At 63.3% G+C, this 114022-nt stretch carries 107 protein-coding genes, 1 tRNA gene and 2 pseudogenes (1 of these 110 cut by a window edge); 58 read left to right on the top strand and 52 right to left on the bottom strand.

Features of this window, described 5'->3' with window-relative positions; translation table 11 throughout:
- Together AWB65_RS16850 and AWB65_RS16845 are read left to right on the top strand one after the other, a co-directional pair.
- Positions 1–1215, top strand: partial view of an ABC transporter permease gene (locus tag AWB65_RS16850; RefSeq protein WP_087668241.1) — the 3' portion only. It extends 540 nt beyond the left edge of the window; only the last 1215 of its 1755 coding nucleotides appear in the window; the start codon falls outside the window, past its left edge; it ends in the stop codon at positions 1213–1215.
- 12 nt (positions 1216–1227) lie between these two features.
- A complete protein-coding gene (locus AWB65_RS16845) occupies positions 1228–2580 on the top strand; it encodes an ABC transporter ATP-binding protein (protein ID WP_087668240.1) in 1353 nt (450 codons plus the stop codon).
- A 72-nt stretch (positions 2581–2652) separates the two neighbouring features.
- On the opposite strand, the gene AWB65_RS16840 is transcribed toward AWB65_RS16845, so the two are convergent.
- From AWB65_RS16840 to AWB65_RS16830, 3 genes are all read right to left on the bottom strand, one after another.
- A complete protein-coding gene (locus AWB65_RS16840) occupies positions 2653–3162 on the bottom strand; it encodes a hypothetical protein (protein WP_087668239.1) in 510 nt (169 codons plus the stop codon).
- Entirely contained in the window at positions 3159–3713 is a 555-nt protein-coding gene (locus AWB65_RS16835) for a hypothetical protein (protein ID WP_087668238.1), read from the bottom strand. Before AWB65_RS16835 ends, AWB65_RS16840 begins: the two co-directional genes overlap by 4 nt.
- Before the next feature lie 235 nt (positions 3714–3948).
- Entirely contained in the window at positions 3949–5016 is a 1068-nt protein-coding gene (locus AWB65_RS16830) for a sigma-54 interaction domain-containing protein (protein ID WP_087668237.1), read from the bottom strand.
- 555 nt (positions 5017–5571) lie between these two features.
- On the opposite strand from AWB65_RS16830, the gene AWB65_RS16825 reads away from it, so the two are divergent.
- The 9 genes from AWB65_RS16825 (at position 5572) to AWB65_RS16785 (ending at position 12264) form a co-directional block, all read left to right on the top strand.
- Entirely contained in the window at positions 5572–5910 is a 339-nt protein-coding gene (locus AWB65_RS16825; protein WP_125474144.1) for a hypothetical protein, read from the top strand.
- Between the two features lie 55 nt (positions 5911–5965).
- Complete coding sequence (locus AWB65_RS16820) at positions 5966–6283, top strand: ElaB/YgaM/YqjD family protein (protein WP_087655093.1); 318 nt, start codon at positions 5966–5968, stop codon at positions 6281–6283.
- A 44-nt stretch (positions 6284–6327) separates the two neighbouring features.
- Positions 6328–6576, top strand: a complete 249-nt coding sequence (locus AWB65_RS16815; RefSeq protein WP_087668236.1) for a hypothetical protein — start codon at positions 6328–6330, stop codon at positions 6574–6576.
- Positions 6577–6871: 295 nt separating this feature from the next.
- Complete coding sequence (locus tag AWB65_RS16810; RefSeq protein WP_087668235.1) at positions 6872–8269, top strand: sigma-54-dependent transcriptional regulator; 1398 nt, start codon at positions 6872–6874, stop codon at positions 8267–8269.
- A 219-nt stretch (positions 8270–8488) separates the two neighbouring features.
- Entirely contained in the window at positions 8489–8707 is a 219-nt protein-coding gene (locus tag AWB65_RS16805; RefSeq protein ID WP_087668234.1) for a hypothetical protein, read from the top strand.
- Positions 8708–8926: 219 nt separating this feature from the next.
- Positions 8927–9163, top strand: coding sequence for a hypothetical protein (locus tag AWB65_RS16800; RefSeq protein ID WP_087668233.1), 237 nt, complete (start codon positions 8927–8929; stop codon positions 9161–9163).
- 189 nt (positions 9164–9352) lie between these two features.
- Complete coding sequence (gene otsA, locus AWB65_RS16795) at positions 9353–10801, top strand: alpha,alpha-trehalose-phosphate synthase (UDP-forming) (protein WP_087668232.1); 1449 nt, start codon at positions 9353–9355, stop codon at positions 10799–10801.
- A gap of 107 nt (positions 10802–10908) precedes the next feature.
- Positions 10909–11259 (top strand): chemotaxis protein, encoded by a 351-nt coding sequence (locus AWB65_RS16790; RefSeq protein WP_087668231.1) that lies wholly within the window; start codon positions 10909–10911, stop codon positions 11257–11259.
- Between the two features lie 96 nt (positions 11260–11355).
- Positions 11356–12264, top strand: a complete 909-nt coding sequence (locus AWB65_RS16785; RefSeq protein WP_087668230.1) for a YihY/virulence factor BrkB family protein — start codon at positions 11356–11358, stop codon at positions 12262–12264.
- A gap of 57 nt (positions 12265–12321) precedes the next feature.
- Here the strand turns inward: AWB65_RS16785 and AWB65_RS16780 are convergent, their stop codons facing one another.
- Positions 12322–13812: an RNA polymerase factor sigma-54 gene (locus AWB65_RS16780; RefSeq protein ID WP_087668229.1), complete on the bottom strand. Its 1491-nt coding sequence runs from the start codon at positions 13810–13812 to the stop codon at positions 12322–12324.
- A 465-nt stretch (positions 13813–14277) separates the two neighbouring features.
- Between AWB65_RS16780 and AWB65_RS16775 the strand changes: the two genes are divergently transcribed.
- Together AWB65_RS16775 and AWB65_RS16770 are read left to right on the top strand one after the other, a co-directional pair.
- Entirely contained in the window at positions 14278–14619 is a 342-nt protein-coding gene (locus AWB65_RS16775) for a BON domain-containing protein (protein ID WP_087655084.1), read from the top strand.
- Positions 14620–14813: 194 nt separating this feature from the next.
- Complete coding sequence (locus tag AWB65_RS16770) at positions 14814–15092, top strand: hypothetical protein (RefSeq protein WP_087668228.1); 279 nt, start codon at positions 14814–14816, stop codon at positions 15090–15092.
- 138 nt (positions 15093–15230) lie between these two features.
- On the opposite strand, the gene AWB65_RS16765 is transcribed toward AWB65_RS16770, so the two are convergent.
- A complete protein-coding gene (locus AWB65_RS16765) occupies positions 15231–15683 on the bottom strand; it encodes a PA2169 family four-helix-bundle protein (RefSeq protein WP_087655082.1) in 453 nt (150 codons plus the stop codon).
- A 207-nt stretch (positions 15684–15890) separates the two neighbouring features.
- On the opposite strand from AWB65_RS16765, the gene AWB65_RS16760 reads away from it, so the two are divergent.
- Positions 15891–16130, top strand: a complete 240-nt coding sequence (locus AWB65_RS16760; RefSeq protein ID WP_087668227.1) for a hypothetical protein — start codon at positions 15891–15893, stop codon at positions 16128–16130.
- 40 nt (positions 16131–16170) lie between these two features.
- Here the strand turns inward: AWB65_RS16760 and AWB65_RS16755 are convergent, their stop codons facing one another.
- From AWB65_RS16755 to AWB65_RS16730, 6 genes are all read right to left on the bottom strand, one after another.
- Complete coding sequence (locus tag AWB65_RS16755; RefSeq protein WP_087668226.1) at positions 16171–16755, bottom strand: hypothetical protein; 585 nt, start codon at positions 16753–16755, stop codon at positions 16171–16173.
- Between the two features lie 52 nt (positions 16756–16807).
- The gene (locus AWB65_RS16750; protein WP_235007652.1) at positions 16808–17146 is read right to left on the bottom strand and encodes a DUF1488 family protein; all 339 of its coding nucleotides are present in this window, start codon (positions 17144–17146) and stop codon (positions 16808–16810) included.
- A complete protein-coding gene (locus AWB65_RS16745) occupies positions 17143–17721 on the bottom strand; it encodes a DUF4142 domain-containing protein (RefSeq protein WP_087668224.1) in 579 nt (192 codons plus the stop codon). The genes AWB65_RS16750 and AWB65_RS16745 overlap by 4 nt, the downstream gene beginning before the upstream one ends.
- Before the next feature lie 142 nt (positions 17722–17863).
- On the bottom strand, positions 17864–18418 hold the full coding sequence (locus AWB65_RS16740) for a type 1 glutamine amidotransferase domain-containing protein (protein ID WP_087668223.1): 555 nt from the start codon (positions 18416–18418) through the stop codon (positions 17864–17866).
- 339 nt (positions 18419–18757) lie between these two features.
- On the bottom strand, positions 18758–20125 hold the full coding sequence (locus tag AWB65_RS16735) for an MFS transporter (protein ID WP_087668257.1): 1368 nt from the start codon (positions 20123–20125) through the stop codon (positions 18758–18760).
- Between the two features lie 70 nt (positions 20126–20195).
- Entirely contained in the window at positions 20196–20699 is a 504-nt protein-coding gene (locus AWB65_RS16730; protein WP_087668222.1) for a YbhB/YbcL family Raf kinase inhibitor-like protein, read from the bottom strand.
- Between the two features lie 266 nt (positions 20700–20965).
- On the opposite strand from AWB65_RS16730, the gene AWB65_RS16725 reads away from it, so the two are divergent.
- Positions 20966–22477 (top strand): sensor domain-containing diguanylate cyclase, encoded by a 1512-nt coding sequence (locus tag AWB65_RS16725; protein WP_087668256.1) that lies wholly within the window; start codon positions 20966–20968, stop codon positions 22475–22477.
- A gap of 7 nt (positions 22478–22484) precedes the next feature.
- On the opposite strand, the gene AWB65_RS16720 is transcribed toward AWB65_RS16725, so the two are convergent.
- Positions 22485–22880, bottom strand: coding sequence for a hypothetical protein (locus AWB65_RS16720; protein ID WP_235007651.1), 396 nt, complete (start codon positions 22878–22880; stop codon positions 22485–22487).
- A gap of 140 nt (positions 22881–23020) precedes the next feature.
- Here AWB65_RS16720 and AWB65_RS16715 point away from each other — a divergent pair, with 140 nt between their 5' ends.
- The 3 genes from AWB65_RS16715 to AWB65_RS36350 all read left to right on the top strand — a co-directional run bounded on the left by AWB65_RS16715 (position 23021) and on the right by AWB65_RS36350 (position 26055).
- Entirely contained in the window at positions 23021–23701 is a 681-nt protein-coding gene (locus AWB65_RS16715; RefSeq protein WP_087668221.1) for a TetR/AcrR family transcriptional regulator, read from the top strand.
- A gap of 134 nt (positions 23702–23835) precedes the next feature.
- Entirely contained in the window at positions 23836–25725 is a 1890-nt protein-coding gene (locus tag AWB65_RS16710; RefSeq protein WP_087668254.1) for a bifunctional sugar phosphate isomerase/epimerase/4-hydroxyphenylpyruvate dioxygenase family protein, read from the top strand.
- Positions 25726–25881: 156 nt separating this feature from the next.
- Positions 25882–26055, top strand: a complete 174-nt coding sequence (locus AWB65_RS36350) for a hypothetical protein (protein WP_159907658.1) — start codon at positions 25882–25884, stop codon at positions 26053–26055.
- 83 nt (positions 26056–26138) lie between these two features.
- Here the strand turns inward: AWB65_RS36350 and AWB65_RS16705 are convergent, their stop codons facing one another.
- Positions 26139–26489 carry a hypothetical protein gene (locus tag AWB65_RS16705; protein ID WP_235007650.1) on the bottom strand — a complete coding sequence of 117 codons (351 nt, stop codon included), beginning with the start codon at positions 26487–26489 and terminating at the stop codon, positions 26139–26141.
- A 214-nt stretch (positions 26490–26703) separates the two neighbouring features.
- Here AWB65_RS16705 and AWB65_RS16700 point away from each other — a divergent pair.
- Positions 26704–26778 (top strand) — tRNA-Arg (locus tag AWB65_RS16700).
- A gap of 102 nt (positions 26779–26880) precedes the next feature.
- Positions 26881–28257, top strand: coding sequence for a DUF6538 domain-containing protein (locus AWB65_RS16695; RefSeq protein ID WP_087668220.1), 1377 nt, complete (start codon positions 26881–26883; stop codon positions 28255–28257).
- A 314-nt stretch (positions 28258–28571) separates the two neighbouring features.
- On the opposite strand, the gene AWB65_RS16690 is transcribed toward AWB65_RS16695, so the two are convergent.
- From AWB65_RS16690 to AWB65_RS16680, 3 genes are all read right to left on the bottom strand, one after another.
- Entirely contained in the window at positions 28572–29507 is a 936-nt protein-coding gene (locus tag AWB65_RS16690; RefSeq protein WP_087668219.1) for a hypothetical protein, read from the bottom strand.
- A gap of 412 nt (positions 29508–29919) precedes the next feature.
- Positions 29920–30645, bottom strand: coding sequence for a hypothetical protein (locus tag AWB65_RS16685; RefSeq protein WP_087668218.1), 726 nt, complete (start codon positions 30643–30645; stop codon positions 29920–29922).
- 724 nt (positions 30646–31369) lie between these two features.
- The gene (locus AWB65_RS16680; RefSeq protein WP_087668217.1) at positions 31370–31966 is read right to left on the bottom strand and encodes a recombinase family protein; all 597 of its coding nucleotides are present in this window, start codon (positions 31964–31966) and stop codon (positions 31370–31372) included.
- A 938-nt stretch (positions 31967–32904) separates the two neighbouring features.
- On the opposite strand from AWB65_RS16680, the gene AWB65_RS16675 reads away from it, so the two are divergent.
- From AWB65_RS16675 to AWB65_RS16660, 4 genes are all read left to right on the top strand, one after another.
- Entirely contained in the window at positions 32905–33822 is a 918-nt protein-coding gene (locus AWB65_RS16675) for a LysR family transcriptional regulator (RefSeq protein WP_087668216.1), read from the top strand.
- 266 nt (positions 33823–34088) lie between these two features.
- Positions 34089–35255 (top strand): porin, encoded by a 1167-nt coding sequence (locus AWB65_RS16670; protein ID WP_087668215.1) that lies wholly within the window; start codon positions 34089–34091, stop codon positions 35253–35255.
- A 614-nt stretch (positions 35256–35869) separates the two neighbouring features.
- Entirely contained in the window at positions 35870–36676 is an 807-nt protein-coding gene (locus AWB65_RS16665; RefSeq protein ID WP_087668214.1) for a bestrophin-like domain, read from the top strand.
- A gap of 8 nt (positions 36677–36684) precedes the next feature.
- On the top strand, positions 36685–37419 hold the full coding sequence (locus AWB65_RS16660; RefSeq protein WP_087668213.1) for a class I SAM-dependent methyltransferase: 735 nt from the start codon (positions 36685–36687) through the stop codon (positions 37417–37419).
- A gap of 42 nt (positions 37420–37461) precedes the next feature.
- Here AWB65_RS16660 and AWB65_RS16655 read toward each other — a convergent pair whose 3' ends face one another.
- A complete protein-coding gene (locus AWB65_RS16655; RefSeq protein ID WP_327358242.1) occupies positions 37462–37644 on the bottom strand; it encodes a rubredoxin in 183 nt (60 codons plus the stop codon).
- A gap of 382 nt (positions 37645–38026) precedes the next feature.
- On the opposite strand from AWB65_RS16655, the gene AWB65_RS16650 reads away from it, so the two are divergent.
- The 5 genes from AWB65_RS16650 to AWB65_RS16630 all read left to right on the top strand — a co-directional run bounded on the left by AWB65_RS16650 (position 38027) and on the right by AWB65_RS16630 (position 45743).
- Entirely contained in the window at positions 38027–38431 is a 405-nt protein-coding gene (locus AWB65_RS16650; RefSeq protein ID WP_087668211.1) for a DUF4399 domain-containing protein, read from the top strand.
- A gap of 155 nt (positions 38432–38586) precedes the next feature.
- Positions 38587–40524: an ATP-binding cassette domain-containing protein gene (locus AWB65_RS16645; RefSeq protein ID WP_087668210.1), complete on the top strand. Its 1938-nt coding sequence runs from the start codon at positions 38587–38589 to the stop codon at positions 40522–40524.
- 249 nt (positions 40525–40773) lie between these two features.
- Positions 40774–42771: a DNA topoisomerase IV subunit B gene (locus tag AWB65_RS16640; protein WP_087668209.1), complete on the top strand. Its 1998-nt coding sequence runs from the start codon at positions 40774–40776 to the stop codon at positions 42769–42771.
- A gap of 65 nt (positions 42772–42836) precedes the next feature.
- Positions 42837–45152: a DNA topoisomerase IV subunit A gene (gene parC / locus AWB65_RS16635; protein WP_087668208.1), complete on the top strand. Its 2316-nt coding sequence runs from the start codon at positions 42837–42839 to the stop codon at positions 45150–45152.
- A 132-nt stretch (positions 45153–45284) separates the two neighbouring features.
- Entirely contained in the window at positions 45285–45743 is a 459-nt protein-coding gene (locus AWB65_RS16630) for a CopD family protein (protein WP_087668207.1), read from the top strand.
- Between the two features lie 2 nt (positions 45744–45745).
- On the opposite strand, the gene AWB65_RS16625 is transcribed toward AWB65_RS16630, so the two are convergent.
- Positions 45746–46714, bottom strand: a complete 969-nt coding sequence (locus AWB65_RS16625) for a LysR family transcriptional regulator (protein WP_087668206.1) — start codon at positions 46712–46714, stop codon at positions 45746–45748.
- Positions 46715–46855: 141 nt separating this feature from the next.
- Here AWB65_RS16625 and AWB65_RS16620 point away from each other — a divergent pair, with 141 nt between their 5' ends.
- From AWB65_RS16620 to AWB65_RS16610, 3 genes are read left to right on the top strand one after another with little or no spacing between them, the layout of a single operon-like run.
- Positions 46856–48166, top strand: a complete 1311-nt coding sequence (locus AWB65_RS16620; RefSeq protein ID WP_087668253.1) for an MFS transporter — start codon at positions 46856–46858, stop codon at positions 48164–48166.
- Between the two features lie 27 nt (positions 48167–48193).
- The gene (locus tag AWB65_RS16615) at positions 48194–49438 is read left to right on the top strand and encodes a Zn-dependent hydrolase (RefSeq protein WP_087668205.1); all 1245 of its coding nucleotides are present in this window, start codon (positions 48194–48196) and stop codon (positions 49436–49438) included.
- Between the two features lie 12 nt (positions 49439–49450).
- Positions 49451–50473, top strand: a complete 1023-nt coding sequence (locus AWB65_RS16610) for a histone deacetylase family protein (protein ID WP_087668204.1) — start codon at positions 49451–49453, stop codon at positions 50471–50473.
- Between the two features lie 17 nt (positions 50474–50490).
- Here AWB65_RS16610 and AWB65_RS16605 read toward each other — a convergent pair whose 3' ends face one another.
- The 6 genes and pseudogenes from AWB65_RS16605 to AWB65_RS16580 all read right to left on the bottom strand — a co-directional run.
- Complete coding sequence (locus AWB65_RS16605; protein ID WP_235007649.1) at positions 50491–52869, bottom strand: bifunctional diguanylate cyclase/phosphodiesterase; 2379 nt, start codon at positions 52867–52869, stop codon at positions 50491–50493.
- A gap of 429 nt (positions 52870–53298) precedes the next feature.
- Positions 53299–54180: a PhzF family protein gene (locus tag AWB65_RS16600; protein ID WP_087668202.1), complete on the bottom strand. Its 882-nt coding sequence runs from the start codon at positions 54178–54180 to the stop codon at positions 53299–53301.
- A 96-nt stretch (positions 54181–54276) separates the two neighbouring features.
- Complete coding sequence (locus tag AWB65_RS16595; RefSeq protein WP_087668201.1) at positions 54277–54741, bottom strand: RidA family protein; 465 nt, start codon at positions 54739–54741, stop codon at positions 54277–54279.
- A gap of 52 nt (positions 54742–54793) precedes the next feature.
- Entirely contained in the window at positions 54794–55990 is a 1197-nt protein-coding gene (locus AWB65_RS16590) for an aminotransferase-like domain-containing protein (protein WP_087668200.1), read from the bottom strand.
- Positions 55991–56214: 224 nt separating this feature from the next.
- A complete protein-coding gene (locus tag AWB65_RS16585; RefSeq protein WP_087668199.1) occupies positions 56215–57153 on the bottom strand; it encodes a DMT family transporter in 939 nt (312 codons plus the stop codon).
- Between the two features lie 336 nt (positions 57154–57489).
- Positions 57490–58152, bottom strand: a pseudogene (locus tag AWB65_RS16580) (VOC family protein); the annotation flags it as partial.
- Between the two features lie 176 nt (positions 58153–58328).
- On the opposite strand from AWB65_RS16580, the gene AWB65_RS16575 reads away from it, so the two are divergent.
- Both AWB65_RS16575 and htpG read left to right on the top strand, forming a co-directional pair.
- Positions 58329–59780 carry an aminotransferase-like domain-containing protein gene (locus AWB65_RS16575; protein ID WP_087668197.1) on the top strand — a complete coding sequence of 484 codons (1452 nt, stop codon included), beginning with the start codon at positions 58329–58331 and terminating at the stop codon, positions 59778–59780.
- Positions 59781–59891: 111 nt separating this feature from the next.
- Positions 59892–61796 (top strand): molecular chaperone HtpG, encoded by a 1905-nt coding sequence (gene htpG / locus AWB65_RS16570; RefSeq protein WP_087668196.1) that lies wholly within the window; start codon positions 59892–59894, stop codon positions 61794–61796.
- A gap of 59 nt (positions 61797–61855) precedes the next feature.
- On the opposite strand, the gene AWB65_RS16565 is transcribed toward htpG, so the two are convergent.
- Positions 61856–62113 (bottom strand): hypothetical protein, encoded by a 258-nt coding sequence (locus AWB65_RS16565; RefSeq protein ID WP_087668195.1) that lies wholly within the window; start codon positions 62111–62113, stop codon positions 61856–61858.
- 168 nt (positions 62114–62281) lie between these two features.
- Between AWB65_RS16565 and AWB65_RS16560 the strand changes: the two genes are divergently transcribed.
- The 8 genes and pseudogenes from AWB65_RS16560 to AWB65_RS16525 all read left to right on the top strand — a co-directional run bounded on the left by AWB65_RS16560 (position 62282) and on the right by AWB65_RS16525 (position 70137).
- Positions 62282–62932, top strand: coding sequence for a chorismate--pyruvate lyase family protein (locus AWB65_RS16560; RefSeq protein WP_087668194.1), 651 nt, complete (start codon positions 62282–62284; stop codon positions 62930–62932).
- Complete coding sequence (locus AWB65_RS16555) at positions 62932–63405, top strand: DNA-deoxyinosine glycosylase (protein WP_200821733.1); 474 nt, start codon at positions 62932–62934, stop codon at positions 63403–63405. Before AWB65_RS16560 ends, AWB65_RS16555 begins: the two co-directional genes overlap by 1 nt.
- Positions 63406–63917: 512 nt before the next feature.
- Positions 63918–65885, top strand: a complete 1968-nt coding sequence (locus tag AWB65_RS16550) for an alkyl/aryl-sulfatase (RefSeq protein ID WP_087668192.1) — start codon at positions 63918–63920, stop codon at positions 65883–65885.
- 1 nt (position 65886) lies between these two features.
- A pseudogene (locus tag AWB65_RS36965) lies at positions 65887–66012 on the top strand (DNA-deoxyinosine glycosylase); the annotation flags it as partial.
- The gene (locus AWB65_RS16540) at positions 66009–66932 is read left to right on the top strand and encodes a class I SAM-dependent methyltransferase (RefSeq protein WP_087668191.1); all 924 of its coding nucleotides are present in this window, start codon (positions 66009–66011) and stop codon (positions 66930–66932) included. The pseudogene AWB65_RS36965 and the gene AWB65_RS16540, both read left to right, overlap by 4 nt.
- Before the next feature lie 205 nt (positions 66933–67137).
- Positions 67138–67383 carry a DUF3311 domain-containing protein gene (locus AWB65_RS16535; RefSeq protein WP_087668190.1) on the top strand — a complete coding sequence of 82 codons (246 nt, stop codon included), beginning with the start codon at positions 67138–67140 and terminating at the stop codon, positions 67381–67383.
- Positions 67383–68933 (top strand): monocarboxylate uptake permease MctP, encoded by a 1551-nt coding sequence (gene mctP, locus AWB65_RS16530; RefSeq protein WP_087668252.1) that lies wholly within the window; start codon positions 67383–67385, stop codon positions 68931–68933. Before AWB65_RS16535 ends, mctP begins: the two co-directional genes overlap by 1 nt.
- Before the next feature lie 109 nt (positions 68934–69042).
- Positions 69043–70137: an FUSC family protein gene (locus tag AWB65_RS16525; protein WP_087668189.1), complete on the top strand. Its 1095-nt coding sequence runs from the start codon at positions 69043–69045 to the stop codon at positions 70135–70137.
- A gap of 8 nt (positions 70138–70145) precedes the next feature.
- Here AWB65_RS16525 and AWB65_RS16520 read toward each other — a convergent pair whose 3' ends face one another.
- The 6 genes from AWB65_RS16520 to AWB65_RS16495 form a co-directional block, all read right to left on the bottom strand.
- Positions 70146–70574 (bottom strand): VOC family protein, encoded by a 429-nt coding sequence (locus AWB65_RS16520; protein WP_087668188.1) that lies wholly within the window; start codon positions 70572–70574, stop codon positions 70146–70148.
- A 151-nt stretch (positions 70575–70725) separates the two neighbouring features.
- On the bottom strand, positions 70726–71679 hold the full coding sequence (tal, locus tag AWB65_RS16515) for a transaldolase (RefSeq protein WP_087668251.1): 954 nt from the start codon (positions 71677–71679) through the stop codon (positions 70726–70728).
- Positions 71680–71900: 221 nt separating this feature from the next.
- A complete protein-coding gene (locus tag AWB65_RS16510; protein ID WP_087668187.1) occupies positions 71901–73085 on the bottom strand; it encodes a benzoate/H(+) symporter BenE family transporter in 1185 nt (394 codons plus the stop codon).
- 72 nt (positions 73086–73157) lie between these two features.
- Entirely contained in the window at positions 73158–74333 is a 1176-nt protein-coding gene (locus tag AWB65_RS16505; RefSeq protein ID WP_087668186.1) for a vWA domain-containing protein, read from the bottom strand.
- Positions 74334–74343: 10 nt separating this feature from the next.
- Entirely contained in the window at positions 74344–74934 is a 591-nt protein-coding gene (locus tag AWB65_RS16500; RefSeq protein ID WP_087668185.1) for a GNAT family N-acetyltransferase, read from the bottom strand.
- 22 nt (positions 74935–74956) lie between these two features.
- Positions 74957–75799 carry an AAA family ATPase gene (locus AWB65_RS16495; RefSeq protein ID WP_087668184.1) on the bottom strand — a complete coding sequence of 281 codons (843 nt, stop codon included), beginning with the start codon at positions 75797–75799 and terminating at the stop codon, positions 74957–74959.
- Between the two features lie 377 nt (positions 75800–76176).
- Between AWB65_RS16495 and AWB65_RS16490 the strand changes: the two genes are divergently transcribed.
- Together AWB65_RS16490 and AWB65_RS16485 are read left to right on the top strand one after the other, a co-directional pair.
- The gene (locus tag AWB65_RS16490; protein WP_087668183.1) at positions 76177–76542 is read left to right on the top strand and encodes a c-type cytochrome; all 366 of its coding nucleotides are present in this window, start codon (positions 76177–76179) and stop codon (positions 76540–76542) included.
- A 74-nt stretch (positions 76543–76616) separates the two neighbouring features.
- On the top strand, positions 76617–76994 hold the full coding sequence (locus AWB65_RS16485) for a c-type cytochrome (protein WP_087668182.1): 378 nt from the start codon (positions 76617–76619) through the stop codon (positions 76992–76994).
- A 77-nt stretch (positions 76995–77071) separates the two neighbouring features.
- Here the strand turns inward: AWB65_RS16485 and AWB65_RS16480 are convergent, their stop codons facing one another.
- The 3 genes from AWB65_RS16480 to rsxB all read right to left on the bottom strand — a co-directional run bounded on the left by AWB65_RS16480 (position 77072) and on the right by rsxB (position 79045).
- Positions 77072–77503, bottom strand: a complete 432-nt coding sequence (locus AWB65_RS16480; protein WP_087668181.1) for a DUF1841 family protein — start codon at positions 77501–77503, stop codon at positions 77072–77074.
- Between the two features lie 64 nt (positions 77504–77567).
- Positions 77568–78212 (bottom strand): endonuclease III, encoded by a 645-nt coding sequence (gene nth / locus AWB65_RS16475; protein ID WP_087668180.1) that lies wholly within the window; start codon positions 78210–78212, stop codon positions 77568–77570.
- Positions 78213–78223: 11 nt separating this feature from the next.
- A complete protein-coding gene (rsxB, locus tag AWB65_RS16470) occupies positions 78224–79045 on the bottom strand; it encodes an electron transport complex subunit RsxB (RefSeq protein WP_235007648.1) in 822 nt (273 codons plus the stop codon).
- A gap of 313 nt (positions 79046–79358) precedes the next feature.
- Here rsxB and AWB65_RS16465 point away from each other — a divergent pair, with 313 nt between their 5' ends.
- Positions 79359–79991 (top strand): TetR/AcrR family transcriptional regulator, encoded by a 633-nt coding sequence (locus AWB65_RS16465; protein WP_087668178.1) that lies wholly within the window; start codon positions 79359–79361, stop codon positions 79989–79991.
- Between the two features lie 66 nt (positions 79992–80057).
- On the opposite strand, the gene AWB65_RS16460 is transcribed toward AWB65_RS16465, so the two are convergent.
- Together AWB65_RS16460 and AWB65_RS16455 are read right to left on the bottom strand one after the other, a co-directional pair.
- Positions 80058–81329 (bottom strand): polyhydroxyalkanoate depolymerase, encoded by a 1272-nt coding sequence (locus AWB65_RS16460; RefSeq protein WP_087668177.1) that lies wholly within the window; start codon positions 81327–81329, stop codon positions 80058–80060.
- 329 nt (positions 81330–81658) lie between these two features.
- On the bottom strand, positions 81659–83524 hold the full coding sequence (locus tag AWB65_RS16455) for a glycoside hydrolase family 15 protein (protein WP_087668176.1): 1866 nt from the start codon (positions 83522–83524) through the stop codon (positions 81659–81661).
- A gap of 411 nt (positions 83525–83935) precedes the next feature.
- On the opposite strand from AWB65_RS16455, the gene AWB65_RS16450 reads away from it, so the two are divergent.
- Positions 83936–84184 carry a hypothetical protein gene (locus AWB65_RS16450; protein WP_087668175.1) on the top strand — a complete coding sequence of 83 codons (249 nt, stop codon included), beginning with the start codon at positions 83936–83938 and terminating at the stop codon, positions 84182–84184.
- Positions 84185–84286: 102 nt separating this feature from the next.
- On the opposite strand, the gene AWB65_RS16445 is transcribed toward AWB65_RS16450, so the two are convergent.
- Positions 84287–84439, bottom strand: a complete 153-nt coding sequence (locus tag AWB65_RS16445) for a DUF3096 domain-containing protein (protein WP_087658454.1) — start codon at positions 84437–84439, stop codon at positions 84287–84289.
- Positions 84440–84609: 170 nt separating this feature from the next.
- On the opposite strand from AWB65_RS16445, the gene AWB65_RS16440 reads away from it, so the two are divergent.
- Both AWB65_RS16440 and AWB65_RS16435 read left to right on the top strand, forming a co-directional pair.
- Complete coding sequence (locus AWB65_RS16440; protein WP_087668174.1) at positions 84610–85860, top strand: lactonase family protein; 1251 nt, start codon at positions 84610–84612, stop codon at positions 85858–85860.
- Positions 85861–85889: 29 nt separating this feature from the next.
- Entirely contained in the window at positions 85890–86939 is a 1050-nt protein-coding gene (locus AWB65_RS16435; RefSeq protein WP_087668173.1) for a transporter, read from the top strand.
- A gap of 13 nt (positions 86940–86952) precedes the next feature.
- Here the strand turns inward: AWB65_RS16435 and AWB65_RS38020 are convergent, their stop codons facing one another.
- Together AWB65_RS38020 and AWB65_RS16425 are read right to left on the bottom strand one after the other, a co-directional pair.
- Positions 86953–90324 (bottom strand): DNA translocase FtsK, encoded by a 3372-nt coding sequence (locus AWB65_RS38020; protein WP_087668172.1) that lies wholly within the window; start codon positions 90322–90324, stop codon positions 86953–86955.
- Between the two features lie 136 nt (positions 90325–90460).
- Entirely contained in the window at positions 90461–91018 is a 558-nt protein-coding gene (locus tag AWB65_RS16425; RefSeq protein WP_087668171.1) for an META domain-containing protein, read from the bottom strand.
- A 181-nt stretch (positions 91019–91199) separates the two neighbouring features.
- Here AWB65_RS16425 and purT point away from each other — a divergent pair, with 181 nt between their 5' ends.
- The 4 genes from purT (at position 91200) to AWB65_RS16410 (ending at position 95062) form a co-directional block, all read left to right on the top strand.
- Positions 91200–92450: a formate-dependent phosphoribosylglycinamide formyltransferase gene (gene purT, locus AWB65_RS16420; RefSeq protein ID WP_087668170.1), complete on the top strand. Its 1251-nt coding sequence runs from the start codon at positions 91200–91202 to the stop codon at positions 92448–92450.
- A 43-nt stretch (positions 92451–92493) separates the two neighbouring features.
- Entirely contained in the window at positions 92494–92661 is a 168-nt protein-coding gene (locus tag AWB65_RS36670; protein ID WP_181505486.1) for a DUF6726 family protein, read from the top strand.
- A 20-nt stretch (positions 92662–92681) separates the two neighbouring features.
- Positions 92682–93035 (top strand): MliC family protein, encoded by a 354-nt coding sequence (locus tag AWB65_RS16415; protein WP_087668250.1) that lies wholly within the window; start codon positions 92682–92684, stop codon positions 93033–93035.
- A 521-nt stretch (positions 93036–93556) separates the two neighbouring features.
- Positions 93557–95062 (top strand): DEAD/DEAH box helicase, encoded by a 1506-nt coding sequence (locus AWB65_RS16410; protein ID WP_087668169.1) that lies wholly within the window; start codon positions 93557–93559, stop codon positions 95060–95062.
- Between the two features lie 151 nt (positions 95063–95213).
- On the opposite strand, the gene AWB65_RS16405 is transcribed toward AWB65_RS16410, so the two are convergent.
- Genes AWB65_RS16405 through AWB65_RS16390 form a run of 4 tightly spaced genes read right to left on the bottom strand, consistent with a single transcriptional unit; the run spans position 95214 to position 99993 of the window.
- Entirely contained in the window at positions 95214–96077 is an 864-nt protein-coding gene (locus AWB65_RS16405; protein WP_087668168.1) for an efflux RND transporter periplasmic adaptor subunit, read from the bottom strand.
- A gap of 43 nt (positions 96078–96120) precedes the next feature.
- Positions 96121–96321 (bottom strand): DUF1656 domain-containing protein, encoded by a 201-nt coding sequence (locus AWB65_RS16400; RefSeq protein ID WP_087658446.1) that lies wholly within the window; start codon positions 96319–96321, stop codon positions 96121–96123.
- Positions 96311–98473, bottom strand: coding sequence for an FUSC family protein (locus AWB65_RS16395; RefSeq protein ID WP_087668167.1), 2163 nt, complete (start codon positions 98471–98473; stop codon positions 96311–96313). Before AWB65_RS16395 ends, AWB65_RS16400 begins: the two co-directional genes overlap by 11 nt.
- Positions 98470–99993 (bottom strand): efflux transporter outer membrane subunit, encoded by a 1524-nt coding sequence (locus AWB65_RS16390; protein WP_087668166.1) that lies wholly within the window; start codon positions 99991–99993, stop codon positions 98470–98472. Before AWB65_RS16390 ends, AWB65_RS16395 begins: the two co-directional genes overlap by 4 nt.
- Before the next feature lie 173 nt (positions 99994–100166).
- On the opposite strand from AWB65_RS16390, the gene AWB65_RS16385 reads away from it, so the two are divergent.
- Together AWB65_RS16385 and AWB65_RS36345 are read left to right on the top strand one after the other, a co-directional pair.
- Positions 100167–101105 (top strand): LysR family transcriptional regulator, encoded by a 939-nt coding sequence (locus tag AWB65_RS16385; RefSeq protein WP_087668165.1) that lies wholly within the window; start codon positions 100167–100169, stop codon positions 101103–101105.
- 133 nt (positions 101106–101238) lie between these two features.
- Positions 101239–101397 (top strand): hypothetical protein, encoded by a 159-nt coding sequence (locus tag AWB65_RS36345; protein WP_159907652.1) that lies wholly within the window; start codon positions 101239–101241, stop codon positions 101395–101397.
- Between the two features lie 3 nt (positions 101398–101400).
- Here the strand turns inward: AWB65_RS36345 and AWB65_RS16375 are convergent, their stop codons facing one another.
- From AWB65_RS16375 to wrbA, 5 genes are all read right to left on the bottom strand, one after another.
- Positions 101401–102108, bottom strand: a complete 708-nt coding sequence (locus AWB65_RS16375) for an SOS response-associated peptidase (RefSeq protein ID WP_087668163.1) — start codon at positions 102106–102108, stop codon at positions 101401–101403.
- A gap of 38 nt (positions 102109–102146) precedes the next feature.
- Entirely contained in the window at positions 102147–102950 is an 804-nt protein-coding gene (locus tag AWB65_RS16370; RefSeq protein ID WP_087668162.1) for a metallophosphoesterase family protein, read from the bottom strand.
- Entirely contained in the window at positions 102947–104410 is a 1464-nt protein-coding gene (locus AWB65_RS16365) for an FAD-binding oxidoreductase (RefSeq protein WP_087668161.1), read from the bottom strand. Before AWB65_RS16365 ends, AWB65_RS16370 begins: the two co-directional genes overlap by 4 nt.
- Positions 104411–104521: 111 nt before the next feature.
- Entirely contained in the window at positions 104522–104923 is a 402-nt protein-coding gene (locus AWB65_RS16360) for a DUF2069 domain-containing protein (protein ID WP_087668160.1), read from the bottom strand.
- A complete protein-coding gene (gene wrbA / locus AWB65_RS16355; protein ID WP_087668159.1) occupies positions 104920–105540 on the bottom strand; it encodes an NAD(P)H:quinone oxidoreductase in 621 nt (206 codons plus the stop codon). Before wrbA ends, AWB65_RS16360 begins: the two co-directional genes overlap by 4 nt.
- A gap of 125 nt (positions 105541–105665) precedes the next feature.
- Here wrbA and AWB65_RS16350 point away from each other — a divergent pair, with 125 nt between their 5' ends.
- Positions 105666–106973 (top strand): YihY family inner membrane protein, encoded by a 1308-nt coding sequence (locus tag AWB65_RS16350; RefSeq protein ID WP_087668158.1) that lies wholly within the window; start codon positions 105666–105668, stop codon positions 106971–106973.
- Positions 106974–106977: 4 nt separating this feature from the next.
- Here the strand turns inward: AWB65_RS16350 and AWB65_RS16345 are convergent, their stop codons facing one another.
- The 3 genes from AWB65_RS16345 to AWB65_RS16335 all read right to left on the bottom strand — a co-directional run bounded on the left by AWB65_RS16345 (position 106978) and on the right by AWB65_RS16335 (position 109537).
- Positions 106978–107298: an Mpo1-like protein gene (locus AWB65_RS16345; RefSeq protein WP_087668157.1), complete on the bottom strand. Its 321-nt coding sequence runs from the start codon at positions 107296–107298 to the stop codon at positions 106978–106980.
- Positions 107299–107399: 101 nt separating this feature from the next.
- Positions 107400–108221, bottom strand: a complete 822-nt coding sequence (locus AWB65_RS16340; protein WP_087668156.1) for an alpha/beta fold hydrolase — start codon at positions 108219–108221, stop codon at positions 107400–107402.
- Positions 108218–109537 carry an O-acetylhomoserine aminocarboxypropyltransferase gene (locus AWB65_RS16335; protein ID WP_087668249.1) on the bottom strand — a complete coding sequence of 440 codons (1320 nt, stop codon included), beginning with the start codon at positions 109535–109537 and terminating at the stop codon, positions 108218–108220. Before AWB65_RS16335 ends, AWB65_RS16340 begins: the two co-directional genes overlap by 4 nt.
- A gap of 207 nt (positions 109538–109744) precedes the next feature.
- Between AWB65_RS16335 and AWB65_RS16330 the strand changes: the two genes are divergently transcribed.
- The 3 genes from AWB65_RS16330 to aroC all read left to right on the top strand — a co-directional run bounded on the left by AWB65_RS16330 (position 109745) and on the right by aroC (position 113414).
- A complete protein-coding gene (locus tag AWB65_RS16330; RefSeq protein WP_087668155.1) occupies positions 109745–110197 on the top strand; it encodes a CBS domain-containing protein in 453 nt (150 codons plus the stop codon).
- 108 nt (positions 110198–110305) lie between these two features.
- Positions 110306–112237 carry an MFS transporter gene (locus AWB65_RS16325; RefSeq protein ID WP_087668154.1) on the top strand — a complete coding sequence of 644 codons (1932 nt, stop codon included), beginning with the start codon at positions 110306–110308 and terminating at the stop codon, positions 112235–112237.
- Between the two features lie 76 nt (positions 112238–112313).
- On the top strand, positions 112314–113414 hold the full coding sequence (gene aroC / locus AWB65_RS16320; RefSeq protein WP_087668153.1) for a chorismate synthase: 1101 nt from the start codon (positions 112314–112316) through the stop codon (positions 113412–113414).
- Between the two features lie 68 nt (positions 113415–113482).
- On the opposite strand, the gene AWB65_RS16315 is transcribed toward aroC, so the two are convergent.
- Positions 113483–114022 (bottom strand): 4Fe-4S dicluster domain-containing protein (locus AWB65_RS16315; RefSeq protein ID WP_200821732.1); only part of this gene is annotated, 540 nt, incomplete at its 5' end.

The following is a 114022-nucleotide window of genomic DNA, read 5'->3' as shown; positions in this document are numbered from 1 at the left end:
CAGCGCTTCTGGAAGCTCGAAGTGCCGTTTTCGATGCCGGGCCTCATCTGGAACATGATGATGTCGATGTCGGGCGGCTGGTTTTTCGTGGTCGCCTCGGAAGCGATCACGGTCGGCAATCGCACCATCGTGCTGCCGGGCATCGGCGCGTATCTCGCGGCGGCCATCGGCGAGCGCAACCTGGGCGCGATCGGCTGGGTGATCCTGACGATGACCATCGTGATCCTCGCCTACGACCAGCTGATGTTCCGTCCGCTCGTCGCGTGGGCGGACAAGTTCCGCATGGAGACGACGAGTTCGGGCAACGCGCCGGAATCGTGGCTGCTCGACCTGATCCGCCGCACGCGCCTGATCCACCGGCTGCTCGTGCCGGCCGGCTGGCTCTTCGCGAAGGCCGCGCGCGCGCCGATCAAGCTGCCGCCGCTGCAAGGCGTCGTGCGCATTCCGCTGCCCAAAGGCACGACGCCCGGACGCGCGGGCGACATCGCGTGGGCGGCGGTGATCCTGATCGTGACGGCGCTCGTTGTCTGGAAGGTGACGGCGTTCGTCATGACCGGCGTCACGTGGCACGAAGTCGGGCACGTGTTCGTGCTCGGGCTCATCACGCTCCTGCGTGTGATCGTGCTGATCGCGATCGCCTCGGTGATCTGGGTGCCGGTCGGCGTCTTGATCGGGCTGCGTCCGGCGCTCGCGGAGAAGCTTCAGCCGGTCGCGCAGTTCCTCGCCGCGTTCCCGGCGAACCTGCTGTTTCCGGTGTTCGTCGTCGTGATCGTGAAGTTTCACCTGAACCCGGACATCTGGCTTTCGCCGCTGATCGTGCTCGGAACGCAGTGGTATATCCTTTTCAACGTGATCGCGGGCGCGACGTCCTATCCGAACGACTACCGCGAGGCCGCGACCAACTTCCAGATCAAGGGCTGGCAGTGGTGGCGTCAGGCGATGCTGCCGGGCATCCTGCCGTACTACATCACCGGCGCGATCACGGCCTCGGGCGGCGCGTGGAACGCGAGCATCGTGGCCGAAGCAGTGTCGTGGGGCGATACGAAGCTCGTCGCGCATGGCCTCGGCGCCTATATCGCCGAGACGACCGCCGCCGGCGACTATCCGAAGATCATTTTAGGCATCGCCGTGATGTCGCTCTTTGTCACGCTGTTCAACCGACTGCTGTGGCGCCCCCTGTACGCGTACGCCGAAGCGAAGCTCCGGCTGGATTGAGGACGAGTTCCGATGCAGAACGTCAAGAACATGCAAACGCCGGTGCAGCAGGGCACCGCCACGCCGACAACGCCGCCGCGTCTCGGCGAAGAGATCCTGCGGGTCGATAGCGTCAGCCGGGGTTTCAACAAGACGCAGGGCGAACTGCTCGTGCTCGACGACGCGAACCTGTCGCTGCGCGAGGGCGAGATCGTCGGCTTGCTGGGGCGCTCGGGGTCGGGCAAGTCCACGTTGTTGCGGATCATCGCCGGGCTGATCGAGCCGACGGGCGGCGAAGTCACCTATCTCGGCCAGCCGTTGCGCGGGCCGGCGAAGGGCGTCGCGATGGTGTTTCAGACCTTCGCGCTCTTTCCGTGGCTGACCGTGCTGCAAAACGTCGAGGCCGGACTCGAAGCGCAGGGAGTCGGCGCGCGCGAGCGGCGCGAGCGCGCGCTCGCGGCGATCGACCTGATCGGTCTCGACGGCTTCGAGAACGCGTATCCGCGCGAGTTGTCGGGCGGCATGCGCCAGCGCGTGGGTTTTGCGCGGGCGCTCGTGGTCGATCCGACGCTTTTGCTGATGGACGAGCCTTTTTCCGCGCTCGACGTGCTGACCGCCGAAAACCTGCGCACCGACCTGCTCGATCTCTGGACGCAGGGGCGCATGCCGATCAAGTCGGTGCTGATCGTCACGCACAACATCGAGGAAGCGGTATTCATGTGCGACCGGATTCTGGTGCTGTCGTCGAATCCGGGGCGCGTGATGGCCGAGATCAAGGTGCCGTTCAAGCATCCGCGCAACCGGCTCGACCCGGCGTTCCGGCGTCTCGTCGACGACATCTACGCGAAGATGACCGCGCGCAAGCTCGGCGAGGCGACGAAGAAGGGGCTGGAGCTGGGAAGCTGGCTGCCGAACGTGTCGACGAACCTGATGGCGGGTCTGATCGAAACGCTCGCCGCCGATCCTTACCACGGCCGCGCCGACATGCCGGAAATCGCGCGTTCGCTGCATCTCGAAGTGGACGATCTGTTTCCGGTCGCCGAAGTGCTGCAGTACCTCGGTTTCGCGGATGTGCGCGAGGGCGATATTTTCCTGACGCCACCCGCGCGCGTGTTCGCGGAATTCGGCACGCAGGAGCGCAAGATGATGTTCGCCGAGCATTTGCTGCGGCATATTCCACTGGCGGCGCGGATACGGAAGGTGCTGAACGAGCGGCCGGGGCATCGCGCGCCGCGCGTGCGCTTCGAGCAGGAGCTGGAGGATTTTCTCTCCGATAAAGCCGCCGAGGAGACGCTCGATGCGGTGATTACATGGGGGCGTTACGGCGAGATTTTTTCGTATAACGATCAGACGGAGATGTTGAGTCTGGAGGATGTGGAATCCTGATTCGGTCGCACATATGAAAAGGCGGCTTGCCTCGTAAGGGCAAGCCGCCTTTTTATCGCGTGCGAGAAAAAGCTACTGCAAATTCCCCCACCTTTCCACCGCCGGTTCCGCCGACGCCCACTTCCACCCGTTCGACTGTTTGCAAGTCGTCGCGAGGAACCAGCTTTGCGGCGCGCCGGCTTCGTCGCCATCGACGACGGAGAACGCGAATTCCCTGCATTCCGCGAGCGCGCTCCTGAACTCGCGTACCACGCGCACCTCACCGTGCCCGTTCTCGACCGGCAGCGTATGCTTCACGCGCCACGGCCGCGTCTCGCCGATCGTGAGATCGCCCGCCGTGACTGCGATCGCTTCCTGCTGATCCTTGTGCAGCGACTTCATCACGCGACGCACGGCTTCATCGGTGGCCGCCTGCACCGCAATACCTACGCCGATGCCGACCGCCGGATTGCTCGACACGAGACCCGTCGCGACGCCGGCGGCCGCTCCGCTCGCGGCGCCAATCGACGACGGCGCGCACCCGCTCACGATCGCGCAGCTCGCCGCGGCCGCCGACAGAATCAGGATGAAGCGCATCGTCATTGCAGGGCGCCCCAGCGCGGTGTCGCCGGTTCGGCCGACGCCCACTTCCACTTGATGCCGTCGCGGCAGACGGACGCCACGTAGAACGCGCTTTCGGCGGCGCGGTCCTGGGTTGCGTCGCGATCGACGGAGAATACGATTTCCTTGCAGTCGAGCGTGCCGCTGCTGATCGTGCGGCTCACCGTCACGCGGCCTTTCTCGTCTTCTTCGATGGGCACCGAGTGCGTCGCCTGCCACGGTGCGACCGCGCCGACGGCGAGCGGCCCGGCGACACTGGCGATGCTGTCCTGCGTGCCGGTGTGCACGACGCGCTGTGAATACTGCACGCCCGCGCGGGCCGCGGCGACCGCGCCCAGGCCGATGCCGGTAGCGACCGCTGCGTTGTTCGTGATCGACCCGGCGATCGCGGCGCCCGCGATACCGGCGCCGGCCGTCGCGCCTTCGCTATAGAGTGAGTTGCAGCCCGTGAGGCTTGTGCAGGCGATGGCGCCCGTGACGATCGCGGCCAGCGCGGCGGCGCGCGATCGGCGCCGGTGAACCAGTGTCTGCATGTTGCTTTTTCCTTCGTCTGCTCTTGTTCTTTCGATTTGGCAAGCGTGCTTGCAAGGTCCTTTCGATAAAGCTCGGAACCCTAAGCAAACCGCTTGCCCGGGCATTCTGAAGCAAGCACGGAATACCGCAAAAAGGAAAATTGCAAGAATTTGCAAATGGAGGGACGAGCTATCCGCTCTTTGAAATAAGCGGATGAATCGCGGCCAGCAGGACGCTGGCCGTGCAATGGATGAATCAGCTATCCGCAGCGGGCGCCGATGCGTCCGACTCGGCGCCTTCGTTCTCATACGCGCCAAGCCGGTTGTAAAGCGTCTTGAGACTCACGCCGAGCGCCTTCGCCGCGCGCCGCTTGTCGCCGCCGCAATGCTTGAGCGTACCGAGAATGATCTGTTTCTGCGCATCGGCGAGCGGCGTGCCGACCCAGACGTTCATCGCATCGCCTTGCGTGACAGGCTTTTTCACACGCGAGGCCAGATGCGGATGCGCGATCTCGACCGTTTTCTCCGCCAGAATGAACGCGCGATACACCGTATTCTTCAACTCGCGCACGTTGCCGGGCCACGAATAAGTGCGCAGCATGTCGAGCGCGCGCTTGCTGAACACCTTGCTCGTGCCTTCCTGCGCGTTCATCTCCGAGAGGAAATGCTGCGCGAGGAATTCGCGATCGGTGTCGCGTTCGCGCAGCGGCGGCGCGCGCAGCGGAAACACCGCGAGCCGATACATCAGGTCTTCGCGCAACCCATGCTCCTTGACGGCGACGACCGGATCGCGATTGGTCGCCGCAATCACGCGGACGTCGGAATGAATCAGATCGCTGCCGCCGACGCGAAAGAACGTGCCCGTCTCCAGCGCGCGCAGCAGCTTCACCTGCCGCACCGGCGACATTTCCGTCACTTCGTCGAGAAAGAGCGTGCCGCCGTTCGCGTGCTCGAAATAGCCGATGCGTCCTTGCACCGCGCCCGTAAAGCTGCCTTTTTCGTGGCCGAAGAGTTCGGCTTCGATCAGGTTGTCGGGAATCGCGCCGCAGTTCACGGCGACGAAGGGCGCGTCACGGCGCGCGCTGTGATCGTGGATCGTGCGGGCGATCAGTTCCTTGCCGGTGCCGGATTCGCCGATGATGAGCGCGGTGGCATCGGTGCTCGCGACGCGTTCGATCTGCGAATACAACTCCAGCATCACGGGTGACGAGCCGTATAAAAGTCCATATGACTTCAAGCCCGGCACTTCTCCCGCGTTGCGCTTCTTCTGCGTCGGCGTATCGCCCGTGGCGACGGCCGGCGGGTCCAGTTCGGTTGACGCCATGTGTCTCAAGTCCTGCAAATGTTGGAGGGGCTGGCCCGGGCGATGGGGATGCGCGGCAGAGGGCGCCAGGCCCAAGAGCGGCGCCGGAGATCGCCTCCAGGCGAATCACGCCGCAACGTGACGCACGCGGCCAAGCGTGCGTCCCGGTCGTCCATCAGGCGGCATGGGCTGCGCCGCTTCCCCGGCAAGGCCTGTGTGCGTCGATCGGCGTCCGTCGCCCGATGCCCATTTACGCCCGCGACGCGGTGCGCATTGGGCACGCAAGTTATCTCAATATTCGCTATTTAACCATTCGTAGCGACGTTGCGGCAATGAGCATTGTCAGTCGCGATCGAATTTGTCTGATTGCCGCGAACGCGGCCGCGCGCGTGCGGCAAGCTTCACCGCAGGCCGTCCGAAGTTACATGGCGACGGCGTAATACTTACCCGCGACGCGTTGCCCGGGCGGTTGCCCGTTGCCGCGCGACGCTTTCGGACCGGCCCGGACGCGCGCCTGGCACGAAAGCTGCGGAGGGTGGGTACCTGCAATCGAAAGGCCGAAATCGGCACACCGTCATGGAAGACTCCCTGAATTTCGACATTCCCCTCGTGGATCGCGAGCGCCCCGTGCGGCGTGCCCGAGCGCCCCGTTCGGGCACGGCGAGAGCCGAGAGGCCGGAACTCCAGGCCGGCGAACCGATCGACATCTATCACTGGGCCGCCGTCGCGCTCGTGACGGCGCTGATGTGCGCCGTGCTCGCATACGCGGCTGGCACGCCGGCGCTTTCGCGCGCGGCGAACGTGACGAGCGTCGTGTTCGGCGCGATGGGCAGCGCGCTCGTTCTCGCGGGCATCGTCCGGATGCTGCGCGGCCGGTTCGCTGGTGTGCGCCTCGCGGCCCGGCGACCGCAATAAGCGGCCGATCTCAACAGATACCAACCCACAGACAAAACGGCGAGGACCTCACGACATGAGCCAGACGACTGTCCAGCTTGCTCTGGGCAAGCAAAAGATCATCGAAGACATCAAGGTGCTGCTGAACGACTCGGAAGAGTTGCTGCGCCTCTCGGCGACGCTGCCGGGCGAGGGCGTCGACGCGTTGCGCACGCGCCTGCGCGATCACGTCGAAACGGCGCGCAACGCACTCGACGACGCCCAGGCGAACGCGCAATCCAAGTACCGCGCGGGTATCGACTGCACGGAAAAGTACGTGCGCGACAAACCGTGGGAGGCGCTCGGCGTCGCAGCGGGAATCGGATTTTTCTTGGGGATTCTGATTTCGCGCTGAAACACAGCTAACTAAATGATGATTTGATAAGACGGAGAACCCAAATGGCACGACCGAGAATCGGAGTATTCAGCGCGCTCTTTGCCGTGGGCGGCGTGCTCGCGTGGAAGTGGATGCAATCGCAGGATGCCGCGAGAAAGCGCGGCGCGCGCGACCTGAACCGCTGGGAAGATGAAGGCGGCAAGGTGGTCACGCCGTCGACTGCGTCGAAGGCGACGCCGTCCAATACGAGCGCGAACGGCGCCGACGCGATCGGTGGCACGGCCGACGCCTGGAATTTTCCGCGCAGCTAAAACCGGCATCTCGAATACCGGCAGAAGCGCCCGACGCACGTCCTCACGGACGTGCGTTTTATCTTGATAAAGCCGTATAATCAATTGATGGTGGGCCATAATTTCGCTATATGGCAATTATTGCGACCCTTCGATTTGGTTGCACGAGACACCGGCAACTTTTTCATTTTCAGCGCGTTCCGTGCGTTTGACGCGGACACCGTGCCCGGCCTGGCGGCGTTGCAACGTCTGCCCAGAGAAGCCCGCGCCGCCTCAAGGCGCGTGACCTGACAACGCTTTAAAAGACTCAAGACGCATGCCACATGTATTGATTGTCGATGACGATCCCAGTACCCGCGAGGCGCTAGCCGCGATCATTGGCGAAGACGGACTGACGACAGCCACTGCCGGCGACCTGCGCGAAGCGCGCATCCAGCTCATCCGGCAGACGCCCGATGTCGTGTTCACGGACCTGAAGCTGCCGGACGGCTTGGGCGTCGATCTCTTCGAAGACCTTGATCCGCGCTCCGGCGTCGAGGTCATCGTGATCACCGGGCACGCGACGGTCGAGTCGGCGGTGAACGCGCTGAAGATGGGCGCGACCGATTACCTCGTCAAGCCGATCAATATGCAGCGCGTGAAGGCGATCCTCTCGCGCCTGCCACGTCCTGGCGACCTCAAGGCGGAAATCGGTACATTGCGCGGCGAGTTGCGCCGCATGGGCCGCTTCGGCCTGATGCTCGGCAATTCGCCCGCGATGCAGACCGTCTACGACCAGGTCGGCCGCGTCGCGCCGACGGCGGCGTCGGTCCTGCTGATCGGTGAATCGGGCACCGGCAAGGAAGTCGCCGCGCAGACGCTCCACGAACTGAGCCTGCGCCGCAAGCACTCGTTCATCGCGGTGAACTGCGGCGCGATTTCGCCGAACCTGATCGAATCCGAAATGTTCGGGCACGAGCGCGGGTCGTTTACCGGCGCCGATCGCCAGCACAAGGGCTATTTCGAGCGCGCGAACGGCGGCACGCTGTTCCTCGACGAAATCACCGAGATGCCGATCGAACTGCAGGTGAAACTGCTGCGCGTGCTGGAAACCGGCATGTTCATGCGCGTCGGCACGACGAAGGAACTCGAAACCGATGTGCGCCTGATCGCCGCGACCAACCGCGATCCCGAGCAGGCCGTGCTCGAAGGCAAGCTCCGGCTCGACCTGTATCACCGGCTGAACGTGTTCCCGATCAACCTGCCGCCGCTGCGTGAGCGGGGCAAGGACGTCGAACTGCTCGGACAGGCGTTTCTCGATGAACTCAACTCGCGCTACAACACGAAGAAGACCTTCCCGCCGGCCGTGCGCGAGATGCTCGCTTCGTATCCGTGGCCGGGCAACGTGCGCGAGCTGAAGAACTACGTGCAGCGCGCGTACATCATGTCGGGCGCGGAATCGGACAGCACGGCGGCCGTGCCGCTGCAGATCTCGCTGTCGAAGCCGTCGGCCGGAACGGCGGTCACGATCGCGTTCGGCACATCGCTCGCGGAAGCGGATCGACAGCTGATTCTCGCGACGCTCGAGCAGTGCGGCGGCGTGAAGACGCGTGCAGCCGAAATCCTCGGCATCAGCCTGAAAACGCTTTATAACCGGCTCGTCGAGTACGGCGAGGACGCAAACAAGGCGGCCGTCGGCGAGACGAGCGACCTAGGCGATTCAAGCGTGAACTAGCCGCTTCAACGTCGCAATCCGTAGACGAAACGCAACGCCCGCGCATTGATTTGCGCGGGCGTTTTTCATTGGCGATCCAGCCGATCAGCGCCGATAATGAGATAAGCGCGGCAGGGCGCAAGCGCGTGTAAAGCAGGCGAGGGGCATGGCCCTTGCTGTCGTTGTAAGCAAGGCTCGCGTGTGTCGAGTCGACCATCACTACAACGACCAGGAGCCGCCATGTCCGATCCCGTTTCCGCTGGCACCCTTCGCACCGGCGCAATTCACGCGCAGACACCGCAGGTGCCGGACCCGCCTGTGACGCCTCCCGATGAGCCACCGCCGCCGCAGATTCCGCCCGACACCAATCCGGACCCAACGCGCGAACCGCCGACGCCGCCCATGCAACCGATTGGCGATCCGCCGCCCGGACCAAACGAGGCGCCGCACGTCAGATAAACGCGCCGCCGCGATGCACTAAACAGACTGCGGATCACGAATAAGGGCCGATTCCCCTAAAACGTGCAAGTGTTGAAGAAAGTTCTACGTTCACTGTAGTCATTACAACGAACGGCGTAACAATGACCGGCGCTCGCTGAGCGGCTCCGGTCGTTTTTTCGCTTCGGGTTTCATCGCCGCCGACTCCTTCGCACGACGGCCTTCTTCCTTGGAGGCATCATGAGGCACCCCGCACTTCGACGCTCCGCGCGTCATTCGTCCAAACGCGAAGCGCGCGCCGAGGCCGCCAAGGAGGCGCCCCCGCCCGTTGCCGCATCGGACGGAACGCCGCACGATCCCGCCGGCCAGAACCGCCCCGCGCCTGACGCCCCGCCCGATGGCGAGCACAACCAGGGCGGCGTGCGGCGCGAAGGCATCGACTATCAGCGCGATCTCGGCTCGGAACAGGACGCGTAAGCAAAGGCGTCGCGCATCGCCTTCGCGACGCCATTTTTTCTCCGCGACGCGCCATCGCCGCGTGTTTTCGTTCGTCGGTAACATCCAAATACAAATTTTATTCCGGCTGTCTCAAAGATCGGCACGGGTTTTGCATACCTTCTATCGCCAATTCGAGCATGCAACGACAACTGAAGAGGTGACGCTGTAATGAGCAGATTGATCGTGGTATCGAATCGCGTCGCGCCGATCCAGGAAGGCAAGCCCGCTGCCGGCGGCTTGGCGATCGGCGTGCTGGATGCGCTACAGGAGACAGGTGGCGTCTGGTTCGGGTGGAGTGGCGAGATCGTCGGCGAGGCATCGGCGCCGGTGATCGAGAAACGCGGCAACGTGACCTACGCGACCGTCGGACTGACGCGCCGCGATTACGACCAGTATTACCGCGGCTTTTCCAACGCCACGCTGTGGCCGACGTTCCACTACCGCAACGACCTCTCGCGATTCGATCGCGAGGAATATGCAGGCTACGCGCGCGTGAACGCGGGCCTTGCCGCGAAACTCAAGGCGCTGCTGCAGCCCGACGACATCATCTGGGTACACGACTACCACTTGCTGCCGTTCGCGCAGGAATGCCGTGCGCTCGGCATTACGAATCCGATCGGATTCTTCCTCCATATTCCCTTCCCGGTTCCCGAAGTGATGCGCACGGTGCCGCCGCACGAAGAGCTAATCAAGGCGATGTGCAGCTACGACATCGTCGGATTCCAGACCGATGCGGATAAACAATCGTTCGTCGACTACATCGAGCGCGGCAAGCACGGCCACGCCAGTGACGACGGCATGATGCAGGCCTACGGCCGCATGCTGAAAGTGGGTGCGTATCCGATCGGCATCTATCCGGACGCCATCGCGAAGGCCGCCGAGCAGTTTTCGAATCGCAAGCCGGTCAAGAGCCTGCGCGACAGCATGCGCGGGCGGAAGCTCATCATGAGCGTCGACCGACTCGATTATTCGAAAGGGCTCGTCGAGCGGTTTCAGGCGTTCGAGCGGCTACTGCTAAACGCGCCCGGCTGGCATGGCCGCGTGTCGCTCGTGCAGATCGCGCCGCCGACCCGCTCCGACGTGACGACCTACCAGCGCATCCGCCAGAATCTCGAAGGCGAGGCGGGGCGCATCAACGGCCGGTTCGCGCAGCTCGACTGGACGCCGATCCAGTATCTCAACCGCAAGTACGACCGTAATCTGCTGATGGCGCTGTTCCGTTTGTCGCAGGTCGGTTACGTGACGCCACTGCGCGATGGCATGAATCTCGTCGCGAAAGAATATGTGGCCTCGCAAGACCCCGCCGATCCCGGCGCGCTCGTGCTGTCGCAATTCGCTGGCGCGGCGGATCAAATGCCGGGCGCGCTGGTGGTGAATCCGTTCGATTTGTCGCAGATGTCGGAGGCGCTGGAGCGCGCGTTGTCGATGCCGCTGGCCGAGCGTCAGGCGCGTCACGCCGACATGATGGCACCGTTGCGCGAGAACAATCTGTCCGTGTGGCGCGATTCGTTCCTGCAGGATCTGCGCAGCGTCGCGACGGCTGCATCGGTCACGAAGAAGACGGTGAAGCAGGTTGCCGAGGCGAAACCGCGGACAGCGAAGGTCAATCACGCGTAGTCGCGTTCTGTATCGTTGAGAACCCCGCGTCTGGCGATCAGGCGCGGGGTTTTGCTTTTTGCGGCACGCCGTTTGCGGTCCCCTCCGCTAACGATCAACGGAGGTCAATGATGAGCGGAAGCACACTGAACCCGCCTGATGAGGGCGGCGTGGAAATTGGCAAGGGGCACGGCACGGGCGCGCTCGGGCCGAGCGATTCGTCTGACAGCGGCTCGGACGTGCAGGGCGAAAAGCGCTATCCGGGCGACATCGAGGACGAACTCGACAACCACGCGCTCGGCCAGTCGGCGGCGGAACTCGCGAGCGATACTGACCGCTACGGCACGGGCGAAGCGGCATCGGCGGATGGCGACAACAATCTCGCCGCCGACGCCGATATCCTCCCCGACGAAGTGACGGACGAAACGCGCGACATCAGCGACGAAACCGCCGATCCCGAAGACGACGAAACGCTGTGACGTAGCAAAGCGGCGCATTCCGAAAGGCATGCCCGCTTTTTACATCAACTGGCGTTACGATCGGCGTTTTGAGCCGCACGCCTCGCCACGCCGACGATGAATCACGACACCCCGAATCCCGCACCGGTCGCCGAGGGCCGGACCTCGAAGCTGCACGGCTGGCTGTCGTGGATCGTCGACCCTGTCACGCAATGGACGCAGGACCACTGCCTGATGTTCTCCGCATCGATCGCGTTTTTTGCGGCATTTTCGATCGCGCCGACGCTCGTCATCGTGATTTCAGTGGCGAGCATCTTCTTCGGCGCCGATGCCGTGCAGGGACGGCTTTTCGGCGAAATCAGCGGCGTCGTGGGCGTGGACGCGGCGCACGCGCTCGAAGCGATCGTCGCGAACGCCTGGCAGGCGGACATTGCGCGGCGCACGGCGATTTTGTCGGCGGCGGCCGTGCTGATCGGCGCCTCAGCGACGTTTTCTTCGTTGCACAGCGCGCTGAACGTGATCTGGCCGACGCCCGCCGTCAGCGCGCGCGAGAGCGTTTTCAACCTGCTGCGCGTGCGGGCGATTTCGTTCGGGCTGGTCGTCGGCTCGGGGCTTTTGATCGTCGCGCTGCTCGTGCTCGATGCGCTCGTCGAGTTGCTCGGCCACCTCGTCCTTGGCGACGGCAGTCCGTACGTCTTTCTCGCGAGCGTCACGCAGCGCGCGATCACGCTCGCCATGCTGATGCTCGCGTTCACCGTCCTGCTGAAATTCCTGCCCAGCACGCGGATGCAGTGGCGCGATGCGGCGCTCGGTGCGCTCGCGGCTGCGCTGCTGTTTGAAGGCGGCAAGCGCCTGTTCGCGTTCTACCTCAGTCACGCGGGCACAGCGAACATGTTCGGCGCGGCCGGGTCGCTCGCGGTGATCCTGATGTGGCTCTATTACTCTGCGGCGGTGTTCCTGCTCGGCGCTGAGCTCGCCGCGACGGCGGCGCGCAAGCGCACGCATCGCGAGTCGGGCTGGCGATAGAAACAAAAACGCCTTCGAAAAAAACCTCGAAGGCGCTGGAAAACCGAAAGAAACTGGTCAGGCTTGCTGGCGGCGCAATTCCGCAGGCGGCACCTTCATCAGATGCCGGTACTTGGCCACCGTCCGGCGCGCGACGATCACGCCCTGATCCGCGAGCATCTTCGCGAGACTCACGTCCGACAGCGGATCGTTCGAATTTTCCTTCGCGATCATTTCCTTGAGCAGCGCGCGCACGGCCGCGGCCGAGCACGTTCCGCCGCTTTCCGTGCTGAGTTCGCGCGGGAAGAAGTGCTTGAATTCGAAGATGCCGCGCGGCGTCGCCATGTACTTGTTGCCCGTGGCGCGCGAGATCGTCGATTCGTGGAGTTCGAGTTCGTCCGCCACGTCGCGCAGCACGAGCGGCTTCAGCGCGATTTCGCCATAGTCAAAAAATGCCTTCTGATGCGACACGATGCATTCCGCGACGCGCTGAATCGTCGTGAAACGCTGCTGCGCGTTGCGAATCAGCCAGCGCGCCTCCTGCAACTGCTGCGCAAGCGGCGATCGGCTCGCCCCCGCCGATTGCGCGAAAAGCTCCGCATACATCCGGTGGATGCGCGCCCGCGGCAAAACGGCAGGGTTGATGGTCACGACCCAGCTTTTCTTGACCTGCCGCACGATTACGTCCGGCACAACGTAGTTGTCCTCCGCCTGGCCGTAATTCTCGCCCGGTTTCGGATCGAGCTTGCGCACGAGCGCGCAGGCGATGCGCAACTCCTCCGCGCTGCAGCCGATCTTCTTCTGTAATTCCGCTTGCTCGCGGCGTGCGAGCCGCTCCAGATGATGCGTCACGATTTCGAGCGCGACGGCGCGGCCGGGCGTCGTCGACGGCATCGCTTCGAGTTGCAGCGACAGGCATTCCGACAGATTGCGCGCGCCGACGCCCGGTTTGTCGAGCGATTGCACGAGCTTGAGCGCGATGTTCAGTTCGTCTTCGAGCAGCGTGGGATGGATGTCGACCAGCGCGGCCAGTTCGGAGAGATCCTGGCGCAGATAACCGTCGTCATCGAGCGCTTCGATAATCAGTTGCGCGACCGCGCGATCACGGTCGTTCAGCGGATAAAGGCGCAGCGTGTCGTGCAGCGTGTCATGCAGCGACGGCTCGATGCGGACCCAATCGGCGGGATCGGAACCTTCGCCGTCGCCGCCATTGCGCGATGCCGAGCGACCGAACGGATCGGACGAGAATTCGCCCATTGAATCCTCGTGCGACGACGAATCGCCGTTGTCGGAGGAATCCTGAGCGCTGTCGGCGGCGAGCGGCGCTTCGGCCGGGCTTTCGGCGGGGCTCGATGCCGTCGAGTCGGTCATCGAACTGCCATTGTCGTTGCCGAGGGCGTTGTCTTCGGTCGTCGACTCGTCGTATTCGAGGAACGGATTGGTGTCGAGCGCGTTGCGCAACTCCTGCTGGAACTCGAGTGAAGAAAGCTGCAACAGGCGGACCGATTGTTGAAGGCGCGGCGTGAGCGCAAGGCTTTGCTTGGTACGGAGTTCTAGTGATGGCGGCATTGCGTGGAAATCCTCGATTTGTTCTTAACGAAACGTCTTGCGTGCTGGCCTTTTAAGCACGAGCCGTGCCATGTGTGCCGACACCCGCTTGGCGTCTCGTTTTCGCGCTCCGTGCACGCGGATTGCGGGGGCGATCGCTGGCCGCTTCCACGCAGTTTTTACACGTCCTCCGACAAAAGCGCCGCAGGGCGCGATGCGTTTTCGAGCGCGTCGCGAACGTCGAAATCCCTTCGTCGAAGAAATGTTTAGTGTGGCCCGCAAACCCAGTCACCACGCGGTTTTCCGTCCGATGAGACGCGCGCGGACCCGGTCGCTTTTGCCCCTGCGGCACACAAGTTGCGGAAGAGCTTGCACGTTTCGCGTCTACGGGGCGTGACGTATAAGAGCTTCACCTAACGAGACGGTCCGACTGGCGTGAGCCAGCGCGACCGTACTTTCAAAAACTGAAAAGAAGGAGTTATTTCCATGAAAACGACCCAGATCCTGAAGGCAGCCGGCGGTATCGCAGCGGTCGTGTTCGCGCTCAACGCGAACGCGCAAGTGACGACGACTCCGCCGTCGGCACCGGCGGACACCACGGTGGGAACGAAGGTCGATGACAGCGCGATCACGACCAAGGTCAAGGCCGAACTGCTCGCCGCGAAGAACGTGAAGTCCACCCACATTCACGTGAAGACGATCAAGGGCGTCGTATCGCTGACGGGCTCGGTGCCGTCGGCGGACGACAAGTCGGCGGCGGAAGACGTCGTGTCGGGCGTGTCGGGCGTGTCGCACGTCAAGAACCACCTCAAGATCGTCGCGAAGTAATGGCGAAGGCGCGTGAGGCCCGGTTCGCCGGGTCTTGCCGATGATCCGCGCGGAATGCGGCCGTTCGATCAACGGTCGCGTCCCGCGCGGATTTTCATGCGAAGAAGTGAGCAGGGCGCAGGTCCGGACGACGTTAGAACAAGGCTGCATCGCTATGCGGATGCAGACAGGCACCAGGGAAAAAGGAGATTTCGATGAAGAGCACGAAAAAATTTGCATTGATCGGCGCGATGACATTCGCGTTCACGGCATCGGCGTTCGCGCAAAGCGCGGGCGGCGGTAATAGCGGCGGCGGCGCATCGAACGGGCCGTCGGCGGCGCCGGACTCGATGAACGCGGCGTCGGGCGCGATGGCCAAGCCGTCGAAGGGCACGACGCTGCATCAGCAGAACAAGGCGCACAAGCAAAAGGGCGCGGCGGCGGCTGCGGCGGCATCGTCGCTTGGGACGAACGACAAGGGCGCGCCGCAATAATCGCGAGCGTTGCATCCTGAAAAGCCCGGCCGTGTCAGCGCGCCGGGCTTTTTTTCGGGCGCGCGCGTGAAAAAGCCGCCACTGCCGTGAGGCAGTGGCGGCTCGATGCTACCTCGCGCTTGCGGCGCGTCGTCTTGGTTACGACTTCGCAGCAGCGTACTGGTCGCGCAGGTCACGGATGCGGTCGTGATTCTGAATCACGCCCTGATACTGACGCTCGACGACCGCGCGCACGTCGGCCGGCAATTCCTTGTCGAGCGCATCGCGATAGTTCTTCTTCGCGACGTCTTCACCGCGTTCGCACTCCGCGAGAATCGCGTGGTCGTCACGACCGGTCACCGCCGACTTCACTTCCATCCAGCCGCGATGCAGCGCACCGCCGACCGTGCCGCCCGTTTCCGGCGTGCCGCCCAGGCGCTGGACGAGTTCCTGTAGTTCGCGCGCGCCGCGCGTGCAGTCTTCGGCGCGGCCTGCGAACAGCTGCTTCAGGCTCGGATCGCGCGTGTCTTCAGCGGCCTTGAGAAAGCCCTTTTCTCCGTCCTTCGACGTTTCAACGAGATCATTGAGTACCGATACGATGTTCGTGCTCATGTAATACCTCCTTAGAGTAATCGAAGTTTCCCGCAATGAGTCCCGATGCGGGACGCGGTCCATAGCTAGTTGCACGCGACGTGCCTGGGTCTTCGATTCGAGCGGTTTTTTTACGCTTTTCTTCGCGCGGCATGGTGCTTGCTTTTTTCGGCCCGACATAGGCGCGTCGGCCTCTACAAACGCGCCGTAACGACAAGGAATAACGTGATGAAGATCGACCACCGCGAGTTGCTTGTCTTCGTGGCGATCGTGAGTTCCGCGATCGTCATGCAGATTCGGCAACACGCGCTGGATACACAGGAAGAAGCGCCGGAGGTGCGCGTCGAGCAAATGTGCGAACCGCCCGATACAGCGCGCACGCTGCAAGTCGTACCCGCGACATGCGAGCGTCCCATCGACAGACGGAGCGCTGTGCCACGCGCAGGCTGCACGCGGGTCTGGGTATGAAAAAACCGCCTGGCTAGGCAGGCGGTTTTTTCACAACGCTTCAGGCACGTCGCTCGGCGTATTCACCCGCCGGTTGCGGCGGCTTCAACGGATCGAAATCGCTCCATCGACCTTGTTGCCAGCGGCCCGACGCGCGCTCGATGTCCATCCCGCCCGACTCGCGCAGAATCGTCGCCGCATCGTCCTTCGATTCCGGGGACACATGCACCGCGACGAGCACGCCCGCATGCCGCGCATTCTCCGCGTTGTGCTGCGACCCCGGCGAATGCGGCTTCGACTGACGCATCAGCGACATCGCGCCTGCCAGCGACCCGACGTACGCGCCGACGCCGGCCGCTACCGCCGACACGATCAGCGGCGCCTTGAACACGGCAAACACCGCCGCGCCGACGATCGCGCCGATCACCGCGCCAATCGTCACGCCACGCCCCGCGCCCTTGGGCGCGGCCTGCGCGCCGGCATCGGTGCCGACGTCGCCGCCGATCGGGTGGCGCGCGTGCTGGCCGCTCGGGTTCACGAAAAACAGCGTGACGTCTTCCTCGACGAAACCGCGCGCGAACAGCCGCTGCGCGGCAGTCTCGGCGGCCTGGAACGTCTGGAAACGGCCTGCAATGATCAGCGACATGTTGCCTCCGTTTTCGGATGGATTTATTAGACGGACGGGAGCGCGCCGTAGCTTACTTCGGCTCCATCCCCGTGACGCGAAAGAGGCCGCTTCTCAGCACGACCGGCTGGCCGCCGTTGTCGTCGAGCACTTCGGCGCACACCGCGCGGATGCGCGGGCGTCCCTGCTCGTAAGCGGGCAGAATATGCTCCTCGCGCGCCGATTCCGCGCCGAAATGGTCCTCCAGCGCCTCGACCGTGATCGAGCAGACGACCGGCTGGCCGTCGACGAGCGCGGTGAAATTGAGTTCCAGGTCGACGCCGTCGAAAACCGGCGGATCGTCCGCGAAGGTGATGTGCATGGTCGAGTCCTCATAGGCCGGACGATGGGGGAAAGCGGGAAGGGCGCTCATGCCGATGCCTTCGCCTTCGCGAGCTGCTGCGCCATCTCGAAATGATGCTGGATGATCGGCAGCGCGCGGGTTGCCGCGGTTTTGAGCTGGGCGTCGTTACCGCTCTCGCTTTCCTTCTTGAAGAGCTCGACGGCCTTCTGATGGCCGCCGACCACTTTCTCAATATATGCCTTGTCGAACTCGGCGCCCTGAAGATTTTGCAGACTGCCGATCACCGCCGAATCCGCGCTCGGCGCCGCCGTGATGCCGTGGCGCTTTGCGAGGATGTCGAGGTTGCGCGCGAGCTTCGCGTGATCGGCGATCATGCGCTGGGCGAAGCGCTTCACCTGCGCGTCGCTCGATTTACTGAGCGCGAGCTTGCTCGCGGCGATCTCGGTGGCGCCCGACTGGCCCGCGTCCTGAATGAACTGCTGGTCGCCCGGCGAGAGTTTTTCGGTCGCCGACATCGCCGAGGCGGCCTTCGTGGCATCCGATGCCGCTTCGCCCTGCGCCTGAGCAAGCGAGGCGAACGCGCAGCCGAGCGCGAGTGTCGCGGCGCAGAGGCTGTTCAGTTTGATAAGGTATTTTTTAGGCATTCTGGTCCCCTGTGTCGATCCAGAGTGGGCGCTGTCCGCCAGTGCGCTCACTCGGGTCCCATGCAAATTGCGATTGCGCGTCGCGTCGGCCGGGCTGGCGGCGCGCCGCGCATTCAAGCGCGGCAGCATCGGAAGGCTGCGCCTACGCGGCGCCTTGCCGCCCGCCCAACGCATCGATCAACGCTTGGTTGAAAGCGGGCAAATCGTCGGGCTTGCGGCTCGTGATCAGGTTGCCGTCGATCTGCACTTCCTGGTCGACCCACGTGCCGCCAGCGTTACGAATGTCGTCCTGGAGACTTGGCCAGCTCGTCATCGTCCGGCCCGCAACGATGCCCGCCGAGATCGGCAGCCAGCCGCCATGACAAATCACCGCGATCGGCTTCTGCGCCTGATTGGCGGCTTTGACGAAATTTTGCGCTTTGGCATCGACGCGGATTGCATCGCTGTTCACGACGCCGCCGGGGAGTACCACTGCGTCGTAGTCGTCCGGCCTGGCCTGATCGAACGTCAGGTCGACATCGATCTTGTCGCCCTTGTCGACGTGCTTGAATCCCTGGATTTGCCCCGGTTTTTGCGAGATTACGACGACCTGCGCGCCGGCTTCCTTGAGCGCGCGCCGCGGCTCGGCGAGTTCGGCTTGCTCGAAGCCGTCGACCGCAAGAATCGCGATCTTGTAGTCATTGAGCGGATTGGGCACGAAAACACTCCTTTGCGCTTGCGATGAGGCGGGATAACGGTTCCAGTTCTCGGGGAACTTCGTCCTTTGGCCGCAGCAAGGGGTGTGCCCAGCGTATGGAAGCGCTTGCATCGAAATGCCAGGCGCGTGTTCAAGCCGCCTGCTGTCGGGACGCTTTGGCGTTGCGCGTCTAACGCTTCATGCCAGCCAGCGCGCGCGCCGTCAGGCGGCTTCAACATTGCCTGGGGGCGCCGGTGCGCGCCCGGCGTCCAGCCGCGTCAGCGCCGCGCCTGGCGAGTCTACTGTCGGGCCGCGTCCGCGCTGACGCTCAGGCGCTCAATGATCGCGATGCGTTCCCGCTCAAGCCGCTTCCGCGCTGCGCCTGCCCGCGAGCCGCATCAAACTGACGACCGCCGCCGCCGCAGCGAATCCAGCCGCGACATAAAGCGTGATGATCGCGCCATGCTGCGGCGCGACACCGAAGATCAGCGCGACGAGCGCCGCGCCGAGCGTTTGCCCCGAGAGCCGCGCGGTGCCGAGCATCCCGCTCGCGCCGCCGCTGCGATTGCGCGGCGCCGACGACAGCATCTGCCGGTTGTTCGGCGACTGGAACAACCCGAAGCCGAGCCCGCAGACAGCCATGCGCCACGCGATATCGAACGGAGTGGGATGCATGCCGGTAGTCGCGAGCAGCAAGAGCCCGGCCGTCAGGATCGCGAGCCCGATCCCGCCGAGCATCCCCGCCGAATAGCGGTCCGCGAGCACGCCCGCGAGCGGCGCGACGAATACGATCACGAGCGGCCACGGCGTCATCAGGAAGCCGGTCTGGACCTGCGTCATGCCGAAGCCGTCCTGCAGTAGGAAGGGCAGCGAAACGAACGTCAGCATCTGCGCGGTAAACGAGCAGAACGACGTCGCGATCGAAAGCGCGAACACGGGAATGCGCATCAGATCGACGGGCAAGAGCGGCGCACTCTGCGTGAGTTGCCGCCGCACGAAGAAGTAGCCGATCACGCCCGCCGCCACGAATTCGGCGATCACGTACGGACGATGCTCGCCGTGGCCGAGGCCGTCGACGGCCGTGATCGCGAGGCCGAACACCAGCGCGTTCATGAGCGCGCTCACGTAGTCGTAGGGCCGGCGGTGGCCGGGCGTCGGCGGCAGCGCGCGCATCCCGAGCGCCAGCGCGACGATCCCGATCGGCACGTTGATCGCGAACAGCCATGGCCACGGCGCGATCGAGAGCACCCCCGAGGCGACGGTCGGTCCGACCACCGACGAGATCGCGACGACCGTCGCGTTGATGCTCACGCCGCGCCCGAGCTGGTCAGGCGGGTAGATCATGCGCACGAGCGCCGTGTTGACGCTCATGATCCCGGCCGCGCCGAAGCCCTGGATGACGCGGGCGAGCGTCAGCGTCACGAGCGAATTCGAGAGCGCGCACGCGAACGACGCAACCGTGAAGACCGCGAGCCCCGCCATATAGACGCGCCGGTAGCCGATCCGGTCGCCGAGCGAGGCGAGCGGCAGAAGCGCGATGGTGATGGTGAGCGTGTAGGCGTTGACGACCCAGATCGAGTCGGCGGGCGCGGCGTCGAGCGTGCGGGCGATGGTCGGCAGCGCGACATTGGCGATGGCCGAATCGAGCACCGCGAGCGTGATGCCGAGCGCGACGACGGCGATCGCCCAATAACGTTGGGGAAAAGGTAAGCCTTGTTCTGCGTCCATCGATCGGCCAAAAAGGAAGGCGCGTGGCCGCTTCGCCCGCGCCATTGTTTTTCTTGAGAGACCGCCGCCGTCACTTCAGCTCGTAGAGGCCCGTGTAAGTCGCCGAATCGATTTCGTTCAGATGCGTCATGAAGCGCGCGACGGCGTTGGTCGCGTTGGCATCGAGTTCGAGCCTGCCCGCCTGCAGCGCGTGGATGCGGAAGATGTAGCGATGCGTCTTGTCGCCGCGCGGAGGCGCCGCGCCGCCGAATCCCACCGTGCCGTAGTCGTTGCGCAACTGCAGCGCGCCGGTGGGCAGGAGGCTGCCGTCCGCCTTGCCGGCGTTGCGCGGCAGCGACCGGACGTCGGGCGGAATGTTGACCACGACCCAGTGCCAGAAGCCGCTGCCGGTGGGCGCGTCAGGATCGTAGACGGTGAGCGCGAAGCTCTGCGTTTCGGCGGGCGGGTCGTCCCACTGCAAGGCGGGCGAAATGTTCTCGCCCGCTCCGCCGAAGGCTTGCTGATCGAACTCCTGCGCCTTCGTCAGAAAGCCGTTGGCGGGAAATTCGTCGGACCAGATGCGGAAATCAGCCATGAGATTCGTGCCTCCTTTCTTCGGGTTGGGATCGCGGCGCTTGGAGTTCGCCGAACAGGCTGCGTCGCTGCAGCAAACATGCCCGCCGGTTCCTTATGCTGCCGGGCGATGCGGCGCCGGGCCGTTTTGAGTTTAGCATCGGCCCCGATTTCGAGATGACCCACGGAGTGCCGCCTGGCGCCGCACGCCCGCTGCTGCGGGTGTGAAATATGAAGCGCTACAATAATGAGACAAATCTGAAACCGGCGCGAGCCGAAAGGACGATGATGCTTAACGACGAGCGGCGCGTGGCCCACGCCGCGTCCCGGCCACTGAGCGCCGCGGCCGCAACCGCCCCTACCGACGACGCCGACATGTTCGACCTCGCGCCCGTCTCGCTCTGGCTGGAGGATTTCAGCGCGGTGCGCGAGCTTTTCGAAAGCTGGCGTGCAGAAGGCGTCACCGACCTGCGCGCGCATCTCGCCGAGGACCCGGCGCGCATCAGCGCGTGCTCGTCGCGGATTCGTGCGCTCAAGGTGAACCGCCGCACGCTCACGCTCTTCGCCGCGAAGGACGTCGATCATCTCGTGCTGAACCTCGCGAGCGTGTTTCGCGACGACATGTTGCAGACGCACGTCGACGAACTCGATCAGCTATGGTCCGGCAAGCCCCAGTTCGTGAGCCAGACGGTGAACTACACGCTCGACGGCCGGCGTCTCGACGTGCTGCTGAAGGCCGTGATCCTGCCGGGCCACGAGGCGCGCTGGGATCGCGTGCTGGTGACGATCGAGGACATCACCGAGCTGGAAGACGTGCGCCGCAAGGCCGCGCACAGCGAACTCTACGCGCGCGGGCTCTTCGAGCATTCGCCGGTGTCGCTGTGGGTGGAGGATTTCAGTTCGGTGAAGCAGTTGCTCGACGAGGTGCGCGAGCAGGGCATCGTCGATTTCCGCACGTTCACGAACGTGCATCCGGAATTCGTCGAGCGCTGCATGCAGGAAATCCATGTGCTCGATGTCAACCAGCACACGCTGAAGATGTTCGCCGCTCCGACCAAATCAACGCTCCTCGCGCGTCTCGCCGACATTTTCCGCGACGATATGCAGCAGCACTTCCAGGAGCAGTTGATCGACTTGTGGGAGCACAGGCTTTTTCATCAGCGCGAGGTGATCAACTATTCGCTCGAAGGCGCGGAACTGAATGTGCACCTGCAATTCTCGGTGTTTCCGGGACACGAGCGCGACTGGGACCTCGTGCTCGTCGCGCTCACCGACATCACGGCGCGTAAAAAGGCCGAGGCGTATCTCGAATTCCTCGGCAAGCACGACGTGCTGACAAAGCTGAAGAACCGCTCGTTCTATGTCGATGAAATCAACCGGCTGGAGCGCAAGGGCCCGTTCCCGGTGACGGCGATCGCCGTCGACGTGAACGGCCTGAAGGGCGTGAACGACCAGTTGGGCCACGCCGCTGGCGACGCGCTCCTGCGCCGCGCGGGCGAGGTGCTCGGCAAGGCGCTGGAGAAGCCGTTCCAGGCGGCGCGGATCGGCGGGGACGAATTCGTCGTGCTGCTGCCCGGCACCGACGAGCGCGGCGGCGAGCAGGTGATGGAGAGCATCCGGCAACTGGTGGAAGTGAACAACCAGTTCTATTCGGGCATGCCGCTCAGTTTCGCGATGGGCGCGGCGACGGCGCAGGACGGCGAGCGGCTGGAAGCGATGCTGCAACGCGCCGACGCTGTCATGTACGCGGAAAAGCGCGCGCACTACAGCAACGCGGAGAACGACCGGCGCGCGGACTGACTATTGGCTACTTCCCGCCGTTGGTGACTTCGTCGATACCGTGATCGAGCGCCGGGCACGCCTCGTGGATCTGCTTCGCATACTCGGCGGGATTGCTCGACTTGAGTTTCGCGAACCGGTCGACGGTTGATTGCGCTTCCGTGTAGCCCAGATTCCAGGCGCCTTCGAAGTCGGGTGCCGCCGGGAAGTTCTGCTTAGCCGCTGCCTTGAAACGATCGACTTTCGCGCGATCGATGTGGCACACGTCGGCCGCTCCGCGCGCGATGTTGCCGCTCGTGCGCACGCCTTCCATCGCGAGGCTTTCGGGCGAGGGTGATTGCTGCGCCATTTGCGCATTCGCGGCGAGCGGCGCGACGGTCAGGAACGCAACGATGGCGCCGGTCAGAACTGTCTTGAAGGTCATGCGATTCCTTGTGGGTTGCCGCGCGAATTATAGGCGAAGGACTATTCCCGCGATGCCCGGACCGACGGCCGGATGGCGCATTTCACCGTGCTAGAATCGATTTCCGATTGCCGCTCCCAGCCGAGACACCACGCAGAAAAATGAAAAAAGGAAGCAAGGCCGCAACGCCCGCGAGTGCTGCGCCTTCGCCGGAGACACGGCGCAAGTACGATCCGGAGGAGACCAAGCGCAACATCCTCGACATCGCCACGCAGGAGTTCTCGGCGATGGGGCTGGCGGGCGCGCGCGTCGATGCCATCGCGGAGCGCACGAATACCACGAAGCGCATGCTGTATTACTACTTCGGCAGCAAGGAAGGGCTGTACGAGGCGGTGCTCGAACAGGTCTACGGCGATATCCGCGCGCTCGAACAGGAACTGCAGCTCGCGGAACTGGAACCGCAGGCGGCGTTGCGTCAGTTCGTCGAATTCGCGTTCGACTATCACGACAAACATCGCGATTTCGTGCGGCTCGTCACGATCGAGAACGTGCACGCGGCGAAATATATCGAGCAGTCGAAAACCTTCAAGAACCGCAATTCGAGCGTCGTGCGCACGATCGAGGATTTGATCGCGCGCGGCGTGGCGGCGGGCCGGTTCCGAGACGACGTCGATCCGATCGATCTGCATCTGATGATCAGCTCGTTCTGCTTTCACCGCGTCGCGAACCGGCACACGTGGGGCGCGGCGTTCGGACGCGATCCCTCGGGGCCGCGCTCGCGTGCGCGGCATCGCGAGATGATCGTCGATGCGGTGCTAAGGTTCATGCGGCGCGAGAGCTAAGTCGTTCAAGGAAGCCGTTCCACATCTCCCGGAACGGTTTTTTTTGTGCCTTTAAAATTTGTACTGTCTGGTTAGTTTGCGATACCATGACCGCTCATCGGCGACAGCACGACCAGGAGGCGGCCTTGCGTTCCATTCGAACATCCATCGCGACGGTATCGATCAGCGGCACGCTCGTCGAGAAGCTGAACGCGATCCGCGCGGCGGGTTTCGACGGCGTCGAGATCTTCGAGAACGATCTGCTCTATTTCGACGGCACGCCCGCCGACGTGCGCCGCATGGCCGAAGACCTCGGCCTCGCGATCTACCTGTTCCAGCCGTTTCGCGACTTCGAGGGCGTCTCGCCCGAGCGGCTCGCGCGCAACGTCGAGCGTGTGAAACGCAAGTTCGACGTGATGCATGAACTCGGCACGGATCGCATGCTTGCGTGCAGCAACGTGTCGCCGGACACGATCGCCGACGACGCCCTCATCACCGACCAGCTCGGCGTCCTCGCGCGCGCGGCGGCGGAAGCGGGCGTGATCGTCGGCTACGAGGCGCTGGCGTGGGGGCGGCACGTCAAGTCGTACAAGCACGCGTGGCGGCTCGTCGATGGCGTGAATCACCCGAACCTCGGCCTCGTGCTAGACAGCTTCCACACGCTCTCGATCGGCGATTCCATCGACGAAATCGCATCGATTCCGGGCGAACGCATCGCGTTCGTGCAGATCGCCGACGCGCCCGTGCTCGCGATGGACGTGCTGGAATGGAGCCGTCATTACCGCTGCTTTCCGGGGCAGGGCGCGCTCGACGTCGCCTCGTTCACCGCGCGCGTGCTTGAAGCAGGCTACACGGGGCCGCTGTCGCTCGAAATCTTCAACGACGGCTTTCGCGCCGCGCCGACCGCCGTCACCGCTGCTGACGGCCACCGGTCGCTGCGTTTTCTCGAAGAAGAAGCGCGCTCGGTACTCGGCCAGAAGGCGCCCGGCATTCTGTTCGCGCCGCCCGAGCCGCCCGCGCACATCGGCTTCCAGTTCCTCGAATTCGCCGTCGACGACGCCACGCGCGCCGAAGTCGCCGGCTGGCTCGGCAAGCTCGGCTTTTGGCTCGCGGGGCGGCATCGATCGAAAGATGTCACGCTGTATCGGCACGGATCGGGATCGATCGTGCTGAACGCTGAAACCGATTCCTTCGCCAGCGAGTTTTTCCAGCAGCACGGGTTGTCGCTGTGCGCGTCGGCGTTTCGCGTCGACGATGCGAAGCGCGCCTTCGAGCGCGCCGCAGCCTATGGTTACACGCCGTTCTCCGGGCGGATCGGCCCGAACGAGCGCGTGTTGCCCGGCGTGCGCGCGCCCGATGGCAGTCTTGGGCTTTTCGTCGACGAAGCGCCCGGCGCGCCCACGCTCTGGGAATCGGACTTCGTGCTCGACGACGCTGGCGCGCCGCGCGAAAGCGGGCCGCTGGAACGCATCGATCATGTGTGTCTCTCGCTGCCCGCCGATGCGCTCGATACGTGGGTGCTGTTCTTCCGCACCGCGTTCGGATTCGAGGCGGAGCCGAGTGTACTCGTGCCCGATCCATACGGTCTCGTGCGCAGCCGCGCGGTGCGAAGCCGCGACGGGTCGGTCCGGATCGCGTTGAACGCGTCGATCGATCGTTACACGGCGGTGGTGGAATCGCTCGCGACATATCGCGGGTCGGGATTGAATCACGTTGCGTTCAGCACGCCGGACATTTTCGACGCGATCCCGCATCTTGCTGCGAACGGCGTCAAGTTTCTGCGCATCCCGCGCAATTACTATGACGATCTGGCGGCGCGCCATGCATTGCCCGACGCGCAGATCGACGCGATGCGCGAGCACAGCATTCTCTACGACCGCGACGAGCGCGGCGGGGAATTCTTCCATGCGTACACGGAGCAGCTCGATCAGCGGTTCTTTCTGGAGGTGATTGAGCGGCGCGGCGGATACGATGGATACGGGGCGGCGAATGCGGCGGTCAGGCTCGCGGCGCATGCGCAGATGCAGAAGGCGCGGCGCGGATGACACAGTTGTGTATTTGCAGGGGCGCGGTTGGCTTGAGGCGCACGCAAATGCAAAAAGCGCGTCACGGTTGAGCGGTAGCGCGGGCATTCGCGCATGAGTTTCCCATCGCGGTGACCTATCATTGAGACAGGGCCGCAACCGCAACGGGAGGGCGCCATGCACGATCTCAGCAACATCCTGGTCGGTCTCGCCGGACTGGCGGCCATCGCGATCGTGCTGCTCGCTCACGACTGGCGCGAGGAACATCGGCAGCGGATGCTGATGCGGCATGCGACCACTCACCACTCGCATCATCATCTGCGCGACTGGTGGATGCGGCATAGGCATTGAGCTGCATCGTCATTGATCGAAGGCCGTTCCGGCTGGTGCTGGAACGGCCTTTGTTCTGGCGTTTGCTTTGGGCAATCGTGCGATCAGGCGCTGCGCGCGCGCTTTTTCGCGCGAACCGTGACGCCAGGCGGAATCGCATCGGAGGCGTGCGGCTCGTTCGCCTGGACGCGTTCATCGTCCCGCTTCCGGCAGGCGGTTTCGAAAGCATCGAGTTGGAGATACAGCCGATGAACCGTCTGAATCTGCGTGCGCGACAGATGCGATGCCCGCGTGATGACCGCAAGCCTCTCCCGCCAGTACGACGGCAGCAGAATCGGACCACCGAAATCGCATTCGAGCGAGCGCCGCAACACCAGTTCGAGGTGCGCCAGATCCTGGTCTGCCAACAGCGCCGAAAACGCGCCTTGAGGCTTGGTATCGGGGTGGTCCATCATTGACTGACGGCATCGCCGGGGCTTGCTGGATAAGTAATTTCCCTTAGTGCCTATAGGTTTGCGCTTTCGGGGCGTACAGGAGAACGCGCGCGATCGTCTTTGCTATACTCTGCGATCGCTGGCAACGCCCCATGCAGCCAGCACCGGCGCCTCAATAGGAAGAGGCATGGAAGCCGGAAAGGCCACGCGACGACATCACCGTCCGGCCGGCCAACTCCCCGTAGTTCAATGGATAGAACGAGTGCCTCCTAAGCGCTAGATGCAGGTTCGATTCCTGCCGGGGAGACCATCGTAATGACCTATAATACGGTCAAAGCCGCTTCCAATAAGGCTTTCAAGGTTTCAAAGGTCCCTGTGTCGTACCACATTTCGTACCACAGGACAGACCACAATGCGCCTCAGTCTCTCACCAGTTTTAACCGTGACCGTCAAATACTTATGGCAGCGCTACCGCAATGGCGGGATGCTCTGGTTCAAGCGCCGCGTTCCTCGGGACCTCCAAGGAGTCCTTGGTTATCAATGGATCCAGCAAAGTCTAGGCACCGCAGACCCGAAGGTAGCCGCTAGGCTCATTAACCAGTTGGTTCGCGAACAGGACAAGCGTTGGAAGGCACTCCGGTCCTCGTCCACCAATGAAGTTATTGATGCACAGGCACGGCTGCTACTGACCGAGTACGGGATCAATCCCGACAGGCTAGGGGAGACCCCTGAGGGTGCTCTATGGGCCTTCCATGATCACCTAGACAGCCACCTACCGGAAGAAGCCCACACAGATTCCAACATCACCCCGGAGACAGTTGGTGGTTTTCTCCCTCCGGTCCAGCGAACAGCCTTTGATATCCAGCGAGGGAAACTCAGGCATCGCGCCTCCGACTGCCTACGGGAGTACGCTGTCGCTCGGGCAGATACGGCTCAGGCTCTCAAGTCCGCTACCTTGCCCTTTCAGTACCTCATCGGACTCTGTGGCGATAAGGATCTGTCTCAGTATCCGCGGTCGGACGTCCGGGCATTTGTCAAACACTTGGAGGACGGAAAGCACGCAACCAATGGCAAGCCAATCAGCGTCACTACCATCCAGAGATATGTGACGACCCTTCGCGCCGCTTTTGCTCGGTCCATCCGGGAGCATGAGCTACCAATTAAGAACGTCTGGGCAGGGGCCATCGAATATTCCAAGGACGCCAAGGGCGAACAAAGGCGCGAAGCCTTCACCGTCGCTCAATACAGGGCTCTCGAGAAGGGAGTAGGTGACATCGAACAGACAGACGATCTGGGGACGATGCTTACTCTCATTGCCAGCACAGGCGCCCGTCTAGCAGAAATAGCGGGCCTCAGGAAGGAAGACTGCCACCCTTCGGCACAGGTCCCCTACATCGATATCCGCCCCTATGAAACTCGCGATCTGAAGACCCCCGCGAGTACCCGCAAGGTCCCCTTGACCCCCGCGGCCCTACAGGCTCTCCAGCGGGCATTGCGTCTCGCCACTGGTGATTATCTGTTTGGTCGATACACAGACGACAAGGGGTGCAGGGCCAATGCAGCAAGCGCAGCCCTCGGTATTCGCCTCAGAACCTACGGAATCACAGCGACGACACATGGTATGCGCCACGGTATGCGAGACCTGCTGAGGGCCGTGGAGTGTCCGGAAAACATCGTCTGCGAAATACAGGGGTGGGCACAAGCAGGCCATGTTGCAAAGTACGGCTCTGGTTCTCCTCTTGGCGTCTTGGAGAGGTGGTTGAGGAAGGCTGCGGAGGCGGTACGCTGACGCTGCTACTGCCCCGAGTGCAAAACTTCCGGTGCGTCACTTTCGGTTTCCCTAAGTCTTTCCTAAGCCTTGTGCAACGTCAGTCTGACACAATAGGCAGCTATCCCTCTGCACCTTGGTGGGCCGGAAATCGTGTAGAGCCTGAGAGACACCTACACCCATCATTTAGAAAAGGGGTAGGCGCTATGGAACCAGAGTTTCTGCTCACCGATGACCTCCGCAGAGGGATAGCTTGGTGGGAATTGCTCTCAGAGGCCGACCGTGCTGATGGTTCTCCCCTTTTCCCCAAGCAAACCGTTCGGGCGATTAGCCAGTCAGGCAGCTTCTGCCTCTTTATCGTTGGCAGCATCGCTATAAGGCTCGCGGACGAACGCTTCCAAAGCTTCCACAATCTCAGGAGTGTCTTCCATGGATCTCAACAGGTCCCCGAGGCATACGTATCGTCCTTGCTCCACCGTAATGTTGTAGAACCATGTTCGAATAAGCTCGCCAAGTTGGCTACCGGTGTACTCACCCGGCACTACTGCTTTTCGCTGGCTCTCTCTGACGGCCTTGGCAAGTTCGGACACACTGCGGGCAACCTGCGGCTCCCTGTCCAGTTCGCGCCTGCGCACCGTCTGTTCTGAGCGTGCAAATCGCTGTGCAGCTTCGTCCTTCGTCTGAAACTCGTTAACGCCAACGCCGCGCAGCTTCAATACGATTCCAAGGGGAACCTCGATCCCAGCTATTCGGATGCAGAGGTCATACCATGGCAGCCCTCTGGGCTCCGTGTTTCGCTGACGGTACTTATAGGTCTTACCATCGATTGCGACCCCATCGGCGTAGAAGACCGTAGCCTGGTTCGCTGCTGGAATGTCGTCGCGGATCTGCTCCCTGACAATCCGCTTAATATCGGTCCCTTTCTTGAGTGTCGCCGTGGAATAACCGTACTGACGAAGAATGCCAGACACGAAAGCAAGTTGACCCTTGGTCGGGTCCTTCGAAATAAGCTTTGCGTTGAACCCGGTCCTGCCACTACGGGCCTCAATCGCAGACACCATTGCGTGGTTAGACTGCCCTGCAAGTGTTGGGTTTTCGCATAGCGCTTCAGCAAGCTTGGTCGGCCAGTCGGGGAAATTGCTTGCAGGGACGACCGACACCTTGGCCACTAGGTTGACGCCTCGCTTCGCTTCTGCTTCGATAAGTCTTTCAGCGGCCTTTATCGCTTCGCTACAGACCGATTGGGCAGTCTTGAATTTGTTGCTTGACATGATGTTTAGGTTACTTTGGTGGCGTTGTGGATGCCTGAATCCGTTCGCCCCACTTTTCCCGTGGATTCCACGTATTTGGAGACCCTAGGTATCCATGGTTTTCATGGGCTCAGTAAGAGGGCTACTATAAGGAAAACTATTACCGGATATACATAATAGATTGATCTATAGGTGATTATCTATTAAGTGAGGTCATTGTTGGATAGGTAATACAGTAGCCCCGTTAAGCGTGTCTAGAAGGTGAAGACCATTGATGGATATACCAAGGATCGACTACAGCTGATAGAAAACTGTATAAGGTGAATATGGTCATCGATGAAGGTGTAATATCTAGGTCAAGATTAAGAGTGGGCTTAAGTCGCAAGGGGGCCGGGAACGTACAGTAAGCCCTAAACCATTGTCTTTGGTCGGTCTATTTTTCGGATTGCTTTTGCAACATGGTCATAAAAGTTTGTAAGGTCTCCTCGTCGGGTTCGCCTTCGAAACCCTTGTATCTAGGGCATTCCAGAGCTTTCCACTCAGGTGAAACAAGACATTCAAACCAAGCAGGATCAACAAAAATTTCCATGCCGTAGGTCTTCCTGAGGTGTTCCTCATAGGCCCGTGCATCACGGTCTAGAAGGTCTCTGTGGGTCTTCAGGCTCTCTTCGATGGGCACGCCTTCCACGGTCCATAGCTCCCGAATATGCTCCCGTTCATCAGGGGTCAGCTCAGGGTCCCAAGCTCCGCCAGGGTGTCGATTAGCGGACCTCTGATACCGGCACGGATCGGGATTGAAGGCGCTTCCTTTCGACTGGTTCAACACCGCTGGCAAAGGTGCGAGATTGGCGAAGGTATGCAACCCATTTACAACTACCCGCACCTCTACCTTGCCGTCGATCTCTATTGGGGCCTTGGCAACTTTCGAAATTAGGTGGTCACCTTGTTGCCTGAACTTCTTGAGCTTCTCGTCCGGTTCGTTGTCTCTCTTCGCTTCGATCAGACCGGCATAGACCGCTTGCATCGCTTCCTGTTCAAACGGATACCAAGCGTGCATCTGGCCTTTGGTCGCCTTCCGCCATTCCGCTGCTGCGAAATACTCCCTGCTCTTCCCTAGGTCTTCGTGATACCGCTGCCGCGTGGCGTCGCTGCGTTTCATCCGTGCCTCAGGGTCTTGGCGGCGTTCCTTAGTTCGTCTCTGGTCTCGCTGCCTTTCACAGGTCACGCATAGGGCGCTGCTGACGTAGTGCTTTCGATCGGTCCCACACTTCCCGCAATAGGCGATAAACGTCTTGGAACCTCGCGTCTTGGCTCTTCTAGCCTTCGCTCGCTTGCTCAATTTCGCGCTCATCATTCAGCTTCCCCGTGCATTCTTATGGGTTGCACTTTGGGTGATTCAATGACAGAAGGAGTCCTAATGCATGGCGTGAACAGATTCATTTTGGCATCTACTGTATTCAGGGAGGGGCTGCTTCAGACGAAGCTGCTCGGTAGCTTGGCGTGAATTTCGCAAACGTTCCTGCCCACCTACTTTCCGAGCGGTCTACACCCCGCGTTTCGATCGTCCATTGGGCTGAACATTGCAAGCGAGTCTATCAAGAGTTGCCCCGCAAGGGCCATGTTTCGGGACCATGTTTGAGGGGTTGCGGATTGGTTCTAGGCTTACCCTACAAGGCTTTCGGAGCCTTCAGCCTTGGCGGACAATCGATAGGCGGAATTGTTCTAGGCTAGGCCTAGTTTTGTATTTTCAATGCTATGTGGCGTCTTCACCACGGGTCTCCAAACCTCACGGGGAGCCCTCAGGGAAGGGCCGGAGGTTCACTTGCTTCATGAAAAGGTGTCTCCCCAGCAGCGGCTTAAAGTTTCTCATATAGATCAATGACTTACGCTGCATGCTCCGCGCAGTACCGTTTGACCGTGGCAACAGAGACCCTAAAGTGCTGCGCCGTGGCTGCAATGCTGGCTCCGTTATCAGCTCGCCAAGCTCGGACCTCTGAAGCATCCGCAGCCTTGGCACGGCCGAGGTGTTTCCCCAGTGCTTTTGCCGTCTCGATACCGCGCTTCTGCAGCTCTCTGCGGTTCATGTAGTCGGCTTCACCCTGAGCTGCGATGAAAGCCAACAGCGCGTCTCTCGTGGCCTTCTGAATGGGGTCTGTAGCGGTGCCATCAATCACAGTGCCGTTCATCGTGCAGACCACCTTCACGCCCATATCCATCAGCTGCTTCATGGTCGCGTAGAGCTCGTCGTAACGGCGGCTGATCCGGTCCAACCAGCGAACATATAGGACACCACCATCGGAGAGCTTGTCCAGCACCCGCTTCCACTCTAGTCGATCCGAGGGCGCAACGTGGTAGCCAGACACACCTTCATCGACGTGGACGTGCCGCTTATCCACGCCTTGCTTCTTCGCATCATCGTATTGGCTCGCGCTGGTCTGCCCTTCGGTAGTCGAGATACGTCCGTAGTAGACAGTCTTCATGTTGGTCTCTATGTGGTTCAGAAGGTCGATGGCTCAATACTAACTGTGGCTCAAAATACAGTCAACCTTTTGAGCTAGTCACTTCGCTGTCTTTCTGCCGGGTGCTCTGGGTATACCTTGTGAGCTATCCACAGACAGGGGACAGGGACCAATGCGAAGGGGCCAATACCTTGAACACTTTCCGAGGATTCACGATAGGAACTAGCGGCGCGAGGATGGCGATGCAGGCAGAGGGGAACTGGAGACAGAAACCGAAGAGCTCAGGTTTTCCGAGCAGCTATCCAAAAGACCCCCTCTGCCCCCACGGGGGACCCTTTTCCAAAATCCCGCTAAACCCTCGACCAGTTATTGTTGTTGAGCCTGAGCAGAAAGAGGACGCCGCTGGAAACTCATGAAACCTCAACCTGACCTGATATATGACCTTTATGTGTACATATAGCCATCTTTACGTACTCCCATCGAGGCACAAAGGTGACCCCTTACGTCGACCGAGGCCTTACAGCGCTCGTAGGGCCCCAAATCGGTACTGGAGCGCCGTAGGGGGCGGGGCATTCCAGCCGCGCAAAGGAAGGCCTCGATCGTTCCGGAGGGCCTATAGGGGTACGGCCAATGTAGTAGGTTAAGTAAACCCGTTACAGGGGAAGCTCAGAGGAATAGCGTAGCGAGCGGCGGCGCTCGGAAAAGCGACCAGAGGTATAGAGGACGAAGTGCGGTGAGCTATCGCTCGGTTTTCATTGTTTGATCCCTCGGAGCTTTTATACGAAGAATTACGGCATCTTCAGAAACCGGAGGGGAAGATTCATACGCGGGCCTGTGGAGCGTTGTGACAGGAGTCGTGCAGAAAGAACATTTCAGACCCATGGATTGGCCCACGGAAGGTTGATACAGTGCTCCTTTTTTGGGGCCAACTGTCTAACTAAGAAGGCGACCAGCCAACAATGGAAGAAATTAAAGATTTTGACTTGAACCTGCTCCGCGTTTTCGACGCGATGTGGCGTCAGCGTCACTTGAGTCGGGCCGCCGAGGAGCTTGGATTGAGCCAGCCAGCAATGTCGCATGCGCTCAAGCGTCTTCGAGAGCGAATCGGCGACCAGTTATTTTTTAAGGTGCGAACGGGCATGCAGCCATCGCCCCGCGCTGAGCAATTGGCGCCAGTCGTGCGATCGGTGCTAACTGAGGTTCGAGACTTAATTCTTACTGCTCCGCAGTTTCACCCAGGGGATGCCCAAAGAATTTTCACCATTGCGACGTCGGAAGTCGGCGAATTGGCTGTTTTGCCAAGACTCCTCACCCAGGTGATCAAAGAGGCACCCCACGTCGATATTGAAACTGTCGCTGCTTCGCAAGGAGATCTGATGGGGTTGCTCGAACGCGGCAGGGCAGATTTAGCGATTGGATTTTTCCCGGACCTGATTGACACAGATCTTTTCGAACAGACGCTGACCCGACGCGGGTTCGTCTGCTTGGCGCGAGCCGGGCACCCTATTGCCAGCCGCAAAATGACAGAACAGCAGTTCTGCGCGGCTTCCCACGCTATCGTTGGGTCGGATTCGTGGTCCCTTGAACTTGCAGAAAAGTATCTGCACGACAACGGAATCCGTCCGCATGCGGTCTTTCGCACGCCGCGATCGCTCAGCATTCCAATGGTGATTGCGTCAACCGACCTCATTGTCACGGTGGCCGAGCCCATTGCGGATATATTCGCCCGCGTTGAAGATTTGCGCCAAATGACGCCGCCCTATCCCTTGCCATCGTTTCTAATAAAGCAACACTGGCATCGCACTCAGCACGAGGATCCCGCTAACAGGTGGCTCCGATCACTCGTTCACGAATCTTGTGAACCCTTCGCCGTTTGATAAGCGCCATCCGGGACGGAGGAGATGTGATAAACATTTAAAAACAGAATCGAGAATCTGAAAGCGCTCGCCTCTGTGCGTCTAGTTTAAGGTTGAGACCGTTTCCTTCCGAATCTCAATTAATAAAAGCAACTTACGCATGCTCTGCAGCGGCCACCGCTGCCGATTGATGTGTTGCAAAAATGCAACCTTTAATGTTTGAGCCCCGCCCTGCGGTATTCTTCGGTTCGCGACGGACAGAAACCTATCCTACTTTCGGAGCTTTCATGAAAAAGAAAACCCTTGCGGCCTCGTTGGCTCTCCTCGGCGCCGCTGGTGCAGCACAAGCACAATCCAGCGTGACCCTGTACGGCGTGATCGACGCAGGTTTGGGTTACGTCAGCAACGCTAACGCCAATGGTAACCATCTGTACGGCATGATCAACGGCAACTTGTCGGGCAGCCGTTGGGGCTTGAAGGGTCAGGAAGACCTGGGCGGCGGCCTGAAGGCGATTTTCCAGTTGGAAAACGGGTTTGACGTGGGCACGGGCCAGCTGAACCAAGGTGGTCGCGAATTCGGCCGTCAGGCGTTCGTCGGTTTGACGGGTGACTCGTGGGGCACGGTCACGTTGGGTCGTCAGTACGATCCGTCAGTCGACATGGTGCAAGGCATCACCGGTGACAACTACTTCGGCAGCATCATGGCAACGCCGGGCGACGTCGACAACTACGACAACAGCCTGCGCACGTCGAACGCCGTGAAGTACGTTTCGCCGAACTACGCTGGCTTCCAGTTCGAAGGCTTGTACGGCTTCAGCAACACCGCAGGCGCAACCGGCCAAGGCCAGACGTGGTCGGGTGCAGCAACCTACAACAACGGCCCGTTGGCTCTCGCGGCCAGCTACCTTTACGTGAACAACCCGACGGCTAACCGCGCGACCGGCTGGAACAGCCCGTCGTCGGACTCGCTGTTCAACAGCACGGTCAACATCGGCTACCAGACGGCGCACTCGATCGGTATCGCACGCGCTGCCGGCCAGTACGCATTTGGCCCGATGACGTTCGGAGCTTCGTACAGCTTCGCGCAGTACAAGAGCGACGGCAGCTCGACGTTCGCGTCGCAGGAGAAGTACAGCACCGGCAACGCGTTCGTGAACTACCAGTTGACGCCGGCGACGCTGCTGGGCCTTGGCTACACGTACACAAAGGCAAGCGGCGACACGGGAGCTCACTACAACCAGGTCAGCTTGGGTGCCGACTACTCGCTGTCGAAGCGCACGGACGTGTACGCTGTCGGCGCGTATCAGAAGGCAAGCGGCACGCAGAAGAACGCAGACGGCGTGACGACTTCCAGTGCACAAGCTTCGATCGGTTCGTACGGCGGCAGCGCCTACTCAGTAAGCGGCTCAGACCACCAGGAAATCGTGATCGTCGGTATCCGCCACAAGTTTTGAGCAAAGGCTTCTTCGTAGGCTGATCGGCGGTCATCAATGGCGTGATGTGTAAGGCGAGCACCATTAATGACCCCGGTCTCTCGCGGTTGAAAAATGACATTGCAGATATGCAGACATACGGCTTGGTCGCTTAGGATCCAAGCCGTTTTTTTTTGCGTCGGCGCAAGCAGAGATCGGTAATCGTTTCCGGATCTCACTTACTTTCATTGGCGCTGAAATCAGTGTCGAAGGGCTCCAGTTTCGGAGAAATCCCGCAAGGTGCCCCATTGCCACTCTGAAATCGAAATCAAAAAGTCGGCGTGTCGGACCAATTGTGGGCTAACTTCCACCCAGAATTTTAAGTCTCAGTTCCACCGGGCCCAACTGGGGGCCGGACTGTCTGGAGAGCAGAGTAAGCACTCATAGACCGTACCACATTTTCGAACGCCACCGTACCACAGACCACCGAAGACCGCACTGGCATCTCCCGCAAACCCTTGCTACACTTGGGTTTCTCGCGGGATCTTTGTCCCCTTGGAACCTGCCGGGGGGACCAGCAAAGCCCCATCCCCAGCGCACACGCGCCCCCATTCCGCCGATAATGCGACCTTCGCGTCCATCCGTATTGCTCGCTCATGAACGAGATCGAATCCGCCGCGCTCGTGTTCGTGCTTCTGCTCGCCAGCACCGGCATCGGCGCGATCGTTCGGCCGTTGCTGCCCGAGGAGCACAAAGCGCAGGAAACCGTGCAGCTCGTGCAACTCGTTGTCGGCATGCTGGTCACGTTCGCGGCGCTCGTGCTCGGGCTTTTGACGGCCTCGGCGAAAACGGTCTTCGATACCACTAACACCGACATCCGCACGTTCGCCTCGTCGATCATCCAGCTCGATCATTCGCTGCGCGACTACGGCCCCGAAACCGACGACACCCGCCATCTCCTGCGCATCTACACGGCCGCCGCGATCGCGAGCACCTGGCCGAAGGAACCGCCGCCGCCGGGCGACGACTACCCGCGCGACACGGTCAGCGCGCGCAACAACAACGACAGCCTCGACAATCCCGCCTTCGGCGCGCTGCTTCAGCGCGGCCAGTTGCAGGTGCGTCAACTGACACCGCACGATTCGTTTCATACGAAGCTCGCCGCCGAGAACCTGGAGCGTTTCGAGCGGCTGATCGCGCAACGCTGGAAACTGATTGAAGAGGCGCACGGCTCGATTTCCTATCCGTTCGACCGGATTCTCATCGGCTGGCTGATGATCATTTTCCTGTGCTTCGGACTGATTGCGCCGCGCAATGCGCTGTCGATCGTGACGATCACGCTCGGCGCGCTTTCGATCGCGCTCACCGTGCTCGTGATCTTCGATCTCGACACACCGTTCACCGGCCCGATCATGATTTCGAGCCAGCCAATGCGCGAAGCGCTTGTCTATCTGAGCCGTTAGGAGCCGCTTTGTCCTCGACGATTTACACCGATCCACGCCTCGCCGCGCTCTACGACGCGCTCAATCCTGCAGCCGCCGACACCGAGTTTTATCTGTCGTTAGTCGGGGCGCCTGCGCGCATCGCGGATCTCGGCTGCGGCACCGGACTGCTCGCGTGCGCGCTGGCGGAGCGGGGGCATCGGGTAACGGGGATCGATCCGTCGGCGCAAATGCTGGGCATCGCGCGCAAGCGTCCGCACGGCGACGCGGTGCGCTGGATCGAAGGCGACGCGGGGGCGCTCGCGTTCGCGGGCCCGGTCGATTGGGTGCTGATGACGGGCCACGTCGCGCAGATTTTCCTCGACGACGACACGTTCCTCAAGACACTTCGGGCGGCCCGTTACGCGCTGCGGCAGGGCGGCCGGCTCGCGTTCGAAAGCCGCAATCCGGCGGCGCGGGCGTGGGAAGACTGGTCGAAGGCGGAGTCGCTTCGACGCATCGACGTGGAGGGAGTGGGGCGCGTTGAGGTGTGGAACGAACTGCGCGAGGCGCGGCCGACGAGCGTGGTGCGCTTCGATACGGTGTACCGGTTCGAATCGACGGGAGAGGAGCGGGTCGCGGCGAGCGAGCTTCGCTTTCGAAGCCGCGACGAACTCGCCGGGCTGCTCGCGACGGCCGGCTTCAGCGCAATCGACTGGTATGGCGATTGGGATCGCTCGCCGGTCGGTGCCGGGAGCCGCGAGTTGATCGCGGTAGCGGGCTGAACGGTGTCTCCCCCGCCGGCAGCGGGGCAAAATCCCGCCGAATCAGAACTCGACGGCCGCGAAATCTTCCTTGCCCACGTCGCACAGCGGGCAGCGCCAGTCGGCGGGGATATCGGCGAAGCGGGTGCCCGGCGCGAGGCCATCTTCGGGCAGGCCGTCTTCCTCGTTATAAATCCAGCCGCAAATCAGGCAGACCCAGCTTTTGTATTCCAGAACTTCACTCACGACAGCACTCATTTGTTTCGTTACTCGGATTGCCGCCGAGCGCGATGCTGAAGGCCACACATGCCACGAAGGCCCTCAAAGCTGCGATACGGCGCGGAAACCCGGCATATTACCGGAATCGTGAAAATCGTTCGCAAACGACGGCTTTCATGTGCCAAGCGGGCGTTTGTCCTGAATGGGCTGCTTCGCAAGCTCGGTGTATGCTCCCCGGAGCGGCCGGCAGAAGGCCGCGCTTCGGCCTCTTGGCGTCTGAGACGCTTTGGCCGCTTCGCTCACGCACCTACCTTGCATGGGGCCAGAGCAGGCGCATGGGGCCAGGGTCAGCGCTAAAGCGCCTGCTCTGGCCCCATGCGCCTGCTCTGCCCGACACAGGAGAAAAACGATGTTGAACAAGATACTGGGGGCAGTGCTATCCGGCACGTTGTTCGTCGCGATGGCGGTACAGGCTCAGGCGCCCGCGCGCGTGTTTTTCGTCGAGCCGAAGGACGGCGCGACCGTGACGAGCCCGGTGCACGTGAAGTTCGGCGTCGAAGGCATGCAGATCGCGCCCGCGGGCACGACGACCGAGAACACCGGCCACCACCACCTGCTGATCGACGGCGGCCCGCTGCAAAAGGGCCTCGTGATCCCCGCCGACGACAAATCGCTCCACTTCGGCAAAGGCCAGACCGAAGCCGACGTCAAGCTGCCGCCCGGCGACCACACGCTGACGCTGCAATTCGGCGACGGCGCGCATAAGTCATATGGCCCGGAAATGAGCCAGACGATCAAGGTCCATGTGAAGTAAGCACGACGGCTTTTATCTCGAAAACGCGGCTCCGGCCGCGTTTTTCGTTTCACGCGCCGCCGCAAGACTTGTCCGGATGGCATACGCCGTGAGCCGCGGCGGGCAACCCCGGTACAATGACCGATTCCCGATTTCGCACTTTTCCGGCTGCCCTCATGTCGCTTTATTCCATCTCGGACGCGCAACTCGCGTTCGGCCACGTCGCGTTGCTCGATCACGCCGACTTCTCGCTCGAAGCGGGCGAACGCGTCGGGTTGATCGGGCGCAACGGCGCGGGCAAGTCGTCGCTGCTCAAGATCGTCGCCGGCTTGACGAAGCCCGACGACGGCCTCGTCACGCGCCAGAGCGAGCTGACAACGGTCTACGTGCCGCAGGAACCCGAATTCGATCTCGACGCATCCGTGTTCGAGGTCGTCGCATCCGGTCTGACCGACGCCCGCGCGCTCCTCGACGAATACGAGGAAGTCGTGCACGCGCTCGCCGATACGCCCGAGGGCGCCGCGCACGACGCGCTGCTCGCGCGCATGAACACGCTGCAATCGTCGCTCGACTTGCACGACGCCTGGAACTGGCGCACGCGGGTCGCGACCACGCTCGACCAGATCGGCCTGAACGGCGACGCCCGCTCGGGCTCGCTTTCGGGCGGCATGAAAAAGCGCGTCGCGCTGGCGCGGGCGCTCGTCGTGCAGCCGGACGTGCTGCTGCTCGACGAACCGACCAACCACCTCGATTTCGACGGCATCCGCTGGCTCGAAGACCTGCTCGTCACACTGCGCACAGGGCTCCTGTTCATCACGCACGATCGCGCGTTTCTGGATCGCGTGGCGACGCGCATCGTCGAGCTGGATCGCGGGCGGCTTTTGTCGTATCCCGGCAATTTCAGCGCGTATCAGACGCGCAAGGCGCAGCAGCTCGAAGTCGAGATGGTCGAGGCGGCCAAGTTCGACAAGCTGCTCGCGCAAGAAGAAGTGTGGATTCGCAAGGGCGTGGAAGCGCGGCGCACGCGCAGCGTCGGGCGTATCGCGCGGCTCGTCGAGATGCGCAATGAACGCGCCGAGCGGCGCAACGTGCAGGGCAACGTCAGGCTCGACGTCGGGCAGGGCGAGAAGTCGGGCAAGATCGTCGCGGAACTCACGGACGTGACGAAGCGCTACGGCGAGCGCACGATCGTCGACAACTTCACGGCTACCGTCATGCGCGGCGACAAGATCGGTTTCGTCGGGCCGAACGGTGCGGGAAAGACCACGCTCCTCAAGCTGATACTGGGCGAAATCCAGCCCGACGCGGGCCGCGTGCGCAGCGGCACGAACATTCAGGTCGCGTATTTCGACCAGATGCGCGCGCAACTCGATCTAGACAAATCGCTCGCCGACACCATCAGCCCCGGCAGCGAGTGGGTCGAGGTGAACGGCGTGAAGAAGCACGTGATGAGCTATCTCGGCGACTTCCTGTTCGCGCCTGAACGCGCGCGCTCGCCGGTGCAGTCGCTCTCCGGCGGGGAGCGCAATCGTCTCCTGCTCGCGCGGCTTTTTGCGCGGCCGGCGAACGTGCTCGTGCTCGACGAACCGACCAACGACCTCGACATCCCCACGCTCGAACTGCTAGAAGAATTGCTCACCGACTATGACGGCACCGTCCTGCTCGTGAGCCACGACCGCGCGTTTCTCGACAACGTCGTGACGTCGGTGTTCGCAGCGGAAGGGGCGGGAAAGTGGCGCGAATATGTCGGCGGCTTCAGCGACTGGCAGATTCAGCGCGAACGTTCGGAACAGATCGCGCAGGACGCCGCGCGCCAGAGCGCGAAGGAAGCGGCGCCGAAGGAAGACGCGCCGAAGGACAGCGCGGCGGGCCGCAATGCGCAGCGCACAGTGAAGCTGTCGTTCAAGGACCAGCGCGAACTCGACGCGCTGCCCGGGAAGATCGCCGCGCTCGAAGCCGAGCAAAAGTCGATTTCGGCGCAACTCGAAGACGGTTCGATCTACGCGAAGGACGCGAAGGAAGGCTCGCGCCTGAGCGAGCGGCACGCGGCCATCGACGAGGAGCTACTCGTCGCGCTGGAACGTTGGGAAGAACTGGAAGCGAAGCGCAAGTAAAGCGCGAACAAGCGGCGCTCGTGCGCGGCGGCGACCCAGGCCGCGCATTGCCCGTCATCTTGAAAACAGTAAAATACCTCGCGTTTCATCGATGCCTGCCTTTGACGGGCATCGCATTACCGCTATTCTCCAAGCAGCCTGGCGCGTTTGACGCCGGGCTTGCCCGAAGTTCACGCATTCGCCGGTGATTCGGCCGCCTTTCGGCGAGCCACGCGGAAAGACCGCCGGACACCGGACTCACGTTCAGTCATGTCCACGAAAAAACCCGACAGCGGCAAAAGCAGCGGATACAGCGAAGCATCGATCAAGGTGCTGAAGGGCCTCGAGCCGGTCAAGCAGCGGCCCGGCATGTACACGCGTACCGAGAATCCGCTGCACATCATTCAGGAAGTCATCGACAACGCCTCCGACGAAGCGCTCGGTGGCCACGGTCGCCAGATCATCGTCACGCTGCATAACGACCACTCGGTTTCCGTCGAAGACGACGGCCGTGGCATTCCGTTCGGCCTGCATCCGGAAGAAGGCGTGCCGGTCGTCGAGATCGTATTCACGCGGTTGCACGCGGGCGGCAAGTTCGACAAGGCCGCCGGCGGCGCCTACACGTTCTCGGGCGGCCTGCACGGCGTCGGCGTCTCGGTGACGAACGCGCTTTCCACGCGGCTCGACGTCACCGTCTGGCGCGAGGGCAAGCTCGCCGAAATCGGTTTCTCGAACGGCGACGTCATCAAGCCGCTCGTCACGCGCGCGGGCGAGCGCGGCGAGAAGAAGTCCGGCACGCGCGTGACCGCGTGGCCCAATCCGAAGTATTTCGATTCCCCGAACCTGCCGATCGGCGAACTGCAGCGGCTTTTGCGCTCGAAAGCGGTGTTGCTGCCGGGCGTCGAAGTGATGCTCGTCAACGAAAAGACCGGCGAGCGGCAAACGTGGAAGTACGAAGACGGCCTGCGCGGCTATCTGCTCGAAGGCATGGGCGGCAGCGATCTGCTGATTCCGCTTTTCGAAGGCGAGCGCTTTGCCGAAAGCTCACGTTCCAATGAGGAGACGTTTGCCGAAGGCGAAGGCGCGACGTGGGTCGTCGCGTGGAGCGAGGAAGGGCCGTTGCTGCGCGAGTCGTACGTCAATCTGATCCCGACGCCCGCCGGTGGCACGCACGAATCCGGCCTGCGCGACGGTCTGTTTCAGGCGGTGAAGAGCTTCGTCGAGTTGCACAATTTGCAGCCGAAGGGCGTGAAGCTGCTGGCCGAAGACGTGTTCGCACGCGTGTCGTTCGTGTTGTCGGCGAAGGTGCTCGATCCGCAGTTCCAGGGGCAGATCAAGGAACGCCTGAACAGCCGTGACGCGGTCAAACTCGTGTCGTCGTTCACGCGGCCCGCGCTCGAACTGTGGCTCAACCAGCACGTCGAGTACGGCAAGAAGCTCGCGGAACTCGTGATCCGCCAGGCGCAGGCGCGCACGCGCGCGGGGCAGAAGGTCGAGAAGCGCAAGAGTTCGGGCGTCGCCGTGCTGCCCGGCAAGCTGACAGACTGCGAATCGACCGATATCGCGCGCAACGAGCTTTTTCTCGTCGAGGGCGATTCGGCGGGCGGCTCGGCGAAGATGGGCCGCGACAAGGAGTTCCAGGCGATTCTGCCGCTGCGCGGCAAGGTGCTGAACACGTGGGAAACCGAGCGCGACCGGCTCTTCGCGAACAACGAAGTGCATGACATCGCGGTGGCGATCGGCGTCGATCCGCATGGTCCGGATGACAAGATCGATCTGTCGAATTTGCGCTACGGGAAGATCTGCATTCTGTCGGATGCGGACGTCGATGGCGCGCATATTCAGGTCTTGCTGCTCACGCTCTTCTTCAAGCATTTCCCGCAGTTGATCGAGCGCTCTCACGTATGCGTCGCACGGCCGCCGCTTTTTCGCGTCGATGCGCCCGCGCGCGGCAAGAAGCCAGCGCAGAAGCTGTATGCGCTCGATGAAGGCGAACTCGTGGCGATCCTCGACAAGCTCAAGAAGGACGGCGTGCGCGATACGCAATGGACCATCAGCCGCTTCAAGGGCCTGGGCGAGATGAGCGCGGAACAACTGTGGGACACGACGATGAACCCGGATACGCGGCGTCTCTTGCCCGTTCATCTCGGTGATCTCGGGTTCGACCTCACCGTCACGCGAATGACGATGCTGATGGGCAAGGGCGAGGCCGCTTCGCGCAGAAGCTGGCTCGAAGAGAAGGGCAACGAGGTCGAGGCGGATATTTAGCCGCGTAAGCCGAACCGAAGCACGCCATCGCCCGCATGGCGAAATGCAAAAAACACGGAAACACGATGGGAATCACAGACGATCTCTTCGCCGACCAGGAAGCCGCGCCTGAAGGCGAGCAACTGACCCTCGGCGACTACGCGGAACGCGCCTACCTCGACTATGCGGTGAGCGTGGTCAAGGGCCGCGCGCTCCCCGACGTATCGGACGGGCAAAAGCCCGTGCAGCGCCGCATCCTTTTCGCGATGAACGAAATGGGCCTCGCCAATACGGCGAAGCCGGTGAAGTCGGCGCGCGTCGTCGGCGACGTGCTCGGCAAATATCACCCGCACGGCGACCAGTCGGCGTACGACGCGCTCGTGCGTCTCGCGCAGGACTTCTCGATGCGCTATCCGCTGATCGACGGCCAGGGCAACTTCGGCTCGCGCGACGGCGACGGCGCCGCGGCCATGCGCTACACCGAAGCGCGCCTCACGCCGATCGCGAAACTCCTGCTCGATGAAATCGATCAGGGCACCGTCGATTTCATGCCGAACTACGACGGCTCGTTCGAGGAGCCGAAGCTGCTGCCCGCGCGCCTGCCGTTCCTGCTGCTCAACGGCGCATCGGGCATTGCGGTCGGTTTGGCTACGGAGATTCCGTCGCACAACCTGCGCGAAGTCGCGGGCGCGGCGGTCGCGATGATCCGCGATCCGAAGATCAGCCACGCCGCGCTGATGGACCGCATCCCCGGGCCGGATTTTCCCGGCGGCGGGCAGATCATCTCGTCGCAGGCGGAAATCGCGGCGGCCTATGAGATCGGGCGCGGCAGCCTGAAGGTGCGCGCGCGCTGGAAGATCGAAGACCTCGCGCGCGGCCAGTGGCAGCTCGTCATCACCGAGTTGCCGCCGAGTGCGTCGGGACAGAAGGTGCTCGAGGAAATCGAAGAACTGACCAACCCGAAGATCAAGCTCGGCAAGAAGGCGCTCACGCCCGACCAGTTGCAGACGAAGCAGACGCTGCTCGCGCTCCTCGACACCGTGCGCGACGAATCCGGCAAGGACGCGCCCGTGCGTCTCGTGTTCGAGCCGAAGTCGAGCCGCATCGACCAGACGGAGTTCGTCAATTCGCTGCTCGCGCATACGAGCCTCGAATCGAACGCGGCGATCAACCTCGTGATGATCGGCACCGATGGCCGGCCGCGTCAGAAGGGCATCAGCGAAATCCTGCACGAGTGGGTCGGGTTCCGCTTCGTCACGGTGACGCGGCGCACGCAGCATCGTCTGGGCAAAGTGAACGACCGCATCCATATTCTCGAAGGGCGGATGATCGTCTTCCTGAATATCGACGAGGTGATCCGCATCATCCGCGAGGCCGACGAACCGAAGCAGGCGCTGATGGACGCGTTCAGGCTCTCCGAGCGTCAGGCCGACGACATCCTCGACATCCGTCTGCGGCAGCTTGCGCGGCTGGAGGCGATCAAGATCGAGCAGGAGCTGAAGGAGCTGCGCGAAGAAAAGGGGAAGCTCGAAGAATTGCTCAACAGTGACGCGGCGATGAAGCGTCTGCTCATCAAGGAAATCGAAGCCGACGCGAAGCAATACGGCGACGATCGCCGCACGCTGATCCAGCAGGAAAAGCGCGCGACGTTCGAAGCGCGCGTGGTCGACGAACCGGTGACGGTGGTCGTGTCGCAGAAGGGCTGGGTGCGCGCGCTGAAGGGCCACGGGCTCGATCCGGCGGGCTTCCAGTTCAAGGCCGGCGACGGTCTTTATGCTGCGTTCCAGGCGCGCACGCCCGACATGCTGATCGCGTGGGGCAGCAACGGGCGCGTTTATTCCGTGCCCGTCGCGATGCTGCCGGGCGGACGCGGCGACGGCGTGCCGGTCACGTCGCTGATCGAGCTCGAATCGGGCTCGCATCTGCTGCATTACTACGCGGCGGCGGTGGACCAGCCGTTGCTGCTCGCGTCGAGCAACGGCTTCGGCTTCATGGCCAGGCTCGGCGACATGGTGAGCCGCGTGAAGGCGGGCAAGTCGTTCATGACGATCGACGAAGGCGCCGCGCCGCTCGCGCCGATGCCGGTCGTGCCGGGCGCGACGCAGGTCGCGTGTCTGTCGTCGGGCGGGCGGCTGCTCGTGTTCGGCATGGACGAGATGAAGACGCTCTCCGGCGGCGGACGCGGGGTCATTCTGATCGCGCTCGATCCGAAGGAGACGCTCAAGCAGGCGCTCGCGATCGATCCGAAGGGCGTCGTGCTGATCGGCACGGGACGCGGCGGCAAGGCGCGCGAGGAGAAGCTCGCAGGGTCGTCGCTGGAACTGCACGTCGGCAAGCGGGCGCGCAAGGGCCGCGCGCCCGACGCTACGCTCAAGGTGAGCGAACTGCGGCCGGTGTTCTAAGCTGATCTCGTGTTCATCACGCCGCGCTGCGTAACAACGCAGCGCGGCGTTTCTTTTTCCGATGCCGGAACTGGTGCCGACGGGTCCAGTCGAACGCCCATCCCCGGCATCCGATTCATTCACGGAAACACAATGACCAAAGCCATCGAAGCGGCGCTCTTTCTGCATTTGCTCGGCGTCGCCGTCTGGTTGGGCGGGATGGTGTTCGCGCACTTCTGCCTGCGCCCGGCGCTCGGCGATCTCACGCCGCAATCGCGCCTGCCGCTCTGGGAATCCGTATTCGCGCGGTTCTTCAACTGGGTCGCGGGGTCCGTCATCGTGATCCTGCTCACCGGCGGTTTCCTGCTCACGCAATACGGCGGTGCGCATGCCGCGTGGCCGCTGCACACGATGGCGGGCCTCGGCATCGTAATGATGCTGATCTTCGGACATATCCGCTTCGCCGTGTTTCCGCGTATCCGTCGCGCCGTGCAGGCGCAGAACTGGCCCGACGGCGCACGCGCGGTCGGCACGGTGCGGCGGCTCGTCGTCGTGAATCTCGTGCTGGGTGTCGTGACGGTCGGGACGGCGGTGTTGTCGCGCGGCTTCTAAGCTCACCGCGACCCCAGCCGCTCCGGCAACGAATAACGCTGCATCGTCCGCTCCATGCTGTCTAGAAACGCCTGTTCGGCCGCGTTCATCTTGCGCGCGCGATGCCAAAGCAGATGGATATCGACGTCGGCCAGTCCTTCTTCCGGCGGCAGGCGCCAGAGCCTTTGCTGCGCGATGTCATCGCGCACGATGTGCTCCGGCAAGCAACCGATCCCGAACCCCGCAAAGATCAGCCGCCGCACTTCATCCAGACTCGGCGATGCCGCCACGATCCGCCCCGTGAACCCGCGCTGATCGCGAAAGACGGTGAGCGGCGAGAGGCTGTCGCCGATCTGGTCGCTCGTGAACGACACGAAATTCTCGGTGAGCAGGTCGTCCATCGTGAGCGCCTGGCGCCCGAACAACCGATGATGCCGCCCGCAGAAAATCGCGTACCGCTGTCGCAAAAAACAGCGCTGCTCGAGCTTGTCGACGGGCGTGCGGCACAGGCCAAGACCCGCCGTCGCGGTCTTCTGCAATAGCGACGAGATGATGTCCGACGAGCGCATCACCTCGATATGCAAATCGATACGCGGATACGTGCGGTGAAACTCCGCGAGAAACTCGTCGTACACGGCCGAATCGATGCGGCTCACGGTGAGTAGCCGAATTGAACCGGTGATGTCATCGGTCTTGTCGTCGAGTTCGGTTTCGAGCCGCGACATATGACCGTAGATATCGCTCGCAATCCGATACACCTCCTCACCCGCGCGCGTCGGCTCGAAATGCGGCCCGCGCCGCTGGATCAGATTGCGCCCGAGCGTGTCTTCGAGACGCTTCAACGCCTGACTCACGGCCGGCTGCGTCAGGTGCAAACGGGCGGCGGCGCGGCTCACACTGCGCTCCTGCATGATCACGAGGAACGTGCGCAACAGGTTCCAGTCGAGCCGGTCGTTCAGAAAGCGCGCAACATCGACGCGGAGCTGGGTCATCGTTTTGCCCTCGACATTAGCAAAAATTATACGGAAGATAATAAACCGAAATTTGACTAATGTTTTATGGCTGGCGATAAAACCCTCACTCTGCGCGATTCAAACAAAGCCGCGCGCCCGATCAACGACAGGAGCCATCCGGTGAGTCCATCCCAGCAAACAACCCGCCAGCCGGTGCGCGCCGCCGCCGCGGCGTTCATCGGCACGATGATCGAGTGGTACGACTTCTACATCTACGCGACCGCCGCCGCGCTCGTCTTTGGCGAGCTGTACTTTCCGTCGCACGATCCGTTCGTGAGCACGATGGCATCGTTCGCGACGTTCGCCGTCGGCTTTTTCGCGCGGCCGCTCGGCGGCATCGTGTTCGGGCATCTTGGCGACAAGATCGGCCGCAAGAAAGCGCTGATGACCACGCTGATGATGATGGGCGTCGCGACCGTGTGTGTCGGGCTGTTGCCGAGCTACACGAAGGTGGGTTTGCTTGCGCCCGTGCTGCTCGTGCTCCTGCGCGTGGTGCAGGGTATCGCGGTCGGCGGCGAGTGGGGCGGCGCGGTGCTGATGGCGGGCGAACACGCGCCGGAAGGCCGCCGCACGTTCTTCGCGTCGTTCGCGCAGCTCGGCAGCCCGGCGGGCCTGATCCTGTCGCTCGTCGCGTTCCGTGCGGTGACGTCGATGGAGCACGCCGACTTCATCGCGTGGGGCTGGCGCCTGCCGTTTCTCGCGAGCGCGGTGCTGCTGATCGTCGGCATCTTCATCCGGCTCGGCGTGAACGAGTCGCCCGAGTTCGAGCGCGAGAAGCAGATGAAGCGCACCGTCGAGCTGCCGATCGCCGAGGTGTTCCGCAACTCGGGCACGCTCGTGGCGCTGTGCATCGGCGCGAACACGATCGGCATCGCGGGCGTCTATTTCACCAACACGTTCATGATTTCATACACGACGCAGTACGTCGGCGTGACGAAATCGATGATCCTCGATTGCCTGTTCGTGGTCGCGATCATCCAGTTCCTGTCGCAGCCGCTCGCCGCGTATCTCGCGGAGAAACTCGGCGGCGCGCGCTTCCTCAAGCTCGCTGCGACCTGCGCGATGATCTCGCCGTACCCGATGTTCATCTTCGTGCAAAGCGGCGACCGGATGTCGATGATCGTCGGCATCGCGCTCGCGGTGATCTGCATGTCGAGCTTCTATTCGGTGATCGCGGGCTTCGTGTCGGGCGTCTTCCCGACGCGCGTGCGCTACTCGGCTATTTCGCTGTCGTATCAGGTGTGCGGCGCGATCGCCGGTGGTTTGACGCCGCTCGTCGGCACGTATCTCGCGCATAAATTCACTGGGCAGTGGTGGCCGCTCGCGGTGTTCTATACGTGCCTGGCTGGCCTGTCGCTCGTGTGCATCGTCGCGCTTGATGCGCTCAAGCACCGCCGCGCCGATGCGCTCGACGCCGTGCCGTCGCGCTGACCTTTTCCGTTACGAGGATCGAAAGACATGTTGCAAGTGAATGGCCCGCGTCTGTGGGCGAGCCTGATGGAAATGGCGCAAGTCGGCGCGACGGAAAAGGGTGGCGTGCGCCGCCTCGCACTCACCGATGACGACCGCCGCGGCCGCGATCTATTCGCGAAATGGTGCCGCGAGGCGGAGATGGCGGTCAGCGTCGACGAAGTGGGCAACCTGTTCGCGCGGCGCGAAGGGTTGGACAAGACTCAGAAGCCCGTGCTGATCGGCAGCCACCTCGATACGCAGCCCGAAGGTGGGCGCTTCGACGGCGTCTACGGCGTGCTTGCCGCGCTCGAACTCGTGCGCACGCTGAACGATCACGGCATCGTCACGGAGAAGCCGCTCGAAATCGTCTCGTGGACCAACGAGGAAGGCGCGCGCTTCACGCCGGCGATGCTCGGCTCGGCGGTGTTCGTCGGCGCGACGCCGTTGCAGACGGCGCTCGACACAAAGGATGCGGACGGCATCACGTTACGCGATGCGCTCAGGCAAAGCGGCTACGCGGGCGAGCGCCAGGCAACCGGCCAGCCGGTCGATGCCTACTTCGAAGCGCATATCGAACAGGGACCGGTGCTGGAGAGCCACGGCAAGCCGATCGGCGTCGTCACGGGCGGGCAGGCGATCCGCTGGCTCGACGTCGCCGTGACCGGCGTCGCCGCGCACGCGGGCACCACACCGATGCCGTATCGCCGGGACGCGTTGTTCGCGAGCGCGGAGATGGCGCTAAGGCTCGAAGCGATCGCGGAGCGTTTCGCGCCGCAAGGGCTCGTGACGATCGGGCAGGTCGCGATTCCGAACTCGTCGCGCAATACGATTGCCGGACGCGTGTCGTTCACAGTCGATCTGCGTCATCCCGACGACGCGCAAATCGACGCGATGGAGCGCGACATGCGCGCCGCGTTCGGCGAAATCGCGAAGGCGCGCGGGCTGGACGTTGAAATCGACGCCTACTGGACAAGCCCCGCGACGCCCTTCGATGCGGATTGCGTCGCACTGGTCCAGCAAGCCGTGACGGACCTCGGCTACCCGCACGAGCGCATCGTGAGCGGCGCGGGCCACGACGCGATCCACCTCGCGCGTCACGTGCCGACCGCGATGGTGTTCATCCCGTGCGTCGACGGCCTGTCGCACAACGAAGCCGAAGACGCGCTGCCCGAAGACGTGGCGTATGGCGCGAACGTGCTGTTGAACGCGGTGCTCGCGCGGGCCGTCGCGCGCGCTCCCGCCGATGTCTGAACGAGGAACACGATGCTGACCTACTTCCATCCCGAACAGTTGAAACACCATCCGCGCAGCTATCTGTCGCGCGGCCAGATGCGCTCGCCGCAGGAAATCCCCGAGCGCGCGTTGCGACTCGTTGCAGCGGCGAAGTCGCTCGATTTCGATGTCCGCGAGCCCGCAGACTTCGGCCATGCGCCGCTCTCCGCCGTGCACGGCATGAACTATCTGCGCTTTCTCGAAGAAGCGCACGCCGAGTGGAAGAAGATCCCGCAGGACTGGGGCGACGAAGTGATGTCGAACGTTTATATCCGCGAGGGCAATCCGTTGCGCGGGGTGCTCGGTCAGGCCGCGCGCTATCTCGCCGATGGCAGTTGCCCGGTGGGCGCGCATACGTACACGTCCGCGTACTGGTCGGCGCAAAGCGCGGTGGCAGGCGCCGCCGCGATCAACGAAGGTGCGCGCGAAGCCTATGCGCTGTGCCGTCCGCCCGGCCATCACGCGCGCGCGGAGGCGGCGGGCGGCTTCTGCTATTTGAACAACGCGGCGATCGGCGCGCAGGTGTTGCGCGAGCGCTTCGGCCGCGTGGCGATCCTGGATACCGACATGCACCACGGCCAGGGCGTGCAGGAAATCTTCTACGGCCGCGACGACGTGCTGTACGTCTCGATCCACGGCGACCCGACGAACTTCTATCCGGCCGTGGCGGGATTCGAGGAAGAGCGCGGAGCGGGTGAGGGCGACGGCTACAACCTCAACCTGCCGATGCCGCACGGTTCGAGCGAAGAGGTGTTCTTCGAGCAATTGGAGTCGGCGTCGCGGGCCGTCAGGCGCTTCCAGCCGGATGCGCTGGTGCTCGCGCTCGGCTTCGACATCTACAAGGACGATCCTCAGGCGATGGTCGCCGTTACGACGGAAGGCTTCGGGCGGCTGGGCGGCGCGATCGGCGGGCTAGGGTTGCCGACGCTGATCGTGCAGGAAGGCGGGTATCACATCGAAAGCCTGGAGGCGAATGCCCGGGCGTTCTTCAACGGCTTCGCGGCGCCGCGCTGAGCTTGACTTGACTTTACCTAGCCGCCGCGCTCGTCGGTAAGTGCCGTGCTCGAAGGCTCCTCGCCGAGCCCGTCGCGCGAACGCGGCGCCTTGCCCGCCGGCCAGCCGCACACGCCGAAGCGGTCGAGCAAGGCCTGCACGCCATCGGCGGGAACGGGGCGCGAGAAGAGAAAGCCTTGCGCCTCGATCGGTCCGAGCGCGGCGAGCCACTGGATCTGCTCTTCCTTCTCCGTCCCTTCGACGACGACCGTCAGCCCCAGCGATCGCGCCAGATTGATGATCGCCGACACCATCACGCAGACGCTCCGGTCTTCGGGAATCGCCTGAATGAACGAGCGATCGACCTTGAGCGTATCGACGGAAAAGCGGTTCAGATAAGACAGCGACGAATAGCCGGTCCCGAAATCGTCCAGCGCGATGCGCACGCCGAGCCGCTTCAACACCGCGATCTTCTCCTGCACGAGCTCCGGATATTCCATCATCACCGTCTCGGTGATTTCCAGTTCGAGCTTGTCGGCGGGAATGCCGCTCTCGCTGATCGCGCGCGCGACGGTTTCCAGCAAGTCGCCGCGCCAGAACTGCACCGCCGAGATGTTGACCGCGAGCGACAGCCCCGTATAGCCGTCGCGCTGCCATTGTGCGAGCTGCATGCACGCGGTATGAATCACGAAATCGCCGACCGGCACGATCAGCCCGGTCGATTCCGCCACCGGGATGAACTCGTTGGCCGGAATCAGCCCGTGCTGCGGATGGTTCCAGCGCACGAGCGCTTCGAACCCGGTGATGCAGCGCCGCGCCAGATCGATCTTCGGCTGATAGGCTAGGAAGAGTTGCCGCTCCGTCAGCGCGACGCGCAGTTGCTGCTCCCACTTCATCAGATGATCGGCGCGATGCGACAGATGCGGCGAATAGAACTGATAGCAGTTCTTGCCCGAGTCCTTCGCGCTGTACATCGCGAGATCGGCCTTCTTGAGCAGATCGATCTCGCTCTCGTTCGACACCGAAAAGAGCGCGATGCCGATGCTCGCGTGCAGCACGAACGCGCTGCCGCGCACGTCGAAGGGCGTCGCGAACATGTTCGAGATCGCCTCGGCCAGTTCGACCGCGCGCCGTTCCACCTCCTCGCCCTTGACGACCACGACGAACTCGTCGCCGCCGATGCGCGACAGCCGCCCGTTCTCGCCGACCGTCTCCGCGAGCCGCGATGCCGTCATCTGCAACACGATGTCGCCGGCGTTGTGGCCGAGCGTATCGTTCACGGTCTTGAAGTTGTCGAGATCGATGAAGAGCAGCGCGAGATGGCCGAGGTTGCCGGAATCGGCGACGTCCTGGCGCAGCGCCTGCAGTGTCGAATAGCGGTTGCGCAGCCCCGTCAGCAGATCGAATTCGACGAGATGCGTCATCTCGCGCTCGCGGCCGAGCAGCTTGCCGATCAGTCCGGTCGCGACGCCGAAGAAGCCGAGCATCGCGAGCGAGATGAACGTCGCCATCAGGAGATAAACGTTGCGCGTGTGGTTGTAGTCGATGAACTCTTCCTTCACCGATAGACCGACCAGCACGCCGAGCGGATAGCCATCGATATGGCGATACGACACGATGCGCTTCACGTTGTCGATCGGATCGACGTAGATGCCCGATGCGTGATCGGACGTCGGGTAGACGCCGCTCGCGGTGAAGTCGCCGTGGGCGCGCTCGGCGGGCGTGCGCGTGTCGGTGCGCGCGGGCGATGTCGCCGAGCCTTCGGCCGCGCCGCCGCCCGTGTTGCGCGCGAGCACGGAGCCGTTGTCGGAGACGACGGCGATCACGCCCTCGCGCCCGATCGACGCCACGTTGTAGAAGTCGCTGGTGAAGTACGCCGGGTCTTCCGACACGACGACCACGCCCGCGAACGAACCGTCCGGGTGATTCAGGCGCCGCGTGATCTGCAGCGTCCACAAGCCGGAGACGCGTCCGCGCACCGGTCGGCTGATGTAGAGCAGATCGTCGTTGGAATGCGCGTGGATCTTGAAGTGCTCGCGATCGGAGAGGTCGATCGGTTTCGGATGCGGGTCAGCGGTGTTGGCGACGAGCGTGCCGTATTCGTCGATCAGTGAAACCTGCACGAGCGTGTCGCTTTGCACGACGCCTTTTTCCACCGTGCCAATCAGGTTGAAGTTGTCCGGCGACTTTTCATACTCGTACTTGACGAAGCGCGTGACCTGATCGACCTGATGAATCGCCTTGATCGTGTGCTGTTCGAGTGCTGAAGAAAGGATCGCGGCCGATGCCATCGATTCATGCGTCGTCGCTTCTTTCTCGACCGACAGCCGCGCGAAGATCACCGTCCACAGGAGAACGAGCACGAGCGTTCCGAGCACGGGGATGACGAGCAGCGCCCGCCGCCGGCGGGGCGGCATGCCGCTCTCTATGCCATCACGTGGCACTTTGGGCCGTGTTCTCATGAGCTCGCTTGTGTCCGTGGGCCCCGCGGCGCGACGTGCGTGACGCTCGACTGCGCTACTGAATAAAGCCGGTGCATGTTATGGAGACTCGGGCCGACGACAGGTGTTCACCTCAGTTCACCTCGAGCGATATGGTGACGCTATCGCGAATGGCTCTTGTTGGTGCACGGTGCGTCGATCCCCCGATGCGCGCCCTGCATGGTCGTGGCACACGTTTGCGCTGAGGCGCAGGCCACGCCGCCTGCATGGCCTTCGTGTACCGCTTTTGTCCTGAGCCCAATGCGCCCGCGTCTTTCCGGTCCTTGATTGTTCAGATATTACTGAAGGCTTCCCAATTAAGGAAGCATAGTTGTTGACGGGGTATACGCGTGTGCTCGTGGCGCGTCAAAGGCGGATGCTTCCGTCGACGATCGTCACCGTGTGGCCGCCGATCCAGGTCTGGGCTTGTCCGGTTGTGTCGTCATATGCAATGGAGATGCGGCCGTCGCGACCGATCGCCGTGCCCTGACGCACCGTGAACGACGGGCCCGGCCTGCGATTCTGCGTCGTCAGGAGGCACGCGAGCGCCGCATTGGCGCTGCCTGTGACCGGGTCTTCGGTGTTTTCTTCTCCGAACAGGAGGGCGCGCAACTCGAACGTTGCCGGGGCGGCGTCACGATACGGGCCGTAGACCGCCAAGCCTAGCGTGCCCGAGGCCGCCATCAGTGCGGTCATCGCGTCTCGGTTGGGCTTGAGCGCGAGGCAATTGGCCGCCGAGTTCACGCGCGTGACGAGCCACGGCACGCCGTTATCGACCGCGCAGGGCGGTGCAGTGAAATCGATTACGTCGGAGCCGAAGGCGGCCGCAAGCTGTTGTTGCTGCGCATCGTTTAACGACCGGATGCGCGCGGGCGGCGCGGCGAACGCCCAGGCGCCTTCCTCCCGCGCGACGATCGGCACGAGTCCGACGCCGCATTGCTGCACCAGTCGCCCGGTGTGTTTCGGCGCGTAGCCGCTTTCGAGAAGCGCGTGCGCCGTGCCGAGCGTCGGATGGCCGGCGAACGGCAATTCGCGCGAGGTCGTGAAGATGCGCACGCGATAGTCGGCGGCGGGGTCGGTCGGGCGGAGGAGGAACGTCGTTTCGGAGAGATTCGTCCAGCGCGCGATGGCCTGCATCGATTCGGTGGAGAGGTCGTCGGCATCGAAGACGACGGCGAGCGGGTTGCCCTTGAAGGGCACCGTCGTGAAGACATCGACTTGCTTGAAGCGAACCGTGCGGGTGGTCATCGGCGTGATCGTGTGAAGTGAGGGCATGAAAAAGCCCGGCGCTCAAAAATCAAGAGGCCGGGCTTCGGGGCAAATCCTGGGCACTTCAGCGCTGTATCAAGCGACTTCCGCGATCATCTCGATCTCGACGCACGCGCCCATCGGAATCTGCGCGACGCCGAACGCCGAGCGCGCATGCTTGCCGCGTTCGCCGAACACATCGGCGATCAGTTCCGACGCGCCGTTGGTCACCAGATGCTGTTCGGTGAAATCGGGCGTCGAATTGACGAGGCTCATCACCTTGACGATGCGCTGCACGCGGTTCAGATCGCCGACGTGCGCATGCAGCGTCGCGATCAGGTCGATCGCGATGGCGCGCGCCGCGGCCTTGCCTTCCTCGGTCGAGAGGGTGGCGCCGAGCTTGCCCGCGTGCACCTTGCCGTCCTTCTTCGCGATATGGCCCGACAGATACACCGTGTTGCCGCTCTGCGCGCTCATCACGTAGGCGGCGGCGGGCGCGCCCGCGGTCGGCAATTCGATGCCGAGTTCCTTCAGTTTGTCGTAGACATTCGATTCGGCCATCTGAGACTCCTGGATACGGGTTGAAGTGCGTTGAACGTTCAAAGCGCGCCGGTCACAGGCGCGCGCGGATCAGCGCGCCGAGTTTCGCGACGCCTTCGTTGATCTTCGCCGGCGGCACCGTCACGAACGAGAGGCGCAGCGTGTTGTGCTCGGGGTCGTTCGCGAAGAACGGCCCGCCGGGCACAAAGGCGACGTGTTCCGCGATGGCGGCTTCGAGCAGCTTCATGGTGTCGATGTGCTTCGGCAGCGTCACCCAGACAAACATGCCGCCTTCCGGACGGTTCCATTCGACCCCGGCCGGCATGTGATGTTCCAGCGCCGCGAGCATCGCCGCGCACTGGTCGCGGTAGAGCGCGCGGATCGTCGGCACGTGCTTGTCGAGGAAGCCGTCTTTCACGACTTCGTGGACGATGCGCTGCGTGAGGCTCGGCGTATGAAGATCGGTCGCCTGCTTGGCCTGCACGAGCTTGAAGTGCAGTTCCTCGGGCGCAATGATGTAGCCGACCCTGAGACCCGGCGCGAGCACCTTCGAGAACGAGCCGAGGTGGACGATGTGATCGGGCGCCATGGACAACATGGTCGGCAGCGGGGCGCCGGCGTAGTCGAGGGCGCCGTACGGATCGTCCTCGATGACCGGAAACGCCGCCTTCTGTGCGAATTCCGCGAGCGCGCGGCGGCGTTCCAGCGGCAGGCGCCGGCCCGTCGGATTCTGGAAGTTCGGCTGCGCGTAGAGGAGGCGCGCGCCGTCGATCAGTTGCGCGTCGAGTTTCTCGGGGATCAGCCCGTGCTCATCCGTCGGAACCTGGACATAGTTCGGCTCGAACAGTGAAAACGACTGCAGCGCGCCGAGGTAGGTCGGCGTTTCGACGAGGACACGGCTCGACGGATCGACCAGCACTTTGCCGAGCAGGTCGAGCGCCTGCTGCGAGCCGGTCGTGATCAGCACCTGCGACGCGCGGATGTGCGCGCCGCCCACCGAATAGCGCGCGGCGACCCACTCGCGCAGCGGCATGAAGCCTTCGGTCGCGCTGTACTGGAGGGCGGCGGCGGGGTGGTCGCGCAGGATGTGCTCGGAGGCGCGGCGCATTTCCTCGACGGGGAACGTCGCCGGCGACGGCAGGCCGCCCGCGAAGGAAATGACTTCAGGCCGCTCCGTGACCTTCAGAATCTCGCGGATCGCCGAGCTGGTCAGCTTGCGTGCGCGTTCGGAAAGTTGCCAGGGCGTGGCGCGAAGTTCGGCTTGATTCATGGGTTCCTCGGTCGTCTCGGTGCAGCGGGGCTGCGTTTTTGGAGTGGGCTGAATTTCGTTCGGGCGCGTTGCCCTTCAACGGCAGGTGGTCGGTCGTAACAACTTCGGGCGCGCGTCTCGAAAACATCCATTATCGCTCGGGGCCGCCATCTTGAGTTCGTCGGGCGGACGGCTTGCGTCGGCCCGACCGCAGCGGGGCGCGGCGGAGCGCCCGCTCGCCGGTGTCATCTCGAATTCGTCGGCCGCGCGACGGGCGCAGCCGCCACAGTGGCACGCGGCGCGGTACGCACGGCTGTTTTCCTGCCGATCATAACGGTCGCGATCACCGCAGCCGCATAAATCCAGGTCGACGCCTCCACGTGTTCGCCGAAGAACAGCGCTGAGAACGCCATCGTGAAGAAGATCTGCAGCAGTTGCACCTGTCCGACGCGCGCGATGCCGCCCATCGCGAGGCCCGCGTACCACGCAAAGAACCCGATGAATTGCGAAAAGAGCGTCACGTAGCCGAACGCGAGCCACGTGCGCAGCGCGAGCGGCTCCGGGTGCGCGGCGTGATGCGCCCAGGCGAGCCAGCCGACCGGCAGCACCAGAAACGGCGCCGAAAGCACGAGCGCCCAGCAGATCACCTGCCAGCCGCCCATCTGCCGCGCGAGCCGCGCGCCTTCCGCATAGCCGAGCGCGCCGATGCCGACCGCGACGAGCATCAGCAGGTCGCCCGCCTGCAAGCCGCCGCCGCCCGCCTGCAACGCGAACGCGACGACGATCGCGCTGCCCGCGAGCGCGCTGAACCAGAACGCCTTCGACGGCCGCTCGTGCGAGAGCCACGCCGCGTAGATCGCGACGCACAGCGGCTGCAGCCCGTTGACGACCGCGCCGTGCGACGCCGGCACGGTTTTCATCGCCCAAGCGGAGAACACCGGAAACGCGATGATCACGCCCAGCGCGACGACGCCGAGGCTCTTGACCTGCGGCCACGTCGGCCAGCGTTCGCGGCGCCAGGCGAGCAGGGCGGCGGCGGGGATCGCCGCGACGAGCGCACGGCCGAGCCCGTTCAGGATCGGATGGACTTCCTGCACGACGATGCGGGTCATCGGCAGAGTGAGGCTGAATATGATCACGCCGATCAGGCCGAGCAGCATGCCTTCGGTTTCGCGGGACTTCATTACGAGCGGTTCTCCAGTTTTCAGCGCAGCGGTTCGGATGACCGCTTCGCGCGTTGTGAGTCGTCGGGGGACGCGCCCGGTGACCGGTTATTCGGGGTGGTGCGGTGTTGCTGGCGGGTGGGCGGCGTCGGAAGGTTCCGGCGACGTGCGCGAGTCCGGTCGCGATACGGCTTCAGCGGCCGGTGATTCTGCTTCTTCCTGCGGTTGGTCTACCAATTGCGCCTGCGGTTGCACCTTCCCCCGCCGACGCGCCTTCTTCGCCGCCTCGGCCGCCTCCGCTTCCGCGCGCCGCGCCGTTTCGACCGACTCCGCCGATTGCCCCATCGTCACGACCGACCCATCGGGCAGTTCAAACTCCGCGACGATCGCGGGCGCGCCAACCGTCGCCTCGACGCGCATCAGATGCTCGACGCCCAGCCACGCAAGCTGCTCCGCAACGATTTCCGCCTGCGGGTGAAATCCCGTCAGCGAGCGCAGCGCGATGCCCGTCTCCGGCAGCACGGTCGACGGATGCAGCGGCGTGTCCCACTGGATCAGCGAGGGCACGACACCATCGCCCACGCCTTGCCACGAAGGAAACGCGCCGTCGTCGGGGACGGTCAGGCCCCAGGTGTTCGCGCCGCGCGTCATCGGCACGACCGGCGCGATGCGCTCGGGATACTGCGCCCGCCAGCGTCCGAGCGACTTCGGCCGATCCACGCGCGCCACCCAGTGCACGAGCTGCGGGCCGTCCTCGATCCGCCGCTGCAACGCGGGATCGTCGAGCGCGTAGAGCCGCGCGCGGGGGGTATCGGCGGGCAACGCGTCCGGGTCGATCGCGATCACTTCAATGTAGGCGCCGCCCCACAGGTTCAGCAGCCGGTTATGCGTGCGCATCAGCGGATGCGCGCCGCCACCAGCCGTCGCCGTGCCGAACTTCGCAACGACGAATCGTTCGCCTTCTTCGAGCGAGCGCGCGGCAATGACGAGATGATCGAGTTTCAGGGCAAGAGAAGTCATGGCTTTCCGTCTTACGAAAATAGGGGCACTAGCTTAAACCTTCTGGCGACCCCGCTCGCTCGGGGAATGTCGAATGTAGCGCCTAACACCTGCACAGTAACGGTACAATCGGAAACATACTATTCGGTACAGTTTTCAGCCGATTCCGTTTCAAACTTTCCGACGACGGAGCCGTCATGTCCGTACCTCTCGACCAGATTCCCGCACCGCACGACGCGCCTCAACTGACGCTCGTCGATCAGCTTGTCCAGTGGGGCCGGCGGCGGATCGACGAGCGCGTGTTCCGCCCCGGCATGCGCATGCCGTCGATCCGCAAGCTCGCGCTCGACAAAGGCGTGTCGCGTTTCACGGTCGTCGAGGCGTACGAGCGACTCGTTGCGCACGGTTATCTCGATTCGCGTCGCGGCTCCGGCTTCTACGTGCGCGACCGGGCAGCCCCGGCGGCCGTCTTGAGCGTTGTCCCCACGCCGGAGCGCGAACCGGTGCGCAGCACGATCGACGTCGTCTGGCTGCTGCGCAACATGCTGCATACCTCCAGCCCGGAAAAGGGGCCGGGACTCGGCTACCTGCCCGGACGGTGGCTCGACGGCGAGTTGCTCACCAACGCGCTGCGCTCGATGAGCCGCCAGAGCGGCGCGCAGATGCTCGGCTTCGGCACGCCGCAGGGTTTCCTGCCGCTGCGCCAGCAATTGCAGACGCGGCTGGAAGAACTGGAGATCGGCGCATCGACGCAGCAGATCGTGCTCGTATCCGGCATCACGCAGGCGATCGACCTGATTTCGCGCATCTACGTCCAGCCGGGCGATACGGTGATCGTCGGCGATCCGGCGTGGTTCCAGATGTTCGGGCGCTTCGCGTCGCAGGGCGCGCGGCTCGTCGGCATGCCGTATACGCCCGATGGACCCGATCTCGACGCGCTCGAAACGATGGTCCAGACCTGGCGCCCGAAGATGCTCGTGATCAATTCGGTGCTGCAAAATCCGACCGGCACGTCGCTCACGGCCGCGCAGGCGTTTCGCATTTTGCAACTCGCACAGGCCTACGATTTCATCGTCGTCGAGGACGATATCTACGGCGATCTCTGCCCGCCCGGCTTCGCGGCGACGCGCCTCGCGAGCCTCGATCAACTCAAGCGCGTGATCTTCCTCGGCAGCTTTTCGAAGACGCTGGCGGCGAATCTGCGCGTGGGTTACGTGGCGGCGTCGGCGGAAGTGGCAAAGGCGCTCACCGACCAGAAGATGCTCGTCGGCATGACGAGTCCGGAGCTGAACGAGCGCGTCGTCTACAAGGTGCTGACTGAAGGCCACTACCGGCGTCATGTGGAGCGCCTGCGCGCGCGGCTCGACACCGTGCGCGACAAGACCGCGCGGATGCTGGAGCGCACCGGTTTCCGGCTCTTTTCGGAGCCGTCGGCGGGCATGTTCCTGTGGGCCGACGCGGGCGTCGATTCCGAGGGCCTCGCCGCAGCCGGGCACGAAGCGGGGTTTCTGCTCTCGCCGGGAAGCCTTTTTTCGCCGCACCAGTCGCCGACCACCTGGATGCGCTTCAACATCGCCAATTGCGGCGATCCGGCGCTTCCGGCCATGCTCGCGGGCCATCTCGACAAGGCCGCTCGCCGCGCCTCTTGAAAATCCCGCGTCAGCCCCAATTTGTCGCACGATTCGACAAATTCGCACCAGGCGCGCGCCTTTGACGGCGCCGCTGCCATTCCACCGAAAACCCAACTAGAGGAACCGACCGTGGCGCAAGAAACCATGAGCTTTCAGGCAGAAGTGAAGCAGCTTCTGCATCTGATGATCCATTCGCTCTACAGCAACAAGGAAATTTTCCTGCGCGAGCTGATCTCGAACGCTTCCGACGCCGCCGACAAGCTGCGCTTCGAAGCGATCGAAAACAGCGCGCTCTATGAAAACGATTCGGACCTGCGCATCCGCGTGTCCATCGACAAAGCCGCGCGCACGATCACCATCGACGACAACGGCATCGGCATGAGCCGCGAGGAAGCGATTTCGCACCTCGGCACGATCGCGCGCTCGGGCACGAAGGAGTTCTTTTCGAAGCTCTCCGGCGACCAGCAGAAAGACGCCGCGCTCATTGGCCAGTTCGGCGTGGGCTTCTACTCGGGTTTCATCGTGGCGGACAAGGTGACGGTCGAGACGCGCCGCGCCGGATTGCCGGCAAGCGCCGGCGTGCGCTGGACGAGCGCGGGCGAGGGCGATTTCGAAGTCGAGGACATCGAGCGGGCGCAACGCGGCACGACGATCACGCTGCATCTGCGCGCTGAAGAAGACGAACTGCTCTCCACGCATCGCCTGAAGTCGATCATCCAGAAGTATTCGGACCACGTCGCGCTGCCGATCCTCATGGCGAAGGAAGAGTGGGATGCGGAAAAGGGCGAGATGGTCACGAAGGACGAAGACGAGACCGTCAACCAGGCGAGCGCCCTCTGGACGCGCGCGAAAAACGAGATCACCGACGAGCAGTACAAGCAGTTCTACCAGCACCTCTCGCACGATCACGACGATCCGCTCGCGTGGACGCATAACCGCGTCGAAGGCCGCAGCGAGTACACGCAGTTGCTGTACGTGCCGAAGCACGCGCCGTTCGACCTGTGGAACCGCGATCATCGCGGCGGGTTGAAGCTGTACGTGAAGCGCGTCTTCATTATGGACGACGCCGAGCAATTGCTGCCGCAGTATCTGCGTTTCGTGAAGGGCGTGGTCGATTCGTCGGACCTGCCGCTCAACGTCTCGCGCGAAATCCTGCAGGAAAGCCGCGACGTGAAGGCGATCCGCGAAGGCGTGACCAAGCGCGTGCTGTCGATACTGGAAGAGATCGCGTCGTCGTCGGCGGAGGCGACGGAAGAGGCGGACAAGCAGAAGTACGCCACCTTCTGGAAAGAGTTCGGACAGGTGTTCAAGGAAGGCATCGGCGAGGACTTCGGCAATCGCGAGCGCATCGCGAAGCTCGTGCGTTTCGCGTCGACGCAAAACGCGACGGCCGAGCAGAACGTGTCGCTTGCCGACTACGTGTCGCGCATGAAGCCCGAGCAGACGAAGATCTACTACGTCACCGCCGATAGCTGGCAGGCCGCGAAGAACAGCCCGCACCTCGAAGTGTTCCGCAAGAAGGGCGTCGAAGTGCTGCTGCTGACCGATCGCGTCGATGAATGGATGCTGTCGTTCCTGAACGAATTCGACGGCAAGCCGCTCGCGAGCGTCGCGCGCGGTGACCTCGATCTCGGCGCGCTGAACGACGAGGAAAAGCAGCAGCAGGACAAGGTCGGCGAGGAAATGAAGCCGCTCGTCGAGAAGATGAAGGAAGCGCTCGAAGGCAAGGCGAAGGATGTGCGTCTCACGTTCCGTCTCACCGATTCGCCGACGTGTCTCGTCGCCGATGAGGGCGACATGAGCGGCTATCTGCAACGCATGCTGAAGGCGGCTGGGCAGCAGGCGCCGAGCATGCAGCCGATCCTGGAAGTGAATCCGGAGCATCCGCTGGTGAAGGGCCTGAACAGCGACAGCGCGAATTTCAGCGACTGGTGCCATCTGCTCTTCGATCAGGCGTTGCTCGCGGAAGGCGGCTCGCTCGAAGATCCGGCGAGTTTTGTGAAGCGTACGAATACGTTGTTGCTTGCGCGGTAAGTAGCGCTTCGTTCCATCGGAAAACGCGCTGCCGGGTTGCCCCGGCAGCGCGTTTTTTTTTACTTCAGCTTGCGTTCCTTGTTGGATTGCGCGAGGACCGACGCCGCGAGCGTCTTTGTCTCCTTCGAATACTTGTCGCTATGCAGGACTTCGCTGGCCTTGTGTTCCATCTCGGCGCTCGTCTGCTTGTCGCTGTGTGATTGCGAAAGCGCGGAAGCCGCGAGGCTTTTCGCAATCGCCGACGCCTTCGGATCGTGCAGCGTCTCAGCCGCGAGATGCGCAACTGTTTTGGATGTTTGCTTTTTGTTGTCAGACATTGAATGTCCTCTCAGTGAGTTTTGAAGCGATTTTTGATCGACTCGCATCGTTTGTCGCGATGCGAGACCGGCCATATCGTCCGATGACCGGCGCGGCAGTTTCGATCGCCGAAATGGCTGGTTCCATACGATTCGTCCTAACTGGATGACGGTTTTATAATCACCGCCATGCCGATCCCCACCAATCCCGTCGATTCCCACTGGCGCATCGCGCCGCTTCCCACGCTCACCGACGATCAGAAAGACTGGCTGACGCGCGGCGGCTCGCTCACCGCGCATTTGCGCACGCTCGGCGCGGTCACAGTGGATGTCACGCGCGAAGCCGTCGATATGCCGTTCGCCGACGAATGGCGCGCGCTGCGCGTCGCGCCGCGCACGCCTTGCTGGGTGCGCGAAGTCGTGCTGAGAGTCGATGGCGTGGCGTTCGTCGCGGCGCACAGCATCGTGCCGCTCGATAGCAGCGCGGGTATCTGGCAGGCGATGCGCGCGCTGCGCACGCGTCCCCTCGCGGAGCTTCTCTATAGCGACAGCAGCGTCGCGCGTTCGGCGCTCGCGAGCCGTCGCGTGACGGCGCGACATGCGTTGCATCGGCTTGCTGTTGGGCTTATCGATGATGCGAAAGCGCATACGCTGGTCGCGCGCCGATCGGTATTCGAGCGGCATCGCGCGCCGCTGATGGTCACCGAATGCATGTTGCCCGCGTTGTGGGCGCGGCTGTTGTCGCCGGGGACGCCGCATGAATCGCATCGCGAGCATTCGCGTCCGCTCGGGCATCTGACCTCGCACGCGACACGCGCAACACGCGCGGAGGCGAAGTGATGCTTCAAGGTTTTCCCCCGATCGCCAATGGAGCCACGCACACGCTGATTCTCGGCAGCTTTCCGGGCGTCGCGTCGCTTGTAGCGACGCAGTACTACGCGCATCCGCGTAATCAGTTCTGGCGGCTCGTCGGCACCGTGATCGGCGAATCGCTGCACGAGCTTCCCTACGACGCCCGCGTCGAACGCCTGCTCGCGCACGGCATCGGCCTGTGGGACGTGCTCGCCGCGTGCGAGCGCAAAGGCAGTCTCGACGCCGCGATCCGCCACGCGAATCCCAACGACTTCGCTTCCTTTCGCCGCCACGCGCCGCAACTGCGCAAAGTCTGCTTCAACGGCAAGACCTCGGGCCGCTTTGAGCCGGTGATCCGCGCGGCGGGGTACGCGACGCTCGTGCTACCGTCGTCGAGTCCGGCGCATGCGATGTTGTCGTTCGAGCAAAAACTGGCTGTGTGGCGGCAGATTGCTGATTGAAATTGGATGCGGCCGGAAGAGGTGAGTACGCTCAGTAGAGCGTCGGTTTGCGACCCGGAACTACTTTCAACAGGAAATGACTTCTGCGGCGGTTTTCAAGTTTCTACGGCCGTTCGCTATGGCCACGCCGATCATCGGCGATTGCGGGGGTCTGTAAGAGCTACTACGGGACATCCGTCCGTTGGCTAAGAAGTCGACTATTGCGCTCCGCCAATCACATCAGCGGCTAATCCGCTTCAATTGCTGCCTCCGAAATCGCCCGTGTATGCCACTTGTTCGAAATTGTGATATCGGTGTCATGTTTGAGTGGAATGAGCGTAACTGAAAAATTACCTCGTGTCGCAATTTCGACTCCGTGTGGGTGACAGCGAGGCCGAGTCCCCCAATAACGCGGATTGGACTGATTGCACTGCTGCAGCCAAAAAAGAAATCAGTCAATTTTCCAGTCCGTGTTCGGGTCCAATTCAGCGTCAAATTAGTTTTCGCTGACCATCACGACCGGAGATCAACGCATGCTTGGAATATCTCGTTTGCAATCGGTTTGCGCCGTCCTAACTATCGCCTGCTGCATCGACGTCAGTGTTGCTGCGCCAAACCCTGCTACCGAAGCGACTCGGAAAGCCAATCAGGCAATAGCAGATTACCTGCCGTTTTCGAAGACCCAGGATTTCGATGACGCTCGACACGGATTCATCGCCGACGTTCCAAATCCAATTATCAAAGGCAGCGCCGGCAACACGGTGATCGATCTTTCTCAGTATGACTTTTTGAAGCAGAGTGGACCGGCTCCAGCGTCGGTTAATCCGAGTCTCTGGAGGCAATCGCAATTGCTCGGTATTCGCGGGCTGTTCAAAGTTGTCGATGGCATTTATCAGGTGCGCAACATCGACCTTGCCAACATGACCTTCATCCGCGGCAAGACTGGCTGGGTTGTAATCGATCCACTCACATCCACGGAAACCGCGAAAGCTGCCGTTGACCTGATCAATAGCAAGGTGGAGAACCTACCCGTCACCGCCGTGATCTTCACGCATTCGCATGTCGATCACTTTGCGGGCATACGAGCGATAGTGGATGAAAAGGATGCGCGCGCCGGCAAAGTGCCGGTGATCGCGCCGGAAGGCTTTATGGAGGAGGCGGTCAGCGAAAACGTGTTCGCCGGCAACGTGATGAGTCGGCGCGCGTCGTACATGTACGGCAATCTTCTGCCGAAGGACCCGGAAGGCAACGTGGGCGGTGGTCTCGGGCTCACCACGGCGGCCGGCACGATTACCCTTTTTGAGCCGACCAAAATTATTGACAAGACAGGAGAAAAGCTGACGGTTGACGGCATCGATGTTGTCTTTCAGATGGCGCCAGGCACAGAAGCACCAGCCGAGATGCTGTTCTATTTCCCGCAATTCAAGGCGATCTGTCTCGCCGAGGATGCAAACCACACCCTTCACAACATCCTTACCTTGCGCGGCGCAAAGGTGCGCAGCGCACAGAAATGGGCGAGTACGCTGGATCAGACAATCGACCTATGGGGCAGCGACGCGGTGGTTTCATTCGGCAGTCACCACTGGCCGCAATGGGGTAACGACCGCGTCGTCGAACATCTGGAAAAGCAACGCGACCTATACAAATACATCAACGATCAGACGCTGCGTATGGCAAATCAGGGCCTTACGATGAATGAGATCGCCGAACAGTTCGTGCTGCCGGATAGTCTGGCGAAAGAATTTTATAACCGCGGCTATTACGGCGATCTCAAACATAACGTCCGCGCTACGTACCAACTTTATCTAGGATTCTGGAATGCCAATCCGGCCGACTTTAACCCGTTACCGCCCGTCGAAGAGGCGAAGCGATACGTCGAGATGGTCGGAGCGGACAAAATGATTGCGACGGCCAAGGCAGCATATGCCAAAGGCGACTATCGGTGGGCAGCGACCGTGGCGAACAAAGTCGTGTTCGCGCAACCCAGGAACCAGGCGGCACGCAACATCGAGGCGGACGCGCTGGAACAATTGGGATACCAAGCGGAATCGGGTCCGGCTCGTAACTTCTATCTCTCGGGAGCGCAGGAACTGCGCGGCGGTGTCAAGAAAATGGCGACGCCAAATACTAGCTCTCCAGACATCATTCGCGGGATGACGACCGATATGTTCCTCGACTTTCTTGCCATTCATCTGAATGGACCAAAAGTCGGCGACAAGTCCTACGTCTACAACCTGAAGTTCCCTGATATCAAGGCGCAGTATGTCCTGAAAGTAAAAAATGGCGTCATGAATTACAGCAAGGACAAACAGTTAGACAAAGTAGATGGCACGGTCACCCTCAACCGCTCGGCACTGGATGACATTGCGCTTGGCAAGCTAAAACTGGGCAATCTGACCGACAGCGGAGATGTGACCATCGAAGGAGACAAGGCGAAGTTTAAGGAGATGCTGGGCAACTTTGATAAGTTCGACTTCTGGTTCACTATCGCCGAGCCTTGAGCGAGGCGAGCCCGTGATCCGCGCGGCGTCGTACACGACGCTCGTGCTGCCGTCGTCTTGTCCAGCGAATGCTATCCTCACGTTCGACCAAAAATTGCGCCTGTGGCGCGAGATCCTCACGACATGACGAAACTCATCAAGCGCGCGTCCGCCGAAGCACGTGCGTTCGGCGGCAAAAAGCACGAAAAACACGACAGGAACGACAAACGCTCGAAGCGCGAGCGCGCCGACGACGATCTCGACGACGCCCCGCGCATCGAAACACCGCGCAAGCCGCGCTTCGCGCCCGTGACGTTCTCGGAAGAGGGCGGCGTGCGCTTCCTGCATTTCGGCACCGAATGGGTCCAGGGCGCGATGCGCCTGAAGAAGCCGAATCACATCGAACTCGAATACGCGCAGCAGATGATGGCGTGGCTGCTTTTCATCGAGACGCCGAAGCGCATCGTGCAACTCGGCCTCGGCGCGGCCGCGCTCACGAAGTTTTGCCACAAGTTCCTGAAGCGCGCGAAGGTCGAGGCGGTCGAACTGAATCCGGCCGTCGTGATCGCGGCGCGCACGATGTTCGAGCTTCCCTCCGACGACGCCCGTCTCATCGTCAACGAGCAGGACGCGTGGGAATTCGTGAACGATCGCGCGAATCACGGCACGATCGGCGCGCTGCAAATTGACGTCTACGATGCCACCGCGCGCGGTCCGGTGCTCGACAGCGTGTCGTTCTACCGCGCGTGCCGCGCGTGCCTGACGCAAGATGCAGGCGTCGTGACGATCAACCTGTTCGGCGATCATCCGAGCTTCGTGCGCAACATGAAGCGCCTGAACGAAGCCTTCGACGGCCGCGTGATCGCGTTGCCCGAAGTGCACGACGGCAACCGCGTGGCGATCGCGTTCGCGGGTCCGGATCTCGATGTGCCATACGCCGCGCTCGAAAAACGCGCGAAGCTGGTCGAAAAAGAACTGAACCTGCCCGCGCGCGAGTGGGTCCGGGCACTCGCAAAATCGGCGGCGGAACATGTAAGCGAAGGCACGCAGGAACGCTTCGCGATCTAGGCCGGAAACCCAGGCGCACAGGCGTTGTGCGCTGTATTACATGTTGCTTTCAAGTCTGTCGAATGCATCGGGTTCGCCCTGCTTGACCCTGTATTAGGCATCCATATACTCCTCCTGTTATTTTGAGACGCTTGCCGCTCAGTGGTCTGTCTATCCGACGACGCGCTGGATTCAACCAAATCCAAGAACAATAGAGGAGACCGTCATGGCTCACGAAGCTGCGACCGGCACGGGGCAACCCCGCAACAAGAAATGGCTGTGGCTTCTGATCATCCCCTGGATCGGGGCCGTCTCGGTGCCGTTCTATAACAAGATCGAGCCCGAGCTCTGGGGCTTTCCGTTTTTCTACTGGTTTCAGTTGCTTTGGGTGCTGGTGAGCGCGGCGATCACCGCGGTCGTCTACTCGAAGACCAAGGCGCTCCCGACGCGCAAGCCGGGAGCCTCGCGATGATGAATTCCACCGCAACCTTCGTTTTCGTCCTGTTCTTCGTCGGCGTCACGATTCTCGGGTTCATCGCAGCGCACTGGCGCAAGGGCGATCTCGCCCAGCTCGATGAATGGGGCCTCGGCGGCCGCCGCTTCGGCACGGTCGTCACGTGGTTCCTGCTCGGCGGCGATCTCTATACGGCCTACACGTTCGTGGCCGTCCCGGCGCTCGTGTTCGGCGCGGGCGCGATGGGCTTCTTCGCGCTGCCGTATACGATCATGATCTATCCGTTCGCGTTCGTCGTGTTCCCGAAGCTGTGGAGCATCGCGAAGCGTCACGGCTATGTGACCGCCGCCGACTTCGTGCGCGCGCGCTACAACAGCCGTATGCTGGCGCTGGCCGTCGCGGTGACCGGCATCGTCGCGACGATGCCGTATATCGCGCTGCAACTGGTCGGCATCGAAGTGGTGATCGGCGGCCTCGGCTTCGACACGAAGGGCTTCGTCGGCGATTTGCCGCTGATCATCGCGTTCGCGATCCTGGCGGCGTACACGTACACGTCGGGCCTGCGGGCGCCTGCGATGATCGCGGTCGTCAAGGACGTGCTGATCTACATCACGATCATCGCGGCGATGATCGTCATTCCAGCGCAACTGGGCGGCTTCGGCCACATCTTCAGCACGATCCCGCCGGCCAAGCTGCTGCTGAAAGCGCCCGATGCCGCGAGCCTCAACGGCTACAGTGCCTACGCGACGCTCGCGGTCGGCTCGGCGCTCGCGCTGTTCCTGTACCCGCACTCGGTGACGGCGATCCTGTCGTCGAATTCGGGCAACACCATCCGGCGCAACATGGCGCTGTTGCCCGCGTATTCGCTGGTGCTCGGGCTGCTCGCGCTGCTCGGCTACATGGCGCTCGCCTCGGGCGTGAAGGACATGCCGGAATACGCGCCGTACTTCAAGGCGTTCGGGCCGAACTTCGCGGTGCCGGCGCTCTTCCTGCACTACTTCCCGTCGTGGTTCGTCGGGGTGGCGTTCGCGGCGATCGGTATCGGCGCGCTGGTGCCAGCGGCGATCATGTCGATCGCGGCGGCCAACCTCTACACGCGCAACGTGCATCGCGAGTTCGTGAATCGCGGCATGACGCCGGAGGAGGAGACGAACGTCGCGAAGATGGTGTCGCTGCTGGTCAAGGTCGGCGCGGTCGTGTTCATTCTCGCGCTGCCGCTCACCTACGCGATTCAACTGCAACTGCTCGGCGGGATCTGGATCATCCAGACGCTGCCCGCGCTGGTGCTCGGCCTTTACACGCGCGTGCTCGACCACCGGGGATTGCTGCTCGGTTGGGCGGTGGGGATCGGTGTCGGCACATGGATGGCGGTGTCGCTGAAGCTCGCAAGCTCGATCTTCACCGTGCATCTCTTCGGCTATGCCGTGCCGGGCTATGCGGCGGTGTGGGCGCTGGTGGTGAACCTGGTGGTGTCGATCGTCGTCAGCGTGCTCGTGCGCATGATCGGGCTCACGCGTTCCCACGATCACACGAAGCCGGAAGATTATCTCGACGTCGTCGAAAACTGAACGGGGCGCACGCCTCGCGATGAACCAGAACGCCCGCCACGCAAGTCGCGGGCGTTTTAGCTGATGCCGCCGTAGAATCGATCCCCAGACCCGCGGCCGAGCCTCCATCATGCCTTCACTTGATTCGCCGACGTCCCGCCGCAGCCACACACGGCGTTTCCTGCACGTCGTGGCGTCGCCGTACTACCGCTACAAGCACGCGAAATTCATCCACGCGATCCGCGTCGCGCTCGCGATGGCCGCATCGATCGCGCTCACGACCGGCGTGAACATTCCGCATGGCGTGTGGGCATCGGTGACGTTGCTCGTCGTCATCGGCGGGTTGCAGCATCACGGCAACATTCGCAAGAAGGCGGCCGAGCGCGCTCTTGGCACGCTGTTGGGCGCGGGGCTCGGGCTGTCGCTGATCATCGTGCAGGCCGTATTCGGCTCGCTGCTGCTGACGTTCGTGCTGATGTCGGCGATCGCCGGCGCCTGCGCGTACTACGCGATCGGCAAGGCGGGCTACGTCGCGTTGCTGACCGCGATCACGATGGTGATCGTCTCGGGTCACGGCGACTTGCCGTTCGACGTCGGCCTGTGGCGCACGGCGAACGTGCTGATCGGCATCGTGATCGCGCTCGGCTTTTCGTTCGTGCTGCCGCAATACGCGACGTATTCGTGGCGTTACCGCTTGGCCGACAACCTGCGCGAATGCGCGCGCCTCTATGCCGCGATCCTCGAAGGCAGGCCGCTCGACCCCGAGCAGGTCACGCGGCGCTTTCTCGTGCTGAGCCAGCGCCTCGTGCAATCGCGTTCGCTGATGGATTCGGTGGCGAAGGAGATCGACGTGCCCGTTTCGATGCTCGAAGAAATCCAGCGGCTGCATCGTTCGATTCTGGCGGCGCTGGAGATGATGGCGACGTCCGACGCCGGCAGCGCGCGGGTGCTGACCGCCGATTCCAGCGCCGAGGAGCGCGCCGTGCGGCAGACGCTTTTGCTGATGGCGCGGGCGCTGCGCTTCGGGCGTGTCGGCTTGCTGCACGCGGCGGCGTACGAATTGGAAGTGAAACCGGGTATCGATGTCGCGCATCCGCAGGCCGACATGCAGGGCATGCACTGGCTCGCGATGCGCCTGGCCGAACAGGTGAACCGGCTGCGCCTGCGCCTGATCGAAATCGAGCGGCACTGGAATCTCGAAGGCGCGCAGCCGTTTTTCCGTTAAGAGCCGATTCAGGCGGGGTTTGCAGCGTCCTCATGCGCGACGCTGACCATCCACGGCACGCCGAACCGGTCGACGAGCATCCCGAAGCCCTTTGTCCAGAACGTCGATTGCCACGGAATCAGCGATTGGCCGCCATCGGAGAGGGCGGCGTAAAGCTTCTCGCCGGATGCGGTGTCGTCGACGGCGATCGACAGGCTGAAGCCCGCGTAGCCCTTCGACTGCGCGCCCTTCATGCCGTCGGAGGCAAGCACTTCGCGGTCGCCGATGCGAAACGTCGCGTGCATGACTTTCTCCTGCCAGTCGGGCGGCGTGTCGGAGGCTTCGGGCGAGTCCTTGAAGCGCATCAAAAACAGCGTTTCAGCGCCGATCGTTTCGCGATAGAACGCGAGCGCCGCTTCGCAGTTGCCGTTGAAGAAGAGATAGGTTTCGAGACGCATGATGACTCCGTGAGACGGCGGGCGGCCCGCCAGTCCGGGAAGTCTAGTGCAGCGTGCGCCCGCCTGGCACGCGCGGAACGGTCAACAAACGTCAAACGGCTCCGAAACGATGACGCTTCGGAGCCGCTGGTTCTTGCCAATCAAGTGATGATTATTGCAGCGCCGCGATCACCTTTTCGAGCTTGATCGCATCGGCGGCGAAGGTGCGGATGCCTTCCGCGAGCTTTTCTGTTGCCATCGCGTCGTCGTTGACGGCGAAGCGGAAGCTCGGTTCATCGACGGCGATCTTGTCGATCGAATCGTTCGCCACCGCTTCCGGCGACAGCTTGCGCTCGACCGTGTCGTTGCTTTCCGCGAGCTTCTTGAGCAGATCGGGGCTGATCGTCAGCAGGTCGCAGCCGGCCAGTTCCGTGATCTGGCTCACCGTGCGGAAGCTCGCGCCCATGACTTCCGTCTTGTAGCCGAACTTCTTGTAGTACGCGTAGATCTTGCGCACCGATTGCACGCCCGGATCGTTCGCGCCGCCCATTTTTTTGTCGTCCCATTCCGCGCCCGCCGACTTCTTGTACCAGTCGTAGATGCGGCCGACGAACGGCGAAATCAGCTTGGCGCCCGCATCGGCGGCAGCGACGGCCTGCGCGGGTGCGAACAGCAGCGTCATGTTGCAGTTGATGCCTTCCTTCTGTAGCACTTCGGCCGCGCGGATGCCTTCCCAGGTCGACGCGAGCTTGATCAGCACGCGTTCGCGCTTGATGCCGGCGTCTTCGTACAGCTTGATGAGCTCGTGGCCCTTCGCGATCGAGTTCTTGGTGTCGAACGAGAGGCGCGCATCAACTTCGGTCGATACACGGCCGGGGATGATCCTGAGGATTTCGGTGCCGAAGGCGATCAGCAGATGATCGATGATCTGGCCGACCGGCTTGCCCGCGTGCTCCTTCACGGTCTTTTCGAGCAGCGGCTTGTAGTCGTCCTTCTGGACGGCCTTCAGGATCAGCGACGGGTTGGTCGTCGCGTCACGCGGCTTGAACTGCTCGAGTTGCTGGAAGTCGCCCGTATCGGCGACGACGGTGGTGTACTGCTTGAGCTGGTCGAGAGCGGTTGTCATATCGAGTCGTCGGCGCGGTGGCGCCTTGTCAAGGATGCGGATGGCCGCGTTGAACATCGGTCGCGACGCCGTGCGTTTCGCACGGCGCGCCCTGTAGTCATTCTATTCCTGCGTGCGCGGTTCGCGCTGATACCCGCGCGACGGGCATCGGTTCGACCCGTGCCGTCAGCATGCGTTCATCGTGTGAAGATTGCGCGACGCTTTCAGTATCAGTCTTGCCCTCAGGCGCGGCGGGCGTTCAGCACGATCTGCGTCAACACGCCCGCGACCAGGCCCCAGAATGCCGACCCGATAGAAAGGAGCGTCAGGCCCGAAGCCGTCACCATGAACGTGACGAGCGCCGCCTCCCGCTGGCGCGCGTCGTGCATCGCGTTCGCGAGACCGCTCATGATCGAGCCGAACAGCGCGAGTGCCGCGACCGAGACGACCAGTGCCTTCGGAAACGCGGCGAACAAAGCGGCAATCGTTGCCCCGAAAACACCCGCGAGCAGATAAAAAATACCGCACCAGACGGCTGCCATGTAGCGCTTCGAGCGGTCGGCGTGCGCTTCGGGGCCGGTACAGATCGCCGCCGTGATCGCCGCGAGATTCACGCCGTGCGAGCCGAACGGCGCGAGCACGAGCGACGCGAGCCCGGTGGTCGCGATGAGCGGCGCGGAGGGCGTCGTGTAGCCGTCGGCGCGCAGGACGGCGACACCCGGCACGTTCTGCGACGCCATCGCCACGACAAAAAGCGGAATGCCGATGCTGACCGCCGCCGCGATCGAAAACACCGGCATCGTGAAGACGGGCCGCGCGAGCGCGACGTGAAAGCGGCTGAAATCGAGCAGCCCGAGCGCGCCCGCGACCGCGATTCCGGCGACGAGCGTCAAGGGAATCGCGTAGCGCGGCACGAGGCGCTTCGCGACTAGATACGTGAAGAACATCGCGAGAACGAGCGCCGTCTGAAACTGCGCCGCGCGGAAAATCTCGATGCCGATCTCGAACAGGATGCCCGCCAGCAGCGCCGACGCGATGCCGGCGGGAATCCGTCGCATGATCGTGTCAAAGAGGCCGGAGAGGCCGACGAGAGTAAGCAGCACGGCGCAGACGATGAACGCGCCGATCGCCTCCGCATACGCGACGTTCGGCAGTGACGAGACGAGGAGCGCGGCGCCCGGCGTCGACCACGCGATCACGATCGGCGCGCGGTATCGCAGCGAGAGTCCGATCGTGCAAACCGCCATGCCGATCGACAGCGCCCAGATCCATGAGGAAATCTGCGCGTCGGTGAGATGCGCGGCGCGGCCCGCCTGAAACATCAGCACGAGCGAACTGGTGTAGCCCGTCATCATCGCGACGAAGCCGGCGACGACAGCCGACACCGAGGTATCGGAGAAAGGCGAGAGGGCAGTGGAGTTGCACATGCGGGGAGCAGCGTCGAGGAAAAGCGCGCATGTTACGCGCTCCGTTCGCAAGGCGGCAATGCGCTTGCCCGCCTACTTCGACAACGCCCGCATCGCCGCTTCGAGGCCCGCGAGCGTGAGGCCGTACATACGGTTGCCGAGCACCTGCCGGATCACCGAAATCGACTGCCGGTATTCCCACAGCCGCTCGGGCTCCGGATTGAGCCACGCGTGATGCGGAAACTGGTCGGCGAGACGCCTGAGCCACACGGCGCCCGCCTCGGCGTTGTTGTACTCCACCGATCCGCCCGGCTGCAGCACTTCATAGGGGCTCATCGTCGCGTCGCCGACGAAGATCAGCTTGTAGTCGGGTGTGAACTTGTGCAGCACGTCGAAGGTCGGCGTGCGCTCGCCGTGGCGACGCCGGTTGTTCTTCCACAGATAGTCGTAGACACAGTTGTGGAAATAGAAGAATTCGAGATGCTTGAACTCGGCCTTCGCCGCCGAAAACAGTTCCTCGACGCGCTTGATGTGATCGTCCATCGATCCGCCGACGTCGAGCAGCATCAGCACTTTCACGTTGTTATGGCGCTCCGGCACCATCTTGATGTCTAGCCAGCCGGCGTTCGCGGCCGTGCTGCGGATCGTGTCGGGCAAATCGAGTTCTTCGGCCGCGCCTTCGCGCGCGAAGCGGCGCAGGCGGCGCAGCGCCACCTTGATATTGCGCGTGCCGATCTCGACCTGATCGTCGTAATCGCGATACGCGCGCTCGTCCCACACCTTCACCGCCGTGCGATTGCCCGACGACTCCCCGCCGATGCGAATCCCTTCCGGGTTGTATCCCCCGTGCCCGAACGGCGACGTGCCGCCCGTCCCGATCCACTTGCTGCCGCCTTCGTGACGCCCGGTCTGCTCGTCGAAGAGCTCTTTCAGGCGCTCCATCAGCTTGTCGAGGCCGCCGAGCGCTTCGATCTGTTTCTTCTCCTCGGGCGTGAAATCGCGCTCCATGCGCTTTTTCAGCCAGTCGAGCGGGACGTCGAACGCGGTTTCATCGAGCGCCGCCACTCCGTGAAAATACGCGCCAAACGCCTGATCGAACTTGTCGAAGTACTTCTCGTCCTTGACGAGCGTCATGCGCGCGAGGAAGTAGAACTCATCGAGCGACGGTGCGATCACCTGCGCCTTGAGCGCTTCGAGCAGCGTCAGGTATTCCTTCACCGACACCGGCAGCTTCGCACCGCGCAACGAGTAGAAGAAGTCGATCAGCATGATGTTCGCCTCAGCTTTCCAGCCGGTGCTTGAGATGAATCCGCACGGCCGGCCACTCCGATTCGATGATCGAGAACACGACGGTATCGCGATACGCGCCATCCTTGCCGATCTGGTGATTACGCAGGATGCCGTCCTGCCGCGCGCCGAGCCGTGCGATCGCCGCACGCGACTGGTGGTTCATGAAGTGCGTCCGGAACTCGACGGCGATTGCGCTCAGCTTCTCGAACGCGTGTGAAAGCAGCAGCAGCTTCGCTTCGGAGTTGAGCGCCGTGCGCTGCACGCGCTTCGCGTACCACGTATGCCCGATTTCCAGCCGCCGATGCGCCGCTTCGACGTTGAAGTACCGCGTCGATCCGACGACGTCGCCCGTCTTCGCATCGATCACGGTGAACGGATGCGCGCCGAGGTTATCGCGCATCGCGAGCGCGGCGTCGATCCACGCACGCGTGGCGCCGGGCGCGGGCACGCTCGTGTACCAGAGCTTCCACAATTCGCCGTCGGCGGCGGCGGCTTCGAGCGCCGCTTCGTGTTCGAGCGAAAGCGGAACGAGCTTGACGTGCTGTCCTTCGAGCGTGACGGGTTCGATCCAGCGGTTCATGCGTTCGATTCCTCGATGTCGATCAACGGTTGTTGCGGTTCATGAAAAGCAGGCGCTCGAAGAGATTCAGGTCCTGTTCGTTCTTGAGGAGCGCGCCATGCAGCGGCGGCACGATCTGCTTCTGGTCGGTCGAGCGCAGCGCCTCGGGCGGAATTTCTTCGGCGAGCAGGAGCTTCAGCCAGTCGAGCAGTTCGGACGTCGACGGCTTCTTCTTCAGCCCCGACACGTTGCGCAACTCGAAGAAGCTCTGCATCGCGGCGGCGAGCAATTCCTGCTTGATGCCCGGAAAATGCACCTCGACGATCTCTTTCATCGTCGACGGCTCGGGGAACTTGATGTAGTGGAAGAAGCAGCGGCGCAGGAACGCGTCGGGCAGTTCCTTCTCGTTATTCGACGTGATGATGACGAGCGGCCGGTGCTTTGCCTTCACGAGCTCGTGCGTCTCGTAGACGTAGAACTCCATGCGATCGAGTTCGCGCAACAGGTCATTCGGGAATTCGATGTCGGCCTTGTCGATTTCGTCGATGAGGAGCACGGTCTGCTGGTCGGCCTCGAATGCCTGCCACAGCACGCCCTTCACGATGTAATTGCGGATGTCCTTCACGCGCTCGTCGCCGAGTTGGGAATCGCGCAGGCGCGAAACCGCGTCGTATTCGTACAAGCCCTGCTGCGCTTTCGTCGTCGACTTGATGTGCCATTGCAGGAGCGGCATGCCGAGCGCGGCTGCGACTTCCTCGGCGAGCATCGTCTTGCCGGTGCCGGGTTCGCCCTTGATGAGGAGCGGACGCTGCAGCGTCATCGCGGCGTTGACCGCGAGCTTGAGATCGTCGGTGGCGACGTACTGCGATGAGCCTTCGAAACGCATGGCAAGGAATCCGGTAGGCAAAAAAACCCAGTATAAGTCAGATGGGCTGTTGTCATGGACGCGCGGCGCTTATGCTGTGAGCCGCGCTGTTACTCGCACGGCGAGCGGTCTCGGAAGCCGGTTTGCGTTTCGCGCGCGGCCGCTTGCCTGCGGCATCCGGACGCAGGGCGCGAAATCGCGCGCACCCCCGTCCGGTGGACGCATGGTGGGTCGCGCGGTACAATTAGCGCGATTTTTTTGGCCTGCGTGGCTAGAGCAAAAGAAACAGTAGAGAGACGAGCGTCCCGAGAAGGTCGTGATGCACTCGATGCGGGCCGTGGCCCTTCTGTCGGACATCGGGCGCGCCGGATTTCCCCTCATGCTAGGTTAGAGAAGCTATGAACAAATTCATCGGCAAATGTGCCGTGATCGCAGCGCTGTCGGGCCTCGCCGGCTTCGCGACCCAGGCGTCGGCCGATGTCGTCGGCAACGCGAAGGCGGCCGAGAGCAAGGTAGCGATGTGCATCGGTTGCCACGGCATTCCGGGCTACCGCACGGCGTATCCCGAGGTCTACAACGTCCCGATGCTCGGCGGCCAGAACGCCAAGTACATCGAAAACGCGCTGCACGCGTACAAGAAGGGCGACCGCCACTTCGACACGATGCGTGCCATCGCCGCGTCGCTGACCGATCAGGACATCGCCGACATTGCCGCGTACTACGCCGCCCAAACCCCCTCTTCGAAGAACAATCCCGACAAGTGATCCGCGCGCAGAAGACCCAGCCAGGTTCCGGCGCCAGTCACTCGGCAATCAAATTTCGCGGGATAGGAGAATTCATGAAAGCCTCTCAGGCACTCCCTACGGTGTTCAAGACAGCATGCGCGGCGGCGCTGATCGGTCTTTCGTCGATGCACGCGGCGCACGCCGCCGACATCGCCAACGGCAAGGCGCTCTCCGACAGCCACAATTGCCAGGCCTGCCACGGCCCGAACCTCAACGCGCCGGTGAGCGGCGAGTACCCGAAGCTCGCGGGCCAGCACGCGACGTATATCTACTGGGCGCTGCGCCAGTACCAGATGGGCAACGGCAATCCGAACTTCGGGCGCAGCAACGCGATCATGTCCGCGCAGGTACAGAACCTGTCGCAGAGCGATCTGAAGGATCTTTCGGCTTATATCGAATCGCTGAAGGGAACTTTGGTTTTGAAGAAATAGGCTCCGTTTTCAGGCTTTTGAACGACAACACCCCGCTTCTGCGGGGTGTTGTCGTTTGGGGCGCTGATTAAGGGGACTTAGTCTCGCGACGCGCGCCGTTCGATCAGCGCGAGATAGGCGTCGGTGTCCGGCGGCGTGTTCGTGCGCTGCGCATCCCAGATGATCTGGCCCAGGCATTCCATGATCGCGTGCTGCGCGTCGTGGGTCGAACCGAGTCGCGCGACCAGCTTCTCGTGCGCGCGGCGTATGCCCGGCGGCTGGTCGATCGACAACTGCTCGCTGATCGCGAGATGCATCGACAGGTGCAGGAACGGATTGGTCTGGCCGCGATCGGGCGAGTAGTCGGCCTGTTTCGATTCGGGATCGGCGAGTTCCTGCTGATATTCCGGATGCTCGGTGACCCAGTCGGCGGCGATGCTTTCCAGCGGCGTCAGGATTTCGCCCGCGCGCTGCTTGCGCCAGGTTTCGGTGAAGAATTGACGAACTTCGTCGCGGCTGGGATCGAACATACGGCAGGTTTCCGGGGAATCAGATATCAGACCGTCATTTTAAGGCGCGGCACAGGTTCTCCGCTTAAAGCACTGGCGCGGGCGTCTTCGGCTTGTACTCGCAGAGTGGCTCGATCGCGCAATGCCAGCACTCCGGCGTGCGCGCCTTGCAGACGTAGCGGCCGTGCAGAATCAGCCAGTGGTGCGCGTCGTGCAGGAACGCCTCGGGGACGAACTTTTCCAGCGCCGCCTCGACCGCGCGCACGTCCTTGCCGGGCGCGAGCCCCGTGCGGTTCGCGACGCGGAAGATATGCGTATCGACGGCGATCGTCGGATGGCCGAACGCCGTGTTCAGAATCACGTTCGCCGTCTTGCGCCCGACGCCCGGCAGCGATTCGAGCGCCTCGCGATCGTCGGGCACTTCGCCGCCATACTGGTCGATGAGAATGCGGCACGTCGCGATCACGTTCTTCGCCTTCGTGCGATAAAGCCCGATCGTTCGAATGTATTCGGCGACGCCTTCCTCGCCGAGCGCGAGCACCTTCGCAGGCGTATTGGCGACGGGGAACATCCTGCGCATCGCCTTGTTGACGGAGACGTCGGTGGCCTGCGCGGACAGCAGCACCGCGATCAGCAATTCGAATGGCGACGTGTATTCGAGCTCGGTCGTCGGATGCGGGTTGAGGCTTTGCAGTGTCTCGAAGATCGCGTGGCGCTTTTTCGGGTTCATCGGACGGCGGCTCAGTGGTCGGAGTCGTTGTGCGCGGGCTTCGCGGGCGCTGCGTCGCTTTGAAGGCCCAGCCGGCGGCGGCGTTCCTCGGCGGCGTCGATCTGCGCCTGCACCTCGGCGCTCACGCGCTCGGTGTTCTTCGGCGCGGCACCGGCCTTTGCAAGCTCTTCCTTCTTCTTGCGCGCGCGTTCGAGCGCAGCCTGGATGATCGCGCGCTTTTTGGCTTCGGCGTCGTCGGCTACGGGCGCCGGCGCTTCAGGTGCCTCAGCCGCACTGGACGCCGCCTGCCTCGCGGCGGCGCGCGCTTCCGCCGCCTCGCGTTCTTTCGCAAGGCGCGCCATGCGCTGGTCATGCCGGTTGCGCGCGGCATCGGCTTGTTCTTGCGACCACGCGTCCCAGCCGGTCAGCTCACCGGTGACCGGAATCATCGCGATGCAATCGACGGGGCAGGGCGGCACGCACAGATCGCAGCCGGTGCAAAGCTCGGGGATGATCGTGTGCATCTGCTTCGCCGCGCCGACGATCGCATCGACGGGACACGCTTGCATGCACAACGTGCAGCCGATGCACACGTTCTCGTCGATCACGGCGAGCGGCCGCGGACGCTCGACGCCGTTCTCCGGATTGAGCGCAATCACTGGCTTGCCGACGAGCCGCGCAATCCGCGCGACGCCTTCGAACCCGCCCGGCGGACACTGGTTGTAGCTGGCATCGCCCGCCGCGATGGCTTCGGCGTAAGGGCGGCATGCGGGATAGCCGCACTTGGTGCATTGCGTCTGGGGCAGCAGATCTTCGATGCGATCTGCGAGCGTCTTTGGAGCGGTTGCGGTCACGTTCACGGCTTGGGGAGGGCGGCATCGCCGGTCATGCGACCCGCTGGCGGGCATCGACGCGCCGATGTCGGAATACTGCGAGGAGGCGGCGCGGACTCGTACGTCCGTGCTCGGTCTAAAGGCGGCATTATCTCCCAATTCCCTTACATTCCCAATTGCCAATAGGCAATCGATGTGCGCATAATCAGAGCGCTTTTCCGATTGACCGCAGGACGGTGTTCCCCAATAACCTTGGCGCGCCCGTTCCCGTCACGTATCCCTGAAATGGGCCGCGTGACGCTATCCGGATAACGCGGCTCTCGATCATGCGACCATGAATCAGCCGAAAATCAAAAGAGATCCAGAAGGCACCCGCCGCCGCATTTTGCTAGCCGCCGCGGATGAGTTCGCAGCCGGCGGTTTGTTCGGCGCCCGCGTCGACCAGATTGCCCGTCGCGCCGAAACCAACGAGCGAATGCTCTACTACTACTTCGGCAGCAAGGAGCAGTTGTTCACCGCTGTGCTTGAACACGCGTTCGGCGCGCTGGTGGACACCGAGCGCTCACTCGACCTCGACGGCATCGCGCCCGTCGAAGCAATGACGCGGCTCGCGCATTTCGTCTGGGATTATTATCGCGATCACCCTGAATTGCTTCGCCTGATTAATAACGAAAATCTGCACGAGGCGAGATATATCAAGGGATCAACGCGTATACGTGAATTGATATCGCCGGTAGTCGCGACACTCGCGGGCATTCTCGAGCGCGGCGCAAAGGCGGGACTGTTTCGAAACGACGTCGATCCGCTCAAGTTCTACGTGACGCTTTCGGGGCTGGGGTATTACATCGTGTCGAACCGCTTCACGCTGGAGGCGACTTTCGGGCTCGACTTCAGTCAGGCCGATCAACGCGGAGACATGGTACGGATGAATACCGAGTTACTGCTCGCATACCTGATGCGCAAGTAAGCATTCGAAGGTGCAATGAAAAACGCCGCGCTCCTGAGGAGCGCGGCGTTCTTTTTTCGGGAAGCGTCAGGCGAGAACAGCTTCCTTCTTCGGCGTCTTGTCGTGTTCGAGGATGAACTCGCGCAACTGCGGATAGACCATCGTCCGCCAGCGGCGTCCCGAGAAGATGCCGTAGTGGCCAGCCTTCTCCGCCGTGAAGTGCTTCTTGTTCTTCACCGGGATGCCCGTGCACAGGTCGTGCGCGGCGCGTGTCTGGCCGCTGCCGGAGATATCGTCGAGTTCGCCTTCGATCGTGAACAGTGCCGTGTTCTTGATGTCCTGCGGACGCACGAGCTCGCCATTCACGTCCCACGTGCCTTCGGCCAGACGGAATTCCTGGAACACGATGCGGATCGTCTCGAGGTAGTACTCGGCGGCCATGTCTAGGACGGCGTTGTACTCGTCGTAGAAGCGGCGATGCTGCTCGGCGTCTTCATCGTCGCCGCGCAGGAGGTTCTGATAGAAGTCCCAGTGCGCGGTCAAGTGACGCTCGGGATTCATCGCGACGAAGCCCGCATGTTGCAAAAATCCCGGGTAAACCTTGCGTCCGACCCCTGGATAATTTGCCGGCACCGTGTAAATCACGTTGTTCTCGAACCACCCGTAAGAGTGCTCGTTCGCCAGCGAATTGACCGACGTCGGGCTGCGGCGCGCGTCGATCGGGCCGCCCATCATCGTCATCGTGCGCGGCGTGTCTTCGCCGCGGCTCGCCATCAGCGAAATCGCGGCGAGCACCGGCACGGTCGGCTGACACACGGAAATCACGTGCAGATCCGACGCCCCGATATGGCGGATGAATTCCTGAATGTATTCGACGTAATCGTCCAGATGAAACGCGCCGTCCTCGAACGGGACCATGCGAGCGTCGATCCAGTCGGTGATATAGACCTTGTGATCCTGCAGCAATGTCTTGACGGTGTCGCGCAATAGCGTGGAGTGGTGGCCCGAGAGCGGCGCGCACACCAGTACGACCGGCTCGTCCTTCATGTTGCTGACCGCCATGCTGTCGTCGGCGTATCGCTTGAAGCGAAGCAGCCGGCAGAACGGCTTTTCGACGACCGTCTGTTCGACGATCGGAATCTTGTGGCCGTTCTTCTCGATCTGGTGAATCTCGAACTCAGGTTTCTCGTAGTCTTTGCCGAGGCGGTATAGCAGTTCGTATCCGGCGGCGAAACGGCTGGAGCCCGGTACGTAAGCGAGCGGACTGGCCGGATTCACAAACGATTTCGATGCCGCCTGAGCCCATGCTGTAAGGGGGTACAGCATGGCTCGCTGAAATTCGTGAAATTGGTAGAGCATGTTTGCCCCGCATAAAACCGGTGACGCTTTCTACCCGCGATTCTCGCGGTGTTGCGCCCGGCGATTAGCCTCTTACGGCAGTCAATGATTCTGCGTGTTCCGCATCGTGGCCGCTTGCACGGCGACTTCGCGTTGCTGCTGTACTGCCCGACTCCCTGGTTGTCGGCCGATCGGAGGAGAACTTGCGAATCTTGTAAATCTTGCTTGTTTCGCAGGCCCGTAACCGGACGGCCGGTCGGAATTTCTTCCGCATAATAGCTAACTAAACGTTATTGTGCAACGCAACAATCCTTGAGGGCAACTGGCGAATTCCCCGAAGAAACATTGCTTTACGATTGGCTTTCGACGGGTTCGCCTGCTTCAGCCGGACGATCGTGCTGACTCGCTGGCTGGCCCGTCGCGCGGGCGATGTCCTGCTCGTGCCGCATCAGGTTCATACCGGTATGCACGAGTGCAACGTGGGAAAACGCCTGTGGGAAATTACCGACAAGACGCTTCGCCACGGTGTCGTATTCCTCCGATAAAAGCCCGACGTCATTGGCCAGACCGACCAGACGCTCGAACATCTCGACCGCTTCGTCGAGCCGGCCCTGCAGCGCCAGATTGTCGACCAGCCAGAAGCTACAAGCGAGAAACGTGCCTTCTCCCGGCGGCAAGCCATCGTCGGTTTCCGTCGTGTGGTAGCGCTTCACCAGTCCATCATGGGTGAGATCGGTCTCGATTGCATGTACGGTGCCGGTCACACGCGAATCGTTCGGCGGCAAAAAGCCGAGCAACGGGATCAGGAGAAGGCTCGCATCGAGCGAATCGCCGTCGTAGCTTTGCACGAACGAGTTCATCGACGCGTTCCAGCTCCGCGCGCACACATCCGCGTGAATCTGCGCGCGCAGCTCGCGCCAGTGATCGAGCGGGCCGGGCAAGTCGAACTTTTCCGCCGACTTGAGCGCGCGGTCGAACGCGACCCACGCCATCACCTTCGAAAACGTGAAGTGCTGGCGCCCGCCGCGCACTTCCCAGATGCCTTCGTCGGGTTCCTGCCAGACGGTTTCGAGGTGCTTCAACATCGCGCACTGGATCGACCATGCGGTTTCGTCGCTCTGCAGGCCGCCGACGCGCGCGAGATGCAGCGCGTTCATCACTTCGCCGTAGACGTCGAGCTGCAACTGGTTGACCGCGCCGTTGCCGACGCGCACCGGCTGCGCGCCTTCATAGCCCGGCAGCCAGTCGACGATCCACTCCGGCAGACGCCGCTCGCCCGCGATGCCGTACATGATCTGCACCTGCTCCGGCGACCCCGCCATCACGCGGCCGAGCCACGCGCGCCAGGCGCGGGCTTCGTCGTAATAGCCGCCGCGCATCATCGCGAGCAGGGTGATCGTGGCGTCGCGCAGCCAGCAATATCGATAGTCCCAATTGCGCGTGCCGCCGAGCTGTTCGGGCAGCGACGTCGTCGGCGCCGCAACGATGCCCCCGGTCGGCTCGTAGGCGAGCGCTTTCAACGTAATCAGCGAGCGGCGGATCGCGGGCGCCCATTTGCCCTGCAGATCGCTTTGCGCCGACCATTCGCGCCAGTGGTTCTCGGTGCGAGCGAGTTGCGTATGCGGATCGTGCGCGGGCGGCACGCGCAGGTGCGAAAGCGAGTAGCAGAGCGAGAAGGGAACGCGCTCGCCGGCCTTGACGGTGAAATTCGCGACCGTCTTCATGTTCGCGCCGACGAGATCCACGGGCGTGCGCAGCACCGCGAGATCCGGGCCCGCGACGGCGCGGATGCCGCTGTCGTCGGAAAGACGGCAGACCCACGGAATCGTGGAACCGTAGTCGAAGCGCAGCACGAGTTCAGTTTTCATCGGCACGGTGCCGCGCCGGCCGACCACGATCCGCACGAGTTCCGAATGACCGTTGCGTGACGGCATGAAGTCGATGACGGTCACGGCGCCGTCGGGCGTCTCGAAATCGGTTTCGAGGATCAGCGTGTCGCCGCGATAGCGACGCTTGATGACGGGTTCGGCGGCATCGGGCGGCAGGTCGGGCGCGATCAGCCAGCGGCCGTTCTCGGGCGTGCCGAGGAGCGCAGCGAAGCAGGCGCCGGAATCGAAGCGCGGCCAGCAGAGCCAGTCGACCGAGCCGTTGCGGGCGACGAGCGCGGCCGTATGGCCGTCGCCGATCATGGCGTAGTCTTCAATCGGTGAGGGCATGGGGGAGAAGGCCTCGCTGGTGGCGGCGCGCGATACCGCGCCGCGGATGGTCCGACACACCGGCTGCGCAGCGCGCCGATGCGATGAAACGCCTTTCGACGCGCATTCTGCCGCAATCGTTCGGATTCGGCACGCGAGCACGCAATCGCCGGACCGGTTTAAGCCGCGAAATCATGCATTTGCAGCTTGGAAAATAAATGGACAGACCTTTAGAATGAAGATTGGCCTGGAATCTTTTCCGCACGCGGCGTTCGAACTTTTCGCGTGGTCCGTGCCGCTTCAAACCGCTTCTCATGCGCTTGCCTCGGGCTTCGATTTTCACGAGTTTTATACGGCGGCGCATCGCTGGTCTTCAAATCGTCGTTTGGACAATTCCGTCTTCAGCGTATCGTTTTCGAGGAACAGAAACCCATGCTCACCCCGTCGAAAGCCGACTGCATCGCGATACTTTCCGCAGCGAGCCGTGTCTCCGACACCGACTCGCTGCTTCCGCTCGACTACAAAAACCTTGGGCTTTCCCGTAACGCCATGGAAACGGCGGCGGCTTTTCTGACCGAGCGCGCCTGCTTTACGCGCTATACCTACGGCGTCGGCGGGATTTGCGTCGGCGGCCTCTCGCTGCAGGGACGCCTGCGACTCGATCAGCTCGCCAACGGCTGATCCTGCAAGCACAATCGGACGAGCAGGACCGACGAACGTCGGTCCTGCTCGTTTTTGCATTCAAGCGCCAAGCTTACGCGCAACGGCGACACGCTGACGCCGTCAGAAATGCGCCCCTCCCATTCCGAAGAGACCAATCAGACCGATCACGATCAAATAGATCGCGACGATGAAACTGAGCAGCCGCGGCATGATCAGAATGAGAACCCCTGCGATGAGGGAAACCAGCGGGCCCAGGCTCAGGTGAATGTTCATCGCAACTCCTTTTGTTGGTATGACTTTCGTGGTGTGACTTCTGCGGCGCGACGGCGGAGCATGGGACGTGGCCCACGCCGATCGGTGATACGGTGTCGGCGTCGCAAGAAATCCGCCAGCGACAACATAACCTGAAAACAAGCCGCAAACAGACGATCAGGAGGTTACACATGCAATGCCGCCCGCATCAATCTTGCAAGCCCGTCGTGTGGATGAAAGGTTTGGCGCTGATCCTTTCGCTCGCCGCAACGCAGGCGTTCGCGCAGACGCCCGCTGCAACGAATGCGTCGTCTGCCGCCCCGGCGGCGGCGTCAGGCGAGGGCGTCTACGACCTCCTGATCGGCACCTACACCGGCAGCGGCAAGAGCGAAGGCATCTACGTGTATCGCTTCGATACGCGCAACGGCGAACTCACGCGGCTTTCGTCTGCGAAGACCGTGAATCCGTCGTATCTCGTCGTGAGCCGCGACCGCCAGTACGTGTACGCCGTCAACGAACTGCCGGGCGACAACGGCCCGGCGTCGCAGCGCGGCGGCGTGAGCGCGTTCCGCTTCGATCCGCAAAGCGGCCAGCTTTCGTTCCTCGACCGAGTCTCGGCGGACGGCAACGATCCCTGCTATCTCGCGATTTCGCCCGACGGCCGCTATCTGCTGACCGCCAACTACTCGGTCGCGGCGAACCCCGGCGGCAGCTTTGCCGTACTGCCGGTCAAGGCGAACGGCGAAGTCGCGTCCTCCGTGCTGACGGTGCACCACGAGGGCGGCGGTCCGGTGAAGGGCCGCCAGGACAACTCGCATGTCCATTCGACCGTGTTCTCGCCCGACGGCCGCTATCTCTTCGCGCAGGACCTCGGCGCGGACAAGCTCTACGCCTACCGCTATACGCCAGACGGAAGCCGCGGCCTGCTCGGCCCGACCGACAACCGCTACACGACCGTCAAGCCCGGCGCTGGCCCGCGTCACCTCGTTTTCGACGCAAGCGGCACGCACGCCTATCTGACGACGGAGATGAACGCGTCAGTTGTGGTCTTCGATTATCGGGATGGCAAGCTCACGCAGGTTCAGACCCTGCCGATGACCGCGCCCGGCTTCAAGGGCAAAATCGGCGGCGGCGCGCTGCATCTGTCGCCGGACGGGCGCTTCCTCTACGCGACCAATCGCGGTGACGCCAACGAACTCGTGACCTTCGCTGTCGATTCGTCGAACGGGAGGCTGAAGCTGACCGGCCGCCAGCCGACGCTCGGCAAGACGCCGCGCGAATTCACGATCGATCCGAGCGGGCGCTGGCTGATCGTCGGCAATCAGGAGAGCGACAGCGTCTACTTCTTCCGCCGCGATCCGCAGACGGGCGCGCTCGCATCCGATCCTAAGCGGCTCGAAATCGGCTCGCCGGTGGATTTCAAGCTGGTTTCGCCGTTGTAAAAGCCGAGAAGTTTGTAAGGAATAAAACGTTGAACACCCAAGCAAAGCCCGACGATTCCGACCGCACCCGTCCGGTGCCGGCCGGCTTCATCAGCGCGTTCCGGCTCTCCGGGCCGCAAGCCGTGCGCCTCTCGTGGGACGAGGCGCGCTCGGAGATCGCCGGGACCGGCCCGACGTGGCTGCACCTGAGCGCCAACGACGACACCGTCGAGAACTGGCTGACCGGCGTCACGTCGATGCCGGACGTCGCGCGCGAGTTCCTGAATGGCGAGGACAAGCGTCCGCGCGTGCACATGGGCTCGAACTTCATGTATGGCGTCGTGGCCGACGTGGAGCGCGCGGCCGTTTCTCCAACGGCCACGACGGAAGCCGATCCGGCGGCGCGCGCGTCGCGACGCGCGACGGGCGCGCTGCGCTTTTACGTGGACAGCCATCGCATGATCACGGTGCGCGCGCAGCCGCTTCAATCGACTGACCGGCTGCGCCACGCGGTGCTCGAAGGCGCGTATTTCCGCGATACGGTCGATCTTTTCGCGGGGCTGATCCGCGCGCTCAACGAGACGTTCGCGGACCGCATCGACGAACTCGGCGACCGGCTGGATGACGTGGAGGAGGGCGTGCTCGAGGGCCGCCATTCGAGCTGGCGCGCCGAGCTGGGCGAACAGCGGCGGCGGCTGGTGGAGGTGAAACGCTTCATCGATCCCGAGCGCAACGCGCTCACGCAACTCGTGACGCGGCGGCTCGAATGGGCCGAGCCGCGCTCGATGGAAGCGCTGATCCAGGCGATCCAGGTGCTGAACGGACTCGGTTCCGGGCTGGAGGGGCTTTACGAACGCGCGAAGCTGCTGCAGGACGAGATCGCCGCGCTGCTTTCCGAGGATATCAATCGCAAGCTGCTGTGGCTCGCGATCATGTCCGCGTTGCTGATGCCCGCGACGCTCATTTCCGGCATTTTCGGGATGAACGTCGCGGGGTTGCCGGGGACGCACGGCCCGCATTCGTTCTGGGTCGTGATCACGGTGATGGTGGTGTGCGCGGCGGGCACGCTCGCCTTTTTGCGCAAGTTGCGGCTGTGGTGAAACGCGCCGTTCCTCATTCCGGCTGCGCGGGCGCGAGCACTTCGCGATTGCCGTTGTTGCCCATCGGCGAGACGAGGCCAGCGGTTTCCATCTGCTCGACGAGCCGCGCCGCGCGGTTGTAGCCGATGCGCAACTGCCGCTGTACCGACGAAATCGACGCCCGCCGCGTGCGCAGCACGAACGACACTGCTTCGTCGTAGAGCGGATCGGCTTCGGCGTCGGGCGCCTCGCCGAACAGATCCTGCGACGCGCCCTCCGACGCCGGCCCCGACAAAATCCCTTCCTCGTACTCCGGCTCCCCGAACTGCTTCAGATACTCGACGACGCGATGCACTTCGTCGTCGGCGACGAACGCGCCGTGCACGCGCTGCGGGTAGCCCGTGCCCGGCGGCAGGAACAGCATGTCGCCGGCGCCGAGCAGCGACTCGGCGCCCATCTGGTCGAGAATCGTGCGCGAATCGATCTTCGACGACACCTGAAACGCCACGCGGGTCGGAATGTTCGCCTTGATGAGGCCGGTGATCACATCGACCGATGGCCGTTGCGTCGCGAGGATCAGGTGGATGCCGGCCGCGCGCGCCTTCTGCGCGAGCCGCGCGATCAACTGCTCGATCTGCTTGCCGGCGACCATCATGAGGTCGGCGAGTTCGTCGATGATGACGACGATCATCGGCAGCGTGGAGAGCGGCTCGGGCGCGTCGGGCGTGAGCGAGAACGGATTGGTGAGCTTCTTGCCGGCGGCGTCGGCGTTGCGCACTTTCTGGTTGAAGCCCTGCAGATTGCGCACGCCGACCGCCGACATCAGCCGGTAGCGCTTCTCCATTTCGCCGACGCACCAGTTGAGCGCGTTGGCGGCGAGCTTCATGTCGGTGACGACCGGCGCGAGCAAATGCGGAATGCCTTCGTAGACGGAAAGCTCCAGCATCTTCGGGTCGATCATGATGAGGCGCACGTCCTCGGGCTTCGACTTGTAGAGCAGCGACAGGATCATCGCGTTGACCGCGACCGACTTGCCCGAGCCGGTCGTGCCCGCGACGAGCATGTGCGGCGCGCGCGCGAGATCGGTCACGACCGGATTGCCGACGATGTCCTTGCCCATCGCGATCGTCAGGTGCGACCTGGAGTTGCGGTAGACGTCGGCTTCGAGGATTTCGGAGAGACGGATCATCTGGCGCTGCGCGTTCGGCAACTCGAGGCCCATGCAGGTCTTGCCGGGAATCGTCTCGACGACGCGGATCGACGTGAGGCCGAGTCCGCGCGACAGGTCTTTCATCAGCCCGACAATCTGGCTGCCGCGCACGCCGAGCGCCGGCTCGACTTCGAAGCGCGTGATGACCGGCCCCGCCGATGCGCCGACGACAGTCACCGGGACCTTGAATTCCTGCAGGCGCTGTTCGATCAGCTGGCTGGTTTCGGCGAGGCGCGCTTCCGTGACGGGCTCGATTTCGTCGGAGGCGCGTTCCAGGAGGTCGAAACCGGGGAGTTCTACGGCCGAAGCGGTGGGCGCGTGGAATTCGAATTCGGTCGGGGTGAAGCCGCGGATGGGCGGGCGGGGCGGAGTTTCCTGCTCCGGTGCCGCGGGTGCTGCGATGGGGAAGCGGACGACGTTGGAGGTCGGGGCTGGGATTTCGTCGTCAGGAAGCGACGGGGCAGGGCAGTTGAGCTCCGGCGCCGGGACGGGGGGCGACCACGGTGCGATGTCCGCGTTCGAAGCCGGCGCCTGCGTAGACGCTGCCGAGAAGGCTTTTTCTGTCGGCGATACAGCTTGCCCACCGCTAGTGCTTTGCGGCTCAGCGGCTTGTTGCGGCACGAACGATTCCGCGGACGGAATCGATGAGTCACGCGCAGGCGTTTGCGGTGTAATCAGCGGAGCGTGCGAAGTCGGCGCCGCGCTTTCAATTTCAGGCGCAGGCGCTGTGTTCTGCGCAGGGATCGACTGAGCATCCGAAAACGATTGAGGAGCCGCGGCGTGTGGGTCGCCAGTCATGGCCGACGTGCTCGCGCTGAACGTACTTGACCCGCGCGGCGTGGTGCTCGACAGACTTTCTCCGTCCCTCGGAGCGTTCGGTGCGGCACCTTGCATAGGTATCGCACTTGATGGGCCAACATTGGAAGTCGGCGGCTTGCTCGCTGCTTGCGACGCTTCGGTCACGTCAGGCGTCGTACTCACTTGCTTCACGCTGTTGGCTGTGGACGCTTCGCTTGCGTTGCGCATCGCCGCCGAATCGCTCGCGCGCTGTGCTTCAGGTGCGCTTTCGTTCGGACCTGCGCGTCGCTCTTGAGACTCATGCCTGCGAGCGGGGCTCGGACTCGCGAGCGAAGTCCACATCGCGGCGGTCTCTTCTATCGAGCGTAGCGTTGCCTGAATCGTGGCGGGCTCGGGAGGTGGTCCTGCCGGGTTGACGGGCCGAGACAACCCCGGCGGGCGTTGCCCAGCCGAAGCCCCTGATGTCCTGCTCGTTGCAACAGTACTATCGGCCAGCCCCGTCGCTGCCGCCCGTTGCGCCGACGACCGCGACACCTGTGCGTTTGCCGCGACCGTCGTACGCGACGCGGTCCCAGCGGCCGCGGCGACATTGCGCGCTGAGCCCAACCCTTGCGACGCACTGCCAGACCCCGCCCCTTTCGACGCTCCCGCACGCTCGCCGGCGCCCTCGCCGAGCCAACCAACCGGCGCCACCGGTTCCGCGAACTCACGTGAAACTCCGCGCCCCGCCGCAGCCTCCCGACCATTTGCCGTGCGATTGCCAGAGCCGTCAGGCTTCTTCACTTCACCGCGCCGGATCGCGGGCGGTCGCCACACGGTCGGACGCTGATAACGTCCGCCTTCGCGGTTCGTAGCCGTGGGCAGGCCGAGCGTCGGCGCGTCGTGTGCGGTGCGGCCGGGAATGCCGCCTACCCGGTATCCCGATTCACCGAGGGAGCGCTGCTGACTGTGTTGGCGCGACGGCTTTTCCCGCGAAACCTTCTCCTTCGGCGCTTTCTCCCGCGCCTCGAACCACTCCGGATTCACTCCCAGCCCGAACGCGCCGTTCGCCCAGCCCATGAACGAGCGCCATTGAAAATCGCACAGCCACGGCAGACTCACAAAGAACACGATGGCCGCGATCGCAGCGGCACCCGTTTTTCCACCGAGTCCGGCAAGCGCACCCGCAAGCGCATACCCAACCCGATTGACGCCAGCCGTCGCCTCGAACGAGCCGGCAAGCGCGCTTTCAAGCGCCGCGCTCGCGAGCAGCACGCAGAAAAACCCGAGCCAAAGGCGGATCGTGCCGGGGCCGCGCAGGCCGTCGCCACTGGGGAGTATCGATTTGACGAGTCGCCACAAGAGAGGGAGAAACCAGACGACTGACCCGCCGAACCAGCCGAGAACTACCGTGTGCATGCTAGGAACCAACGAATGGTGGAAGCGGCGAAGACCGGGGCGTCGAGTTTAACCGGTGAATGCGACCGATGAATTAACGAACGACGTCCCGGTCTTCGATCCGCAGCCGAAAGAGCAGCGAAAGGCGAACGCCGTGTTACTTCCCGCGACGCGTGAATGTAAGCACCTGCCCGTCGTCGAGCGAGAGTTGCAGTTGCGGCGGCGGATTCATCTGCACGCCCGATCTGGCGATATGCGTAAGCCCGGTCAGATAAGGCTGCTCCAGCGCACCTCCGACGCCCTGCATGCATGCCATGCGAGTTCCGGCAAGCGGGCCGAACGTGAGCTTGCCGTCCTTCAGATCGTACGTGCCCATATAGCGGTTGCAGCCCGAATACCCGCTTACGCGCCGCTTGCCGCCTTCGGTCGAAAAGTTCAGCGTGATCGGCTCGCCGTTGTCGCCGTGCGGGATCGTGCGTGGCTGGGCGCTTGCATCGGCCCAGCTCGTAAGCTCCCACTGGGTGTCGTCGAGCAGTTGCGTGGCGGCCGGATTGTACGGGTCGGTCGGCGGGGCGGCGCTATCGGGATGTTGAGGCAAGGTACAGGCGCCGAGAAGCGCGGCAAGCGTGAGCGCGGAGAGTGCGCCGGCCACGCGGCTAATAGAAAGAGAACGCGATGAAGTACGCGACAGGAAGCGGGAAGCGGGCGTGTGCATCGAGAGTCCTCAAGCTGGCGAAACCGTAAGCGTACCGCACTCGTCCTACGATTTGTCCAGCGCCGATGTGCAACAAAATGCTCGCTACTTCCCTTGCGCCTATGCCGATCGGACGAGTTACGGGCGCTACTTGCTGCGTGTTAACATCGCCGCCAGTTTGGACCACATTCCTGGAGCACTCATGCAGACCGCGAACCCCGGAGCAGACAACGTCAACACCAGCGGCGCGCGCCGCATCGGCACGCCGCTGTCGCCGCATGCCACGCGCGTGATGCTGCTCGGCGCGGGCGAACTCGGCAAGGAAGTGATCATGGCGCTGCAGCGACTCGGCGTGGAGACAATCGCAGTCGACCGCTACGCCGGCGCGCCCGGCCATCAGGTCGCGCATCGCTCGCATGTCATCGACATGACCGATCCCGCTGCGTTGCGCGCCCTCGTCGAGAAGGAACGCCCGCACCTGATCGTCCCGGAGATCGAGGCCATCGCCACCGACATGCTCGCGGAGATCGAATCGGCGGGGCTAGCCGTCGTCATCCCGACCGCGCGCGCGACGCAGCTCACGATGAACCGCGAAGGCATCCGCCGGCTCGCCGCTGAAACGCTCGGTCTGCCGACTTCGCCCTACGCGTTCGCGCAATCGCTGGATGAAATGAAGGCGGCCACCGCGACGATCGGTTTTCCGTGCGTCGTGAAGCCGGTGATGTCGTCGTCGGGGAAAGGGCAGTCGGTGCTGAAGAACGACGCCGACGTCGAGCCGGCCTGGAACTACGCGATGGCGGGCGGGCGCGTGAATCACGGACGCGTGATCGTCGAGGGCTTCATCGACTTCGAATACGAGATCACGCAACTGACGGTGCGCGCCACGAATCCGCAGACCGGCGCGATTGACACCTGTTTTTGCGAACCCATCGGCCATTTGCAGGTCGCAGGAGATTACGTGGAATCGTGGCAGCCGCAGCCGATGAGCGCGGCCGCGCTCGAAAAGGCACGCGACGTCGCAGCGAAGGTCACGACGGCGCTCGGCGGGCGTGGCCTATTTGGCGTGGAACTCTTCGTGCGCGGCGACGACGTCTGGTTCTCGGAAGTGAGTCCGCGTCCGCACGACACCGGGCTCGTCACGCTCGGTACGCAGCGCTTCTCGGAGTTCGACCTTCATGCGCGCGCGATTCTCGGCCTGCCGGTCGATACGTCACTAAGGGCGCCAGGCGCGTCGGCGGTGATATATGGCGGGCTGGAGGAAGCGGCCATCGCATTCGACGGCGTTGCCGATGCGCTCGCCGTGCCCGATTCCGATCTGCGCTTGTTCGGCAAACCCGAAAGTTTTACGAAGCGCCGCATGGGCGTCGCACTCGCGACCGGACGCGACATCGGCGAGGCGCGCGAAAGGGCGAAGCTGGCGGCATCGAAGGTCAAACCCGTCTCGACGAAGTGACGGATCGAAAGGGCTCTCCAAAGAGGGCGCAAGGAGTGGCAACGTGAAATCGTGTTTTCTGGCGGCGCTTTGCGCGGCTTGTGTCGGTCTGAGCGGCTGTGGCGTCGCGGCCGCACCGTGCCGGCTTACGTCGGCGGTATTGAAGGCCGTGCCGGTAGTCGGGCACGTGGCAGCCGCGCCCACCGACGCGTGCGCCGAAATCATCGATTGACCACCATGCCAGCGAAAGCGATGAAAAAACTGTTCCTGCTGCTCGCCGCCGCGTCCGCTGCGCACGCGGTTTCGGCGATGCCGCTGACCGTGCCGCAGATCCAGGAGGCGTCGTCGCAGACGGTCAAGTACGACTGTCGAGACGGCAAGAGCGTGTCGGTTCGCTACGTCAACACGAAGAACAAGCAGAGCTTCGCGCTCTTGACCGTCGACGGCCGCAAGCTGATGTTCGTCAATGTGATGTCGGGTTCGGGCGCGAAATACGTCGCCGACGAATACACCTGGTGGACGAAGGGTCCCGAGGGCAACCTGTCGAGCGGGCGCGCCGACGCGAATGCGCCGCCGCTTCTGGCGGATTGCAAGGCGCGTAAATAGGCGTCTTCGCGAGACGGATGGCCTGGCCGCGCCGAAGCGATTCGGGGCGGCAGTTTTTTTCGTCGCTGCACGCATGTCGCTTACGGAGTAGTGTTCCGAAGCGCGCGTTGCCGCGAGATCGCCCGGGCGAGATCGAAAGGGCAGTGAAAAGCCGCTTCGGCCCGTCCGGATTGGCCGGTCGCGGCCGGAGCCTTAGCGGACAGAGTGCTACAATGTGCGGCTTTGGCGGTCGCGGTTGTCGCCGGCCCAAACGGCCCCTGCCGCCGACGCCGCTGCAAGCCACGGGCGCCAGTCCTTACGGCGCGGCAGCCACCGAAAGAACGCTGTCATGAAATCAGCGCAAGGTCGTGAACGGCGCAGCTGGCAAAAACCGGCGAAAACCTGCGCCGCGACGCCATCAAGGCACACCGCACAGAAACCCCGGCCAGCGCCCATTTGCCGCGCACCGATCGAATTTCACGCATATTCACCGCTTCACGCGCCGCCTCTGGCGCATTTTTAGCGAAAGCCAGATAGTCACCATGTCCGATTCCGTCGTCACGAACACGTCCGCCGCTGCATCCGAACCCGCCGGCAATCCGGCGAGCGCCGCCGAGCCCACGTTCGGCCAGTTCGGTCTGTCCGCCGATATCCTGAAGGCGGTGACCGACTCCGGCTATACGATTCCCACGCCGATCCAGGCCCAGGCGATCCCCGTGGTGCTCGCCGGCCGCGACGTGATGGGCGCCGCGCAAACCGGCACCGGCAAGACCGCGAGCTTCTCGCTGCCGATCATCCAGCGCCTTTTGCCGCAGGCGAACACGAGCGCGTCGCCCGCGCGCCATCCGGTGCGCGCGCTGATCCTCACGCCGACGCGCGAACTCGCCGACCAGGTCGCAGCGAACGTGCAGGCTTACTCAAAGCACACGGCGCTGCGCAGCACGGTGGTGTTTGGCGGCGTCGACATGAATCCGCAGTCCGAGGCGCTTCGGCGCGGCGTCGAAATCGTGATCGCGACGCCCGGCCGCCTGCTCGACCACGTCCAGCAAAAGACGCTGAATCTGGGTCAGGTGCAGATGCTCGTCCTCGACGAAGCCGACCGCATGCTCGACATGGGCTTTCTGCCCGACCTGCAGCGCATCCTGAACCTGCTGCCGAAGGAGCGTCAGACGCTGCTGTTCTCAGCCACGTTCTCGGCCGAAATCAAGAAGCTTGCGGCTACTTACCTGCGCAATCCGCAGACGATCGAAGTCGCGCGCAGCAATTCGACGGCGACGAACGTGCGCCAGATCGTGTTCGAAGTGCACGAAAGCGACAAATCGGGCGCCGTCGCGCAACTGATCCGCGATCGCGGGCTCAAGCAAGTGCTCGTGTTCTGTAACAGCAAGATCGGCGCGAGCCGGCTGTCGCGCGTGCTGGAGCGTGACGGCATCGTCGCGACGGCGATTCACGGCGACCGCACGCAGGGCGAGCGCATGCAGGCGCTCGAGGCGTTCAAGCGCGGCGAAATCGAGGCGCTCGTCGCCACCGACGTGGCCGCGCGCGGTCTCGATATCGTGGAACTGCCGGCCGTCATCAACTTCGACCTGCCGTTCAGCGCCGAGGATTACGTGCACCGTATCGGCCGCACGGGGCGCGCGGGCGCGTCGGGCGATGCGCTCTCGCTCTGCAGCGCGAACGAGAAGAAGCAGCTCGCCGACATCGAAAAGCTGATCAAGCGTCCGCTGGAAGTGCAAACGCTGACGGTCACGACGCCTGCGCGCCGTGAAAGCTCGTCGCGTCGCGATGAACGGCCGCCGCGGCCAGAGCGCGGTGAGCATCGCCACGCGCGCGAGGAATCGGGAAGCCGTCGGCGCGCGACGTCGTTCGAGCGCTCGCATGCGCGCCAGCAGCCGATCGACGAGTTCTTTTTGAAGCCATATGAACCGTCGCCGGCATCGGTGAAGCGGCATGACGAAGCGGTTGAGCATGAGCGCAAGTCGGCGCCGAAGCAGCCGCTCGCGGCGTTGCTGGGCGGTTTGGGCATGCCGAGGAAGACGACTTCCTGACGGTCTCGGAAAAAGCGGCAGAAATGCCGCTTTTTTCTTTTGTGCGTCCGCCAGGGCGCGCTCACCGGAAGGTGCAAGTCCTCTTCGTGCCGGCAAGGGGCGCGTTAGCCGGCTGGCAGTCTTAAGGCGCCGGAGCGATCTTTCTTCGGACTCAACCCGAGGCCCCGATCACCACCGTGCAAGTCGTCCCCGCCGACAGCACCATCCCCGCCGGCACGTCATCGATACGAATCCGCACCGGCACGCGCTGCGCGAGCCGCACCCAGTTGAACGTCGGATTGACGTCGGCAAGCAGCTCACGGCTCTGCGGATTGTCACGATCGTAGATGCCGCGCGAAATGCTCTGCACGTGGCCCTTCAGCACGCCGCCGCTCATCAGCCGCATCTCCGCCGCGTCGCCGACGCGCACATGCGGCAGCTTCGTCTCCTCGAAATACCCGTACACCCAGAACGAATGGCTATCGACGATGGCGAGCTTCGGCGCTCCCGCCGTCGCGTAGTCCCCGCGATAGACGCTCAGATTCGTCACATACCCGTCGACCGGTGAAACCACCCGCGTGCGCTCGAGATTGAGCTTCGCGGCATCGAGCGCTGCTTGCGCCTGCTGCAATTGCGCCTCGGCGCTTGATGCCGACTGCATCGCGTTGTCGCGCTGTTCCTTCGATACGACGAGGCTGTCCATGTCGGCGCGACGCGCGGCATCGGCGCGGCGCATGCGCAATTCCGCCTGACGCGCGGCGACGTTCGCCTGCGCCTGCTGCACGGCGATCCGGTAGTGCGAGGGATCGATCTCCATCAGCAGGTCGCCTTTCTTCACCAACTGGTTGTCGGCAACCGGCATCGTCACCACGGCGCCCGACACGTCCGGCGCAACGTTGATGACGTCGGCGCGCACGCGGCCGTCGCGCGTCCACGGCTCGTCCATGTAGTGGACCCAGAGCGCGCGTCCTATCAGGATGGCGGCGGCGAAAATGACCGCCGTCAGAATGAAACCCACGATTTTTCGAATGATCATGATGCGACTCGTTTTAGCTTGGTTGAGAGCGACGCTTTAGCGCTTAGCGGTAAAAAGCAAGCCCGATGAGCCCGCAGACACACACGAGCAAGCTCGCGCGAAAGAGCGACGGATGCCACACGACGCGATAGAGGCCCGTCAGCGCGAGGGCGCGGTCGAGCAGCCACGTAAAGAGCGCGCCCGCGACGAATAGCAGCAGGATGGTCGGCACATAGGCTTCGAGGATTGCGGTACTACGCGGCATGGCGGGCTCCCTGTTGTCGGGCGGCGCTGAACGGTTCGAGCGGCGATTGCGGATCGAGCAGCGCCGTGCGGATGAAATGAAGATGGCTCAGGATGCGTTGCAGCCGGTGACGCTCTGCGCGCGGCGGGCGTTCGGCATCGAGCACTGCCTGCAACGTGGCGATCGCATCTGAAGTCGATGCCAGCGCCGTATCGAAACGCGCTGCGTCGGGTTTGTCGAAGAGACGCGCGACGGCATCGAGCGTCGCCGCGATCGACACGCGCCACGGCGCGCGGGCCGTCATTGCCGCGAGTTCGTGACGCAGGTCGATCACGGCGTGACCGGCTTCGAGCACGGCGAAGAGCCACTGCAAGGCCTCGCGCTGCAAGTCGGCACGGTTCGCGGCAAGCGCGTTGATCTGCGAAAGCAGGTCGCGCGTGCGGCTTTCGAAGCGCATCGCGAGCTTCGGCAGGCGCGCGCGGCAGGCCTGCACGACTTCGCGGCGCAGATCGCTCATCAGCAGCCGGCGCAGCCACGGTGCGTCTGTCGGCAGGAGGACGGCGAACGCGATCGACGCGACGAGCATCGAGAGCACGAGCGCGATTGCATCGTTGATGAAACCGGTCGGGTCGTAGTGCGTGAGGTTGTCGGGGCCGGCGAGAAAGCAGAAAAAGATGCAGTAGCCGATGCCGACGCCCACCAGATTGCGCCGCGTGCTGAGATACGTGCCGAAGAGCAGAAACGGCACGAGCGCCGCCGAGAGCAGCAAAAATCCGTCGATCCGCGGATACAGCCCGAACACGACGATCATCCCCGCGATCATCGCGAGCAGCGTGCCGCTCGCCATCTGGAAGGCCATCAGCGTCGGCCTCGGCGACGACGACGCCAGCGCGCACACCGCCGCTGCGTTCAGCACCATCGTGCCGCCGCTCGGCCACGCGGTCGCGATCCAGAACGCGCCGAGCGCGAGCATCACGATCGTCGTGCGGATGCCGGAAACGCTCGCGGCGAGCAAATTCGTCTTCGGCACGTAGCGCGCGACCCAGCGCTCGCGCTCGTGCGTCGGCACGGCGAGCGACGCGTAGGTTTGGGCGTAGGCAAGGAGGTCGTCGACGAAGCGGTAGAGCAGCTCCGAAGCGGTATCGAATTCGAGCAGCGCGAAGTCCGGATCGGCCTGAAGCCCCATACGCGTCGCGCGGATGCGTTTCGGCAGCGCCGACTTGAAACCGGCAAGCTGCGTCGCGGCCTGGGCGGCATCGGCGGCGTTCAGCACCGGCTCGCCCGACTTCTCCAATAGCGGCGCGACTTCGTGGAAATACGGTTCGAGCGCCGCGACCGTCGTCGTGGAGCCGTTCGCGCGGAGCCGGTTCATCAACTGATGCAGCGCATGAAAGCGCGTCGATGCGCTCATGAACTCGCTGTTCAGCCGCGCAAGCCGGCCGCTTTTCATGCGCGTCTCGGGGTTCTCGAACACGGCGACGCTGCGCGCGGCCTCGAAACCGACGATATCCGCGACAAACGCCGCATTCGTCGCCTCGATCTGCGGGCGGTCCATGCGGCCTGACAGCGCGCGGCACACGTAATCGACGAAACCGCTGAAACGGCGCCGCACCGTCGTCCTGATCTGCTCGCCCGCGTGCTGCGGGAACACGAGCGCGCTCACGGCGCCCGCGCACAGGATGCCGAGCGACACTTCGCTCACGCGCGTGAGCGCCGAAAGAAAGGCGCCGTCGGGATGCTGCGCGGCCGGAATCCCGATCAGCGCCGCCGTGTAGCCCGCGAGGACGAAGCCGTACGAGCGGAAATTGCGGTTGCGCGCGGCGCCCGCCGTGCAGAGCCCGACCCACAGCGACGTCGCCGTGATGAACAAGACCGGCTGCTGCGAAAAGAGGCTGATCAGGACGAGCATCACGACGAGCCCGACCATCGTCCCGCAAAAACGATAGAAGCTCTTCGCCAGGACCATGCCGCTTTGCGGTTGCATCACGACGAAGACGGTGGTCATCGCGGTGCGCGGCTGCGGCATGTCGAGGCGCATTGCGATCCAGAGTGTGAGGAGCGCGGCGAGCACCGCCTTGAAGATGTAGATCCAGGCGAGGCCCTCGGTGCGCGCCCAGTGCGTCAGGACGCTGCCGAGCGATTCGCCGGGGACGGAGACGGAGGAGGTTTTCATTTGGCGCTCGCCGTCCGCGCGCCGCTGAACGGCCCGATGTGCTTTGAAGGCGCGAGCGTGCCGTCGTCCGGTCCGTTCGACGGATCATCGAGGCCGCCGCCGAGCGCTGCCTGTAGCGATGCATACGCCGCGAGCCGTTCGGCGCGCACGCGTGCCTCGCCGTCCTGTGCGCGCAGCAACTGCGTCTGCGCGACGAGCACGTTAAGGTAATCCGTCAGGCCGCGCCGGTAACCCTCCCGCGCGAGCTGATAGTTCTTGCTCGCCGCCGCGACCGACCGTCCCGACGCGTTGAGTTGCGAATCGAGTGAACGCATCCGCACGACCTGATCGGCGATTTCCTTCAGCGCGCCGATCAACGTGCCGTTGTAATGCTCGACCGCCTGATCGTATTGCGCCGACGCCGCACCGAGTTGCGCGCGTAGCCGTCCGTCTTCGAAGATAGGCAGCGTGATCGCCGGCCCCGCGCTGAAACCGGTCCCACTCCCGCCGAGGAACGTGAGCAGCGCGCCGCCGGCCGCCATCTGCGACACGGACGCGAGCAGGTTCACGTTCGGATAGAACTCGGCCTTCGCGACATCGATCCCGCGCGCCTGCGCCGCGACCGTCCAGCGCGCCGCGACGACGTCCGGCCGATGCCCGACGAGTTCCGCCGGCAGCGCGGACGGCAAGCCGACCGGCTTGTCGAGCGACAGCACCGGCCGCGTCAGCGATTCGCCCGCGCCCGGACCCGCGCCCGCGAGCGCGGCGAGCTGGTTGCGCGAGAGATCGATCGCTTCGTTGTAAATGTCGACCTGGCGCTCGTATTCGGGCAGTGGTGTTTCGGCCTGACTCACTTCGAGCTGCGTGCCGAGGCCGCCCGCAAGGCGCTTTCGCGCATAGTCGGCGATTTTCTGCTGCTGATCGAGCGTCGCGCGGGCGATATCGAGCAGCGCGTAATCCTGCGACAAGCCGATGTACGCGCGCACCACGTTCGCTTCGAGTTCGAGTTGCGCGGCGCGGGCGTCGGCGGCGCGCACGTGGGCGGCATCGACGGCGCGTTCGGTCGCATTCGCGCTGCGGCCCCACAAATCGAGGTCGTAGGAAAGCGAAAGGGCGGCGGTGTTGTTCCAGGTGGTCGTGTCGTTGAACGAGCCAGGGCCGTAGTAGGCGTTTTCCGGCCAGCCCTTGCGCGTCACGGAAAGCGAGCCATCGACGTGCGGCGCCAGCGCCGAGCGCGCGACGCCCACCAGCGCGTTCGCTTCGCGCACCCGGGCAGCCGCGATGGCAAGCGTCGGATTGCCGGCGTTCGCGCGCTCGATCCACGCGTCGAGCTGAGGGTCGTCGTAGACGCGCCACCATTGGCCTGATGGCCAGCCGGCTTCTCCGTCGGCGGCGCGGATGGCGGCGCCGGCATCGAGCATGGAGGCTTCTTTGAGCGTGTCTTCAGGAGCGACATTTCCCGTGCTGGCGCATCCGGCGATTGTTAAGATAACTGTAAGAGCCGCGATGACGATCGCTCCCTTTGATACCGGTGCTGACACGATTGGCTCCCGAATCTGATCTAGACGTTAGGAACTCATTATATTTTTGCGGGTATTGTGGAATAACCCGTAACGATGCAAAGCATCCTTACGAGGTTTGAGATAATCGCTGTTGCGCAGCGTGCAATAATCGGCGTCACGATATTACGATATTGAGAGAGACGGAAGGCTGTATGGATACGCTACAAAACATGCGCGTTTTTGTGCGCGTCGTCGAAGCGGGAAGCTTCACGGCGGCCGCGCAGCATCTGAATACAACGACGGCGTACGCCTCGCGGGCCGTCTCCGATCTCGAAGCGCATCTGCGCACGCGCCTTCTGAATCGGACGACGCGCCGCATCGCGCTGACCGAAGCCGGCGAGCGCTATCTGCAGCGCTGCGAGCAAATTCTGGCTTACGTCGATCAGGCGGAAGCCGAAGCCGGCGATGCTCACGCGCGGCCGTCCGGCAAGCTCAAAGTCCATTCGATGACGGGTTTCGGCCAGCACTATGTCGTGCCGATGATTTCGCGCTACCAGGAGCGGCATGCGTCCGTGCAGGTCGAATTGACGCTCGCGCAGCGCATGCCGGATTTGCTCGACGAAGGCTACGACGTGTCGGTCGTGCTCGCGTCCGACTTGCCCGATTCGGGGCTCGTCTCGCAGCGGCTTGGATCGGCCTTCAGCATCGCGTGCGCGTCGCCGGCATATATCGAGAAGCACGGCACGCCGCACGTGCTGTCTGATCTCGTGCGCCACACCTGCCTGCAACTCGTGACGCCCGTCCTTCCGACCGACAAATGGATTTTTGAAGGCCCGAACGGACAGGAGACCGTGAGCCTCGGGCCATCGACGTTCACGGTGAACGTTGCCGATGCGATGGCCGTCGCGATCCGCGAGGGCATGGGCCTGGGCGTCCTGCCAACGTCGTCAGCGCTGCCGCTCCTGCGCGCGGGCACGATCGTGCGCGTGCTGCCGCAATATCAGATGCAGGAACTGAACGTGTTCGCGCTCTATCCGTCGCGGCAATATCTGGACGCGAAAATCCGCACATGGGTCGATTTCCTGCGCGACGAACTGCCCGCAACGCTCGCCGCCGACGCGGAATCGCTGAAAGCGTTCGTCGTCACGTGATTTGCCGCCGTTTTGCCCGTGAGATTGCGACTGCGCAACAAAAGTGTGTGATGCAACACTTGCTTACTTTTATTTCGCCCGCATCTTGATAACTTCGATGCATGCCTTTTTGCTCTCGACCGGGGAAAGCCTGATGAATACGCCACTCATGTTCGCACTTGTGATGTTGCTCGTGCTGATCTCCATTCCGGCCACGCGTGAGCTTTTCCGCGCATTTCGCGACAATTCGGCGAAGAAGCGGCTGATTCCGATCCGTATCGACGACCGGCAGCGTTATCGCCGCGATCGCTGAGTTTTATCCGGCTAGCGGTTCCAGCGGCTCGATCAGGCGCGGCTCGTCGTTGATCGCGCGATTTACGTCGCTCGTCACGCGATGCCAGATGAACTGCGATGCCGCCGCGCCGCCACTTTTGGAGAGCGCGTCGAGTTCGTCGAGCGGCAGCGCGGGGTCGAGCCATCGGCGCGCGGCGGCGGGCGTGAACACGAGCGGCCGTCGGTCGTGGACATCAACGAGCCCTTCGTCGGCGGCGGCCGTCACGATCACGAATCCCGCGCCGGGCATGAGGGCATCCTCCTCGGTCTGGATGCTTGTGAGCGCGGCGAGGAACATCGGCTCTTCGTCGGCGCGGCGAATGAAATAGGGCTGCTTCACGGGTTTCGCGCCGTCTGCCGGCGTCTCCGTTTTCCACTCGAACCAGCCGTCGGCGGGAACGAGAATCCTCGCTTTTCTCCACAACGCCCGGAAATACGCACTCGTCGATGCCGTTTCGACGCGCGCGTTGATCGTCTGCGGCAGCTTTTTCTGGATCGCCCATTGCGGGCAATAGCCCCAGTGAACCGCGCGGATCGTCTCGTCGGGGTAGATCGCGAGCGGATGCGTGCCGGGCGACAGGTTGTAACCGGGACGCCGGTCCGCGGCATCGACGAGCACGAACGGATTTTTCAGATGCATGCGCTGCGCATAATGCATCGGCAGTCGGTACTGGCTGATTCGGCCGCACATGGCACGTCTCCGCTAAGTCCAACGGTTATCCCGCTACTTCAAATTTCGACGACTTTGTCCCACGCGAAATGCGGGTTTTCGAGGGCGCGCGTGCGCCGGTCGAGATACCCGCGCGGATTGCAGACGACCCGCGTGCCCTCGACCGTGTAATCGAACGCCGTGTGCGTGTGGCCGTGAATCCACAGCGCGACCGGCGCGCGCACGAGCGAGGGCAAATCGTTGACGAATCCCGCCGACACCAGATCCTGCGCGTACTTCTCCGCGAGACTCTCTTTCAACGGCGCATGGTGCGTGACGACGATCGTCTGGCCGTCGAACGGTTTCGCCAGCTCGCTTTCGAGCCACGCGCGCGCGTGTTCGTGCAATGCGAGCGAATCGCTGGTGGCGAACGAGCGCGGCTCGCCGTCCGGCTCCGGCCACGAAATCTGGATCACGCCGCGATAGTCGAGCATCACGCGCGCGCACGCTTCCTGCGCCTTCGCCAGTTCTTCCTCGCTCGATCCGAACAGCGCGAAATCGGTCCAGAGCGTCGTGCCGAGCACGCGCCACTTGCCGTACCGGTCGACGAGCGTCGCATTGTTCAGGTAGTGCACATTGTCGACGCTGCGCGCGGCGTCCTGCATCGCGACTTCGAGCGCGCCGAATTCGCCGTCGTAGTACTCGTGATTGCCGGGCACGTAGATCACCGGCACGCGGGAATCGAAGTTTTCCGCCGCCCAGCGCAATCCTTCCGCGTGATTGTGGATATCGCCGGCGAGCACGACGAGTTCCGCCTCGGCATAAGGAATCGCGACCGGTTCGTCGGCTTCCAGGTGCAGGTCTGACAAAACGCGAATCTTCACGACGCTTTCTCCCCCGAACGGCCCGGCACGCGCACGACCTTGCCCGGATTCATCAGATTCTCGGGATCGAGCGCGGCCTTGATCGCCTGCATCAGCCGGACTTCGACGGGCGATTTGTAGCGCATCGCCTCGTCGACCTTCAGTTGCCCGAGACCGTGCTCCGCGCTGATGCTGCCGCGATGGGCGTGCACCTGTTCGTACACGAGCGTGTTGATGCGCTTCTGATAGTCAGCGAGAAACTGCTCGGGATCGACGCCTTCGGGCGCCTGCACGTTGTAGTGCAGATTGCCGTCGCCGAGATGGCCGAACGTCACCATGCGCGCGCCGGGCGCGGTTTTGGCGATCAGCGCGTCGGTTTCATCGATGAAGCGGCCGATGCTCGAGATCGGCACGGAAATGTCCTGCTTGATGTTCAGCCCTTCCGCGGCCTGCGCGAGCGGAATGTGCTCGCGCAAGTCCCAGAACGCCTGCGATTGCGCCAGGTTCTCGGCAACGACGGCATCTTCGACCAGACCTTTCCCGATCGCCTCTTCCATCAGCCGTTCGAAGAGCGTGCGGGCGTGCTCTTCGCTTTCGCTGTCGGAGAGTTCGAGCAGCACGGTTTGCGCGTGCGGCTCGGCGAACGGATAACGCATCTGCCCGAAATGCCGCCCGACGAGACGCAGCGAAAAATCCGACATCAGCTCGAAACCGGTGAGAAGCGCGCCGGCGTGACGCTGCGCCATCGCGAGGAAATCGAGCGCGGCGTGCGGCGAGGCGAGACCGGCGAGCGCCGTCACCCTCGCGACGGGCGCCGGATGCAGCTTCATGACGGCCGCCGTGATGATGCCGAGCGTGCCTTCCGCGCCGATGTAGAGATCGCGCAGGTCGTAGCCCGTGTTGTCCTTCCTCAGCGCGCGCAGACCGTCCCAGATTTCGCCTTGCGGCGTCACCACTTCGAGGCCGAGACACAGTTCGCGCGTATTGCCGTAGCGCAAAACACCCGTGCCGCCGGCATTCGTCGATAGATTGCCACCGATCATGCAACTGCCTTCCGCCGCGAGGCTCAGCGCGAAGAGGCGCTGCTCGGCTTCGGCGCGCGCCTGGATTTCCGCGAGGACGACGCCCGCTTCCACGGTGATCGTGTTGTTATGCGGATCGACGTCGCGGATGCGGTTCAGGCGCCGCAAGCTGACGACCGCCTGCGCGCCGCTCGTGTCCGGCGTGGCTCCGCCGGCGAGTCCCGTGTTGCCGCCCTGCGGCACGATGGCGACGCGATATTCGCGCGCGAGCCGCACGGCGGCGGCGACTTGTTGCGTGTCGGCGGGAAGCAGCACGGCGCACGCTTCGCCCGTGTAGCGGCGGCGCCAGTCGGTCAAAAACGGCGCGGTGTCGCGGGGGTCGGTCAGCACGTGGGCGGCGCCCAGCACGTCGGAGCAGGCAGCGACGAAGGGGCCGGTGGGTCGTGCGGAGGCGTTCATGTCGTTCAAGTCGTGAAGTTCAGTCGACAGTATCGCTTAGGTCGCACCAAAGCGATGCCTGGCCGGATGGCATAGGCCCGCGCCAGGCGCGGGTATCCGTGCTACAAAGCGTCACTGGCTGGCGCGTTTGGCGGCGCGGGCCGCGCGCTTGTAAGGCGCGACGTAGGCGAGCGCGCAGGCGAAGCAGACGATGGAAAGTAGCGCTTCGAGCCACCCGAGCCGCGCTGAGAGCCTGCCGTCCGTCATGCCGCGCACGACGCCTTCGGCGAGATAGAGCAGCACGAGCATCGAGGTCCATTGCAGCGTATAGAGGTCGCGGCGCCAGGTTCCGCGCAGCGCGAGCGCGAGCGGCAGCGCCTTGATCGCGAGCGCGGAGCCGCCGGGACGCAGCGGCGCGAGCCACAGTTCCCAGGCAAGCGACAGCACGATCAACGCGACGAGACTCGCGAGCGCCCCGGCAGCGTAGGCGGGGCGCCCGGCGGCGACTGCGGGCTGAACGAAGGGTGCGTTCACGTAGCGCTCGCGCCGCGCGAAAGATGCAGCGCCGTGCGTGCGAGACGCGCGCCAAGCGCAATCGCGAGGGCCTTTTCGTCGGCGGAGATGCCGCCGTTGAGGCCGTCGTCGCCGTCGGAGCGCGCGTGGTGGGACGCGCCGTAAGGCGTGCCACCGGTTTGCGTCGTCGTGAGGCGCGACTCGGTGTACGGAATGCCGACGATCATCATGCCGTGATGCAGAAGCGGCAGCATCATCGAGAGCAGGGTGGTTTCCTGGCCGCCGTGCAGGCTGCCCGTCGACGTGAAGACGCTCGCGGGCTTGCCGGCGAGCGCGCCGGAGAGCCACTGCGGCGTGGTGCCGTCGAGGAAATACTTGAGCGCCGCCGACATGTTGCCGAAGCGCGTCGGCGAACCGAGCGCGAGTCCCGCACATTCCTCCAGATCGCGCACTTCGGCGTAGGGCGGGCCGTCGGCGGGAATATCGGGCTGGGTCGCCTCGCAGACCGCGGACACGGGCGGCACCGTGCGCACGCGCGCCTGCATGCCCGGCACGCTGTCGATGCCCTGCGCGATCGCGAGCGCGAGTTCGCGCGTGGCGCCGTGCCGACTGTAATAAAGCACAAGGATGTCGTTCATAAGGCTTTTTTAGTGAACGGGTATTATAGAGATGGGTTCACGTTCGTGGCGTCCGGGCGGGCTTTTGCGTCACTTGACCGCTGTTTCCGGCGCGTTCGCGTGATCCCTATTGAGGAGAATGGTTTTTGCAGAAGCTTCCCATCGATCTCGCCGCGGTTCGCCGGCTCGCGGGCTTCGTCGCGCGGCGCACGGGCGAGGACCGCGTGGCGCAAGTGGCCGGCAGCCTGACGTTCACGAGCGTGCTGTCGCTCGTGCCGCTCGCAACTGTCGCGTTCGCGCTCTTCACGGCGTTTCCGATCTTCGGCTCGTTCCAGGAGTCGCTGCAGGACTTTCTGTCCGTGCATCTGATGCCGTCGCAGATCAACAGCCAGATCTTCAAGTACCTCAACCAGTTCGCCTCGAAGGCCAAGGGTTTGACCACGGCCGGCATGATCATCCTGTTCGTCACGTCGGTGATGACGATGATGACTGTCGAATCCGCGTTCAACGTGATCTGGCGCGTGCGCAAGGCGCGGCCGCTCGCGCAGCGCGTGCTCGTCTACTGGGCGATCATCACGCTCGGGCCGATTTTGTTCGGCTGCAGTCTCTCGATTTCGTCGTATCTGTTCGCGCAGTCGGTGGCGTTCGCGGGGTCGCATCACTTGCTGCCGCCTATCGTCGAGTGGGCGCTCACGGGCGTTTCGCTGCCGCTTACGGTGCTCGCTTTCACGATGCTCTATGTGTATATGCCGAACTGCAAGGTCGAATGGCGCGACGCCGTGATCGGCGGGCTGATCGCGGCGGTCGCGTTCGAACTCGGCAAGCGCGGTTTCGGCTACTACGTGCGCCGGATTCCGACTTACACGGCCGTCTACGGCGCGTTCGCCGCGTTGCCGGTGTTCCTGTTGTGGGTGTATTTATGCTGGCTGATCGCGCTGGTCGGCGCGATGGTGACGTCCGCGCTGCCAGCGATTCGCATCGGGCAGTTTCATCGGCGGGATTTTCCGGGCAGCGACTTGCTCGATTCGCTCGAATTGCTGGCGCGGCTCGTGATAGCGCGTGACGAAGGCAAGCCGGGCCAGACGGCGCTCGACCTGGCGCGGATGCTCCGTTGCGACATGGATACGTCGATGCGCCTGCTTTCACGCGTGGAGACGCAAGGCTGGGTTGGCCGGCTCGACGATGCGAAGGCGCCGCGCTATGTGCTGATCGCGAATCCGAACCAGATCACGCTGGCGATGCTGTTCGACCTCTTCGTGATCGATCGCGACGAGCTGGAGTACCAGTTGCGGCTCGACGCCTCGCAGGTGGACTGCGCGGCGCTGATGGGCGTGCTGGAGAACGAAAAGCTCGGTATCACGCTCGGCTCGCTGATCGCGGCGCGCGTGTCAGCCCTGACCAACGCGCGCATGCGCGACGCGACGCGCGTGCCAATGCCGCATCAGCCGGCCTGAACGCTCAGAGAGAAATCTTTCCCACGCAGATATCCTTGAACATCACCCAGTCGCCCATCAGGCTGTAGAGCGGGTGACGGAAGGTGGCCGGCCGGTTCTTTTCGAAGAAAAAGTGCCCGACCCACGCAAACCCATAGCCGCATACGACGGCCACCGGCAGCCAGAGCCAGTCGCCGGTCGCGATCCCCATCGCGATGCAGCCGATCACGCCCAGCGAGCCGATGAAATGCAGCCTGCGCGACACCAAATTGCGATGTTCTTCGAGATAGTACGGATAGAACTCGGCGAAATTCGCGAAGTGGTCGCTGTGTGCGGTATGAGCCATGACTGTCTCCGTCTCGGCGCTCGGACGAAACCATTGTGCGGCGAAAAGCGCACGCCGCGCAACCTGACCGTTCGGCTGATAGCGGGGCGTTGTTTCGGCGATTACGCTTGGCTTATCGCGAAGGCGAAGAGGGCGTCGAGCGTCGCGTCGGGCTGCTCGGTCATCAACGCATGGCCGGCGTCGAGCGTCACGGTGTCTACGACGACGCCCGACTGCGACATCGCCTTGACGAGCGCGGCGGCGGCTTTCGGCGGGGTCATCAAGTCACGCTGGCCGGAAATCACGAGCACCCGACAGCGCACCTGCAGAGCGCGTTCGAGACCCTCGGTGTACGTGTTGCAGGCGCTGAAGTCGGTGTGAAAGAGCAGGCCTTCACCGCGCGCGGAGACGCGCTCCATCAGCCGCTGGTTCATGCCGTGCAGCCAGAAGCCGGGCGCGGGGCTCGACGGCTTCGCGGCGATCGTCGAATGCGACCACTGGTTGACCATGTCGATGGCTTCCGGCTCGTGTTCGCGGGCGGCGTCTAGCAGCGCGTCGGAAACGGTCATCGGCACGGCGGTTGCCAGAAGCGCGAGTTTCGAGACGCGCGCCGGATGGCGGGCGGCGGCATCGAGTGCGATCAGCGAGCCCATGCTGTGGCCGACTAGCAGCGCTTTTCCGACCTGCGCCGCGTCGAGCACGCCGATCACCCAGTCAGCGAGCGACGCGATGTCGGCGAGCGCAGGACCCGCGCTGCGCCCGTGGCCCGGCAGATCGAGCGCGAGCACGCCGAAACCGTGATGCGCGAAGTAGCGCGTCTGCAGCGCCCAGACGCTGTGATCGTGTTCCGCGCCGTGCAGGAAGACGACGGTAGGCCGGGTGGAGTCGTACGCCTTGCCGCCGGTGTACGCGTAGGCCAGCGTGCCGTGGACGTCGAGCATCATGCGCGGCTCCCGAGCGTGGACGCACCCGCGCCCGCCTTTTGCGACGCCTTGAGGCCGCGTTTCAGGTCGTCGATGAGGTCGTCCGGGTCTTCGAGTCCGATCGACAGGCGAATCCGCCCCGGTCCGATGCCTGCCGCGGCGAGCGCGGCGGCGTCCATGCGGAAATGCGTGGTCGACGCGGGGTGGATCACGAGCGAGCGCGCATCGCCAACGTTCGCGAGGTGCGAGAACAGCGTAAGCGATTCGATGAAGCGGCGCGCGGCCGCGACGTCGCCGCGCAAGTCGAAGCTGAATACGGCGCCCGCGCCGCGCGGCATCAGGCGTTGTGCGAGTGCGTAGTCGCGGTGCGTCGGCAGTTCGGGATACGCCACGCCCTCGACCGCCGGATGCGCGAGCAGGAACTCCACGACGCGGCGCGTGTTCGCGACGTGCCGGTCCATGCGCAGCGGCAGCGTCTCGATACCTTGCAGCAGTTGCCATGCGGCCTGTGGGTGCAGGCACGCGCCGAAATCGCGCAGGCCCTCGCGGCGTGCGCGCAGCAAAAACGGCGCGACCGTGCTTTCCTCGGCGAAGACCATGCCGTGAAAGCCGTCGTACGGTTCGGTGAATTCGGGAAAGCGGTCGGTGGCGGTGAAGTCGAACGTGCCGCCATCGACGAGCACGCCGCCGATTGTCGTGCCGTGGCCGCCGAGGAATTTTGTCGCCGAGTGGTAAACGAGGTCGGCGCCGTGCTCGAACGGCCGCAGCAGGTAGGGCGTCGTGAAGGTCGAATCGACGAGCAGCGGCACCTGGTTCGCATGCGCGATCTCCGCTACGGCTGCGATATCGAGCACGTCGAGCCCCGGATTGCCGAGCGTCTCGCCGAAGAAAAGCCGCGTGTTCGGCCGCGCGGCGGAGCGCCAGGCGTCGAGGTCGTGCGGTGGCACGAACGTCGTCTCGATGCCGAAGCGCCGCAGCGTGTAGTGCAGCAGATTGTGCGAGCCGCCGTAGAGCGCGCTCGACGCCACGACGTGCGCGCCCGCGCCCATCAGCGTCGCGATCGCAAGATGCAGCGCGGCCTGCCCGCTCGCCGTGCCGATCGCGCCCGCGCCGCCTTCGAGGGCCGCGACGCGCTCCTCGAATACCGCGACCGTCGGGTTCGAGATGCGCGAGTAGACGTGCCCCGAGCGCTCCATGTTGAAGAGCGCGGCGGCGTGATCGGTATCGCGGAAGGAGAACGACGTCGTCTGGTAGATCGGCGTGGCGCGCGCGCCGGTGGTCGGGTCGGGAGCGGCGCCCGCGTGCAGCACGAGCGTGTCGAAGCGGTTGGCGGGCATCGTGAGCGGCCGGGCGCGGGCGTCCGGCGGTGATCGAAGGTGAATCATCGTAACATCGGGGTGAGCGCGCCGAACTTAGGGCACCAACCTAGGGAATACAGGCAAAGCGCTTGTCCGATAAGCCAGTCGAGCCCGTCCGCGCTTTCCTTTTGACGGCCTTTCCGCTAGGATCGATCCACGATTTACGCCTTCGCGAAGGAGACAAACATGCGAGTCAGCGACATTCTGAAGGTCAAGGGCAATGTGCTCTTCACGGTGACACCCGAGACGCCGCTGCACGACGCAATCAACACAATGGCGTCGCACGACATCGGTTCGCTCGTCGTGATGGAGTATGGCGATCTAGTCGGCATGCTGACGTTCCGCGAGATCATCCTGACGTTGAAGGAAAACGGCGGCACCGTCGGCACCACGACGATCCGCAAGGTCATGGACGACCATCCGCTCACCTGCACGCCGGAAACCGACGTCAACGAAGTGCGTCGCATGATGCTCGAACATCACGTGCGCTATCTGCCTGTGATGGACAGCCGCTCGCTGATGGGCGTGATCTCGTTCTACGACGTGGCGCGCGCGGTCGTCGAAGAGCAGGGCTTCGAGAATCGCATGCTGAAGGCCTATATCCGCGACTGGCCGGAGCAGCCGGAAGAAGCGCGTTAAAGTTATCGCGCTTTTTGCGCAGCATCGAAAGTCATGGGCAGTACAAGGCGCGCCCCGCACGGCGCGCTTTTTTTTCGCGGTTTTCTCAGCTACCAACTCCAATAAACCATGAGTAAGCGCCCCAATCCCGCTGTGAGTCGCCGGTCGGATCAGGACGGCGATGGCCAGTTTCGCCTCCTGAGCGAACGCCGTTTCGCGCCGTTCTTCTGGACGCAGTTTTTAGGCGCGATGAACGACAACGTCTTCAAGGTCGGCTTTACGTCGCTCGTCACGTTCCAGGCCGCGCGCTTCTCCGGCGTCGATCCGAAAACAGCCGCGTTTCTCATTTCCGCGATCTTCATCGTGCCGTTCGTGCTGTTCTCGGCGACCTCCGGCCAGCTTGCCGACAAATTCGACAAGGCGATGCTCACGCGCTTCGTCAAGACCTTCGAGATCGCGGTGATGCTCGTCGGCGGCGCGGGGTTTTTGCTGCACAGCGCGCCGCTGCTGTACTTCTGCACATTCCTGATGGGCGTGCACTCGACCGTGTTCGGACCCGTCAAGTACGCGTATCTGCCGCAGCATTTGAGGCCGTCGGAACTGGTGGGCGGTAACGGGCTCGTCGAGATGGGGACGTTCGTTGCGATCCTGATCGGCACGATCATCGGCGGGGCGGCGGCGGGCCTCACCGAGCACGGCGCGATGCTGCTCGCGGTTGCTTGCCTCGCGATCGCGCTGATCGGGCGGGGGACCGCGAGCTTCGTGCCGAAGTCCGCCGCGCCGCAGCCGGAATTGCGCATCAACTGGAATCCGTTCACTGAAACGTGGCGCAACCTCGCGCTCGCCCGGCAGAACCGCACCGTTTTTTTGAGCCTGCTCGGTATTTCCTGGCTGTGGTTCGTCGGCGCGACCTTTCTCACGTCGTTCTTCAACTTCGCTAAGGACGTGCTGTCGGCGAATCCGGATGTCGTCACCGTGCTGCTCGCGACGTTTTCGATCGGCATCGGCACCGGGTCGCTGCTGTGCGAGAAGCTTTCGAAGCGGCGCGTCGAGATCGGACTCGTGCCGCTCGGTTCGATCGGCATCAGCGTGTTCGCGATCGATCTCTTCTTCGCGAGCCATCGCATTCTGCCAGCGAGGCATTTGCTCGGCGTCGGCGAGTTTCTGGCCGTGGCGTCGCACTGGCGGATTCTCGCGGACCTCTTTCTGCTCGCGCTTTTCGGCGGCCTGTATAGCGTGCCGCTCTACGCGCTGATCCAGAGCCGCAGCCAGCCGACGCATCGCGCGCGCATCATCGCCGCGAACAATATCCTCAACTCGTTCTTCATGATCGTGTCGGCGGTGATGGCGCTGGGGCTGACGGCGGCGGGCGTCGGCATTCCGGGGCTGTTTTTGACGACCGCGCTCCTCAATATCGTCGTCGCGGCCTATATCTATTCGCTCGTGCCGGAGTTTCTGCTGCGCTTTGTCGCGTGGATTCTCGTGCACACGTTCTACCGCATTCGTCTCGTCGACGCCGGGCGCATTCCTGAGCGCGGCGCGGCGGTACTGGTGTGCAACCACGTAAGTTTCGTCGACGCCATCGTCATCATGGCGGAAAGTCCGCGGCCGATCCGCTTCGTGATGGATCACCAGATTTTCCGCTCGCCGTTCTTCGGCTGGCTGTTCCGCCACGTGAAGGCGATTCCGATCGCGCCCGCTCACGAGGATGCCGAACTGCTGAGGCAAGCCTACGACGCCTGCGGACGCGCGCTCGCCGCGGGCGAACTCGTCTGCATCTTTCCGGAAGGCAAGCTGACGCGCACGGGCGAGATCAATCCGTTCAGGCAGGGTGTGGCGCAGATTCTGAAGCGGCAAGCCGCGCCCGTCGTGCCGATGGCGCTGCGCGGCCTGTGGGGCAGCGTGTTCTCGCGCCACGAGGACACCCGCTGGCCGCGCCCGATTCACCGCGGCGTGATGAGCCGCCTGACGCTCGCGGTCGGCGAGCCGATCGATCCGGCCGATGCCACGCCCGAGCACTTGCAAGCGCTCGTGAGCGCGCTGCGCGGGGAACGCAGATAGCGCGGCGCGGCGCTTTATCGAGATGCCGCTGGCATAATGGCGGTTTCCCCGCATCACTTTTCTCAGGGCGACGCACATGTCCGGAAACACCTTAGGCACGCTTTTCACCGTCACGAATTTCGGCGAGTCGCACGGACCGGCGATCGGCTGCGTGATCGACGGCTGCCCGCCGGGCATGGCGCTTACTGAAGCCGACATCCAGATCGAACTCGACCGCCGCCGGCCGGGCACGTCGCGGCACGTCACGCAGCGGCAAGAGCCGGATCAGGTCGAGATTCTCTCGGGCGTGTTCGAGGGCAAGACTACCGGCACGCCGATCGCGCTCCTGATCCGCAACACCGATCAGCGCAGCAAGGATTACGGCAATATCGTCGAGACGTTCCGCCCCGGTCACGCGGACTACACCTACTGGCAGAAGTACGGCATCCGCGACTATCGCGGCGGCGGGCGCTCGTCGGCGCGGCTGACGGCGCCGACCGTCGCGGCAGGCGCGGTCGCGAAGAAGTGGCTGCGCGAGCGCTTCGGCATCGAGACCCGCGGCTATATGAGCGCGATCGGCGAGATCGGCGTGCCGTTCGTCTCGTGGGAGCATGTGCGCGAGAATCCGTTTTTCGCGCCGAACGCGGAGATCGTGCCGCGTCTCGAGGAATACATGGATTCGCTGCGAAAAGACGGCGATTCGATCGGCGCGCGCATCGAAGTGGTCGCGACGGGTGTGCCGGTTGGTTTGGGCGAGCCGCTCTACGATCGTCTCGACGCCGACATCGCCAAGGCGATGATGGGCATCAACGCCGTGAAGGCCGTCGAGATCGGCGCGGGTTTCGCGAGTGTCGCGCAGCGCGGCTCGGTTCACGGCGACGAAATGACGCCCGACGGTTTCGCCGCAAACAACGCGGGCGGCATCCTTGGAGGGATTTCGAGCGGGCAGGACATCACGGTATCGATCGCGATCAAGCCGACGTCGAGCATCCGCACGCCGCGTCATTCCATCGACAAGGCGGGCGCGCCGGCCGTTGTCGAGACGTTCGGGCGGCACGACCCGTGCGTCGGCATCCGCGCGACGCCGATCGCTGAGGCCCTGCTCGCGCTGGTGCTGATCGATCACGCGCTGCGGCATCGGGCTCAATGCGGCGATGTCGTGGTGAGCACGCCAAAGATCGCGGCGCAGGCTAAATAAGTGAATGAATGGTCGTAAAAAAGGCGTCGGTTTTTTGAGAACCGACGCCTTTTCTTATGTACGAACCGTCACATGTTCGGATAGTTCGGCCCGCCGCCTCCTTCCGGTGTGACCCAGACGATGTTCTGCGTCGGGTCCTTGATATCGCAGGTCTTGCAGTGCACGCAGTTCTGCGCGTTGATTTGCAGGCGTTCGTTGCCGTCGTCGGTCTTGATGAATTCGTACACCGCGGCCGGGCAGTAGCGGCTTTCCGGACCCGCATAGGTGCGCAGGTTCACGTTCACCGGCACTGATGCGTCTTTCAGCGTCAGGTGCGCCGGCTGATTCTCCTCGTGATTCGTATTCGAGATGAACACCGACGACAACCGGTCGAACGTCAGCTTCCCGTCCGGCTTCGGATAGACGATCGGCTTGCTTTGGGACGCGGGCTTGAGCGTCTCGTAATCCGCGTGCTGATGATGCAGCGTCCACGGCACGTTGCCGCCCATCACCTTTTGCTCCAGCCCGACCATGAAGGTGCCCAGGTACAGGCCCTTGCTCATCCACTGCTTGAAGTTGCGCGCGCGATAGAGCTCGGTCTTGAGCCACGAGGTTTCGAAAGATGCGGG

The sequence above is a fragment of the Caballeronia humi genome (assembly GCF_001544475.1).
Lineage (GTDB): Bacteria > Pseudomonadota > Gammaproteobacteria > Burkholderiales > Burkholderiaceae > Caballeronia > Caballeronia humi.
Note: the sequence above shows the minus strand (reverse complement) of the source record. Positions and strands in the feature narration are given on the sequence as shown.

Coding starts and splice junctions, on each gene's coding strand:
- AWB65_RS16845 (WP_087668240.1), top strand. CDS start 1,228: ATGCAGAACGTCAAGAACATGCAAACGCCGGTGCAGCAGGGCACCGCC.
- AWB65_RS16840 (WP_087668239.1), bottom strand. CDS start 3,162: ATGACGATGCGCTTCATCCTGATTCTGTCGGCGGCCGCGGCGAGCTGC.
- AWB65_RS16835 (WP_087668238.1), bottom strand. CDS start 3,713: ATGCAGACACTGGTTCACCGGCGCCGATCGCGCGCCGCCGCGCTGGCC.
- AWB65_RS16830 (WP_087668237.1), bottom strand. CDS start 5,016: ATGGCGTCAACCGAACTGGACCCGCCGGCCGTCGCCACGGGCGATACG.
- AWB65_RS16825 (WP_125474144.1), top strand. CDS start 5,572: ATGGAAGACTCCCTGAATTTCGACATTCCCCTCGTGGATCGCGAGCGC.
- AWB65_RS16820 (WP_087655093.1), top strand. CDS start 5,966: ATGAGCCAGACGACTGTCCAGCTTGCTCTGGGCAAGCAAAAGATCATC.
- AWB65_RS16815 (WP_087668236.1), top strand. CDS start 6,328: ATGGCACGACCGAGAATCGGAGTATTCAGCGCGCTCTTTGCCGTGGGC.
- AWB65_RS16810 (WP_087668235.1), top strand. CDS start 6,872: ATGCCACATGTATTGATTGTCGATGACGATCCCAGTACCCGCGAGGCG.
- AWB65_RS16805 (WP_087668234.1), top strand. CDS start 8,489: ATGTCCGATCCCGTTTCCGCTGGCACCCTTCGCACCGGCGCAATTCAC.
- AWB65_RS16800 (WP_087668233.1), top strand. CDS start 8,927: ATGAGGCACCCCGCACTTCGACGCTCCGCGCGTCATTCGTCCAAACGC.
- otsA (WP_087668232.1), top strand. CDS start 9,353: ATGAGCAGATTGATCGTGGTATCGAATCGCGTCGCGCCGATCCAGGAA.
- AWB65_RS16790 (WP_087668231.1), top strand. CDS start 10,909: ATGATGAGCGGAAGCACACTGAACCCGCCTGATGAGGGCGGCGTGGAA.
- AWB65_RS16785 (WP_087668230.1), top strand. CDS start 11,356: ATGAATCACGACACCCCGAATCCCGCACCGGTCGCCGAGGGCCGGACC.
- AWB65_RS16780 (WP_087668229.1), bottom strand. CDS start 13,812: ATGCCGCCATCACTAGAACTCCGTACCAAGCAAAGCCTTGCGCTCACG.
- AWB65_RS16775 (WP_087655084.1), top strand. CDS start 14,278: ATGAAAACGACCCAGATCCTGAAGGCAGCCGGCGGTATCGCAGCGGTC.
- AWB65_RS16770 (WP_087668228.1), top strand. CDS start 14,814: ATGAAGAGCACGAAAAAATTTGCATTGATCGGCGCGATGACATTCGCG.
- AWB65_RS16765 (WP_087655082.1), bottom strand. CDS start 15,683: ATGAGCACGAACATCGTATCGGTACTCAATGATCTCGTTGAAACGTCG.
- AWB65_RS16760 (WP_087668227.1), top strand. CDS start 15,891: ATGAAGATCGACCACCGCGAGTTGCTTGTCTTCGTGGCGATCGTGAGT.
- AWB65_RS16755 (WP_087668226.1), bottom strand. CDS start 16,755: ATGTCGCTGATCATTGCAGGCCGTTTCCAGACGTTCCAGGCCGCCGAG.
- AWB65_RS16750 (WP_235007652.1), bottom strand. CDS start 17,146: ATGAGCGCCCTTCCCGCTTTCCCCCATCGTCCGGCCTATGAGGACTCG.
- AWB65_RS16745 (WP_087668224.1), bottom strand. CDS start 17,721: ATGCCTAAAAAATACCTTATCAAACTGAACAGCCTCTGCGCCGCGACA.
- AWB65_RS16735 (WP_087668257.1), bottom strand. CDS start 20,125: ATGGACGCAGAACAAGGCTTACCTTTTCCCCAACGTTATTGGGCGATC.
- AWB65_RS16730 (WP_087668222.1), bottom strand. CDS start 20,699: ATGGCTGATTTCCGCATCTGGTCCGACGAATTTCCCGCCAACGGCTTT.
- AWB65_RS16725 (WP_087668256.1), top strand. CDS start 20,966: ATGCTTAACGACGAGCGGCGCGTGGCCCACGCCGCGTCCCGGCCACTG.
- AWB65_RS16720 (WP_235007651.1), bottom strand. CDS start 22,880: ATGACCTTCAAGACAGTTCTGACCGGCGCCATCGTTGCGTTCCTGACC.
- AWB65_RS16715 (WP_087668221.1), top strand. CDS start 23,021: ATGAAAAAAGGAAGCAAGGCCGCAACGCCCGCGAGTGCTGCGCCTTCG.
- AWB65_RS36350 (WP_159907658.1), top strand. CDS start 25,882: ATGCACGATCTCAGCAACATCCTGGTCGGTCTCGCCGGACTGGCGGCC.
- AWB65_RS16705 (WP_235007650.1), bottom strand. CDS start 26,489: ATGATGGACCACCCCGATACCAAGCCTCAAGGCGCGTTTTCGGCGCTG.
- AWB65_RS16695 (WP_087668220.1), top strand. CDS start 26,881: ATGCGCCTCAGTCTCTCACCAGTTTTAACCGTGACCGTCAAATACTTA.
- AWB65_RS16690 (WP_087668219.1), bottom strand. CDS start 29,507: ATGTCAAGCAACAAATTCAAGACTGCCCAATCGGTCTGTAGCGAAGCG.
- AWB65_RS16685 (WP_087668218.1), bottom strand. CDS start 30,645: ATGAAACGCAGCGACGCCACGCGGCAGCGGTATCACGAAGACCTAGGG.
- AWB65_RS16680 (WP_087668217.1), bottom strand. CDS start 31,966: ATGAAGACTGTCTACTACGGACGTATCTCGACTACCGAAGGGCAGACC.
- AWB65_RS16675 (WP_087668216.1), top strand. CDS start 32,905: ATGGAAGAAATTAAAGATTTTGACTTGAACCTGCTCCGCGTTTTCGAC.
- AWB65_RS16670 (WP_087668215.1), top strand. CDS start 34,089: ATGAAAAAGAAAACCCTTGCGGCCTCGTTGGCTCTCCTCGGCGCCGCT.
- AWB65_RS16665 (WP_087668214.1), top strand. CDS start 35,870: ATGAACGAGATCGAATCCGCCGCGCTCGTGTTCGTGCTTCTGCTCGCC.
- AWB65_RS16650 (WP_087668211.1), top strand. CDS start 38,027: ATGTTGAACAAGATACTGGGGGCAGTGCTATCCGGCACGTTGTTCGTC.
- AWB65_RS16645 (WP_087668210.1), top strand. CDS start 38,587: ATGTCGCTTTATTCCATCTCGGACGCGCAACTCGCGTTCGGCCACGTC.
- AWB65_RS16640 (WP_087668209.1), top strand. CDS start 40,774: ATGTCCACGAAAAAACCCGACAGCGGCAAAAGCAGCGGATACAGCGAA.
- parC (WP_087668208.1), top strand. CDS start 42,837: ATGGGAATCACAGACGATCTCTTCGCCGACCAGGAAGCCGCGCCTGAA.
- AWB65_RS16630 (WP_087668207.1), top strand. CDS start 45,285: ATGACCAAAGCCATCGAAGCGGCGCTCTTTCTGCATTTGCTCGGCGTC.
- AWB65_RS16625 (WP_087668206.1), bottom strand. CDS start 46,714: ATGACCCAGCTCCGCGTCGATGTTGCGCGCTTTCTGAACGACCGGCTC.
- AWB65_RS16615 (WP_087668205.1), top strand. CDS start 48,194: ATGTTGCAAGTGAATGGCCCGCGTCTGTGGGCGAGCCTGATGGAAATG.
- AWB65_RS16610 (WP_087668204.1), top strand. CDS start 49,451: ATGCTGACCTACTTCCATCCCGAACAGTTGAAACACCATCCGCGCAGC.
- AWB65_RS16605 (WP_235007649.1), bottom strand. CDS start 52,869: ATGCCGCCCCGCCGGCGGCGGGCGCTGCTCGTCATCCCCGTGCTCGGA.
- AWB65_RS16600 (WP_087668202.1), bottom strand. CDS start 54,180: ATGACCACCCGCACGGTTCGCTTCAAGCAAGTCGATGTCTTCACGACG.
- AWB65_RS16595 (WP_087668201.1), bottom strand. CDS start 54,741: ATGGCCGAATCGAATGTCTACGACAAACTGAAGGAACTCGGCATCGAA.
- AWB65_RS16590 (WP_087668200.1), bottom strand. CDS start 55,990: ATGAATCAAGCCGAACTTCGCGCCACGCCCTGGCAACTTTCCGAACGC.
- AWB65_RS16585 (WP_087668199.1), bottom strand. CDS start 57,153: ATGAAGTCCCGCGAAACCGAAGGCATGCTGCTCGGCCTGATCGGCGTG.
- AWB65_RS16575 (WP_087668197.1), top strand. CDS start 58,329: ATGTCCGTACCTCTCGACCAGATTCCCGCACCGCACGACGCGCCTCAA.
- AWB65_RS16565 (WP_087668195.1), bottom strand. CDS start 62,113: ATGTCTGACAACAAAAAGCAAACATCCAAAACAGTTGCGCATCTCGCG.
- AWB65_RS16560 (WP_087668194.1), top strand. CDS start 62,282: ATGCCGATCCCCACCAATCCCGTCGATTCCCACTGGCGCATCGCGCCG.
- AWB65_RS16555 (WP_200821733.1), top strand. CDS start 62,932: ATGCTTCAAGGTTTTCCCCCGATCGCCAATGGAGCCACGCACACGCTG.
- AWB65_RS16550 (WP_087668192.1), top strand. CDS start 63,918: ATGCTTGGAATATCTCGTTTGCAATCGGTTTGCGCCGTCCTAACTATC.
- AWB65_RS16540 (WP_087668191.1), top strand. CDS start 66,009: ATGACGAAACTCATCAAGCGCGCGTCCGCCGAAGCACGTGCGTTCGGC.
- AWB65_RS16535 (WP_087668190.1), top strand. CDS start 67,138: ATGGCTCACGAAGCTGCGACCGGCACGGGGCAACCCCGCAACAAGAAA.
- mctP (WP_087668252.1), top strand. CDS start 67,383: ATGAATTCCACCGCAACCTTCGTTTTCGTCCTGTTCTTCGTCGGCGTC.
- AWB65_RS16525 (WP_087668189.1), top strand. CDS start 69,043: ATGCCTTCACTTGATTCGCCGACGTCCCGCCGCAGCCACACACGGCGT.
- AWB65_RS16520 (WP_087668188.1), bottom strand. CDS start 70,574: ATGCGTCTCGAAACCTATCTCTTCTTCAACGGCAACTGCGAAGCGGCG.
- tal (WP_087668251.1), bottom strand. CDS start 71,679: ATGACAACCGCTCTCGACCAGCTCAAGCAGTACACCACCGTCGTCGCC.
- AWB65_RS16510 (WP_087668187.1), bottom strand. CDS start 73,085: ATGTGCAACTCCACTGCCCTCTCGCCTTTCTCCGATACCTCGGTGTCG.
- AWB65_RS16505 (WP_087668186.1), bottom strand. CDS start 74,333: ATGCTGATCGACTTCTTCTACTCGTTGCGCGGTGCGAAGCTGCCGGTG.
- AWB65_RS16500 (WP_087668185.1), bottom strand. CDS start 74,934: ATGAACCGCTGGATCGAACCCGTCACGCTCGAAGGACAGCACGTCAAG.
- AWB65_RS16495 (WP_087668184.1), bottom strand. CDS start 75,799: ATGCGTTTCGAAGGCTCATCGCAGTACGTCGCCACCGACGATCTCAAG.
- AWB65_RS16490 (WP_087668183.1), top strand. CDS start 76,177: ATGAACAAATTCATCGGCAAATGTGCCGTGATCGCAGCGCTGTCGGGC.
- AWB65_RS16485 (WP_087668182.1), top strand. CDS start 76,617: ATGAAAGCCTCTCAGGCACTCCCTACGGTGTTCAAGACAGCATGCGCG.
- AWB65_RS16480 (WP_087668181.1), bottom strand. CDS start 77,503: ATGTTCGATCCCAGCCGCGACGAAGTTCGTCAATTCTTCACCGAAACC.
- nth (WP_087668180.1), bottom strand. CDS start 78,212: ATGAACCCGAAAAAGCGCCACGCGATCTTCGAGACACTGCAAAGCCTC.
- AWB65_RS16465 (WP_087668178.1), top strand. CDS start 79,359: ATGAATCAGCCGAAAATCAAAAGAGATCCAGAAGGCACCCGCCGCCGC.
- AWB65_RS16460 (WP_087668177.1), bottom strand. CDS start 81,329: ATGCTCTACCAATTTCACGAATTTCAGCGAGCCATGCTGTACCCCCTT.
- AWB65_RS16455 (WP_087668176.1), bottom strand. CDS start 83,524: ATGCCCTCACCGATTGAAGACTACGCCATGATCGGCGACGGCCATACG.
- AWB65_RS16450 (WP_087668175.1), top strand. CDS start 83,936: ATGCTCACCCCGTCGAAAGCCGACTGCATCGCGATACTTTCCGCAGCG.
- AWB65_RS16445 (WP_087658454.1), bottom strand. CDS start 84,439: ATGAACATTCACCTGAGCCTGGGCCCGCTGGTTTCCCTCATCGCAGGG.
- AWB65_RS16440 (WP_087668174.1), top strand. CDS start 84,610: ATGCAATGCCGCCCGCATCAATCTTGCAAGCCCGTCGTGTGGATGAAA.
- AWB65_RS38020 (WP_087668172.1), bottom strand. CDS start 90,324: ATGCACACGGTAGTTCTCGGCTGGTTCGGCGGGTCAGTCGTCTGGTTT.
- AWB65_RS16425 (WP_087668171.1), bottom strand. CDS start 91,018: ATGCACACGCCCGCTTCCCGCTTCCTGTCGCGTACTTCATCGCGTTCT.
- purT (WP_087668170.1), top strand. CDS start 91,200: ATGCAGACCGCGAACCCCGGAGCAGACAACGTCAACACCAGCGGCGCG.
- AWB65_RS16415 (WP_087668250.1), top strand. CDS start 92,682: ATGAAAAAACTGTTCCTGCTGCTCGCCGCCGCGTCCGCTGCGCACGCG.
- AWB65_RS16410 (WP_087668169.1), top strand. CDS start 93,557: ATGTCCGATTCCGTCGTCACGAACACGTCCGCCGCTGCATCCGAACCC.
- AWB65_RS16405 (WP_087668168.1), bottom strand. CDS start 96,077: ATGATCATTCGAAAAATCGTGGGTTTCATTCTGACGGCGGTCATTTTC.
- AWB65_RS16400 (WP_087658446.1), bottom strand. CDS start 96,321: ATGCCGCGTAGTACCGCAATCCTCGAAGCCTATGTGCCGACCATCCTG.
- AWB65_RS16395 (WP_087668167.1), bottom strand. CDS start 98,473: ATGAAAACCTCCTCCGTCTCCGTCCCCGGCGAATCGCTCGGCAGCGTC.
- AWB65_RS16385 (WP_087668165.1), top strand. CDS start 100,167: ATGGATACGCTACAAAACATGCGCGTTTTTGTGCGCGTCGTCGAAGCG.
- AWB65_RS36345 (WP_159907652.1), top strand. CDS start 101,239: ATGAATACGCCACTCATGTTCGCACTTGTGATGTTGCTCGTGCTGATC.
- AWB65_RS16375 (WP_087668163.1), bottom strand. CDS start 102,108: ATGTGCGGCCGAATCAGCCAGTACCGACTGCCGATGCATTATGCGCAG.
- AWB65_RS16365 (WP_087668161.1), bottom strand. CDS start 104,410: ATGAACGCCTCCGCACGACCCACCGGCCCCTTCGTCGCTGCCTGCTCC.
- wrbA (WP_087668159.1), bottom strand. CDS start 105,540: ATGAACGACATCCTTGTGCTTTATTACAGTCGGCACGGCGCCACGCGC.
- AWB65_RS16345 (WP_087668157.1), bottom strand. CDS start 107,298: ATGGCTCATACCGCACACAGCGACCACTTCGCGAATTTCGCCGAGTTC.
- AWB65_RS16340 (WP_087668156.1), bottom strand. CDS start 108,221: ATGATGCTCGACGTCCACGGCACGCTGGCCTACGCGTACACCGGCGGC.
- AWB65_RS16335 (WP_087668249.1), bottom strand. CDS start 109,537: ATGCCCGCCAACCGCTTCGACACGCTCGTGCTGCACGCGGGCGCCGCT.
- AWB65_RS16330 (WP_087668155.1), top strand. CDS start 109,745: ATGCGAGTCAGCGACATTCTGAAGGTCAAGGGCAATGTGCTCTTCACG.
- AWB65_RS16325 (WP_087668154.1), top strand. CDS start 110,306: ATGAGTAAGCGCCCCAATCCCGCTGTGAGTCGCCGGTCGGATCAGGAC.
- aroC (WP_087668153.1), top strand. CDS start 112,314: ATGTCCGGAAACACCTTAGGCACGCTTTTCACCGTCACGAATTTCGGC.